The following is a 114240-nucleotide window of genomic DNA, read 5'->3' on the forward strand; positions in this document are numbered from 1 at the left end:
GAAACCATAGACGTCTTGATCAATAATGCCGGCGTTTACGGCGATAAGTCGGGGGGCGGTTTCGGCAATTTGGATTATCAGGCTTGGTCGCATACCCTGCTGGTCAATTCGCAAGCGCCGGTCAAAATGAGCGAGGCTTTTTTGCCGCAGCTTCAGCGTAGCGATAAAAAATTGATCGTGGCGTTGAGCAGTCAAATGGGCAGCATTGCCGATAATTCCAGCGGCGGCAGTATTTTGTATCGTTCCAGCAAAGCCGCGTTGAATGCCGCGATGAAAAGTGTGTCGATCGATTTAATGGACCGCGGAGTAGGCGTGTTGATTTTTCATCCGGGTTGGGTCAGGACCGATATGGGCGGACCGAACGGTTTGATCGATGCCGACGAGAGCGTCACCGGTATGCGTAAGATGATCGATGCTTTTTCGCTTCGGCAAAGCGGCAGTTTCATTAAATACGAAGGGTCGGCGATGCCTTGGTGATTCGTTTGTCGCGGGATGCTTCGGCGGGTTAGAGTTCGAGTTTGCGTTAATAGGTGTTCGGACTCTGAGCGATTTTCAGTTCTCGCAAATTCATCAAGGCATAGAGTGTCTCCAGATGCGGGCAGGGTATGCCTTCTCGCTGTGCGGCGCGCACCGTATTGCCGAGTATCGCTTCGGTTTCCATCGGGCGGCCTTGTTCGTAATCGAGCAGCATGCTGGTTTTGTAGGGCGGCATTGTGTGCGTGTTGGCGATATTGCGTTCGATGATGTCTTCGGGCAATGGGTGTCCGCAGGCCGATGCGATCGCGGCGATTTCTTGCATGATGCCGCGCACCAAGGGCTCCTGCGTGTTCAATATGTCCTGAGTCGCCAATCCTCCGGATAACACCGACAGTGGATTGAACGGCGCATTCCAAACGCATTTTTGCCAGCGTGCGCCGATGATGTCGTCGGTAATTCGGCATTCGATGCCGGCCGCATTGAATAAGGCGCCAAGCTGTTCGGCTTTGGGGCTAATGGTGTTGGTTAAGCTGCCCAAGGCCAAGCGGCCGTAAGCCAAATGAGCAATTTGTCCGGGTCCGATTCTGTTGCAACAGATGAAAGCCAAGCCGCTGATGATTTCGTTGCCTGGAAAGGCATCGATGAAAGCTTGTTCGGTTTCTACGCCGTTTTGTATAAAAACGATCGCGGTGTTATTCGAAACTGCGGGACGGATGAGCTCGAGGTTTTTCGAAACATCGATCGCCTTGGTGCAGAGCACAACATAATCGGCTTGTTCCGGATAGTCTTCTGAATGTCGCAAGACATGTTGCGGCTTGAAGCGCCAGCCGCCCAAGTCTCGGCTTTCGATCGAATAGCCGGATTGTTCGATCAGGTTGTATTCGGACCGGCATACGACCGATACCATGGCGCCGGCTTTCGCCAATAATGCGCCGTAAAAACCGCCGATCGCTCCGGCACCGACGATTAGTATGTTAATCGCTTTCATCTTGACTGAGAAATTGTTTCAAAAAAGGCAGAGTCAATTTACGTTTGGCGGCTAGCGTCGCATGATCCAGTCGATCGAGCAAGCGCCACAACGAGGCTAAGTCTCGGGCATAATGACTCAGCAAAAAACGGCCGACCGTGGGATTGATTTCAAAGCCCATTTGTTTGGCTTTAAAGGCCAGAGCCTCAATGCTTTCCTGATCCGACAGTTCCTGCAGTTTTAGTGTCAGTCCCCAGTTCAACCGGGTTTTTAGATCGGGCAGTCGGATGGTCAGCCAATTGGGCGGACAATTCGAAGACAGTATTAACTTAAAACCACGATCCCGGTGGCGATTATAGAAATTGAAAAATGCGAGCTCCCAGTCTGAGGTTTCGGCAATCGCATCGATGTTGTCGAAGCAGACGACTTCGTATTCTTCGAGGCCGCTCAGAATTTCGGTGCTGGGCAGAGCGTCCGCTACGAAAGAATAGTAAAACGTGGTTTTTTTCAGTTCCTGGGCCAATTGACAGCAGGCTTGCAATAAATGGCTCTTGCCAAGGCCAAGATTGCCCCAAAGATAAATCTGCTGCTCTCCGGTGCCGGAAACGCAATCTTTCAAGTGGCCGATAATTTCCCGGTTTTTGCCCGGATAGAAATTGGCAAAGGTCAGGTTAAACTTGTGTTCGAAAAGTAACGGTAATTGCTCGGCCATGCATCAAGGCTTTTTTTTATGATAACGGACATAAAGGCTTGCGCCGACAAACAGCATTAAACTGAAGGTAACTTCCAGTAACGCATAAGGCCTTTGTAATGGATTGGCATAAGCTTCGACCGATCCATGGATAAAATAAAGTAGGCTAATATAGGCTGCCCAGGCACAGCTTCTCGCTTTACCCGCGAGCAAACCGCGCATCGGCAATAATAACGGCGAAACGCTCAGCAGCAATACCAATGCGGTAGGCAGTTGATCCGGCGGCGTCAACACGGTAGGCCAGGCCATCAACAAACTAAACAGCCCGAAAAAACCGGCTAAGGCGATGCGGTGATAATGTTTTGCAGTCATGGGCCGGTCTTAAGTTATTAGTGTGAGCCGTGTCGAGCCGGAACAAGTTATAAAATTTCCAGAACGTGTTCGGGAGGACGTCCGATAGCCGCTTTGCCGTTGGCTAGCACGATCGGTCGTTCGATCAATTTAGGCGTTGCAACCATGCCGGCTATCAAGGCTTGTCGGTCCAGAGAAGGATCGTCCATGCCGGTTTCTTTATACTCGCTTTCGTTCTTACGCATCAAATCGCGCGGCTCGATGCCAAGCAGATTGAGGATTTCGTTCAACTCATCGGCGGTAGGCGGGGTTTTCAAGTATTCGATGATTTCGATATCGAGATCTTTGCCTTGCAGGAGTTGCAAGGTTTGACGCGATTTGCTGCAACGGGGATTGTGATAAATTTTTACGTTCATCGTGTTTTGGCTATGGTCAAATTGTAAAACGTTATAATAACATCATTTATGCGGGCGGCAGATGGCAAACGAAGCGCCTACTTAAAGAGGTCCCTTAATTTTTTAAAGACTAGGGCTCGCGGCTTTATGGTTTGGGTTTCCTGTAATCTATTACTCCCTTTATACTCAAAAAATAGTTAACCTTATGAAGGTATGGGGTGTGGCTAGCGAGGATGTAGGCAGCAGGGCAGATTTTTGCTCCTGCAAAATCTGCATTCACGCCATCCCTAGCTTTCGATTGCTGCCGTCAAGCCCCCATGGATGGGTTCACGGCGGTCCTCGATAGATACATCCCATACCGTTTATCCTTAGACGGTTTTTCGATCAAAAGGGAGTAGCCGTTTCGGCATTTTTTAACGTACTTAGGACAAAAAGGTAAGTCATTGAATACTCAAACTATCGTCGACAGGGCAAAACTTTATTGGCGCCTAGCCCGATTCGACCGCCCAATCGGTATATTGATACTCTTATGGCCCACGCTGTGGGCGCTTTGGTTGGCCTCCGGCGGTTCGCCGAGTTTGAAAATTTTGACCGTTTTCGTGTTAGGTGTCATTTTGATGCGAGCGGCCGGTTGCGTTATCAATGACTATGCCGATCGCGAATTCGACCCGCATGTCGAGCGCACCAAACAGCGCCCGATCGCTACCGGAGAGGTGCGGCCGAAGGAGGCATTGGTGCTCTTCGCCGTCTTGAGCCTAATCGCGTTCGGTTTGGTTTTATTGCTGAATACGATGACGATTGTACTGTCTATTGGCGGTGCCATTTTAGCTGCCGGCTACCCGTTTATGAAACGTTATACCCATTTGCCGCAAGCCTTTTTGGGCATGGCTTTCGGTTGGGCCGTACCGATGGCTTATGCCGCCGAAACACAAAGCTTGCCCTTGGTTTCATGGTTGCTGTATTTGGCGGTAATTTTATGGGCTTTGGTTTACGACACAATGTATGCGATGGTCGATAAGGACGACGATTTAAAAATCGGCGTCAAGTCGACCGCGATATTATTCGGCGATAGGGATAGAGAAATTATTGCCGGCTTGCAGGTCGTAATTTTAACGTTACTAATCATTGTCGGGCGAATGGAACAAATGGGGTGGATTTACTATGCAGGGCTAACCGCCGCCGCCGGGTTTTCGGCTTATCAGCAGAAGCTGATTTATCATCGCGAAAAAGCCGATTGCTTCAAAGCGTTTCTCAATAATAATTGGTTCGGTCTGGCTGTGTTTACAGGGATCGTTGTCGATTATTTAATAGGCTAACCGGTGCTTAAGACAGTGGATTCAGTCTTTTATTGGGTGTCGAAACTGGTTTGGGGCTTATTTGCTCCGGATCATTTGTTGTTGATTTTACTGACTCTGGTTTGCGGGTTGTTTTGGTCAGGCTACCAACAAATAGCGCTTTATGGATTCAGTGCCTTGGTTTTATTATGCTGGGTGATCGCTTTATTGCCGGTCGGTAGTTGGTTGCTGCTTCCTTTGGAAACGAAATTTCCGGCGAACCCGCCGCTGCCTGAGCAATTGGACGGCATTATCATGTTAGCCGGCGCAGAAAAAATCGACGCCAGCTATGCTTGGCAGCAGGTTGAGCTAAAAGCCTATTCGGAACGTGCACTGAGCTTCATGCAGATGGCTAGAAAATATCCTGACGCAAGATTAGTCTTTACCGGCGGATTGGGTAGTAAGCTGGATAAGCAATTTCAGGAAGCCGATGTGGCCGCCCTGCTCTTCGAACAACAAGGTTTCGATATCGGGACAATTCAATTCGAACGGCGCTCAAGAAACACCTACGAAAATGCCTTGCTGGGCAAAGAATTGGTTAGGCCCGAAAAAGGCGAAAAATGGTTATTAATCACCAGTGCTTCGCATATGCCAAGAGCAGTAGGCGTATTTTGTCGGGTCGGTTGGCCGGTCATTCCGTATCCGGTCGACCACTGGACGGTGCCGGGCGAGTCGACAAGTCTCGGTTTTGCGTTCGGAGAAAATTTAGAGCAATTGACTTATGCCGTCCGAGAATGGCTGGGATTGGCCGCCTATCATATCACCGGTAAAACAAGTGCTTGGGTGCCGGATACTTGTTCAAATGAGCCATAACTAATAAAGAAAATAAAAAAATACTTGCAGCGAAAAATATGTTCTGTATAATTTCGGCTTCTTCGCTGGTGTAGCTCAGTTGGTAGAGCAGCTGATTTGTAATCAGCCGGTCGCGGGTTCGAGTCCCATCACCAGCTCCAACAAATTTAAAGGCTTGCAGAAATGCAGGCCTTTTTTGTTTGTGCCTGGGTTTGGATTCAGAGAGAACCTCGCGGAATAGGCGAGGCGCATTTTCGGCAAAAAGAAAGTCATATCAACTTTAACTGTTTTGTTCGAAATATAAGCTGTTGTTCCATATTACTTTTTATTTTCTCTCAAAGGGTTTCCCAAGGTTATCGGCGGTAATTTGGTGACGGCAATGTTTCCGTCGACTTTAATAGGGTTGTCGATGCCGACTTGAATAGGTTTATCGATTACAAGCGTAATAGGTTTATCAGTTATCAAATTCACATTGAGTGGACAACCTGTTAAGGTCAAGGCCAACAAAATAAGCGTCGATTTTGCTGTAAAAGAGAGTTGAAGAAACGTATTCATATGAATTATCCTTCTTACTAGAAAAGTTAAGATACCGTATCTAACAAATATTCTATTTTAGGAACCGAATCGCTGAAAAAATATATAACAGCTAAAGTCTTGACCGAAGTGGGTGAACAAACACCAATGTTCACAAGCATTTCAGCCTTGGCAGGCGGTTTGGGGTCTGCCGATTTGCCGCGAGATGCCAGTTTTTAATTCGGTTTTTAAACGATTCAAGCTTGCTATCTAAAGAATAAAAACCATAAAATCACACAAACCCCTGCTGGAACACCGAGCATCCATAATAGCAATGGTGGCAATACCCTTCCTTCTACCTGGTGACTAAAAGTCATAGCCTTATCTTTTAATTGAATTAATTTTTTCATGGCTTTCTCCAAAAATTGATGTTTTGAAATATTGATGACAATTTTTTATTTGTCTATGCGCCGATGGTCATAAACAGCACCACGAATTGTGATACCAGTCATTTACTGTGAAAGTTCGTAGATGTAGACTCTTTATCTAATTTTTCGATATACAAAAGCTCAGCAACGAAAATGCCGATTCCGAAGAGGGTGCGGTTGCCCGATCGACAGGCGTCGGCGGCAGGGCAGATTTTTGCTCCTGCAAAATCTGCATTCATGCCATCCATGGCAATCAGTCGCCGCCGTCGAGCATAGATGGGCGTATTTACGGCGTCCTGTCGGGCGAGTGACCGCACCCTCCCTACGCCCCGAACTTTCATTTGCCGGGGCGATGGCGAGGTCTTCATGATCGTTACTTTATAATGATATGCACCAAAAAGCTGCCGGTCTGTACGGTATCGAACCTAATCCAACAAGAGTTTCTCTCTGCTCAAGTCGAAGAATTTCTCATAATGCGACTCCGTAAAAAGCAATGAAGTGAAAACCGGCTTCAGTTTCCGCAAAGCCATCATCATGCACATGATCGAGATAGCCCCCAATTTTCCAAGGGTAGGTTACTGACAAATACTGTACTTTTATTGATACTCACTGACTGTCCGCAGATGGCCGAATGAGTCATGTCGCCAATGACTGCTTGTAGACCTCTAGTTCACAGAATCTGGATTTGACTGACTGGCCGGTTTGGAGAAGCGCGAGTGCCAATAATGGGTCGATAACGGAAAATCGATTTATCGATGGTACTGCCGCGCAGGATTAGCAGTTTATTTTTATACATCCACAAAAAATAAAAAAAATGAATTATCGTAAAAAAATACTGCACACCCTGCAGAGCGGTGATTAAATTATTTTTTCAACCCGATATTTTTTCCTCGTCCCGGAAGTGTCGGCGATCGTCAATTGATATCCGGATTCAATTCTGTCGATGTATTTCATTAGAAATTGGCCCAGTCGCGGCCGGTTAATGCCACTAGAGCTCTCGGGCACATCAAATAGCGCCTGAAAAAGTGGTTCGCATGATGTGGTTGCATATTTGACCAGTTGATTGACCGTTACGCACTCCTTGCCAATTGCGTCGTGCCAACATTCGAGGACCCCCGCCAATTCGGACCGGATGAGGTCGATGGTATCCCACCGGCATAGACCGGCGAATGAATCATCTAAACCGGCCCAAACAATTGCACTGCGAATCCAATCCGACCACGATTCAAACGATCCAAATGGCATTAAATTTTGTCGGGGACGTCCCACGATATCGTATGCGCGCAACACGGTTAGCGCCGCAACAGCCAGATTTACAAGGTTTTTTTCGATATATACCTATCGCACTTCAAATTTCGGCATTAGCGTATGGAGGCGTCGGGGTGTTCGGCAAAGGCTTTGCCAGCATGGAGCTGGCATAGAGCCTACATGGGCGTATTCACGGCGTCCTTTGACGGGCATCCCGGCGCCGAATTTTGATCTGCGATGAGTATAATCTGCCAGAGGTCCGAAGCCGAAGCCTGATATATAATACCGAAGCACCATTACTTTTCCTTGAATACCGCTGGATTTACCCAATGTTCGTGTCGAGAAATACGAACAAGCCTTAACGCAATGGCTGGGGCGATTCAAGGCATTGGGCTTTGAATGTTTTGCGCCTTTTATCACCACGTTGGATAACTGGCGGGATAAGATCACCAACTATTTTATTGGACGCGAAACCAGCGGCTTTGTCGAAGGGCTGAACATTAAAATCAAAGTGATCAAGCGCCGCTGCTATGGCATTTATAACCTGGGTCGATTATTCCAGCATATTTGGCTGGATGTACAGGGATGCCGAATCTTGTTTGCGAAACACTAGATATAGAGGTTACCACTGGAAATCCGGAAGAGCCAAAGTCTTAGCAACATGGAAATTTCAAAATACAAATACGAAGGCATTAAGTTACCCTTTATTTGAATCACTGAGCCAAAAAGCCTTCGCCGGTGAACTTTAGCGATGCATGAAAGGCATTATAAGACCACAAAGGACACAGTGAGCACAGAGTGTGGAAGAACATAAATCTCTGTGTACTCTGTGCTCTCTGTGGTTAAAAAACAATAACAATAAGGAAAAAACATGCTTGATCCCCTTCTACTGAGCGGCGCGGCTGCCGTATTTTTGTCGTTAATCACGTTGCTGTTGATCTTGGTGCTACGCAAGGTCAGTGTCTTATCGCGTTCGAACTCCGAACAAATCCGGCTTGAATTGATACAGCTTCTGGAAAGAAACGAGGAAGCGTTGAAAGACGGCTTGAGCGAATCACGCAAGGAACTGCGCGAGGTGAGCACTGAAAACCGGCGCGAAATGAGCGAATTGTTCAAGGATTTTCAGGATACCTTATTGAAAAGGGTCGTTGAAAACGGCAGTGAACAAAATCGGCAGTTAGGTAGTTTCAAAGATGCATTAAATGCCTTATCGGAAAAGCTGATCACCAACTCCAATGACTTCAAGCAAAGCGTCAGCGCGTCATTTCTGGCTTCCAGCGAGTCGTTGAACAAAAAACAAGATGAATTTAGGGAAAAAACGCTGGAAAAATTGGACGCTTTTGAAGAAAGCATCAAGACCGATGCGAAAGAGAACCGTCAAGAACTCAATGCCGGCTTAAAGTCGTTCGAGGAAAAGTCCGCGCAATCGATCCAACAGTTAAGCGAACAACTGCAGGCGCGGTTTTCCGAGTTCAATAAACAGCAGGAGTCCTTCGGAGAGAAAACCATCGGCCGATTGAACGGATTTCAAGAAGGCATTCAAAACGACGCAAAAGACAATCGCAAAGAGCTCAAAGAGGCCTTGAAATCGTTCGAAGACAAATTCGGCGAAGGCCTCAAGGATTTCAACGAACAGCTTCGCTTACGCTTTGCCGACCTGAATAAACAACAACAAGAATCCGCGCAACAGGCCAAAACCAGCATCGCGGAAATCAGAGAAACGATCGAAAAACAACTGAAATCGATCCGCGAAGACAACACGACGCAGTTGAATGAGATGCGCAGAACCGTCGATGAGAAACTGCATGAAACACTGGAAAAACGCCTGGGCGAATCCTTCAAGCATGTCAGCGACCGTTTGGAGCAAGTTCATAAGGGGCTGGGCGAAATGCAGAATCTGGCCGTCGGCGTCGGCGACCTGAAAAAAGTGCTGTCGAACGTCAAAACGCGCGGCATTTTGGGCGAATATCAATTGGGCAACATACTCGAACAAATTTTGTCGCCGGATCAATACGACATCAATGTCGCGACCAAAAAAGGCAGTCAAGCCAACGTCGAATATGCCGTCAAATTGCCCGGCAAGGCCGACGACAAGACGGTCTGGTTGCCGATCGACTCCAAGTTTCCGTTGGAAAGCTATCAATCTTTGTTACTCGCTTTCGAGGAAGGCGATACGGTCAAGATTAACTTGGCGCAAAAGCAACTACTGAACGCGGTCGAGAGCTTCGCCAAGGATATCAGCAGTAAATATATCGACCCGCCGAATACCACCGATTTCGCGATTATGTTCCTGCCGGTGGAAAGTCTTTATGCCGAAATTCTACGGCACCCTGAACTATTTGAAAAACTGCAACGGACCTACCGAATCACGATTACCGGCCCGACCACGCTATCGGCCTTATTGAACAGTCTGCACATGGGCTTTAGAACCCTGGCCGTACAAAAACGCAGCAGTGAAGTGTGGAAGGTGTTGGCGGAGGTGAAGACCGAATTTTTGAAATATGCCGATCAATTGGAAAAGGTGAAGAAGCATCTGCACACCGCCTCCAATTCATTGGAAACCTTGCAAACCACGCGGGCCAACGCGATGGAAAGAAAACTACGCAACGTGGAGACGTTGGAGATAGATCAGGATGTCGAAACACTTGTATTGATTGGAAACGATTCAGAATAAAGGATACCTTAGAAATGAATAAAACTACTTTTTAACGGTGGTATGACTGAAGGTGAAGGTTTAAGTGCTTTTTTTGTGCTGTTACTTTTGATTATTGCGGGTTTGTTTTTTGGATATGCGGTTTATGGCTATTTTTCCGCAGCTAAAAAGATTCGGTTCTATAAAGACTTGTTGGCAAATGTCGATCAAAATGAGTTGGCAGGTAAGCAAAGAGATATACGCAATAAAGCATTGGAACATCAGCCAGGCGACAACATCACGCCGGCACGGAAAATTCTTTGTAGCGCTGAGTTGAAAGACAAGTCGCTGAGAGCGGTCAATTTGTTCTGGATGTTGGCGCCATCCTGGTAAAAAGGCACGAAAAACAGCAAAACGCCCCTTTCAAAACGGACCGCTCACGGCCAAAGCTGCCAACCAGGGGTATTATTTCTCACATAACCCAACAGCTGCTATCAATTCTAAACCAGCCATCCATTTATTGATCCAATCCAAGCGTTCCTACAGATTTCCATCAAGATCTTCTTACATGTGTCTACAAGGCATAGATTTAAAATGATATCGCCTGTTAGTTGTTCAAAATCTGATTCGTTCATTGTCGCTGTAAAAGGGTTTAGATATACCTTTCGCACTTCAAATTTCGGCAGTGCCCGAGGAGGCGCCGGGGTGTCCGACAAAGGCTTTGCCAGCATGGAGCTGGCTAGAGCCTACATGGACGTATTCACGGCTTCCTTACAGCAATTCCCAGTTTGAGCAGTTTCGCCGATCTTAGGGTGTGGGGTATGCCTGTCGAGGAACGCCGTAAATCCACATAAGCGCCAACTTAAGGAAGGAACTCGTCATTCCGCCAGGGATTGGCGGAATCCAGGGCCACGGATGGCAATGCGTAGCACCACATCCTATCGACAACCCATACCGATATGACGAATAAAGCCATAAACGCACCATAGAATAGGCACTAAGTTGGCGCTTATGCCGTAAACCCATCCATGGGGGCTTGGCGGCAGCTCGAACGCCAAGGATGGCGTGAATGCAGATTTTGCAGGAGCAAAAATCTGCCCCTGCTGCCGACATCCTCGCCAAGCATACCCCACACCCTTTTTGATCTCCAAATTGGGAATTGCTGGCGTCCTTTGGCGGACACCCCTGTGCCGAATTTTGATCTACGATGGGTATACATAGCGTAATTGCCTCAAGTTTCCAGTTACATCGAAAGCTCCTTTTTGGATAATTTTTCGTAACTTGAAGATGTCCTTTAGGGTAAAAAACGCACGGAAAAAAAGAGAAAATGAACGTGGTCAGAAAATCCTCGCCATCGATGGCAAGAACGCAGAACACGCGGCTCGTGACGCCATTTCCCGCTGGAAGGCTTGTTGCGTCTCATGATGTCCGAAGGCGACGTTGATGCCATCGAAATCCTATACACAATACGGAAGCGCGTCCCGGAAGCCGCGGCGACGGTCGCGGAACAAATCGACCGCAAGCGCTATGCGCTGGAAATACTGGGCGCAAAAACTATCGTATGCCCGGCCAAACGCATGCAAGGCGGCGGTTTCAAACAATCTGACGATCAGTTACTGCAAATCAAAACGCTGTCGATCTGCATGCGCTTGAAACCAGACTTCCTGACCCTGGTCAGCGGCGACGATCACGCGTCGCTGGTGTGGGAACTTCGGGAACACGGCATTCGCACCGAAGTGGTTGCATCGGTGGATATGCTAGGCAGCCAGCTTCGGCGAGCGTGCTATGCCAAGATAGATCTCGATCAGGTATTCCAAAAACTGCAAGAGGAAATCGCCGGAATCGACGCGCGCCGATTGTTCGATGAAGACGGTCAACTCAGCGAGTTTATCGGCCGAATCCTTGTTGTTTTTTTGGCGTCATGGCGCAATCGTTCGAGTTGGCATTTGAGGCGATGCTGATCTTGATTCAGACATTCCGGTAATCGATAGGCAAGCTGTTTGATTTGTGTGTACGAAGACATGCGTAAAATACAGTCAAAAAGCGGCTGAACCATTTAATTGGAAGGCATGAGCAAATCTGTTCATTTAAATCAGCTCGAACGACTATTTGCTAATCAGCAAAAAATTCCCACAGTTTTCCCATTACAGCGACGAATCTTTCGAAGATACTACACGCCAAGTTGAAACGAACGGCACGGCGGGCGCAAGCCTTTATTTACCGATACAAACCCGTTCAAACCAGTAATTTAATGTATCGATTGAGAATATAAGCGACGGCATTGCCGACCATGCAATTCCGTTTAACCGAACGAACCGCAGGAGAACGACAACATGAACAGACTGCCTGAAAGCGTCACCCAAAAATTCAACGAACTGTTCGCCGTTATCGGCAAAGCCGGCGACGATTTGAAATTGGCGACTGCGGAAGCCGCTATGGCCGGGAACTTCGATCAAGTTTCCGTCGCCAGCGATCATTGCCTACGCCTACAATCTTTGGAAATGGAAATCAAAAACTGCTTGAGTCATTTCGAATCTCAATATCAGCAAAAATCAGTTGAGAGTTGCGTTCATAAAAAAGCCCGGCGCCGCCCTCGCAAGTCGCGCGGTCGATTTAGGGTTACCATTGCCGACAAACTCATCGAGGAAACCACGATTGCCGAAACCTTCGTCAAAACATTGCGCGCGTTCAATCTGGAGCGGGTGGCGAAATTGAATAAAACGCTGAGCGCCGTCCCGCTCATCGCCAAAACGCCGGCGAACGGCTACCAAACGCAGAAGCGTTGCGACGGTTGGTACATTACGACACATGTCAACAAGCATAACGCGACAGCGTTAATAGAAGAAATCGGCAAAGACCTGAATATCCCGGTAAAAGTGGAATTTATAGAACGATAAACGTTCAGGATGTAAATATTTCACCGCAGCCTCGCCGGCGGCGAACAAGAAAAACCGCGTGCGAAACCGAATCGACCGATACAAACGAAAAACCAGAGACCAGAATCATGAGCGAACAAAACACGATTTCCAAGTTGCAAACGCAGAGCAACAAAAACGACGAGAAAGCGCAACTGCGTTTGGCTTTGGAGCGTTATGCGAACCCAAAAGCGGATGATGATGAAGGAGCGGATGAATACCACGCTATGGTGCTCAATTGGTTGCAGAATGCGGCGGAGGAGGACGGACTTGCCGAGGCACAACTGACATTAGGTATTTTATCTCTTATTGCTTCAAGGCCTGAGATTCAGAGCGAAGATTCTCTCTCAAGTATCCTAAATGATTTAGTTCACAGACGCGTAATTTCAGAGCTTTCCATAAAAAAACATGATCCACTTAAAGTAACGGAATTCACGCAATCTATCGCTTTTTGGAGCATAGTCCGCGTCCGCTTTGGGGGCGATAAATTCTTCCTTCAAAAGCATCTGTTCCCAAGTCCGGAGCAGCCTTTCCATTGGTTGACCAAGGCAGCCGAGCAAGAATGCGCGGAAGCGCAATATTGGTTAGGTTATTTGTACTTTTACGGCCTCGGTATTCAGCAGAATAAAACATTGGCTGTCGACTGGTTCAGCAATGCCGCGGCTAACCACTTTGCCGCTGCGCAATACCAACTGGCCTGTTGTTATTACCACGGGGAAGGTCTCGAAAAAAACGATCAAAATGCCTTTTTTTGGGCAAACAAGGCTGTTGAGCAAACAGAGTCCTTTTTTGACACCGATCCAGAGCAAAAACCGGATTATAGCTTGGGTATTATTGATGCCTATTTGTTGTTGAGCAAACTCTACACATTGGGTAACGGCGTCGAGCAAAACAGCGAACTGGCTTACCAATGGTTTATAAAAGCTGCTGAACATTGGCAAGATAAAAGCCCAACAAACGAGTTTCTTGAAAGTCAATTTCGTTCCGCTCAGTTTCTACTATCCCACAAAAACTACGAAGAAGGCATGGGTTACATGCTTAATTGTGTTAAAGGCGGCTACGTCAAAGCCGGCGATTGGCTTATCAAGCAGTATCTATCTAAAGTAATTCCGGAATCTTTGGAAAATCAAAACTCTTATGTTTTTATTTACAGATGGTGTTCCGAAGTTTCAATTGGACACTCCAGCGCTTTGCCCAATTTAATTTTGGGTTTATTACGCGTATCGGGAAAAGGCGTAGATCAAAACGATAGCTTAGCTTTTGAATACTTTAATAAGGCCCATGACGGCTTCGATTCTTCTGATGACCATACCTATGATTTCATCCAATTATTTTTGATGATGTGTTATGCATTGGGCAAGGGAGTAGAAAAAGATTTAGTTAAAGCTGATCGTCTATCTAGGGAATTTGATCCAGGTGAAGTCGGTGAGTTTTTGATGGAAAAACTTTCCCTTAATGTAGATTATGGATTTACCGAGCATAATAGAACACTCGGTTTGTTGAGACTTAACTTATTGACACAAAACGACATCGTTCAAGCGGAGACTTTTTTTGATGATTTTTTTAGTGGAAATAAGGAAACCAATATCGGCTTGAGAAACATTTGCTTGACGAGCCTACAACAAGCCGTCGAACTCGAAGAAAAGAATCGGGAACTCGAAGCCAAAAATAAAAAACTTGAGGAATCCGAAAAAGAGCTGGAAGACACGATGGCTATGTTCGCGCATAAATTCCGCAGTCCGCTGGATGCAATTATTTACAACACCGAACACGAGCATCAGGAAAAACTGTATAAACAGGCGGCACAAACCATGCGCGGCTTGCTGGATATTTTCAGCTTGATTGCCACCGACGCCGATAAACTCCAGGACAGACTCCAACAGGACTGCCTAGGTAATGGCAACCTGATAACCGCATTCGGCAAAGTGCTGAATATGGTTTTGCTGCATCTACTATCGCCTTCTGCAAAGGGCATTATCCGTCAACACTATTTGCGCTATGCCAAAGCGTATGGCCTTTGTGATGTTGGGGTAAGCAGCAAACAGTGGTACGAGGATTGTCGAGATATGGAGCAGCAACTGCAACAAGAGTGGGAGCAGGGTTATGCTCAACTTTTAGGCCAATCCGCAACGCTGGAGCAGCGGTTGACTTGGTTGGAGCGACGCTTTTTCAAGCTGGAACTGCTAGGCTTTGGGCGTGTTGACATCCAATTCGACGAATATGGGATTACGGAGTCGCTATTGACCATTGTGTTGAACGAATTCCTAGTCAATACGTTCAAGTACTATGCTTCTGTCGAAAATATGCCTGTAGTGCTTGAATGGACAAGTCGCGATGGTCATCAGGTGCTAACGTGCAGGAATCCAAGCACACGCCACGAGCGTACACGCATTAAAGGCAGCGGTAAGGGCCATATCTTTTTGTCTGCTCTGGCGCGTAAAATCGGCAGCGAATTTATTAAACCGAAGCCTGCCGACGATTTTGTGGTGGAATTTTCTTTGGGGGATGAACTGTTGATTTCAAACTTGGACGATAAAAAATGAGTTACTTTTTGTGGGTAGAAGATTTTGCATTCGGCGAAAAAACAAGAGATATAAAAGGAACGGCTGATAAATTGTTTGGTGGTATTTATCCGCCAGATACGTTTCACGACGATGAGCGCGATCTAAAGGAATCGTTAAAAAACTACGGCACTTTTCTTGAGTTAAACTTTCAGGACGCTCTTGAATTTATCAACACCCAATTGCATGAAGTTGACTATGTAATTCTGGATATTGATTTACCTGCTTATGCAGAACACGATGAAATCAATGAGACAGTTTCTAGCATACTCAAAGATTTTGAGGGTTATACGCCGAGCGATGATCCAGAGGATGAAGATCAGCTAAAGTCAGTCTGTGGCGAGTTAAAGAAAAATGCCGGGTTTTATCTTTATGCAAAGTTAGTTTTTGAACTTGGCTTTCCTAAACAGCATATTCAGTTTTTCTCCAATCATGGAAACGAGGCTAAGAGCATTAAAGATGCGTTCAAGGCGGCAAAAATTGCTCCTCCAGACATCTGTTATAAAAACGAAGATCGAGTTAGGCAATGGGTTTCCAATTGTTTTGATAGTCCTTATTCACGGCTTCGACGTGGCATTATTGAAGGTTGTAAACAATTAAAGAAATTAAGAAATAATTTGCGTTTTTCAAAATTCAGTGTCGAAGGGAAATTGGCCTTTTTAGACGTGGATGATTATTTGGATGTTTTAGAAAACTTTTTACCGCTTCGTGAGCCAGCTAATAAAACCATTTTTTATAAGCTCTTTATCAGGACTTTAGCGCACGAATGGGAAGAATCGGTTGAACCCAGAAAGCTCGATGACGATCAAGCAACGTTTGCATTTTCATGGATTATGAAAATGACCCGCAATTGGATGGCTCATAATTCTACGGCTATTTTTAATAACTTGACAGAAAAAGACCTTGCTTATTTATTCATTTGCAATATGCGAGCAATTTTCGAGTTAAGTGAAAAAACAATGGGGTATGAGAAAATTCTGTTGTCCTTGTTCAGCAAAGGGGACGAACACGAAGCACTTGAAGAATCAGAGATAATAATTAAAGAAAAACGCATTCCATTGGTTAAATATTACGTTTCTTATTTCAATGAAAAAACTAAGCGTACCCAAGTTCACAATATATTGCATGATTTGCAAAACAACAAATCGAAATTAAAAGCCAAAGGTGATGATTTCTTTATAACTGGACTATATCGCTCTTTTTGGTTTTTAACTTCAGAACATGATGATAAAAAAGATAAGGCTGTAGAAAATAATCGTAATCCAAATCAAGTTTACATCTCAAGACACTATACATTTTATTTGTTCGATTACTGTAAGTCGGAGTTTATATTTAACTTTTCTAGTCATATCTACCACCGCAGTTTCCCCGAGGCCTAACCCATGACCACCCTGCAAACCCAAATCCCCGATCAACTGTTGCAGCAAGCCCAATATTTGGTGCAACAAGGTTGGAACGCCAATATCGACGAATTGATCGCCGAAGCGATGCGGCGTTATCTGGAATCGCATCATGACGCTATAAGCGAACAGTTCTTACGAGAGGATGTCGAATGGGGACTAAAGACATAAGAAAATTAGAGAACTCATCAGCGAGTTGGAAAAAGCCGGGGTTGTTAATCGAGGCGGCAAAGAAGGCATTGCCGCCACTGACATCAGGCAAGGACGATGCGAATAAAATGCTTGATGTGGCTTAACGGTAACGAGGGGGGAGAAAATTCATCATGAACAGAACTGAAATTGAACAAGCGGTGTTGAACGAAATCCACACGTTGCCGCTGGATAAAGTCGAAGCGACATTGAATTATGTGTTATCGCTGAAAAAGTCGGCTAAACCGGCCAACACCGCGCCCGATCATCCTTGTATCGAACAAGTGGAGGGGCAAAGAATTTTGTCTATTATGAAGGATACCGGTTTTCTCGCTAGCATGCCGGATGCCCCGGATTTATCGGAAAATTATAAGGATTATCTCGATTGGGGCGATAAGACATGATGATGACCGATAGCGGTTTTTGGGTAGCATTGGTCAATCCCGACGATCATCATCACGCTACTGCCCTCGATGCCTTATCGGCGATCAATGAGCCGTTGATTACCACCTATCCGGTGATTACTGAAGTGTGTCATTTGCTGCTCAAACGACGAGGCATTCAATCGATGTTGGCTTTTGTCGAAAGTTACCGCCAAGAAGCATTCTCGGTTTTTCAGATCAATGATGCTAAACACAAAGACCCGATCGTTACGCTGATGCAGCAGTATGCCGATTTGCCGATGGATTTTGCGGATGCGTCTTTGGTGCTATTGGCCGAATCTTTGGGACACGGTCGAATTTTGAGCACCGACAAACGGGATTTTCATACCTACCGCTGGAAAAACCATTACCCTTTTTTCAATATGTTGCCTGTTTAAAAACCGGCTATGCGCATTTCAGAAAAACACTCAATCGCGGAAGTCATAAAATCCTTGCTTCCGCACTTACCCTGCTTCGCCGAAGAAGAAGGCGATCATTACAGCGTCAACCGCTGCGACTTGATCAATGCGCTGTGCCAAAAACAACATCTGGATCGGACGCTTGCCGAAAATACGGTCAATTGGTGCGAAGCGCTGCTCGATACCTTGGCGGTTTTGAATATCGATGCCTTGCAACGCGGTGAATGGTGTTTCGTTTCTTTCCCGGCCCAGTTGATGGCTCTGTCCGTGTTGACGGCCCTAAGCGATTCGGATTCGCGCTATTTCGAGCCGAATTTCTGGAATACCCGGGACGTGGATTCCAGCAAGCTAGAACGCCAGCGAGAAGTCTTACAGTTCATCGAGAATCGCCGCAACGATCGTCATCTGAAGCAACAAGCAGAGCCGGTTCGTTATATTCATGTCGCCTGGAGCTTGATCAAGCATGAAGGCAAGGTGCTGTTTTTTCATCGCGAGGATAAAACCCGCCATGAAAAGAATTCGGGAAATTACGGCCTAATCGGAGGTCGCGTCAATCAAAATGATTTCATTGGTTTCAATGGCGATAGTCAAGCCAAATTACGACTCTTGCAATCGGCGGATCGTACATCGATACAGCCGGCGTTGGCGGAAACGCTGAAAAGGGAATTATTGGAAGAAGTCGGTTTGGAATACGAACAACATTATTTATTTCGTCCCTGGCGAGCTTTAAAGCCTTATCGACAAGTGCAAGGTGCCAAATCAAACCACGCCTTGACCGACTATTTTCTGGAGATTTTTGCTATTGAACTGACTTTGGAAGGCTTTTGCTATTTGCAGCAAAAGATTACCGAAGACAAACAACTCGTATGGTTTTCGCTCGATGAAATGGCGCAAGGACGAACACGGGACGGAAAAACCGCCTTTATCGAAGCGCTGTACAAGGATTTTGACGACAACAGGGAGCGCTTGAAAGCGGCTCTGGACGATTTGGACGACAGTTTCAAAACGAATTATCTCAATTGCCAAGATCCGGCAAAATACCGAATCGTATTACCGGAAAATGAAAGCCAACCGATTTGCGCCGGCGCACCGGGCAAGGAATCGGCGATTGACTTGTCGCTGGATCAATCAAGCTTATCGCTGTTATTGGGTTTAGCCGCGCATTTGCGCGAATTTTCTTTTGTTGAAAAAGATACCTCTATCGCATTGCATCCTTATGGTTGGTTAGAAGTGGAAGACGATTGCGAGTTACAGACCGAACTTGTCGAACTGGCCGAGGCGTTTAAGGATTCGAAGGACATCGTGATTGAAAACCAAAAGGACCGTTGGTTCAGGCTGTCGATTTCACCGGATTGCGTGTTTTTCGACGACTCTTATTTTCGCTGTTCTGTCGATCAGAAAGATATGCAAAGCCGTAAAAGCAAGGTGCGGGTGACGGCGATGCGCAGGGAATTCGGCACCCGTTTAGGAACTGTGGGTAAGGATAAGAAAGAAACCAAGGTTCCGATAAATGTCGTTAAGTCTTTGGATAATCTAAACAAGGGCAATCGGAATGACAGCCTTACCGATTCAGTTCGGGATAGTTACAGAAAATCCCAACTGCATGACTGTTTAGCGAAACTTGGAATGAGAGGGCTACTAAGACAGGATGCCGGTGCAGTAAAAATCTATTGCGAGTTTGTGATGAATTGAAACGGCGGATTTATAAAATCCGACCATTAACCCAGATCATTTCTTAATAAGGTAAAGCTTAAAGCGGCGCTGGATTCTAAATCTCTGTCTGCTCTGAAATCTCCAGGGCTTCGTCAACTTCGATGCCGAGATACCAGCAATTCCCAGTTTGAGCAGTTTCGCCGATTTTAGGGTGCGGGGTATGCCTGTCGAGGAACGCCGTAAACCCATCCATGGGGGCTTGGCGGCAGCTAAGCGCCAAGGATGGCGTGTAGTAGGGCAATGCAGGAGCAATTGCCGAGGAGCAAAAATCTGCCCCTGCTGCCGACATCCTCGTCAAGCATACCCCACACCCTTTTTGATCTCCAAATTGGGAATTGCTGCCGAGATACCTGACTGTGCTTTCAAGTTTAGTATGGCCTAGTATACTCATCGTATATCAAAATTCGGCGCCGGGGTGTCCTGTCAAGCGAGTTACCGAACCCTCAACAAAGCTCATAGTTCCAGGACGTTATTTGTCACAAGATCCTAAATTTGAAGCATGGACCTAAATTCGGCAGGCAGTCCACGGAAATCAGGAAATACACAAAAGCAATCATGTGGTTACATAAATCTCTTGAATTACCCTTTGAGTGAGCATCTTGGAAAGTATAACTATTTGAATATTTTCGTGCCTTCTTCGACAGGGCTCTCCTGGGTCGTAGCCGAAGGGCTCAGGACGAACGGTAATTTTACTATTTTTAAGTTTATTGCCGGTCGATCGACAAATCCTCCGCCCAGCAGCCGATAGGTCTACCCAAGGTCAGCGATTCGTCTTCGAAACGGACTAGAAATACGGCCTGTTGCGGTGTCTCTTCTATATGGCCTTTCATCACGATGACGCCTCGCGAGCCGGATGATGCCAAGACTTGGCCTTCGCTGCAATCGGGCATCGATCCGTCGTCGGTAATGTCTTTTGCGGCATAAACGACATCGCCGATTTCAAGTTCTGTTATGTTCACTGTCGTCTCCTGAGAATATTTTGTTGCAAATGCGACAAAGCGATTTGAATTGTCGTTGATCGCGCCCGAAAGCCATATCTGATAAATCGAAATTGCTTATGATTTCAATTGATTGAAGCTTTGTATTGGGTATGGCATGAGCGTTGCTTTATACATTAACAAAATCAATGCCAAATCGTTCAGGAGACTCAATCATGATTACGTTAACCGAAAGCGCCGTCAAAGCGGTGGGCCGATTCATCAGCAGTTCCGACAAGCCGACCGGCGGACTGCGCATCGAAGTAACCGACGGCGGTTGTTCCGGCTTGTCCTATGGATTGCGATTAGAGGAAAAAGAAGGCCAAGACGATACCGTGATCGATTGCGGCGAAGTCAAGGTATTCGTCGATCCGCTCAGTTTGCCGAAATTGGACGGCATGTCGATCGATTTCGTCGATAGTCTGGACGGCTCCGGCTTCAAGTTCACCAATCCGAATGCAGTGAAAAGCTGCGCATGCGGTTCGTCGTTTACTACCGGCGACGCCGGCGGCACCCCTAAAACCTGCTCTTGAAACGCGGAGGATAACGTCATGTGGGATTATTCACAAAAAGTTAAAGACCATTTTTTCAATCCGAAAAATGCCGGCGCCGTGGCCGGCGCGAATGCGATCGGCGAAGTCGGCTCGATCAGTTGCGGCGATGCGCTGCGGCTGACCTTGAAAGTCAACGAAGAATCAGAGGTGATCGAAGACGCCGGTTTCCAAACCTTCGGCTGCGGATCGGCGATCGCGTCTTCGTCGGTGCTGACCGAAATTATCAAAGGCATGACGCTCGATGATGCGTTGAAAGTCAGCAATCAGGACATCGCGAACGAGTTGGACGGGCTGCCGCCGGAAAAGATGCATTGTTCGGTGATGGGGCGCGAAGCCTTGCAGGCCGCCGTTGCGAATTACCGGGGCGAGGAGTGGAAGGACGATCACGAAGAAGGCGCGCTGATTTGCAAATGTTTCGCGATCGATGCGGTGATGATCGAAGAAATGATCTGGGCCAACAAACTTCGCACGGTCGAGGACGTCACCAACTTCACGAAGGCGGGCGGCGGCTGCGCGGCCTGCCACGAGGATATCGAAGGCATACTCGAGCGGGTCTTGAAGGAACGCGGCGAAACCTTCGATCCGAATGCCGCGCCGATCGAAGCCGTCGTGATGGAGAAAAAGCCGCTGACCAACCTGCAGCGCATCAAGAAAATCGAGGAAGTGCTCGAATCGCTGCGTCCGCAATTGATGGCCGACGGCGGCGACGTCGAGTTAGTCGAAGTCGTCGACAACACCGCCTATGTTAATATGACCGGCGCCTGCAACGGCTGTCAGATGGCCGCGATGACGATCGCCGGCATACAACAGCGTTTGATGGAAGTCTTGGGCGAATTCATTCGCGTGATTCCGGCCTCGCAAATGCCTAAGGTCGCTGTCGCGGCGGGAGGCTGATCATGAGCGACATTTATCTCGATAACAATGCCACGACCAAGGTCGACCCGCTCGTCGTCGACGCGATGCTGCCGTTTTTTACCGAACAGTTCGGCAATCCGTCGTCGATTCACAAATTCGCCGACGGTGTCGCGAAGGCGCTCAAAAAAGCGCGGCAACAGGTGCAGGAATTGATCGGCGCCGAGCACGATTCGGAGATCATCTTCACGTCGTGCGGCACCGAATCGGATTCGACCGCGATTCTGTCGGCAATCAAAGCGCAGCCGAACAAGAAGGAAATCATTACGACGACGGTCGAGCATCCGGCAATACTGAGTCTGTGCGAATATCTCGAAAAGGAAGGCTATACGATACACCGCCTGCCGGTCGATAAATGCGGCCGCTTGAGCCTGGACGCCTACAAAAAAATGTTGTCCGACCAGGTCGCGATCGTGTCGGTGATGTGGGCGAACAACGAGACCGGCACGATTTTTCCAGTCGTCGAAATGGCCGAAATGGCCCATGCGGCCGGCGTGATGTTTCATACCGACGCGGTGCAGGCGGTCGGCAAGATTCCGATGATGCTGCAGGATACCAAGATCGACATGCTGTCGATTTCGGGACACAAACTGCATGCGCCGAAAGGCATCGGCGTGTTGTACCTGCGGAGAGGAACTCGCTTCCGGCCGCTACTGCGAGGAGGCCACCAGGAACGCGGCCGCCGGGCGGGCACCGAAAACTCAGCCTCTATCGTCGGTTTGGGCAAGGCCTGCGAATTGGCGCTCGAATACATGGAATATGAAAATATCCAGGTCAAGGCGATGCGCGACCGTTTGGAGCGCGGCATCGTCGAACAGATTCCGCATAGCTTCATCACCGGCGATTTGAACAATCGCCTGCCGAATACGACCGACATCGCCTTCGAATACATCGAGGGCGAGGCAATCTTGATGTTGCTGAACAAAGCCGGCATCGCCGCTTCGAGCGGTTCGGCCTGCACCTCGGGTTCGCTGGAGCCCTCGCATGTGATGCGCGCGATGGATATTCCGTACACCGCCGCGCACGGCACGATCCGCTTTTCGTTCTCGCGTTACAACACGATGCATGAGGTCGACGAGGTCTTGAAAGTCATGCCGGGCATCGTCGCGACGTTGCGGAAACTGTCGCCGTACTGGGACGGCAACGGTCCGGTCGCGAATCCCGAGCAGGCGTTTCAGCCGACCTATGCTTGATTCTCGAAAGCGATTTTAATGTCACCGCAAAACGGCCGGGATGGCCGTTTTTTATCAGTGAAAACCATTAGTCGGAAATGTTTGATAGCAAGAACTGGTGTCTTGTAAGTATTCAGACCCCGTTGGCAAATTACCCCAATTCAGGCGTAATTGTTGGCCTCCCCCTTTGAAAAAGGGGGATTGAGGGGGATTTATTTAAAAAATCTCCCCTAGCCCCTCTTTTTCAAAGAGGGGGACTGAATACTTACGTTGTCTTTTAAATTTTCGTGCGCCGAATTTTCGTTTTCAAGTCGTTTGTTTGTCGTCATGCCTATCCGGCGCATCGGCGCCTTTATAAACCACCCGGTTGTTTTCCCACATCACCGCATATTGGCCGAGCTTGCGCTTTTTCTCTAATGCATTGGCAATGGCTTTATTCAATGCCATTTGAATCACTTGGCTTTCTTGTGAAGGGTGATTTTTGACGAGTTTCATAAGCCGGCCTCATTTAAAAGATGTTGATAAAAAAAATCGTGGATGACATTCCGTTGCTCGTCTTGCTGTTCGAAGATCAGCGTGGTGTGGTCATTGGTATTCATAAAACAGGAGCAGCGATTGACCGCATAACTGAACTCCATTAGTAGGTTACGCAAGCTGCGGGCTGCGGGCAAAGCGGCGTTCAATGTCTTGTGCTGGAATATTGTGGCCGCCATGCGCCACGCGTTCCGCAACTCGGGCTTTGGACATTTCGATCGAAGGCAAAGCCAAATAAATCAATTCAACATGCCAACCGCTTGAGCGCAAGCGATCGATCAGCTTGAGATAACTGCGTCCCGCCAAGGTGGTTTCGAACGCGAAATCCTGTGTTTTGTTAATGCACGACTCTACTTCATTTAAAAAAATTCGGCTGGCGGTGATTAATTCACGCTCAGGAGCAAGCGGGGATAAACCGGCGGCAATCAAGTCGGCATTGATAAAGTGATAACAATGGACAATTTGGGGCAGGTATTCCAGCGCGAAGGTGGTTTTTCCGGCGCCGTTGTGTCCGGCAATGATCCAGCAGGTTGGCATTACTATTTGCTTAAATAAAGTGAAAATTTTTTACCACAGAGTTCCTCAGAGGTTTTGAGTTTTATTCTCTGTGCTCTCTGTCGGTTCTCGGAATATATGGGGAGTTGTTTTATATAACTTTCGGTTGTTACGGCATTGTCTGACAAGTGTCAAAAGCAGATCTGTCTTTTTGTGTAGCCAAAGATGCTTGATTGCAAGGCGTGGTAACGTTTGGCGGACCGATTTAACAATTCCGAGGTTTTCATAATTCTGAAGTTTTTCAAAAATTATGTGATTCGGCTACAGCAAAACAATTTCAGACGGCTGGGACATCGTTCCACACCTCGTCTTCATCGTTGTTCCAATCGTCGAGAGATCGCGTCTGCGCATTCATCAAGTTTTGCCACTCGACTTGCGCTTCGCGTTGGCGTAAGAATAACGCGAAGTCCAAAATTTCCTGCACGAGGGGTTCCGGCATGGGTTTGATGGTTTGAAAAACCTGTTCGGCAAGGTCCATATCGGTAAACTCTTAATTTAATCAGTAGTTAATGAAATATTAGCAAATCGAACTTAATCTAGCCAACATTGAGAGATTGATTGAAGCGTGATTTTATACCCATCTACGATGGGTATATTTAGGACAACGGGAAGATATTGCTGTTACCCAAGCTCCAGCTTGGGTAACCTGATCAGGAAGCTCTAGCTTCCCGACAATCAAAAAAGATTGAACGAGCGAGTCGGGTTTGATTGAGAGTGTGCGGAGGTTGTGTCGGTCACTGGAAGCTGGAGCTTCCGGGGTTTCTTTCCCAAGCTGGAGCTCGGGAAAGAGCATGAATTAATTCGACTCCGTATTCTGGAGAAAGATTTGGGATAAAAGCCATCACGAAGACGATATTCAATCCGTTAGACCTTATGCCGATGTTCCGCAGTTTTTTGCCTCGGTTGAAAACGTTTCCGAAGCGGCTGAATTTGCATTGAAGGAAAAAACCAATTACTCGGCGATCCATCCGGCGATATCCGACCGCTTGGCGGCATTGTCGGCGTCATTCAAGGCTCCGCAAACGCCGGCAGAATCCGCGGCCACTCGATTGCTCGGCGCGATGGAGGCCAAGCTGATCTGTCGATTCAACGACGAGTAGCAAGTCGAGGCGCAGGGAAATTGGCAAGTCAGCCATAACGAATTTCGTTCATGGTCGGAAAAATACCAAGAGCTTCGGGAAAAGGCGATACAAGATTTGAACGATACCGAATTGGACGAGCTCATTACAGCGGCTAACCGTTTGAACGACTATGCACTTTTTAATAGCGCGAACCGGGAACTGTTGCGCCGCTATCCTGAAAACTCAAGCGCCGCAATCAATTGTTTCTGGTACCGGTTGATCATTGAAAAAGATGAAAGCCAACTGGCGGATATTGAGAAATGGATGGAAAAGTTCCCCGAATATTTGCCCAATCTGTGCCGCTACGCGATCGAGTTTTATAACGATGCAGGGCGTGAGCAAGAAGCCGAGCCTTTTTACGAGCGTTTGGAAAATTGGGAATATCTGCGTAATTCCGCGCAGGAGGAGAGGTCGTTGATTCTGGAAGCCGACGAATTCATTCCTCACGGTCTAGACCCCGACATCGTCGCCGATTTTGTCGGCTATTTCGATCGGCATCCGGTCATTGCGAAGGTGTATCTGGTGCAAAAATCGGTCAAATACATGCCGGAATATCCCTGCTATGTGATCGCTTACCGAACCAAACCCAAATTTTGGCAGACGCAGGCAAAAGTCGACGAACAAGTTTCATCGTTCATCGATAACTCCGGTTTGTCGCAAGACTATATGTTCATCTCCGCCGACTCGGTGAAAGGATTGGAATCCAAGCTGAAAAAAGTCGAAGGTTCCGGTGTTTATCTCAGAAAATAACCTAACGATCATGACGATACTCATCACCCAGGATAATGAAAGTATTCAGAGTGGTGTGAGGCTGCGGTTATTCGTGTAACCGGCGCTTTTGTAGTGAGCGTAACGAACGAAAAATGCGTCCGTGTTTACGGCCTTGCTATGCATTTTTATCTACTAGCCGACCCGTTACATATTTATGTAGGATGCTAGACATTAATGTTTGATATGGTAAACCTTCAATCAGAGCTTTTTCCTGCAACAACTCTAAATCCAATTCTGACATTCGAATATTTACACGCTTGTCTTTCCTGAAGGTGTTTTTTGCTGCAGCCTTATATTTATTAATTTCGTCAGGGCTTGCAACTGAAACCCACTCATCAGATTCATAAGACTGAAGTAGTTCCTTCTCTTCCCGGGATAACTTATTCATCATTCACCTCGATATATTTCTTTGTGGCCTTCCTGCTTGGAATGATGGTTTTCAGGAAGAACTCTGTTTCGTTTTCAACGAATGGCACAAGGTAGGCATAGTTTTCGATGTTGACTATGAACATACGCTGCTTAGGATATTTTGCAGGATTCGGGTGCTTCACCACATCCAAAAGCCCTTCATTATCAATGTGATAGATAACTCTCTCGAACGATATACCTCGTTCCCGAATTAGCTGCTCATTCTTCTCTGAGTTCCAAGCGAAGTGATTTATGCTTAAAATTTAGCACAACGTGTGCCTACTGCAATCATTTTGTTAGGGTTCATTTCCGCCTTTTTGTGTAACATAGTCCATCACAGGCTTGTTGCCCCTTTCGGCATTACAATGAAGGCAGGCGGTAATAAGATTACCAAATGAATTATCCCCACCCCTTGAAACTGGCTGTATGTGGTCTAGGGTTGGACTGAACTTTGTGAGCGCAGTAGGATGCGGTTTGTACCTCACCGTATCCTCCCGCGCTGGAATTTGAACTTTGATTTAAATGGAGAGTTTTTAGATTCAATGTAGGTCAGGAATTAAGGGCTCTGACCCCTTAAATGTGATCCTATTGCCGCGATTCCATCGAGGCTATTTGCTAAACCGAAATGTGTAGGTCGTCCCGCCGCTTGCAGACATAGCGATTTGCGTAAGGTGAAATATCTTCAGCTACTTCTACGGCAGTAATCTCAAAAGTTATTATGGCAGGACCGACTATTAAGTAAAATAAATGCTCTTTACTTAAAATAAAGTTATCTAATTTTTGTTCAATATGTTCTGGTTCTATAAGAAATAAAAATTCATCTATATCATTTATTTTACCTTTATTTAAAGCATAGCCGTTTCCAACTAACTCAAACTCATCCCCATAAACATTTTTTACTACGATGCAGTTGAAAGCATCGTCATGATCCTCAATATAGCAAAAATGCTTACCATATAATTTTTTAAGGATAATAAAAATATCATCCCTTTTTAATAATATAAGTTCATCAATACCATTATTAAAAATTAATTCTTTAATGTTTGTTGAAAGCGAAAGGGTATCGACTATGTCTTTCCACAGTCTCACTATTGCCTTGTTCGTCGTTCCATCATAATCTGTGTAAACAAGACTCCAGTTAATATCACAGTAAAGCAGAAAGAACGCGATAATCCTAAACTCTTGTATTCCATTCTGTATAGCGGCATCAAGAGGATGGCACATAAGGTAATTAATATCACCCCCAGCATCTACAAGCATTTTGGCAATTCTTAATTTAAGAATACCAAAATCATTTTCTTCATAGCGTTTTTTTAGCTTATTTTGTCGTAAAGTACATTGACGCTGTGAAATTTCACCATGTCGAAACTGGTTCCCGACTATTAAAAGCTCATCTAAATAACATCGGCATTGATTCAATCTAGCACTTACAAGCCGGGTAAAAATAGATACTACATCTTCTACTTTGTTAGGGTTTGCGCCTATCTCAAGGAGAAGTTCTACAAGTTCAATATCTGTACTATCTACAGCATATCTTAGAAATTGACCTTCGCTCAGGCCGGGTGTTGATTTTGAATAATGTTACATTCTAAGGTAAGGTTGTGATTTTTAAATAGAGCAAGGAAAACCAATGGCTGAAATTATAGCGCGTAACGGTAACGATCTGACGGTTCAAGTCACTATAAAACTGACCGGCAGTTTAATGGAGATGGAAAATACGATATTGGATGGCTGTAATGAAATAGGCTGTTTGGCAACCACAGAAGCGTTGAAAATATTTGATACGGATGGGGGGCCAATAAAATTGGGTGATACTAAAATGACAGCTCGAGACAAGGACAACAAAACCTATCAAACGCCATACGGCAGTGTGCAGCTGGGGCGCTATGTTTATCAAACCTCAAAAGGCGGCAGAATTTATTGCCCTCTGGAGCACAAAGCACGGATTATCCGGGGTGCAACGCCAAAATTTGCCCAACAACTGTCGCATAAATATGCCAACATGAATGCACCGGCGGTCTGTTTGGATTTAGAAGACAATCATCATCGAAAAATAGCGCATTCTTATTTGCAGGATGTGAGCGATTGGGTGGGTGGCATTGCGGGGGCCAAAGAAGAGCTTTGGGAATATGACATTCCGCCCTTGGATGAAGCGATAACGACCATTGTCGTCAGTCTTGATGGCGCTTATGTATTGATACGTGAGGACGGTTACCGGGAAGCGATGGTGGGCAATATTTCGCTTTATGATGTGACCGGCAAACGTCAGCATACCATCTATATCGGTGAAGCCCCCGAATATGGGAAAGGCACATTTTTTCAGCGTTTGGAAAAAGAAATTGTTACCGTCAAAAAACACTATCCCGATGCCCTCTATTTAGGTATTGCCGATGGTGCAAAAAATAATTGGTCGTTTTTAGAGCAACATACCAGTCGTCAATTACTGGACTTTTTCCACGTCACTGAGTATCTGGCAAACGTCGCTTATGCTGCCTATCCAGGAAAAACGGACAAACCCAAGCGCATAATTTGGCTAGATGAACGCTGTAAACAGCTAAAACGTGAACCCGGTGCAGTCGAAACACTGATCAGTGAAATGGAAAAATTGGCCCAAAAAACCAGCCTGACAAAAACAGTCAAAGAGAATTTGGAGGCCGCGCTAACCTATTTTAAAAACCATAACCAGATGATGGATTATGCAATGCATACAGAAAAAAACTTACCTATTGGCTCAGGCGTCACCGAAGCTGCTTGCAAGACGCTGGTGAAGCAACGGCTTTGTGGTTCAGGTATGCGCTGGAAAAACCAAGGGGCTAAAGTGATTTTATCTTTACGTGCATTGGTTCAGTCTAAAGGAAGATGGCAACAGTTTTGGGATAAGATTGATCAATATGGTTCCCATGTGTGCGTATAATTCACATTATTCAAAATCAACACCCCTCAGGCCAATATCACAATTTGGATCAGCACCTTGTTCGCACAGACTTTTAGCTAAAATCTTGTCTCGTTTTTGTAAGGCGACAGCAAGGCGCTTATTTAAGGTTGCAATGGAAGGCATGTTTGATACCGGTTATTAATAGTAAAGCCTAGATTTCTTAAATTAACCTGTTATGGCTTTAATCATTCCATTTGAATATTCAATTGGGGTTATAACATACAACGGTTCATCAGGCACTTTAACGGCTCCTGTGTTTTTTATTGGGCAATAAATTTGATTAACAGATTCAATTTGTTTGAAGACTTCTTCAAACAAATCCAAACCAAGTATATCGATGTCTGAGGAATGAACAACACCGGAAAACGATTCCGATTCACTTTTAACCGAGCTAACAATTTTGGTTTGATAGCGGTCAGGTATTGGTTGCCATACTGCGTTTTGAAAATCTGATGACGCCAATATTTTTAAAGCCGCAGTTTTTTGTTCATCGCTGCCATTTAAAAAATATCCTCGTCCAGCAATCGCATCAACAAATCCTGCTTCTTTGTCGAAGCAAAACCACAAATTTATACAAAGCTCTGACTTGTTCATAGGTTTCCTTGAGTATATGCCGGTTAGGTATTGAATAGCGCAAGAACTCGCCACAAAATATAGAAAAACACACCAATAATGAATAGTAAGTATTGCAGATTACTTGCTCGCTCCATTTTCTCAACGAATGGCTCAAGTCGCTTTTGCATCTGCTGGAACGTCTCATCGGCCAAGAGAGCCTTTGCGTTTTCGATCATGTGTTGTCGATGTAGGTGGAGATGACGAACGCCAAAATAAAAACTGCCACACCATGCGTGCAAGGCAACAATAACCAAAATTAAGTCTGTGGAAAGAACCTTGCCTTCCATTTGTTTTAGTGCATAAGCTATTGCCGCTCCAGAAGATGCAAGCAAAAAGTATATGTATTTGCTCAGTTCTTCGGCAAGTCGCACTGCGAGCGAGTTTACGTCTTCTTTCAAAGCAGAACTCCTTTAATACCAAAGGGAATTAGTTAAGTTAACGAGCGGAATGGTCAAGTCTTGCAATCAATCATTTATAAAAGACCAGTAAAAGACTAGCACGCGTAGCTCCAAATAGCGAAGCCTATTCGGAGGAACAAACGCCTTCATTCGTCCGATTACGTTTCGCTAATCGGACCTATGGCCCTGAATGTTTTGACTGTGGCCAATGCACATCGAAACGTTCGGGGCGGTTCGGCTCTTGCCCAAGCTCTGCTTGGGCATGAAGTCTTGGAAGCTCCAGCTTCCCGAAGCCGGCAAGCAGAGCTTGCGAGACGGGTTTCCCAAACAGAGTTTGGGAAACAGCGGAAGATGTGTATAACGATGAGCGCAGAGCATGCACGATTAGGGTTAAGTCTTGAAATCAATCATTTATAAAAGACCAGAGGCCTTACTTTTGACATTAAGGCATTTGCAACTCCTCCTTCTATGATTGTCGCGTTTGCGACAATTCATCATTCCAATGCCGGCTTGTCTTGTCGGCATCCAGCCAAATACACCTGCAAGTCATTGTTTTTCATTGATTGAAAACTTGGCAAGCGATTTGCTCTGATCAACGGTAAAGGCGCTGTTCCTTTCGGAATGGCTTGTTGACCGAAGCGATTTTGAGGTGATGCATGGAAAACCGTCCGCGCACTATCGTCATCGACGACACGACTCTCAGAGACGGCGAACAGTCGGCCGGCGTCGCGTTTTCGCTCGACGAGAAGCTCGAAATCGCGCGGCAGTTGGCGAAGATGGGGGTGCCGGAGCTCGAGATCGGCATTCCGTCGATGGGTGAGCAGGAGCGCGACGAAATCCGCGCGATCGCCGCGCTCGGCTTGCCGTGCCGGCTCGTGGTCTGGTCAAGGATGCGCGAAGACGATTTACGGTTGTGCAAAGACTTGCATGTCGAACTGGTCGACTTGTCGATCTCGGCGTCCGATCAACACATTCGCCATAAATTGAAACAAAGCCGGGCGTGGGTGCTGAAAACCATCGAACGCTTAGTCGAAAGGGCGTGCGATGCGGGCCTGAGCGTCTGCGTCGGCGCCGAAGACGCCTCGCGCGCCGATCCGGATTTTCTGGCGCGATTCGCCGAAACCGCGCAACGGGCCGGCGCTGAACGGATCCGTTTCGCGGACACGGTCGGCATCATGGAGCCGTTCGGCGTGCTGGAAGCCGTTCGAAGACTGCGCGCCGAGACCGATCTCGACATCGAAATGCACGCGCACGACGATCTGGGCTTGGCGACGGCCAATACCTTGGCCGCGGCACTGGCCGGCGCAACGCATCTGAATACGACGGTCAACGGATTGGGCGAGCGGGCCGGCAATGCCGCGCTTGAGGAAGTCGTCGTCGGTTTACGGCAATTGTACGGGATCGAAAGCGGTGTCGACTTACGCGAGTTCACTGAATTGTCCAGGCTGGTCGCCGAAGCGTCGGGCGATACGATCGGCTCGCGCAAAAGCCTGATAGGCAGCGCGGTATTCAGTCACGAGGCCGGCATTCATGTCGACGGATTTTTGAAAGACCCGAACAATTATCAAGGCATCGATCCGGCCGTAGTCGGGCGCAATCATCAGTTGGTATTGGGCAAGCATTCCGGAACGCAGGGAGTCATTCATGCCTACCGGCAGTTGGGTATTCAGCTCAGCCAGACTCAAGCCGCCGCCGTGCTGCCGCAGGTTAGGCAGTTCGTCAGCCAATACAAACGGACACCGCAAGCATTCGAATTGGATTATTTTTTACAAACTGTGTGAGGTGTGTCATGAACGAAAACCACGAAGTAGAACGTACCGAACCTGAAATCGAACTTATTGCAAGCGAGGAAATTCATGAGCAGGACGATAATTACCCGGGCAGCTTTTTCAGGATTCCTGGCACGCCGGTGCCCGGTCAAACCGAGTGGAGTTTGTTGTAATGGTTGCCGTGATACCGGAACGATCCGTGACGGTTGATCTTGGTCTATGGCGGCAATGGCGTGAAGACGTTGCCTGTGTTTTTGCCCGCGACCCTGCGGCGCGCAGCCGGATAGAAGTATTGCTCGCCTATCCCGGTGTGCATGCAGTGCTGCTGCACCGGGTCAGTCACCGTCTGTGGCGATCGGGTTGGTATTTGTCGGCCCGTCTGCTGTCGGCGTTCACGCGCTGGCTCACGCATGTCGATATACATCCCGGCGCGACGATAGGCCGGCGTTTCTTCATCGACCACGGCGCAGGCGTCGTGATTGGAGAAACCACGATCATCGGCGACGATGTCACGCTGTACCACGGCGTGACATTGGGCGGAACGTCATGGAACAAAGTCAAGCGCCATCCGACCTTGGGCAACAATGTGCTGATCGGTGCCGGTGCGAAGGTGCTCGGCGCGATCACGCTGGGCAATAACGTTAGGGTCGGAGCGAACTCGGTCGTCGTCAAGGACGTGCCGCATTGCTGCACCGTGGTTGGGATTCCGGGGCGCGTGATTCAGAGCAAGGGCGTGAAGATACAGAATCCGAACGGTATCGATCTCGATCATCATCTGGTGCCCGATCCGGTCGGGAAGGCTATTAATTGTTTACTCGAACGTATCGATCAGCTCGAGGCCCGACAAGAAAAGCTCAGTGACAAGCACTGCGAAACCTGCGATGCGGATTCGGTTTGCCATCCCGAAACGGAGGCTGCCTGATGGATCTGCTCGATTTTGATGCCCAGGATCTCTATTTCGAGCGTGAGGACTCGTTTGAGGTCCGGACTTTGATAAAAGAGGCCGCCGAATCTTACGGCAGCGGAGACGGCGAATTGCCGTTGCTTCAGGCCTATCTGCGCGCGCCGGAATCTCTGAACGTATTGGTCGCATTGAACCGCTTTTATTACTACCGACACCGTTTGAGCGAAGCGCTACTGATTTCGGAAAAAGCCCTGGCGATCATTCGTGCCGGCCTTGCGTTCCCCGAAGATTGGCGGCAATTGAACATCGGTTTGCTCGGTTCGGTTCCGTCGGCAAGTTTGACCCGGGTAAGACTTTATTTATTCACATTGAAATCGATCGGCTTTCTGCACATGCGTCTCGACAATCTGGAATTGAGCCGCAGCATATTCGAGAAACTGGTCGAGCTAGATGTCAAGGACCGCATCGGCGCACACGCTTTGCTGGAATTGGTCGTTGAACGGCAAATTCATGTGTAGGCGCGCATCGCGCACCTTCTTTCATGCCTTTTGTGTCTGCCAGTGATAAATGGGTCGCGATGCGTACCCGACGACATTTGTAAAATTATTTGAAAGGAACGATAGCCATGCCAAAACCCGAAAAACACGTCTTCGTCTGCACGCAAAACCGGCCGCAAGGCCATCCGCGCGGTTCCTGCGCAGCGAGCGGTTGCAGCGACGTCATCAACGAATTCATGAACGAAATACAAAACCGCAATCTATTCGAAAAAATCGCACTGACCAATACCGGCTGCATGGGGCCCTGCATGATGGGGCCTAGCGTGTTGGTCTATCCCGAAGGCGTGATGTACGGCAAGGTCAATAAGGAAGACGTGAAGACCATCATCGACGAACATCTGCTCGGCGGCACGCCGGTCGCCGCATTGCAAGTTCCCGCCGAGGTTTGGTAGCGATGGGCAGATTTAACTCGATCGAGGAGCGGGTCTTGTTCAGCCCGGATGTTCCTGCGCCGGTCAATGCGCTGTTACAGGCAGCTGTTGCGGCCAGTCGATGTGATGAAACGGAAGCCGAGAGGCTGTTTATCGAAGCCCGCCGGCTGGATTGTCACTGTCTCGATACCTATTTCGCATTGTACAAATTCTATTTTTACCGGGCGCGCTTGGCCGATGCCGAACAGGCGGCGCTAGCCGGTTTGGAAGAAGCCGCTCGGCAAGGACGTTTCCCAGCCGATTACAAACGCTTGGCGCGCGAAAAAGAAAAATGGAATCTGTATGCGAACGGCATCACGCATTTTTATTTGTACTCGCTGAAGGCGCTGGCTTTTATCAAATTACGAAGCGGTCAGGATGCGGAAGCCCGGGTGATCCTATCGGTGATCAGCGACTTGGATCCGGAAGATCGGTCGGGCGTTTCGGTTATCAGCGATTTGGCTTCGGCATTGGAACAAGAATAGTCATGGTAACGCTGACGCAAAGAATCGAAGAGCAGCGCGAATTCGGCGAGGCTATATGACGCGCGATAAGCGAGTCGATACGGGAATTAGGCTTCGCCGAGAATGACGGTCCGGTAGGATTTCCGGTTTTCGACCAAGCCGAATTCCGACTGGTCACCGACCCCTATAGCCGGCATGATGACTTGGTCGGTTATTGGTTCGATACCCAAAAACAGCGTGTCGGGCAAATTCAATTTCACGGCGACGGCGGCTTTTATGCCGAATACGATGTGCTGAAACCTCACCCTGTCAAGCTCGATTATTTTATCGATACGATGAACGCTTGGGGCCGGAAAGGGCAGATCAAAACCGAAGCTCAGATTCTGGCGATGGCGCGTTGATCGGCATGGACGATCCCCGGCGAATTTATGAAATGCTGTTGGATTATTGCTCCGGCGGATCTACGGTAGGTAGCTTGACGATCGGCTTGGTGTGGACTGTCTGCCGCGAGAGTCAAAACGATAACGCCGGATTATGCATGAGTCCAGGCGTGCCGACGCGAACCTTGCCGTGGGCAGGCGCTTTGACCGGCAAACCCTTGAGCGAACTGGCCGCCGGTCTCATGTCGTGGGATCCCTATCAAGCCTGCCTGGCGATGGCGGCGGTTAATTGTTGCATCAACGCGCGTACCTTGCCGGAGTCGGAACCGCTCGATGCGGCTCCAGGGCGGGAAAATCTCGCGGTTTTCGATTATTTCCTACCGCACCTATGCGATAAAAAAGTCGCGGTCGTGGGACGTTATCCGGGGCTCGAACTGTACCACGAACAATTGGATTTAACGGTATTGGAGTTGAATCCCGGGCCGGGCGACTTCCCGGCGGCGGCCTCGGAATATGTCTTGCCGATGGCCGATTGGGTATTTTTGACCGGCAGTTCGATTCCGAACAAGACTTTTCCGAGGCTCGCCGAATTGTCGGCGGGTGCCGTCACCGTGCTAATGGGGCCGACCGTGCCTTGGCTGCCGCAATGGCATGAATTCGGCATCGACTATTTGGCCGGTATCGAGGTGACCGACGCGGACAGGCTATTCGAGACGGCGGCGCAAGGCGGAGGCGTTAGGATTTTCGGTAACGGCGTGCACTACCGCGTCGCCGAATTGTCAGATCGAAACAACCTGGCGTGGCTGAAGACGCAAATCGCCGAATGTTATGCCGAAAAATCCCGACTGACTGAAGCCATGGAGCAGTGGTATGAAAGAGGCAATACGGCGCGCTTTGAAGCGTGGGAAACTTTGGAACGCGTAAATACCCGGTTATCTCGTCTCGACTCCGGTTTCAAACGATTATGGGACCGGTCGAACATGAATGGTGTGAACGGATGAACGATATCATTAACGAATTCAACGATTGCCGTCTGTTGCTTTATTACAAAGGAGATATCAGTGCGCTGACATTGTTCGCACAGCAAGCAGACGGTACAGTTTGTTTCCCGGAAGCTTTGCCTGTGCTTTCGAGCATGCTGGAAGAAAAACGAACGGTGCCGAATAAAATTGCCAGACATCCGACGGCATTGGTCAATGCCGTCGGAGAGCGTTTGGAACTGCCGACAGGTTTGCTGTTGACCGAATCCGGATTCAAGGAATATATCGATACGCCGGGCGGCGTCATCACCGTTTTCATGGCGCGTTTCGACCGTCTCGACCCTCCGCACTCGTTGATGCAAGCCAAAGGCTGTGCGCTTAAACCGCTAGGATCGTTACGCGGTAGACCGCCTGCGGAATTGGAATTGCTCCGGCGTGCCTATGAGCAGGTGATGGAGTCGTAATTTTGTTCGAGTTTTTCGAATCCGATAATGCTTGTTCGGAGTTGTTAAGCGGCAAAGGCCCTTATATTCCGGATTCGGCCGAATGCATGCGATGCGGAATGTGCGTCGGCCAATGTCCGACCTACAAACTTTTTCAGCTCAACGAAGAAACGCCGCGCGCACGTATAAGAACGATCGAAAAGATTCTTGCGGGCGGCGAGACCGTTAGCGCTTCGGAATTGGTGCATTTGAATAGCTGCCTGCTATGCCGGGCTTGCGAAACGGCGTGTCCGAGCCGGATGGCCTACGGCAGTTTATTCGATAATGCGCAAGCGGTTTTGAGCGAAGGCCGCCGGAGGACAATTTTAGCGGCTTCGGCCTTCAAGCTCATCGAATCGAAACTATTGCGTCGTGCGCTGATAACGCTGATCACCTTGTATATCCGCTCCGGACTGCAAAGTCTTGTCCGGCGTAGCGGGTTATTAAAAATGCTGAATCTCGTTGAAGCAGACGGCATATCGCGCCTGCCTTCTTTATCGGGAATGGCTGATCGGTACCCGGCAAAAAAGAAGACTCTAGGTAAAGTCGCATTGTTTACAGGCTGCTTAACGGAACCGTTCGACCGTGAAACGTTAAATGCTGCGACCGATTTGCTGAACGCCATCGGTTACGATGTCTTAATACCGAAAGGACAAACCTGCTGCGGTGCAATACACCAACACAACGGCAAACAGCAATCCGTACCTGATTTCATTCGGCGTAACCGAGAGGCTTTTGCTGCGCTCGATATCGATGCGGTTGTTTTCATCGCAACCGGCTGCGGCGCGATGCTCGACGAATACCCGCAAGATGATGAGCCAGGAGTTGAATTTCACGAGCGCCTTTTCGATGTCGACGATTTTTTACTGCAACATTGGCCGGACCGGCTTCGTTTGAAGTCATGTTACCTTAAAGTTGCAGTACATGAACCTTGCAGTCAGCGCAACGTCCTCAAAAATCAGAAATCGGTTTATGCATTGTTGCAAAAAATTCCCGGCATCGATGTTCAACCGTTATCCGGTTCTGATGTCTGTTGCGGTGCCGGCGGTGCCTATATGCTGACGCATCCCGAGAATGCCGCACGTTTACGGGATATGAAACTTCAAGCCATCGCATCGGCTGCGCCGGATGTCGTCGTGAGCGCGAATTTCGGCTGCGCCTTGTATCTGAATTCGGCTGAATCGAGTCCTACCGTAAAAGTTATCCATCCTTTAAAGCTGTTGGCCGATTGTTTGTAGCTCTTAATATCTCGAAGAGCGCACGAAACCGGCCTCAGGCAAGTTGCCGCCTCACTATGCATCATTGCCATTAAGTTAAGGGAAGCCCGTCATTCCGCCATGGATTGGCGGAATCCAGTGCCATGGATGGCAAGCTTTTGAAGCACATTAGAGCCTGAATGCAAGCATTACTTATTTCTGTGATGGCTTAACTTAACCTGATTAGCAAGATGCTTCAGCTTGCCGAAGTCAACTGTCCGAGCAGTGGCCAGTCGTAGCCACTTCTGCGGGACGGGTTATTTAACCCGTCCCCAACGTTTCGGTTTGCCCTAAACAATTCGGCTGACTTCGGCCAAAGTCAAAACGTTTAGTACGGGGTTGCAAACCCCGTCCTGCCAGGGACATGCTGGTTTTTGGGTTTTAGCTGAAGAAACTTGCTAATCAGGTAACTTAATGGCTGTGCTCACTATGCATTGTCGTCAATACGACAAACCGGAAAAAATCGATTCGCTTGAATGTTATCTTTAAAACAAATTTAACCCGTCTGGGTCGGTAAAATAGCGTCAATCAATTGACAATCAATAAAAAATTTAAATAGGCATGGTCTCTGCTTAAGATGGTTATGCCCATCGCACTTCAAATTTCGGCATTACGCATGGAGGCGCCGGGGTGTTCGGCAAAGGCTGTGACAGCAGGGATGCTGTCACAGAGCCTACATGGACGTATTCACGGCGTCTTTTGACGGACCCCCGGCGCCGAAATTTGACCAGCCAAAGGGTATAAAAGCTTTCCGCATTTTCAATCATTCCTTAACGGAGACTAGTCGATGTTGTTAGATCATTACAATAAACAAGGGTTGTTGACGGTGATTTCGGTACTTGGCAAGACCGGGACTGCCGGCGTCAGCGCGTTTCGCGGCGATTTGGTACTGATCGAAGGGGCGCTGCGCGAAGGTTCGGCGACCGACCGCAAGCCGCAGGAGCTCGTGATCAGGCATGCCAATCTGTTGGCCGATGCCGAGACGATCTTGTTCGCAAGCGGGTTGCTGTACAGGCTCGAGCATTTGCCGGTCTTCATCGACAAATACAGGCCGGCCTTGACAGTCGAATCGTTGTTGCTGTTTCTGGTTGAAAACATCGAAACCGAGATGCGAATCGAACGCGACGGCCTCGTATTTCACTGTTATCCCTACCAGGGCGGTCTGGTCTGGAACGATTTGCTGGATCTGCTTTACATCGAAAAATCCGACTTGAAGGGGCAGTCCGCCGAAGATAAGGTCATCACGGTTTTCGAGGCGGCGAAAGGTTTTGTCGGCAAGGCACCGAGCCTTACTTATGAAGACGCGCTGACGCAAACGATCGAAGTCGTCAAAGAAGACGCGGTCGGCCCGGTGTAATATGAAAAAGTTCAATACCCTCGCAGCCAGGGAAGCCGAAAGGCTAATCGGAACGGGTGCGCCGTTGATTCTCGATTGCCGCGAGCTGAAGGATTATCGCGCAGGGCATATCGATCATTCGATGCATCTGCATGAGCGGCTGCGCGAAACTTTAATCTTGAAAGGCGATAAGCGGCGGCCGGTGTTGATTTATTGCTATTACGGCCACGCCAGCGAGCATGTCGCCGAGATGTTTTGCGATTTCGGCTTCTCCGATGTTTACAGTCTGGCTGGCGGATTCGCCGGTTGGAAAGAATATTGTCAACAACTTCCGTCTTGAAGGTTTGTCATTATGACTCAATTATCCCGTGAACACGCATTACGCATCGCATTGGCGTCGAGAGCATTGCCCGGCGTCGATGTGCCGACCCTAATTGGTATCCTGCACGATAAAGTCGGCTCTCCTCTTGATGACGATAAACTCAAGGCGATTACCGTGACCAATCTTAAAACCGGTATAGGCAGTCTCGACGGAGAGGAGGACGGCGAAGATATCGGCATCGGTCTGGCTAATATCAAACTTGCGGTACGTTATTTATGGGGCGAGGAGGGCGAGGATGAAAATCTGCCGGAAATCCAATCCTACCGCGACGGCGATCTTCCCGAATCAATCCGAATCGCGGTCGCATCGAATTTCGGAGTGACCCTCAACGGTCATTTCGGTTCCTGTATCCGTTTTTTGATTTACCAATTGTCGCGCGATGAATACCGTTTGATCGATATTCGGTCGACCGTCGAGGCCGAAAGTTCCGACGATAAAAACCTGTTTCGCGCGAATTTAATCAAGGATTGCCATGTGCTGTTCGTGCAGTCGATCGGCGGACCTGCCGCCGCGAAAGTGATCCGTGCCGATGTCTATCCGATTAAAGTACCGGAGGTCATCGAAGCCCCGGAAAAACTTGCCGAGTTTCAAAGGGTGTTCGATTCACCGCCTCCCTGGCTGGCAAAAGCGCTGGGCCGCAGTGCCGAAGAACGTAAGCGCTTTAAGGCCGATGCATAAAGCCGGATAGCTTGGGTTAATTCGCCGCTTCAAAGGTGCTGGTTAAAGGAATTGCGCAATATCGATCAGTTCATTTGTTTGGGTATGTACGGCCTCGGCGACTTTGGCATCCAAACGGTTCAGCCAACGCTTAGGAATGTTTTGCACTCCGTATCGCGCGCCTGCAAGCATTCCAACCAGCGCGCCGGTGGTATCTGAGTCTCCGCCTTGATTAACTGTTGCGATCAAGCAGGATTCAAAATCTTCGCTATTGAAAAAACAATGCAAAACTGTTTGTACGGTATCGACAATATAGGCCGATGACTTGCCGGGGTAAGGACGATAAGCGAATTCCGGATTTTCGGAAATCAGCTTTTCTGCCGTGCGTAAACAGGTATCGACGCTTTCACCGTTAAGTAATTGTCCGGTCATGCGCCCGAGGGCTAAGGTCGCTGCATCGGACAACGGATGGTTGTGCGTGAGATGACATTGCTCGAGTGTCCAGTTATCGAAGCGATCGGGCTGGTTCAGCGTTGCCAGTACGACCGGGAGATTGCGCATGCATCCGCCGTTGCCGGCATCGTCTTCGCGCGGCGGGCCTGACAATTCGCCGGTTTTTTGGTAACGCTCGAGTCCGCGTCTGCAGGTATTGCCGATATCGGGCGGGTCGGATTCGAGCCAAGCAACGAAATTGTCAGCGACCGCTTTTAGGTTCCAGCCTCGATGATCGATAATCGCTTGCCCCAGCGCAAGCGACATTTGCGTGTCGTCGGTGACTTGGCCGGGTTCGAGCGCAAGCCAGCCGCCGCCGATGATGTCGCGGTGCACACCGTAACGCCGTTGGATCTGTTTCGGAGACATGAACTCGACCGTCGCACCAAGCGCATCCCCGCAGGCGAAACCGAGATATGCGCCCAATGCGCGGTCCAGTAAAGACTCGTTAATCATTTTAGGGTTTTGTAACAAATAACTTCCTGATATATCATCGTTCCTACGCTCAGCATCACTGCCATTAAGTTAATCCGTTCGTGGTGAGCCTGTCGAACCATGGGCGGATTAACCGTCCACCCTTCGACAGGCTCAGGGCGAACGGTTAATCCTTAGTGCTTTTGTCCCGCCTTAAGTGGGAAGCCAGTTAAGCCATCACAGAATTAAGTAATGCTTGCATTCAGGCTCTAATGTGCCTCAAAAGCTTGCCATCCATGGCACTGGATTCCGCCAGTCCATGGCGGAATGACGGGCTTCCCTTAACTTAACCTGATTAGCAAGATGCTTCAGCTTGCCGAAGCCAACTGTCCGAGCAGTGACCAATCGTAGCCACTTCTGCGGGACGGGTTATTTAACCCGTCCCCAACGTTTCGGTTTGCCCTAAACATTTCGGCTGACTTCGGCCAAAGTCAAAACGTTTAGAACGGGGTTGCAAACCCCGTCCTGCTAGGGATATGCTGGTTTTTGGGCTTTAGCTGAAGAAACTTGCTAATCAGGTAACTTAATGGCAGTGACGCAGAGCATGGGAACGATAAACTTGTGCGGGATATGCACAAGGCGTAAGAAACATTTAGGGGAGTTATTTTTTTTACCGTATCCTTAGTTCGCCTCAATGACTTACCCGGACCCGGTAAGCGCCGCCGATTGCCAAATATTCCGCTTCTCCACGCAAGGCGTGGCGGGGCAGTAGGTCGTTGAAAAAAATCAATTTTACCATCGGTACTTCGGTCTTCAGAATATAAGCTCCGAATTCGCTGGCGGTGCCCGGCTTATCGGTAAACGATACCAGATTGTTAAAACGCACGATTTTATCGTGTTTGGTTTCATGCCGGATGATGCAGTCGTCCAGCGTATCGACCCCTCGATACAGCGTCTTATGTCCTGCAGCCGGAAAGCGGAATCGTTCGATGATCCATTGACAATATTCGTAGAGCAGGTCCAATTGCATATAGATGCAGTTATTGTGATATCGGCTGTTCATCTTTTCTTCGATATAGCCGATCCAGGCCTTCGTGCCGAAGCCGGTAATGGGTTGCTTGTGATAGGACGGAAACAAACCGAAACGGCTTTCGACCCAACCTTTGAAAACCGCCGCTTGTGCATTGTTCGAGTCCATTCCCCAATCCTGTATCAAGCGCAAATAGCTATTGCGGTAACGCCGCCCTCCCGTTACGTCGTCCGCTAAGCGCTGCTCGGATTCGAAGCCGAATACGACGCACATATAGTCCTGAAACAAACGGCCGCATGTCTCGGGCGCCGATTGTTTCGCCAAGAGTTCGAAAAGGCCCGAAGCGGCTTCTCGGGTTCCGGCGATATGCAGCGGTTTGGGGTGTTCGTTAAATACGACGCTAGCGATACATTCGGTCGACAGGCCGGTTAAATTGGTACTGTGGCAATGCTCGGCAATGGTCGGCATCGGTTGCGTAAAAGGGATTTTGCTTGTTTCGTTAACCGAATTCAAATCTGCTTCACATGAATTTTGAGTGTTTGAATTCGGTAAGCGATTTGTCTCGGCGTCATGTCGAGCAGGCGCGCTGCTTTGGCTTGTACCCAGCCGCTTTGTTCGAGTGCGGCGATGACGCGTTCGCGTTCGTCTAGGTTATCATCGAGTAAATCCATGCTACGGACAGGCTGCGGTGCTAGCGTAATGCCTATTTCGCTTTCCAAACCGGTGCCGGCGATCACATCTCGGTCGATGATGCCGTCCTGACTCATGATCGCGGCGCGTTCGAGCCGGTTTTCCAATTCCCGGACATTGCCGGGCCAATGATGCTTCATCAAGATACGAATCGCACTTTCTTTGATTTCGAGCGGCCGTCCGGCTTGTTGTTTGGAAATACGTTTGAGTAAAAATTGTGCCAATTCGGGAATATCTTCGATACGCTCGCGTAGCGCCGGCATATTAATCGGCATGACATTGAGCCGGTAATACAAGTCCTCGCGAAACCGTCCTTCGGCGACCTCTTCTTCAAGATTGCGGTTCGTTGCGGCGATTACCCGTACATGCACTTTTAAGGTTTTAACGCCGCCGACACGTTCGAACTCGCCCTCTTGCAGCACCCGTAATAATTTGGCTTGGAACGAGGCCGAAATTTCGCCGATTTCGTCGAGAAACAAGGTGCCGTTGTCGGCGAGTTCGAAACGCCCCTTGCGCTGACCGATCGCGCCGCTGAACGCGCCTTTCTCGTGGCCGAACAGTTCGGATTCGAGCAAGGTGTCGGGCAGGGCCGCGCAATTCAATTTCAAAAACGGGCCATTCGCGCAGGCTGAATTGAAATGGATCGCGTTCGCGACGACTTCTTTGCCGGTGCCCGACTCGCCGCGTATCAGCACGGTCGTGTTCCATTTCGCGACTTGCCGGATGATGTCGAATACCTTCAGCATCGGCTCGGAGTGGCCGATGATGTTTTCGAAACGGTAGTTTTTGACTAGTTCCTGTTTTAGATAATCGCGTTCGTTGGTCAATTGATCTTGTTTTCGCTCGATCGCCCTGAGCGAATTGACGCTTTGCGCGATCAGGTTCGCGACCATCTCGAGAAAGCGGGCCTTCTCACCGAGAAAACTCGCTTCGGCCGGTTGTGCGGCTAGAATACCTACGACCTCACCTTGGTCCACGGCCAACGGAGAGCCGATGAAAGGCAAGTCGCGATTATAGACGCCCAGGCGGCTCAAGAAACGCGGTTCGTCGGTGATTCTGTCGACCACGATCGTGCTGCCTTCGTCCAGTATCGCACCGACCAGTCCTTCCCCGGGCTGATAACGCACCGACTTATCGATGTTGTCGCCATAGACTTCGCAGATGCTCATGCTGTCGTCATCGACCTCACGCAATGTGATCATGCCGAAATGAAGGCCGTTGCGTTTATGTAATATTTCAAGGATACCCCGCAATTTATCGCGTAAATCTCGGGTGCTGTTCAATAGTTGGCTGACTAGAAACAGCGTATCCAATTCGGATTCGACTAATAGCAGACGTTCGGACATGGCTTATCGTTTGGTTTTAGCGTTTCGATAGATTGGAAAACCGATTTTAAATCGGCAACCTTGATCGTAATTCGGATCGATTTCGATGCCGGCTTTATGTTGATTGACGATTTCCTGGACCATGACTAAACCCATGCCTGCCTTGATCGTGCCCATCGGGCGGGTCGTGTAAAAAGGTTGAAATACCTTGATGCGCTGGTCCGGATGGATACCTGGGCCGGTATCTTCAATCGACACATTGACTCGATCGTTGTCGACATGCGTTGCAATAGCAATGGAACGTTCGCGGCTCCCTGCGCGGTTCATTGCTTCTATCGCGTTATCGATTAACTGTTTGAATAGCATGCGCAGCTTGTTTTCCGAACCCAATACCGAAGGCAGCGTCGAACTGGGCCGCCAATCGATGACGATCCCGTTGGCCAGAAGCTTATAACTACTTAGCTCCACGACCTCATGCAGAATTTGGTTCAAATTGACCGGAATCACGGCGGTTTCCGGGATTTCGGGAACGCATCGCTGTAAGGTTTCCAGAGTCTCTTCGCCTTTCGTACCGACTTGTTCGAGCAGTTCTCTCAACGGTTGGTTTTGAATATCGTTGCGATGACTCATGATGTTGATTGCTGCACTAATTTGATTTAACGGTTGCCTAATTTGGTGCATCGCGCCGAGTAAGGTTTCCCGGATGCTACGGATTTGCTCTTCCTCGGCCAAAATGGTGCGAAGATTCTGTAGGTGCAATTCCTCCTGCTGGCGGCGTTGTTGCGTGATATCGCTGAAACTGAGCAGTAAATAATCTTTGGTTTCCCCGGAAAAAAATGCGTCGGCGCCGGTTTCCTTTTCGGCGAACCAGTTACCGGAGCATGCGTACCACCGCGTCCCGCGCTTATCGATGCCTTCGATTCGAAGTTCTCTGTTGACGAAACCGCGTTCTTTTCGGGCCGCGTATTGCCATAGATCGCCCATGTCCTGGCGTAATAACTTCAAAAAAAACAACACTGGTTCAGTCAAGCCCAGATCGCTGATCATCATTTTATATACTTGGTTATCCAGGACGACGCGATCGTTCTTATCGATGACCACCATCGCTACCGGCGATGCATTGATCACCGATTCGATCAATTGCTTCTGATTGATTAACTTTTGTTCGGAGGCGTGTGTTTGGGTGATATCCCGGTGCATGCCGATGTAATGCGTGATTTTTCCCTGTTCGTCCTGCATGGGCGCAATCGTGAGCTCTGCAAGATATGGGGCTCCGTTTTTATTTTTGTTGATCAAACGGCCGCGCCAGATTTTTTTGCGGGTGATTGTGTGCCACAAATCGTAATAGACCTGGCGGGGTGTCGATTTGGCCGATAACTCGGATTCATTACGTCCGAGGATTTCTGCGGGACGGTAGCCGGTGGTATCGGTAAATGCTTGATTAATGTAGAGAATGTTGGCTTTTTTGTCGGTGATCGATATGGCGATCGGTACTTGCTCGACAACTTTGATCAATAGAAAAAAGGGGAGCATCTTGCCTTGACGGCTAAACGATTCGATCAAATCCAATAGCTGTTTATCGATCGTCAACGACGGAGCGAATAGTGTCATCATTTGCTCGATATCGTTGGGATGGGTTTCGTAACCGGGAAGCGTATTGTTCATATCGATCGGTCTCGTAATTTCCATAATAATAAAAAGGAATATGCAAATTAGAAGCCAATTTCGATTAGGCTGAAAACAATCGCCAGATTTGAAAATTGGAAGGAGGGGGATGCTTGCCGTAGGACATTTTTATTACCGGATAAAAATGCTTGGATTTGTAAGTTTTACGACAATGAGGCGCGAGGATTGAAGGCGACTGTTCAATTTCCAACAGTCGGTCCGATGCCGCCATTATTCTTAACCTTGATATTCCGGGATTTGCAAGCTTGGTCGACTTATTGGCACGTTTGCTGCTCCGCCGATATTAGAGGCAATTTGTAGGGTAGGGGCAATGGGCGATTATTTCATGTTGATTCTAGGCACGGCATTGGTCAACAACGTCGTGTTGGTCAAGTTTCTGGGATTGTGCCCGTTTATGGGAGTCTCCAATAAGCTGGATACGGCGTTGGGGATGGGCTTGGCGACAACCTTCGTATTGACGTTGGCGGCTTCTGCCGGTTGGGTGTTGGAACACGGGGTATTGATACCGCTCGATATCGGCTTCATGCGCGTACTGGGTTTTATCTTGGTGATTGCGGCAGTTGTACAGTTCACCGAAATGGTCATTCATAAAACCAGCCCGGTGCTTTATCAAGTATTGGGAATATTCTTGCCCCTCATTACCACGAATTGTGCGGTGCTTGGCGTCGCTTTGCTGAATATTCAACACGATTCGAATTTCTTGCAGAGCGTCATGTTCGGTTTCGGGTCGGCATTGGGGTTTACGCTGGTGATGGTTATTTTTGCAGGACTTAGAGAGCGTCTTTCTTTAATGACGGTACCGGTATTATTTGACGGTACGCCGATCGCATTCATAACCGCCGGAATTCTCTCTCTCGCCTTTATGGGTTTTGCCGGACTTTAAAAGTTAGACAGGGGGCTTTATGTACGTATTATCCGCGATAGCAAGTTTGGCGACATTGGGTTTGATCCTGGGTTGGATACTGGCCGTCGCCGCGAAATACCTCAAAGTCGAAACTAACCCGATCGTTCAAGAACTTGAAGCACTGATGCCGGGTTCGCAATGCGGGCAATGCGGTTATCCCGGTTGTAAACCGGCCGCCGAGGCATTGGCCCGGGGAGAAGCGTTGGTGACTCTGTGTCCTCCCGGGGGCAGTGCATTGGCGGAGCAATTTGCGGTATTGTTGGGTATATCGGTCGATTTGAGCGGTTTCGAAGAGCCTGAAATACTTATCGCCAAGGTCAGCGAAGCGACCTGTACCGGTTGCACGCGCTGTTTCAAAGTGTGTCCGACCGACGCGATCGTCGGCGCGCCGAAGCAAATTCATACTGTAGTCGCCGATGCCTGTATCGGATGCCGCAAATGCGTCGATGTGTGTCCGACGGAATGCTTGCAAATGCACCGGCCCGAATTAACTCTACGCAACTGGCGCTGGCATAAACCCTCCGGGCAACCTGCGGGAGCAGCGGCATGATAGCGCTGTTACAGAGTTTGCGCATTCGGGGCGGTATTCACGTCAATGAGCATAAACAGGCCACTGCAGGACTGCCGATCGACGATTCTTTTCCGTTGCCGAAACGCTTGTATATACCGCTGCAGCAGCACGTCGGAAAACCGGCCGAACCGGTTGTCAGGGTCGGCGATACGGTATTCAAAGGACAATTGCTTGCGCACAGTCAAGGGCTGATATCGGCACCCGTGCATGCGCCGAGTTCGGGTACTGTCGCCGATATCGCCGAATATCCCGCCCCGCATCCGTCCGCGCTGCCGATTCGCACAGTGTTCCTTGATACCGACGGTACAGATACCGTGCAATCCGGAGAATCGGCGACCGATCCTTTTACGCTAGAGCCGGAGGAAATCAGTCTTCGGGTCGCTTCGGCCGGTGTGGTCGGCTTGGGCGGAGCGACCTTTCCGTCGGCGGTCAAGTTGAACCTGGGGCGGCAAAACAAAATACATACGCTTTTGATCAACGGCGGCGAATGCGAGCCGTATTTGACCTGCGACGACCGGTTGATGCAGGAGAACGCCGCCGAAATCGTCGACGGTATACGCATTATGTTGCACGGTATGGAAACCGGACGAGCCATGGTCGGTATCGAGGACAATAAACCGGAAGCGTTGAAGGCGATGCGAACCGCAGCAAATTTCCACCCGAATATCGAAATTTGCAAAATTCCGACCCGCTATCCGATGGGGTGGGACAGACAATTGATCCGCTATTTAACCGGTAGAGAAGTTCCCGCCGGAGGACGTGCGACTGACGTCGGCGTGTTGATGCACAATGTCGCGACCGCCTATGCGATCCATCAAGCAATCCGTTACGGCCGGCCTTTGATCGATCGTGTCGTGACGGTCGCCGGCGGCGCCGTAGCGAATCCGAAGAACGTTAGAGTGCCGATCGGTACTTTGATTTCAGAAGTATTGGTCTTTTGCGGTGCCGATAAAACGCGAACAGGGCGATGGGTCATGGGCGGTCCGATGATGGGCGAAGCACTTCCGTTCGCCGATGTGCCGGTCGTCAAGGCGACAAGCGGCGTTTTGGCGTTGACCGGGTCTGAAGTCAAGCAAGGCGAAGAGCAGCCTTGTATTCGGTGTGCGCGATGTATTTCGGTTTGTCCGGCCGGATTATTGCCGGTCGATATGGCCAACCGGATTCGTAACAACCGCCTGGAAGCCGCCGTCGACATCGGCCTGAAAGATTGCATCAGTTGTGGTTCGTGTTCCTATGTATGTCCTTCCAACATTCCGTTGGTGCATTATTTTAAATTCGCGGCCGGAGAATTGGCAGCCAGGCAACAGGCCAAACATAAATCCGAACAAACCAGCAAATTGATCGATGAACGAAACAAACGCATGGAACGAATCGAAAAACAAAAAGCCGAGGAATTAGCCCAGGCCAGGGCGGCGAAAGAGCAATCCGAAAAAGCGGATACCACGATTTGACCGGGCTGCGCTGTTATGCGATCCGGCAAACGAAGCAGATTGTAATTATTCACCCCCCCCCTATCGTTCCCACGCTCTAGCGGGAATGAAGACCGAGAAGCTCTAGCGTCTCGTACCGCTGGAGCGGTTCTCAGGCATTCCCACGCAGAGCGTGGGAACGATAATTGTCGGGGGACTGAATAGTTACAGCAGATTGGCTCTGTCGAATCATAAATTTCCCGGTGGCCGAAGCGTAATGCTTTTCTCTTTAGCTTGTAGATCTTGTTATTCCCCTTGCCGAGAATAAGCGATCCAGACCAAATCATATACAGCACGTTTACGAAAACTTTTTAATCAACCGGGGAAGCGATATGTTGACTATCAAACCGTCCAGCGGGCCGCATACCGGATCGGCAATCGGCGTCGGCAGTATCATGAGACAGGTGATATACGCATTGCTGCCTGCAACGGCATTCGGCCTTTACCTTTTCGGTTGGCCGGCCGTCAATTTGTTATTGGTGACACTGTTTGCGTCGTTGGCATTTGAGGCCTTATGTTTGAAACTGGCCGGCAAACCGGCAATACCGGCGCTGAAAGACGGTTCCGCACTGTTGACGGGATGGTTGCTGGCGATGACATTGCCGCCGTGGGCGCCGTGGTGGATCGGCGTGCTCGGCGCCGGCATTGCGATCGTCTTGGGGAAGCAAGTTTATGGCGGACTGGGACAAAATTTATTCAACCCGGCGATGCTGGCGCGTGTCGTGTTGCTGATTTCATTTCCATTGGAAATGACGACCTGGGCCGATGTTACTCCCTGGTTAACGGAATCGGCACCCGGTTTTTATGAAGGCCTGACGATTACATTTACCGGATTGAGCAATCCCGATGCTGTGACCGGGGCGACATTGTTGGGTCATGTCAAGACCGAATGGCTGCAAAAACATCCGCTGTCCGAGAGTCTGTCCGATTTCGGCACGCTGAATATGTGGCTGGGAATGGCGCGCGGCAGTTTGGGCGAAACTTCGGCTTTGTTATTGTTTGCCGGGGGGATGTGGTTATTACTGAAAAAAATCATTACTTGGCCTATTCCCATTTCGATGCTTGCATCGGTTGCTGTAATTTCCGGTCTGTTTCATTTTTTTGATCCCGAGCGTTATTTGAGTCCCGTTATGCACCTTGGCTCCGGCGCACTGATGTGCGCCGCTTTTTTTATAGCGACCGATTACGTCACTTCGCCGAATACGCCGCTCGGGCAAATAATCTTCGGCTCGCTCTGCGGTTTGTTGATCTACATGATACGGACCTGGGGCGGATATCCGGAAGGTGCCGGTTTTGCGATTCTGCTGATGAATTCGTTGACGCCGTTGATCGATCATTACATCAGGCCGCGCATTCAAGGGCGGGACCGGCGAGGTAGGCCGCTTGAGGAGAAGATGATTAAAGGTGAAAGGTGAAAGGTGAAAGGTGAAAGGTGAAAGGTGAAAGGTGAAAGGGGAAAGGGGAAAGGGGAAAGGGGAAAGGGGAAAGGGGAAAGGGGAAATTAGGACTTGACAAGAGTTTTATATGCAGCAACATTTTTTTGCTAACTGCTAACTGCTAACTGCTAACTGCTAACTGCTAACTGCTAACTGCTAACTGCTAACTGCTAACTGCTAACTGCTAACTGCTAACTGCTAACTGCTAACTGCTAACTGCTAACTGCTAACTGCTAACTGCTAACTGCTAACTCTAACTGCTAACTGCTAACTGCTAACTGCTAACTGCTAACTGCTAAATTCCAACTACATACCATCGAACGGTGAATGTTCCATGCATTTCGAGCAATTGAAAACCCGTATTTCTTACCAAACGCTGCTACTGGCCGGTTTTGCTTTGGCCGCAAGCGCCTTGCTAGGCATCGGCGATTGGAACACGCGCGAGGCGATCGAAATGCGCCGGCAAGAAGATTTAAAGGCCTCACTTGCACAAGTGATACCTGACGAACTATATGACAACGATTTGCTGGAAAGTACCGTAATAGTGCCGGGGGACGGCTTGCCGAATGCACAGGAGACCGTGGTTTATCAGGCGCGCAAAAAGGGCCGCATGACAGCCGCAGCGTTTCGCTTGACCGCACCGGACGGTTATTCGGGCAATATCGACATGGTTATCGGTATTGCCCGAAACGACGAAATATTAGGCGTGCGTGTGATTGCCCATGCCGAAACGCCGGGGCTCGGCGACAAGATCGAAATCGCTAAGTCCGACTGGATCTTAAGCTTCAACGGCCGTTCGCTCGAGAACCCGACCGTCGAACAGTGGGCCGTCAAGAAGGACGGAGGCGAATTCGATCAATTCAGCGGCGCAACGATCACGCCGCGTGCCGTCGTCAATGCAGTCCATCGGGGATTATTGTTTTTCGACAAGCATTGTTCCGAAATCGTCGAATGATACGCGTTATACCTTTCGCACTTCAAATTTCGGCAGTGCCTGAGGAGGCGCCGGGGTGCTCGGCAAAGGCTTTGCCAGCATGGAGCTGGCATAGAGCAGGGACGTATTCACGGCGCCCTTTGAAGTGCGCCCCGGCGCCGAATTTTGATCTACGATGGGTATATTTGGAGACTTGATATGTTGTTACCCGAAACCTACAAAAAATTAGCCGGCGAGGGCCTTTGGCATAACAATGTCGTATTCGGCCAAAATCTGGCGCTTTGTCCGCTGTTGGCGGTGACGGGAACGGCAACCAACGGCTTGGGCATGGGACTTGCGACACTGGTTGTACTGGTTTGCTCGAACGGATTGGTGTCGCTCAACAGGCATCTGATTCCCGCGGAAGTCAGGATTCCGGTATTCGTATTGCTGATTGCCGCGTTGGTGACGCTGGTCGATATGACGATGAATGCCTGGCTCCATGAGATGCATAAAGTGCTGGGTTTATTCATCCCGCTGATCGTCACGAATTGCGCTATTTTGGGACGCGCCGAATCGTACGCATCGAAAAATCCGGTTGTCTTGTCGTTGTGGGACGGATTGATGATGGGTTTCGGTTTTACGCTCGTATTGGTTCTGCTGGGCGCGGTGCGCGAAATCATTTCGTCCGGAACTTTATTCGCGAATGCGTCTTTATTGCTAGGCGAATCTTTGGCGTTTCTGGAAACGACATTGATTCCTGATTACAAGGGGTTTTTGTTGACCGCCTTGCCGCCGGGCGGATTTATCGCCCTCGGCTTTATCATCGCCGGCAAGCGTCTGGTCGATAGGCGATTTGCCGCAAGAACAATCCGTGAAACGGCCGGACAAGCGTTGACGGAAAGTTAAGGAGCGCGATATGAATGTCGGAATTTGTTACGGGGACGCCGATCGGCAAACTTGGATGCGAATCGAGGTGCCGGGCGAGAGTACTATCGAGCAAGCGATCGCATTGTCGGGATTGTTGAAACAGTATCCGGAAATCGATTTAACGGTTCAAAAAGTCGGTATATTCGGCAAGATAGCTAAATTGGATACCGTCGTGAAAGACGGCGACCGCGTCGAAATCTACCGGCCGATCATCGCCGACCCGAAATTGGTCAAGCGGCGGAAGATATGAGCAGAGGCGCCAGTATCTGATTAGCTAACGGTTTTCTAAAAGGGGTCAGGTTACTTTTATTGGGATTAAAAGTAACCTGACCCCTTTTATACCTTTTATAACATCGATGACTTGGATTGTCCGATTAACCACATTGACAAAGAGGAACGATGTGACATTTACGACAAAAATCCCTTTCTATTCTTTTTAGTCTACTAAAAACAATAGGATAGAGTTTAATTTATGACTGGCACGAACTGTGCTATAAGCTTATTGACAATCATAAGCGAGGTGCCATTCATGGAATTGCCAGTACTCAACGAAACACCAGCAAGCAAAGGCGGATGCTCCGCCGGTTCTTGCGGTTCTACCGACGACCAGATGAACCATTTGTCCGAAGAGATTCGGGCCAAGGTGCAAAATCATCCTTGTTACTCCGAAGATGCCCATCATTATTTCGCGCGCATGCATGTTGCTGTTGCTCCTGCCTGTAATATTCAGTGCCATTACTGCAACCGCAAATACGATTGCGCGAACGAGTCGCGTCCCGGCGTTGTTTCCGAACTGCTGACACCGGACCAAGCCGTTAAGAAAACCATGGCGGTCGCGGCGAATATTCCGCAGATGACCGTGCTCGGTATCGCAGGGCCCGGCGATCCGCTCGCGAATCCGGAACGCACCTTCGACACATTTAGAAGGCTCAGCGAAGATGCGCCCGACATCAAACTCTGCGTATCGACCAACGGCTTGGCCTTGCCTGATTCGGTCGAAGAGCTATCCAAACACAACATCGATCATGTCACGATCACGATCAACTGCGTGGACCCCGAAATCGGCGCGAAGATCTATCCGTGGATCTTCTGGGAAAATCGGCGCATCAAGGGCAAGAAAGGCGCGAAGATTTTGATCGAGCAGCAGCAGAAGGGGCTCGAAATGCTCGTCGCGAAAGGCATTTTGGTCAAGGTCAATTCGGTGATGATTCCAGGCGTCAATGACAAGCACCTGGCCGAGGTCAGCAAGATCGTTAAGGCCAAGGGCGCGTTTTTACACAACGTGATGCCGTTGATCGCCGAAGCCGAGCACGGTACGTTCTACGGCGTGATGGGACAGCGCGGGCCGAACGCCGCTGAACTGCAGGATTTGCAGGACGAATGTTCCGGCGACATGAACATGATGCGCCATTGCCGCCAATGCCGGGCCGATGCGGTCGGATTGTTGGGCGAGGATAGAGGCGACGAGTTCACGCTAGACAAGATCGAAACGATGGAAATCGATTATCAGGCCGCGATGGAGAAGCGCAAGGTGATTCATCAGGCGATCGAAGCCGAAATGAACAGCAAACGCGAAGTGAAGGCCGAAAAAGCCGAACAATTCGCACAGGAAGACAAAATGACGACAAGGCCGGTGCTGATGGCGGTCGCGACCAGCGGGCAGGGCGTCATCAACGTACATTTCGGTCATGCGAAGGAGTTTCTGATCTACGAGGCTTCGCCGGACGGCGTGCGCTTCATCAGTCATCGCAAGGCCGATCAATACTGCGGCGGCGACACCACCTGCGGCGACGGCGAAACGGTGCTGCAGCGCACGATACATTCTTTGGAAGGCTGCGAGGCTGTCTTGTGTTCCAAGGTCGGTTACGAACCTTGGGAAATGCTCGAGCAGGCCGGCATCATGCCGAACGGCGAACATGCAATGGAGCCGATCGAAGATGCTGTGATGGCCGTTTATAAGGAAATGGCGCAAAGCGGCAAATTGGATGAAGCCGAGCAGGCCGAGCGAGCGGTTGCGTAGTGTCATGTCGGGTTACGGCTGACGCCTAACCCGACCTACTTTTTTCCACCGGAATAGCATCATGGCTCTAAAAATCATCGAATCCTGCGTCAATTGTTTTGCTTGCGAGCCGCTATGTCCGAGCAAAGCGATTTATGAAGCAAAACCCCATTTTTTGATAGATCCGAAAAAATGCACCGAATGCGAAGGCGATTTTTCGGTACCGCAATGCGCGAGTATTTGTCCGATCGAAGGGGCGATTCTCGATATGTTCGGCGAAGCATTGAATCCGCCCGGTTCGCTGACCGGCATACCTCCGGAGAAAATGGCCGAGGCGATGGCCGAATTACAGGCGCATTGAGGTGTGGGAGCGATGCCTGCATCGCGGCGATTGCGCTGGTTAAATCATTATTCGAGGAACTGCGAATGGCCTTGATCAATTTCTACGAGAAACCGGGCTGTCTCAATAATGTTCGGCAAAAACAGTTGTTGGTCCGGGCCGGGCATATGCTGATCGTCCATGATCTGTTGAGTCAATCCTGGGCCGATGAGCCGGAGAAACTGCTTTCTTTTTTCCGGAATAAACCGGTTTTCGACTGGTTCAATCCCAGTGCGCCGAAAATCAAACAAGGCTTGTTGAACCCGAACTCGATGACGGAGCTGGAAGCCATCAGTGCGATGGTTGACGACCCGATTTTGATCCGTCGGCCGTTGCTGGAATCGGGCGGCATCCGTATCGCCGGGTTCGATCCGGTTCTGATCGATACTTGGATTGGTTTAACGCCGGGTTCCGCCGAACGCGACTGGGAAACCTGTAACCGCAGCGAGACTAGCACCAGGTGCAAGCCGTGAACGAGGCCGAATTAATCGATAAGCAAGGATGTCCCAAAGCGGTCGAGTTGTCTGAGAGCGTGCATTGGATAGGGGCGTTAGACCCGAATCTTCGCACTTTCGACATCATCTTGAAAACCGCCAACGGCACGACCTACAACGCGTATGCGATTCGCGGCAGCGAGGGCGTTGCAGTTGTCGATACGGTCAAGGAAGGATTCGCCGATGATTTTTTCGCAAGACTTGAGAGCGTTGCCGATTACGACGAAATCAAAGTCATCGTGCTCAATCATCTGGAACCCGATCATACCGGCGCATTGCCGGAATTGATGCGGCGCGCGCCGGGGGCTCGCTTGTTCATTTCGCAAAAGGCCCAGGCGATGCTGAAAGCCCTGTTGAAACAAGACCAAATGAGCTACACGCCGGTCTTGACCGGCGACCGCGTATCGCTGGGTGACCGGACTTTGGAGTTTCTGCATACGCCTTATTTACACTGGCCCGATACGCAATGCACCTATTTGTCTGAAGAAAGAATGTTATTTTCCGGCGACGTATTCGGATGTCATTTTTGCGACAACAGGCTATTCAACGATCGGGCCGGCGATTTCCGTTTTTCGTTCGAATATTACTACGCGCACATCATGCGGCCATTCAAGGACTATGTCGTGCGCGCGCTGGATTTGATCGAGCCGTTGCCGATTTCTGTGATCGCTCCGACTCACGGCCCGATTTTGCGCGACCGGCCGGAACGTTATATCCGCCGTTACAGACAGCTGTCCGGGCCGTCGCTCGAAAGCGAAATCAGTCCGGAGCAAAAAACCTTGCTGATTTTTTATATCAGCTCCTACGGTAACACCCAGAGAATGGCCGAAGCCGTTTACAGTGGAGCGATGCAGGTGCAGGACGTCAGAGTGTCGCTTTACGATCTGGAAGGCGGCGAAATCGAACCGTTCGTCGATTTGATCGAAGAAGCCGACGGTTTGGTTTTCGGCACACCGACGATCAACGGCGATGCGGTCAAGCCGGTTTGGGATTTATTGTCGTCGCTGACCGTGATCAACATCAAGACCAAGCTCGGCGGCGTGTTCGGATCTTATGGCTGGACCGGCGAAGGTGTGCCATTGGTCGAGGACCGATTACGCGGTTTGAAGATGCGTGTACCGATCCCGGGGCTTCGCGTCAAATTGATTCCGACCGACGAAGAACTCGAAGCCTGCCGCGAATTCGGTCTGCAGCTCGCACAGGAATTGATGGGGTTGAGAGCGAGGAAAGTCATCGACATGGCTGACTTGGTATGAACGACAGGCGGTTCAACGATTGAGCCGGGACAAAAAAGAAAGAGGATATGCGGCATTTTTTTGATGGGCTCACTGTGCTTTGCCCATCCTACAATCAAACAATACTCACTACATTTAGGAGCAACAAAATGGCCAAATCGACCATTACATTCGAAGACATTAACGTAACTGTCACTGTGCCGGCCGGAACCCGTATTATCGAGGTTTCGGAAAAAGTCGGTTCCGGCATCACCTACGGTTGCCGCGAAGGCGATTGCGGCACCTGCATCATGAAAGTGACGAACGGGTGGAATCATTTGACCGAGCCTTCGGTACTGGAAGATAAGGTGCTGCGCGAAAACATGGCCGGCAAACATAACCGTCTGGCATGCCAGGCTCAGGCCTTGGGCGGCGAGATTTCGGTAAAACCTGTTTAAGAAATAAGAGGAGCTCATCATGGCATTAGTAACTTTCACGAATCCCGAATACCGCGACAAAACCGTCTACGCGGTGGCTGGTAGCCATACGCAAACCGTATTGAAGCTGGCACTCGAAAATAAGATACCGATTAATTTCGAATGCGAGGATGGCGAATGCGGTACCTGTCTGGTCAAAGTCAGCAGCATTGACGACAAACATCAGCGCATGGGCGGACCGTTGACGGACAAGGAAAAAATCTTGCTGCTCGAGCTGGGTAAGATCACGAAGGACCAAATTGAAACGATGCATGTCGACGACCTGCCGACCGATTGGCGCATGGCTTGCCAGATGATAGTCAGGGACGAGGATATTCGAGTCCAGTATTGATGCCTACGGCAAGCTTAGCTCCACGCGCCGGCTTTTACACGGTTCCGGACATGACCCGCCAACAGTTCTACCTGGATTTAACCGAACGTTCGAACCGTTCGCCGAACGCGCACTGGCTGGCGCAAATAATAGCCAGTTGGCGGGCCGGGGAGGGCGTTCTGCCCGATTTTTTGGGGCTTGAACCGGAACGATTCGACGAGTTGCTAAGCCGATGTTTTCCAGGGTGTTATGTCGAAAGACAAGCTCCGTCCGGAAAAACCCAAGATTTTAGCCGAATGTTAGAGCGGGAAGATCTGGAAAATCTATTAGCCGAACTTCGTTCTCCCGCCGTTGCCGAGTCCGAATGGATAGCCGCGATCATTGTCGCGGCGTGTCTCGGCAGCGATCACCTCTGGCAGGATTTGGGATTATGGTCGCGTAAGGAGCTATCGGCGCTGCTGGTACATAATTTCCCAGACCTCGCCGCACGTAACACCAAAGACATGAAATGGAAAAAATTTCTCTACAAGCAATTATGCGAGGCGGAGGGCTTATCTCTGTGCCGCGCGCCGTCCTGCGAAGTATGCGAGGATTACCGTCACTGTTTCGGGCCGGAGGACGAATAATTTTCGTAAATGGGGAATCGGCTGCGTAGCTGAAAGGTGCGCGATGCGCAGCCTAATGGCTGACCCAATTATCATAAAGTTACATGATAGGACCACGACAGCCTAAGGACTGAGCCGGATTTTGATGATTAGGCGGCCCCTGATTTTTAACGTTTCCAGCCTGCTTTTTAAGCCTATCTTGCAATTGTCAGTTGAACAGTCAACAATAGTTGGAGATGTCGATATATGAATACAAAACCCGAAGTCAATTCTCCTCCCGGTAACTGTTTATGAATCAACCCGCCTATCGTTTCGCCGTTTATGAAGACTTGTTTGATTTGCCCGATCATATAATCGGCGAAATTCTGCATGGTCAATTGATTACCCAGCCCCGTCCGGCACCTAAACACGCCCGAGCCGCCTCGATTATCGGCGGTGAAGTGATGGGGCCTTTCGATCAAGGCAAAGGAGGGCCGGGCGGATGGTGGATTTTAGATGAACCGGAGCTGCATTTGGGATCCCATATTTTGGTACCCGATCTCGCCGGATGGCGTAAAGAGCGAATGCCGCGATTTCCTGATGAGGCTTATTTCAGTCTCGCGCCCGATTGGGTTTGTGAAGTAATATCTCCTGGCACCGCGCGCACGGACCGAGTTGTCAAAATGCCGATATATGCGGAGGCGTCGGTGCAATGGTTGTGGTTGGTCGATCCCGATCTTCGGATATTGGAGGCATATCGCCTACTCGACGGACATTGGCTGTTGGAGCGCACTTGGCAAAACGACGATATCGTCAGTGCTCCACCGTTCGATGCGATCAACATGAACTTGGGTGATCTTTGGCTGCCGCAAGACTGAGTAGAGCAAAAGTAGGGCGTGTAAGACGCTTTATTGCAAGAAATAAAAGAGATACGGCCTCTTTATCGCTCAAAAATAGCATATAGGATGTGGTGAGGAACGAACCGCACTTGTGCCCTTTGGGTATCGGTCGCGATCGATAGGCATCGCTAATGCTCAATGCATTCTTCACGCTAAACGGTTGCGGCAGGCGCTCAATAAAGAACCTATCGGGATTGTTCAAGTGGGTGGATATTATTGGTGTGAACTATGCTGAATTGAGCCGCGCAGTAAAACAGGGGGAAAGGGAAGTGTTAATGTCAAACATAAGGCCCCAATTTTGTTGCTCGATTGACAGGTGTCGGCGGCAGGGCATATTTTTGCTCCTCGGCAATTGCTGAGTTACATGGATGTAATGAATGCAGAAAATGCAGGAGCATTTTTCTGCCCTGCATTGCCCTAATACACGCCATCTATGGCGTAATGCAAAATCTGCATTTATGCGCGAACATAGCCTTTGAAAAATAGGGGGGTAGGGGAGATTATTAAATTCCCCTCAATCATTCTTTTTTAATGATGGGAGGTCATCAATTACGCCGGAATTGCGGTAATTTGCCAACAGGGCTTGAATACTTGGCTTTAAAAACACTAAGCTGCCAATAAGACTCATAGCACTCGCAAGAGAAATTGCGTAGGAAAATGTACCTGAAAAATCAAATAGCAAACCTCCGCTTATAGGACCTGCAATGCCCGCTATTGCATATCCTAAAAATACATAAGGGTAAATAATGCCAAGATTCCTTACGCCAAATACCTGAGCTGTTTCTTTGGCAAAAAGTACAAAATTACCGCCAAAACTAAATCCTATTAAAAAAGAAATAACCAAATAAGATGTATTAGACAATGTAATGATATTCAACAGAATAATAGCTACAGATTGAAAAAATAGCGCTAAAAATATACTTAAACTTGCTCCTATAATGTCACTCAAAAATCCCCAAACAAGCCTTCCTGAAAAGTTTGCAACAGCAAATAATGAAACTCCTACAATCAAATAGTGAGTGTTAATATTGCTTTGTCCACCAATAATTTTTAAACTTCCAATTATGAGTAAGCCAGCAAATGTCCCAAAGAAAATTCCTATAAATAGCTTTCGGAAAATCGCTGATCTCCAAAAATCAACTGTACTGATTATTTTTTCATTGTCGATAAGAATATTTTGACAAATTAAATTTGACAACAAAAATATAACTACACCGTATGATATTCCTATTATTTCAAGCAGTTGTAAAACATCTTTTCCATTGGTCAAGATTGTTTCCGATATATCCGACATGAATACCGCACCTAATCCAAAACCTGCGGCTGATATGCCTGTAATTAGACCCTTTTTTTCAGGAAACCATTGAACTGGCGAAGTCAGCGCAACCCAATAACCGAAACCAGTCGCTATTCCAACCATAACTCCAATCCCGTAATCGTTTAGCCCCCCCCTGTTCCTATCACGCCAAAACCGGCATAGGCAAACGAGGGACGGGTTGGTTTTTACGGCGTTCGGCCAGTGTTTGAGCAATAAACTCCCAAGGATTCAGGTCTCTCAAACGCGCGGTATCAATCACGCTCGCCAGCAAGGCAACCACGCGACTGCCTTGTGCCGTCCGCGAACCGAAGGTGATTTTGCGCAGCAATACCCAGTGCCGCAAACTGCGTTCCGCCACGTTGTTGGTCAATGGATGCGCCGGCGTTTCGACCACGCGCACGATGGCCTCCCAATCGTTGAGAAATTCGCCGGCTAATTGTCGGCTGTCAACATGCGCGATGTCTCGGTGCGTCTCGCAGAGCGAGCGCAGCAAGGTCAGCAACTGTTGATTCTGCGCCCATAAAGGATTCGGCATCCGGCGGCGATTCGCGGAGTCGGTGGATGTTGCGCATCAACAGGATCATGGCCAATAACAAGGCTTCGCCGAAAGCTTGTCCTTCGCTATTCCAGGCACTGATACAGTGCTCGGGCCTTGCGCACCAAGTGCGCCCAACAGCGCAAGCGCCTAGGAAAGATGCGATAGACGCTGTAGCCGTCGGTCATCAGTAAGCCGCAAAACGCTTCCCCTAAGAGCTGGTTCACGACGAGACGATGGCGTTTGCCCACTTGATAAATCACCGTCTGTGGCCTGACAAAGACCCAGAGCCAAAATAACTGCCCGGCTTCTTTCCAGGGTGTTTCATCGATATGTAAGAGGCCGGCGGCCTTGAGTTCCGCGATCAACTGCTCGTCGACGACCCCGGCGCAACGGCACGTCCCGCTTCATGAATGCATTGATTGATGGTGCTGGTGCTGAGGTAGATTCCCAGCCAATCGCGCAAATAGGCTTGGATTCTGCTGCGCGATGCCCGTAGGGACAATGAGAGATAAACCAAAAAGCTAACCAACCGAGGGCCGCACAGATGCCATTCGCTCAGGGCTACGCTCCAGCCATCTTCGTCGGCGCCTCGCCCGGGCTCGGCNNGGGNTTGATGACCGCAGGGACAGGTCGCCGAGAAGTAGTCATGTCGGCTATGTTCGATTTGTAATTTCGGCGATTCGGCGTTGCCGATTTCAAGCTCCAGTTCGAACCGGGCGTTCCAGGGTCGGTAGTCGGTGTTGTCGGCAAACGATTGCCTACACGCGGCGCAGCAATCCGGGCGATGCTCAATTGTCCGTGTCACCGGTAAGGTCAGGTTGCGGCTATAGCCTGGGCTACCGACTTGGCGCCCGGCTTTTTTAGGCTTTCCGCTATCACCGGTCGCCGCCGGAGGTGTTGCCGAGTCCTGGCTAGGTAAGTCATCTGACGAAGACTCAGACGAATCCAGTGCCGACAAGTCGTCCGTTGCCGGCGCTTCTTCCGACGGTTCGGCGCTGGATTGATTCGATTGCCAAGGCTCCCGGGATGACGGCGGACGCGAACTCGTATCCGGGGATTGTTTGAGTCGTTCTCGGGCTTCTTTGAGATCCGCCAACAGTTGCTTACTCAATGGACGCAACTCACCCTCCGGCAAATCATCCAGATAGTCCGTGTCCATTTGGCTAAGGTCTCGGTCGCTCAACGTCATGTCCTATAGCTTTTCATGTTTTAACGGGAGATGCTACTTTTTTAGTGATGGGGGGCTAAACGATTACCCAATCCCTAACAAAATTAAGATAAAGCTTCCTTGAGAATAGCTTGCAATGAGATACCCGGAAAAAAATAATAAACCCGAAATGTAGCCTATATATCTAAACTTAATTTTTCTTGCTAACTGCCCAACAAAAATCATAGTTATAGGAAATACCGCGATAAGTGTTCCAAATATTATCTGAGACTGTAATAAAGAAAAGTTATATTTTTCAATTAGTTCAGCTGCAATTATGCTCCATGAGTATAAACTACCTATGCAAAGCATTATTATAAACGATGCAAAAACATTTAAATATTTTCTCATTGTTAAGGATTCCTCTATAAGCTAAAAAGCCTAATTAACTGACAAAACGTAAGGTAAGGTAAGGAATGTATTCAGATCATAGGCAACAACGTAATCGTTGTATATTGTGCTCCCCCCTTAAGGCCACTGCCATTAAGTTAAGGATTTTTCCGTTCGCCCTGAGCCTGTCGAAGGGTGAATGGAAAAATCCTGGGTCGATAAGTTAAGCCGTCCATGGTTCGACAGGGCTCTCCTGAGCGCAGCCGAAGGGCTCACCACGAACGGCTTAACTTAATGGCAGTGCCCCTTAAGGCACGAGAAATTTATTTATAGTTGAAAAATAAATGTGAGGCCACAACACAGGATATTTTGACCGACGAAAGCGAAAATTCCTATGAATTAACCGCAGCTAATTGATACGCTTTTTGATGACTTTTTGCAAGAACTCCCAGCAAATTTACAGTAGCAGGCCTATGAATTAAAGGCGTTTGCACGGGCGAGGAAAATTCGATCACCGCTGCAGTGATTGCAATTAATATTGTTGTTTTGCGGACTAGACTTGTCGTTGCGCAGTTGCGCCGGCGAAATTGACAAACTACAGCGCTACTTGAGCGTCATGGCGATGACCAAACGGCTAGCAACCTGCGTATCGTGGATCAATTCGTTATTGCAAACACGTGTGAAGAAGCCGCTTTCATCTTCAACGCTACAAAAATTCGGAGGATAAGCATCGCATTTCATTTCATGAAGCTTCCATCTGCGCAACGCTTTTAAAGGAAATTTTGTAAAACATGCCATCTTAGCCAATAAGACCTCGATAGCTTTTCTTGTTACCCAACCCTTCCTGACTTCCAATCATCCGAACCGCTCCAAAAAGCTTCTATTGTCGTAAATGCGACAAAGCAAAATTCACAACAAATCAGATAAATCAATAATTTAAAAATTGGCACATATTTTGCTTAATGTCCAGTAACCCTACTTAGAAGCGTGCCATGAAATCGACCAAAGACATTGCCGAATTGCTGGACGAGCCGGCTTGCGAACACAACAAGAAGGAGAAGTCCGGCTGCGCGAAACCGAAACCCGGTTCGGCGGCGGGCGGTTGTGCGTTCGACGGCGCTCAGATCGCGTTGCTGCCGATCGCAGATGTCGCGCATATCGTGCACGGGCCGATCGCCTGCGCCGGCAGTTCTTGGGACAACCGGGGCACGCGTTCGTCGGGTTCGGATTTGTACCGCTACGGCATGACGACTGACCTGACCGAGCAGGATGTGATCATGGGGCGTTCGGAAAAACGTTTGTTTCATTCGATCAAACAGGCGATCGACAGTTACGATCCGCCGGCGGTCTTCATCTATAACACCTGCGTGCCGGCTCTGGTCGGCGACGATATCGGCGCGATTTGCAAACAGGCCGAACAGCGCTGGGGCGTGACGGTCGTGCCGATCGATTGCGCCGGTTTCTACGGCACGAAGAATCTCGGCAACCGTATCGCCGGCGATGCGATGGTCAATCATGTGATCGGCACGCGCGACCCGGATTTGTTGCCGGAAGGCAGCGCAAGACCCGGCATCCGGGTGCACGACGTCAATCTGGTCGGCGAATACAACATCGCCGGCGAATTCTGGCATGTGCTGCCGCTGCTCGACGAGCTCGGTTTGCGCGTGTTGTGTACCTTATCCGGCGATGCGCGTTTCCGCGAGGTGCAGACGATGCACAAGGCCGAAGTGAATATGATGGTGTGTTCGAAGGCGATGGTCAACGTCGCGCGCAAATTGCAACAGAAATACGGTACGCCGTGGTTCGAAGGCAGCTTTTACGGCATCACTGACACGAGCCTAGCCCTGCGCGATTTCGCGCGCGTGATCGGCGACTCCGATTTGACCGAACGCACCGAAGCGTTAATCGCCCGCGAGGAAACTCGTATCCGCAAGGCGTTGGAGCCGTGGCGCGAAAGACTGGCCGGCAAGCGAGTGCTGCTGTTCACCGGCGGCGTTAAGAGCTGGTCGGTGATTTCGGCATTGCAGGATTTGGGCATGGTCGTCGTCGCGACGGGCACGAAAAAGTCGACCGAGGAGGACAAGGCGCGCATCCGCGAATTGATGGGCGAGGATACCGTGATGATCGAGGACGGCAGCCCGAAAGCCTTGCTGAAGATCGTCCGCGATTACCAGGCCGATATTCTGATCGCCGGCGGCCGGAACATGTATACCGCATTGAAGGCGCGCGTGCCGTTTCTGGATATCAACCAGGAGCGGGAATTCGGCTACGAAGGCTATCAAGGGATGCTGGAGTTGGTCCGGCAATTGGCGCTGACGATCGAGAGTCCGGTTTGGCCGGCCGTTAGGGCGCCTGCGCCTTGGAAAGTAGAGTGCGCATCGCGCACCATATCAGCCTCCAAGATTGAAAAGGTACGCCTTGCGTACCCTTCGGCGGAGTAAGCGCGATGGCCGAGATACTCAAACGCAACAAGGCGCTGTCGGTCAATCCGCTGAAAGCCAGTCAGCCGATCGGGGGTTCGTTGGCGACGCTCGGCTTCGACCGCGCGATTCCGATGCTGCACGGCTCGCAAGGCTGCACGGCCTTCGCGAAGGTGTTTTTCGTGCGTCATTTCCGCGAACCGATTCCGTTGCAGACGACTGCGATGGATCAGGGTAGTTCGGTGATGGGCGCCGACGAAAACGTCGTCGAAGGCTTGAAGGCGATCGCCGATAAATCGAACCCGGCATTGATCACCGTGCTGACGACCGGTCTCGCCGAAACGCAGGGCGCCGACGTACACCGTAACGTTCGCGAATTCCGCGCCAAATATCCCGAATACGATCATGTCGCGGTCGTCGCGGTCAACACCCCGGATTTCACCGGCTGCGTCGAAACGGGTTATGCCGCGACCTTGACCGAAATCGTCCGCACGCAGGTGCCCGAGGCCGCAGAGGCCGGTACAAAGCCGGGCACCCGCAAACGGCAAGTCAACGTCTTGGCCGGTCCGATGCTGACGCCGGGCGATCTCGAAGCCTTGCGCGATTTGATCGAGCAATTCCAATTACGTCCGGTTTTTGTGCCGGATATTTCCGATTCTCTGGACGGCGTGCTGACCGATCTGGATTTCTCTCCGGTTACGATCGGCGGTACGCCGCTGTCGGAAATGGCGGCCTTGGGCGAAGCGACTGCCACGCTCGTGATCGGCGCATCGCTGAAAAAAGCAGGCGAATTGCTGCAGCAGAAAACCGGCGTCGCGAGTTTTTATTTCGATCATTTGTACGGACTTCAGGCGAACGACGCATTGATCGTAACCTTGAGCGAAATCGCCGGGCTCGACGTACCCGAGCGCATCGAACGGCAGCGCGCGCAGCTTCAGGATGCGATGCTCGACACGCATTTCATGCTCGGGCAGCTCCGCGTCGCGATCGCTGCCGATCCGGATCAGCTTAACGCGTTCGTCGACCTGATCGCCGAAATGGGCGGCGAAATCGTCGCGGCGGTCAGCGCGGCCAATGCCCCGGTGCTGGGCCGAACGAAAACGGACGCCATCAAAATCGGCGATCTCGAAGATCTCGAAGCGATCGCAAAGGAACGCCGTGCGCAACTGTTGATCGGCAATTCGCATGCGGTCTCGGCCGCCGAGCGGCTCGGCATTCCGATCTTGCGCGCAGGTTTCCCGCTGTACGACATCATCGGCGGATATCAGAAAACCTGGATCGGTTATCGCGGTACACGCCAAACCTTGTTCGATCTGGCCAATCTGGTCATCAATTTCGCGCATGAGGAAATCGAGCCGTATTACTCGATCTATGCGCAGAAACCCGAAACCGAACGCCGCCGGACCGCTTGATCATGTCTGTGACCCGGCGCATGCATATCGTACAACCTTTGGAACAGAGGATGCCCATGGATTCCGCGATCAAAATCGCTTTCGCGACGACCGATATGAACACGGTCAATCAACATTTCGGCTCGTCTAAATCGTTCGCGGTCTATGCGGTCGACCCGGACCGCAGCGAATTATTGGAAGCCGCGCAGTTCGGCGATCTCGCGCAGGACGGTAACGAAGACAAATTGTCGGTCAAGATGCAGATGCTTGAAGGCTGCGCCGCAGTGTATTGCCAGGCGGTTGGGGCGTCGGCGATCAAGCAATTGGTCGCGCACGGCATCCAACCGGTCAAGGTGCACGAAGGCAGCCGCATCGTTGATTTGATCGCCGACCTGCAGAACGAATTGAAATCGGGATCGTCCAGTTGGCTCGCGAAGGCGATCAATAAGGCTAAAGGTTTCGATCCTTCGCGCTTCGACGCTATGGAAGAGGAGGGCTGGTCGGAATGAGTAGGATACGCGAGTTCCCAAGGGTTTCGATTGTTTCAAATTTCAAGAAAGGTACGCGATGCGTGCCCTACGGCTTTTATAAATCATAGAGGACACACCATGAACCAAGCAGCAATGGCCATCGAAGAGAATGATCCCTTCATGAGCTCGGATTTCGTCGCGGAAATGCTCAAACAATTGCGCGCGCTCGATACTTACGACACCTATGATGGCTGGTCCGAGGAAAAAATTATCGACCCGTTGATCCTAACCAAGGAGCGCAAGCGCGAAATCCCGATCGTCGGCGACCCTGACGAGACCACCGTGGCTCGCATCAAATCTTATTACAACGCGATCGCGTCGTTGATCGAAAAGAAATGCGGGCTGATGGCCGTGCCGTTCGTCAATCTGACGCACGAAGGTTTCGGCCGGGCGCTGGTGATGGTCGGCAAGTTGATCGTGGTCGACAAAACCTTGCGCGATGTGCACCGCTGGGGGTTTCCGAGCTTGGAAGCGTTGTGCGAGCAAAGCGAAAAACAGATCGACAAGGCGCTGGAATTGATCGAGCAATACAAAGAAGTCGCCGAAAGCTGAGGAGATCGACATGACAGCCGAAGACATCAAGCAACTGGAAAAACAAGTCAAGAAAACCAAACGTTTGGCCGGCGAACAAGCCATGGAGCTGCACGATTTGATCGAGGACCGTTTGCCCGACGCTTATCAGGAATTGATGGGCGTCGCCCAGGCAACTTATGAAGCGTGCAAGGCTTGGGACGAAGCCAATCAAAAACTGCTCGCCGCGCAGGCGGAAACCGCATAGGTGGCGTCATGGCGGAATTGGTAACCGGGGTAACATTCGGCGGGACGGTTTGGACGCCTTCCTATGTCAACGATTTGAATCAGCGCACCTGCATCGGCTGCGGGCGTTGTTTCAAGGTTTGTCCGCGCGATGTCTTCGATTTGGTCGAGAAAGACGAGGCGCTCGATCCGGAAGATTTCGACGACGATTACGGCGATTTCGAGGACGACGACGATAACAGCATGGTAATGAGCATCAAGAATGCGGACGATTGCATCGGTTGCGAGGCCTGTTCGAGAGTCTGTCCGAAAAGTTGCTTTACCCACCAGCATAAGGAAGCGGCCTGATAGCGGCCTAGAGAGGTTTTATGTTCAAACTGAAATCCGGACAGTTGCTTGCCGCGATATCCTTCGCGGCATTCGCACTGTTAATGGTGTATTTGATCGTCAGCGATTTGCATCTTGCCGGCCCCTATTAACCCGGAGAAAACCATGAGTTTTTTAGAAGAAATCGAAGAGCTGGAATCGGCCGAAGATTTTTTACAGTATTTCGAACTGGAATACGAGCCGTCGATCGTTCATGTCAATCGTCTTCATATTCTGCAGCGTTTTCACGACTATCTGGCTCAGGCCGAGAACAAGTTGCCTGAAGACGAAGGCGCTTTACGGGCGGTTTACAAGCAATTATTACTACGCGCCTATCACGATTTTGTCGAATCCGACGCGCAGACCGAAAAGGTCTTCAAGGTCTTTAAGATGGGCGAGCCGCAAACGGTGTTCGTGCCCTTGGGCGACATCCAATTATGATCGAGGAGCGTTTCGACGAAGAACGCTTCGACTTCGGCGAAGCGGTGCGGGTGACGCGGAACGTGCGTAACGACGGCACCTATCCGGGTATGGCGATCGGCGAATTGCTGGTACGGCGCGGCAGCGTCGGTCATGTCATCGAAATGGGCACGTTTCTGCAGGACCAGGTGATTTACACGGTGCATTTTCTTGACCAGGGCCGCATGGTCGGCTGCCGCGCCGAGGAATTGGTTCCGGCCGACGCACCCTGGAATCCGAGCCGCTTCGAGTTTCGCGACAAGGTCGTGAGTACGATCGACTTGGGTATTCAGGGGGAAATTGTCGCTGAGCAGGGACAGGAGGGTGAAATTCTCAAAGTACTGAGGGATTTCAAGCCGATTCAATATTATGTCCGCTTCCCCGGCAGAACGCTGCAAGTACCCGAAACCGTCTTGCAACCGGCCCATCCGGAAGCCTTCGTCGAACCGGAGGATTGATATGAACGCAATTGCCGAAACCATCGCTAAAGTCGAGCCCTATACGCTGTTGCGAGCGTCTCTGGCCCTGTTCAAAAAGCCGCCTGCCGAACTCGATGCCGGACAGTTGCAACGAGTCGAAAGACAGGCGCGGAGCGAATTCGATATCGAATCGCGCGTGTTGCGTTCGAACGAGGCCGCGGGCGTGATCGTCACCGATGAGGAACTGGATGCGGCATACCTGGAGGTGCGCGGCCGGTTCGACGATGACGGCGAATTCGATGCGGCGCTCGCCAGGAACGGACTCGATGCCGAGCGCTTGCGCGCGGCCTTATATCGGCAATGCAAGGTCAATACGGTTATGGAAAAAGTCGCTTCCCGTTCGCCCGAGGTCAGTGAGGTCGAGATCGGTATTTATTATCACACCCATCCCGACAAATTCAATTTGCCGGAGCGCCGAGCGGTGCGTCATATCCTGATCACGGTCAATCCGGAATATGCCGAAAACAGCCGCGAGAAGTCGCTGCAACGCATTCAGGAACTACAGTTCAAACTGCAACGCAAGCCTCATAAATTCGAGGATTTGGCGTTGAAACATTCCGAATGTCCGACCTCGCTGCAAGGCGGAATGCTCGGTGTGTTCGCGCGGGGTACGTTGTATCCCGAAATCGACGAAGCGCTGTTTGCAATGAAAAAAAACGACATCAGCGGCATCGTCGAAACCGAACTCGGCTTCCATTTGCTCCAGTGCGTCGAGATTCATAAGGCGGAAACGCTGTCGCTGCACAAGGCGGCGCCGAAGATCCGGCAGGTTATGCAGGAACGTTACCGGCGCAATTGCCAAAGGTCCTGGTTGGCCGGGCTTTCTCGGGAATAGTCGATAGTGAATAGTGAATAGTGAATGGTGAATAGGGAACAGAGAGCAGAGAGCAGATAATAATGAATAGTTCGCTGTTTCCCAAACTCCGGTTTGGGAAACCCTTCACGCAAGCTCTTGCTTGCCGGTTTTGAGAAGCAAGAGCTCATACGCATAAGATGAGCATTGCGGATAGGGGGCTTCGATCAAAGTCATGGTTGTTGAGCTTCAATGGCTTCGATAGTCGCGACGAGGGCGACGCTCCCACTTGGGATTTGAATACTCTGTGGGAGCGATCCCCAGATCGCGATTTCGAAGCCGGGTGCGTTAGATGACAGTGTGCTATCAACGATTGATGTATAGGTTATCGTTTGCGATACGAATCCGGGAAACCTTAAGACAAGCGGAGCATTTATGCAAAAAACCAATAAGATATGTTCTTTTTGCGGGGTCGAGGCATCGGTCGACGTACCGTTGATCGCTGGCAACGACGGGCAGATTTGCGAAGCTTGCGTAATCTTGGCGAATCAGGTCGTTTCAAGCTGGGGAAAGAAAAAGCAATTGGCCGAAATGCATGGCCCTTTGCCGAAACCGGCCGAAATCAAGCAACTGCTCGACGACTACATTATCGGGCAGGATCTCGCGAAAGAGATTCTGGCCGTTGCGGTCTACAACCATTACAAGCGCTTGAAGCACGAAAGTTCACAAATCGGCGGATTGGGCGCTTCCGACGACGGCGTCGAAATCGGCAAGTCCAACATTTTGCTGATCGGGCCTTCCGGAACCGGTAAAACACTACTGGCCAGTACGCTGGCCAAGATCGTCGGTGTGCCGTTTGTAGTTGCCGACGCGACGACGCTGACTCAAGCCGGTTATGTCGGCGATGATGTCGAAAACATCCTGGTGCGTTTGCTCGATGTTGCCGACGGCCATATCGGCAAGGCGGAATGGGGCATCGTGTATTTGGACGAAGTCGACAAGATCGCTCGTAGCCCTGAACAGGCCTTCGGCACTCGGGATGTTTCGGGCGAAGGCGTGCAACAAGCGCTATTGCGCCTGGTCGAAGGCTCGCATGTCAAAGTTCCGAACAAAGGGCGGCGTAAGGACGGCAACACTGCCGATTCGGTCATCGTCGATACGCGCAACATCTTGTTCATCGCCGGAGGCGCGTTTCCGGGACTCGAAAAGCACGTCGAGAAACGCCTGGTGCCGGCGAATACCGCAATCGGTTTTCATCGCGAAATAGGCCGGTCCGAACAAAAGCCGGATATTGAAGTTTTGCTCAATGCGACCGAACCAGACGATCTAAAACGCTTCGGCTTGATCCCGGAATTCATCGGGCGTTTTCCGGTATTGGCTCCCTTGGAACCGCTCGACGTCGATGCGCTGATTCAAATCCTGACCGAACCGAAAAATGCGCTGGTCAAACAATATCAGCACTTGTTTGCCTATGACGGCGTCAGTCTCGAATTCACGCCGGATGCATTGGTGGAAATCGCCGAAAAAGCGATCGTACGAAATACCGGGGCTCGAGGCTTGCGGAGCATCATGGAGACGATTTTGCGCAAGGCGATGTTCGAATTACCGACTCGTGAAGATATTGAGATCTGCATCGTCGATGCGGAAGTCGTTAAGAACGGCGCGCCGCTCAGGTTGATCGAACATGACCAAGAATCGCCATTGCAAAAACAGGCCGGGGCAGGGTGACCCCGCAAAACAGTATTGTTTCGAAATCGCGACCGACGCTATTGTGGGAGCGATCCCCTGATCGCGATATCGAAGTCGAAAACGTCAGGTGACAATTAATGATATCGAAGTCACATTGGCTAAGATGGCAAGACTGTTTCTACAGTTTAACTATAACTCTGAGTACAGAGCTTGGGAATTGATCTCTCCCTTTTTCTGGGAGAATACTGGGTTAAGGGGCGTCAACAACCTACGTTTTTTCGAGCCCACTCTTAAAAATTCGGCCTGATGGCCTTTCCACATTTATCATTAAGAGACAGTAAAAATGAGCACCGAAGACAAAATACGCAAGCAACTAGCCGAAAATCCTATCATCCTCTACATGAAAGGCGTTCCAACCGCTCCGGAATGCGGGTTTTCTGCGAAAACGGTCGGAATTTTAAACGCAACCGGAATTCCGTTCGCCTATGTTAATGTCCTGGCAGCGCCATTCATCCGCGAAAAACTGCCGAAAATTTCCCATTGGCCAACCTATCCGCAATTGTTCGTTAACGGCGAGCTGGTCGGCGGTTGCGATATCGTCGAAGCGATGCATAACGATGGCAGTTTGTTACTCTTATTGCAAAACACGTCGGTAAAAACGGAGTCGACGGCAGCGGCCGGTGATGCGATAACGCACGTTGAAGTCGAAAGCCTGATCAAAAATAGTTTTCCCGATGCGGTCATCGAGATCGATGGCGAAGGCTGTAATCTGTCGATTACTGTGGTCAGCGAGGCGTTTTTAGATTTGCCGTTGGTCAAGCAACAACAGGGTGTCATGGCGGCCTTGGCCGGCGTCTTGGCATCGGGCCGTTTGCATGCGGTATCGATGAAGACTTTTACGCCCGAGCAACGGCGGGAGCAAGCCGAAACCCCTGCTTCCGGTTTACTGCAAATTCAAGCGTGAGTAATTACCAATGGCCAAAGTAGGTATATTTTTCGGAACAGATACCGGCAGGACGAGAATGATCGCGAAAACGATCGCGAAAAAAATCGGCCCCTGTACCGCAAAGCCGGTCAATATTCGAACGGCTATCGTGGAAGATTTGCTTGATTACGATGTATTGATATTGGGCACACCGACCTATGGAGAAGGTGAGCTACCCGGCAAATCGACCGGTAATCAAACCGAAAGTTGGGAAGAGTTTTTGCCGAAATTGAACGGGCATGATTTCAACGGTAAAAAAGTGGCGCTTTACGGATTGGGTAACCAAAAAAGTTACGGCAAAAATTTTGGCAGCGCCGTACGTTATTTGTACGATGCTTTTGCCTCACGCGGCGCTGAGATCATCGGCGGAGCATGGGATACCGGGAATTATCAATTCACTTATTCGAAAGCGGTCATCGACGATAAATTTGTCGGGCTCATTTTGGATGAGGAAACGCAGAAAGAACTCACCGACGAGCGTTTAGACAAATGGCTGGAAGGCATTCGGCCGGTTTGGGCCTAGGCCTGGAGAACTCGGACTGCTGCGCCGTATCTCTTTTTAATAACCTCTGGCCTGATGTTTGCTGTAATGGAAAGCGGAGGTGAACACTGTGGCTATAAGAAGAGTTCCAGAGCCTATTTGTCAGGGATTTCAAATTCCGGAATTAGGAAAGTATTCTTTTAATATCAAATATCGAGGGAAAGCGTGCAGCGCCGTTCTGATTCGTTTTAACGGAGCGGTATACGGCTATTTGAATCAATGCGTACATATGCCGAGGGCATTAGATTGCGAGGAAAGTAACATTTTTGATGAGTCTGGACGCTATTTGCAGTGTTCCATGCACAGTATTTGCTATGACCCGGTTAGCGGTGAATAGTTAAGTGAAATATGTGCAGGCAAAAAGTTGACGGCATTAAAGGTCAGGGAAGAGGGAAGCTGGGTGTATTTGCTTGATAGAAGAGCGATTATGGAGAGAAAATCAATTTAACCGGATAGAAAAGTGCTCTATTAGGTCATGTGAAAACCACAGGGCTAGGTCTTGTTTTTTGCAAATGCGTATTTGCTTAAACGACACCTGATGCAATTTCCAAAACCTGATACCAATCATCCAATATTTCAATTCCATAGTATCATTTCAGATGCGGATATTGACACTATTATTCATGAGCTTCAAAAGCGTAAGCACATAAAAATTGAGCAAAATTGTGTCCGTTATCTATAATCGACTAAGTTTGAGCATTGAGGTAAGTTATCTTCGTCCTTAATCAACCGCATCATTAACTGAGAGATCCTACGATTCTAGACCCCTTTTTTCTTTTTTTTGCCCCTTTTTTTTCGATAATTTCAGCTGCCGACACAACTGGGAGCGACCATGGCGGTTTTAAAGCGACGTTTGTTGTGGATATCTTTGGTGGCGCACACATTGGGCATTGTCTCTTCGGTCGATGCACTCATGTCGACGCGCACAGCGCCGGGCGCAGTGGCCTGGATAGTGTCTCTAAACACCTTTCCGTATGTGTCTGTTCCCGCCTATTGGGTTTTTGGCGACAATCGTTTTAGTGGGTATGTGATCGGGCGCAAAGAGGTCGATAGTCGTTTGCATCGCGAACTTGCTCAAAAAATGTCATTGGTCGAGCAATATGCGGCACCATTTCCATCGGCCCAACAAAGTTTTGAGGTAATGGAGCGCTTGGCCAAGATGCCGCTGCTGAGAGGCAATAATGTTGAGTTACTTATTGATGGCGAGACAACTTTTGCCAGTATTTTTGCCGGTATTGATGCCGCAGAGCACTATTTGCTGGTGCAGTTTTATATAGTACGCGACGACGTCTTGGGGTTAGAGCTGAAACACCGCCTTGCGGCACGGGCCCGCGATGGTGTTAAGGTATATTTCCTTTATGACGAAATTGGCAGTTACCTGCTGCCGCGTCGCTATTTGGACGATCTACGCGACGCAGGCGTTTTGGTGCGGTCGTTTCACTCTAGCCAGGGTTCAGGCAATCGCTTCCAATTGAATTTTCGTAATCACCGCAAAATCGTTATCGCCGATGGGCGCTTTGGATGGGTCGGGGGGTTGAATGTCGGCGATGAATATCTCGGACAAGATCCACGCATAGCTGCTTGGCGCGATACACATCTAAAAATTGAAGGGCCTGCAGTGTTCAGTTTACAACTGCCTTACTTAGAAGACTGGCACTGGTCGAGTGGCGATATTCTGGAATTAGATTGGCAGCCGCAATCCGCCGCGAATAATGGTGTGCCCATATTAATATTGCCTAGTGGACCTGCGGATCGTTTTGAAACCGCAAGTTTAATGGTACAGCACGCGCTGGCCACGGCCCGCCGACGTGCGTGGATCAGCAGTCCTTATTTCGTGCCGGATGAAGGCGTGCAGTCCGCTCTTAAACTGGCAGCTTTACGCGGTGTGGATGTCCGCGTGTTAATTCCCGAACGCCCAGACAATATCTTGACCTACTTGGCCGCCTTCGCATTTACCCAACCCCTGCTGGAAGCCGGTGTGAAAATATACCGCTACAAAGCCGGTTTTTTGCACACTAAAACGCTGCTAGTGGACGAGGGCGCGTCGTCGGTGGGCACAGTGAATTTGGACAATCGCTCATTTCGACTTAATTTTGAAATCAGCGCTTGGGTGTTCGATGAGACCTTTGCACAGCGTATGGGAACGGTATTTGAGCAGGATTTCGCTAACTCACGAGAAATGTCGACCACTGATATTCTCAACCAACCCTGGTGGTTTAAGGTCGCCTCACGAGCGGCTTATTTGGCTGCGCCAGTGTTGTGATCCGTGCAAAAAAAAGAGGCAGGATAATGGGTGTGGCCCAGCTATTCAGAATTAGAATTGCTGATGTATGTTAGTAAATCCAGAACAGAACAACGGGGTCAAGAACAACGGGGTCCGGCAAAACAGGCCTGCCCCCCCTTTCTTTATGTCGCCCGCTCCGAATCCGCCCTATGATTTTTCGGTTTTGCCGGGAGATAGGGCGCCGGAATGAGTCAACCCACTAGACTTGATAGGGATCGGCAACCCAGTCGCGCAGCACTGCTTCGTCGCGTTGCGGCAGATAGGCGAAGTCGCCGCTGATGTCCTGAAAGACCGCTTGCGCACAGTATGGCGACACGAGTTTGCCTTTGACCATGTAAAAGAACCAGGCGAAAGGATAACCGGCTTGCCGGTCGAATCGGGTCAGCAGTCCATTCAGGGTATTGCCTTTTTTGCCGGCCAGGTCTTCGAGATAGGGCAGGCGGTTTTGCCGGATATTGATGATTTCGGCGTTGACGATCTGCTCGCCGAAGCGGCCGGTATGTTGCGACGGTCGGATTAGCCAGTCTTCGCAGAAGCGGTGTTTTTGTCCGGCGCTGCTGCGGTTCCAATCGTCCAAGAAACGTCGCACCGGATGTTCGACGGCATGATGTTGATCGATCGCTTCGATGAACAGGGGCATGTCGGTCTTGCGACGGTAGGCATAGCGAGTCGCCCCGACCGAGACGCTTTCGACCGTAGTCGGATTCAGCGGGTCGATGATCTCGTCCAAGTCTTCCGGCGCTTCGTTTTCGTTGACGAGCAGGCGGTCGTACACTTCCCTGGTCTTGTCGATTTCGATCAGCGTGAAGTCCTCGGCGCGGCTTCCTGTTTGCACGACGAAATACAGCGATCGTCCGGACTGGCGCGTCGCGATCAAATTTCGTTCGCGGGCATGATCGACCAGTGTTTGCAAATCACGGCCGCATTCGATATAAGTGCGCTCGCTCCATTCGATCAAATCGTGAGCGATGCGCTGGCCATCGCGGTCGACGACGCCGCCGATCCGATACCATTCTTCGCCGATCCAGGACAGCCGAACAGGATAGGCGGGCAGCAACGACTGCAATGTTTTCAACAAGGATTCGTCGTTTTGTCCCGGAATCAGTTTCTTGCAACAGTCGGCCAGTATCCGGCCGGCAATCAACGAGGGCGATTCATTCATTGTCGGCTCCATCGGAAGCAGAAATATGCAGGCGCTTTCGCGCCAGTTCGCGCACGTCCGGCTCGGGATCGTCGCAGAGCGCCGACAGGTCGGCAGGATCGGCGCGTAGCGCGGCGGTATAGCGCACCAGCCAATCGTCGTCGCTCAGCAGCGATGCCAGGTCATGCGGTGGCATGCGTTCAGCCAATACGCGCCGGACTTCGGGAGCCGGGTCATTGATCATCAAGCCCAGACTGACTTCGGGCAAGCGTTCGGCGACGAGTTGACGTACTTTTGGGTCTACATCCTTGATTAGACGGAACAGCCGGCCCGGCGACAATCGTTTCGCGACCGTTAACCGGACTATGTAATCCGGGTCGTCGGCCAATCGTTCCAGATGTTCCAGATCGATGCGGTCGGCGACGGTCATACGCACCTCGCGGTCGGGATCATCGAGCAACGGCGCCAATTGTTGAGACGGCAGACGATATGCGACAGCGCGGCGGACGACTTCGTCCTCGTCGTCGATCAGATCGGTTAGGGCTTTGATCGGTGCGTAACGTACTGCGATCGCGCGCCGTTCCCAGAATGGGTCGTGCAAGAACTGCTCGGCATAGTGCGGATTGATGCGGAAGAAGCGGTCGATCTGCCGGCCGCTTTCGACCAGGACGCAGGTGTCGCCCGGCATGCAGCGACCTCTCAACAGCGTTTTGCCTCGGAACGGGCACAGGCTGCAATCGGCGATCGGCGTCGTAACGGGGTTGGGCTGATCGGACATCGCATCGCCTCAGTCGTTGATGATTTCGGCGACGACGAAACCGGAAGCCTGTTCGTAGTTTTGCGTCAGACACAAACAATGGTCGCGGCCGTCGACCAGATACAGATTGAAACCGGGGCATTCCAACACCGGTTCGTGGTTCGGGATGTCGTCGTCGATGCAATAGGTGAAATGAATACCGGGATGATCGGCCCTAAGCCGGCCGATCACGGTTTCATCGATGCCGAGGCTTTCGACCGTTGCGGCGATCGTGTCGGCCAGTTCTTGCGTGACCATCGCTCAAGCCGGCAAAGGCAGGATGCAATTATCGACCGGACACACCCGGACGCATTGCGGTTTGTCGAAATCGCCTTCGCATTCGGTACAGGTCTTTTTGTCGATCTCGAACACGATCTTGCCTTCCGTGATCGAATTGGTCGGACAGACCGGTTCGCAATCGCCGCAGGATATACATTCGTCGGCAACAATATATAAAGCCATGACAGCCTCCTTATAAACGTTTCGCTTGTAGAGTCGTCGGAATCTTAGGCGCGGGCGACAGCGGTTCGAAGTAATAACGCGAACCGTCGCCTAACACCACTTCGCCGCCCCATTTTTCGGGCGCGTCGAATTCCAGCGACTCGATGGTTTCTTCCAGATCTTTCTTCGCGACATAAAACAGCAGTTTGCCGTCGTCGCGTTTTCTGAGCATGACGCTGGGCATAGGGTTCTCCAATCAAAAACAAGTAGGTCGGGTTAGGCAAAAAGCCGTAACCCGACGGTCTGGTTTATACGATCAACGAATCAAATCGTAGTTGTAATCGGTCGTGCCCATGCCTTTGGTTTCCTTGTCCAACTGCTCCAGGACCGCATTGACCAATGTGGTCAAAATGTACATCGCGCCTTCGTAGCCCAATGTGGTCATTCTATGCAGATGGTGGCGGTCGAAGATCGGGAAGCCGATGCGGATCAGCGGCACCTCGAATTCCTCGCCTTTGTAGAAGGTGTCGCGCTGTATGAACTTGCCGTAGGAATTACCGATCATGAAATCCGGCTTGTTCGTGAATACCAGCGAACGGAAGTGCCATAAATCCTTGCCGATATGCACGGTGGAGTTTTTACCGTAAGGCGAGGCTTCCAAAACCGCTTCACAGGCTTTTTTCCAGCGTTTGTTGGCGTGATTGACCAGGATCTCGGTAGGCTCGGCGCCGAGTTCCAGCAGGAATTTGACCATGCCCAGCACGAAATCGGCATCGCCGTACAGCGCGAATTTTTTGCCGTGCAGCCAGGCGTGCGAGTCGGTCATCATGTCGACCAGGCGACCGCGCTCCTTTTCCAAGGATTCGGGAATCGGCTTTCCGGTGATTTCCGATACTTTCATCAACAACTCGTCGGTCCATTCCAGGCCCATCGGTATATTCAATTTAGGCACGTCGTGCTTCCAGGTGTTCTGTACGTATTTCTTGGTTTTTTCGAGCTGCCAAGGCTGTAGCAGAATCGTATCGTACGCGTTCGGCGCGTCTTTGACTTCGTCCATCGTCGTGCCGCCCGCGTACATGCGGAAATGGCCGTCGGCCGGCGTGTCGAGCACTTCGGTCGGATCGCTGAGCAGCGAATAATCTACGCTCATTTCCTTCATCATCCGGTGGATCATGCGGAAGTTGCCGAGATAGGTCTCAAAACCGGGCACGAAGTTGATCTTGCCGTTCGAGCCGGCTTCCTTGCCCTCCATGAAGTTCAGCGTGAAATAGCGCGCAATGCCTTCGAACATGTTGTCCCAGCCGGTCGTGTGGCTGCCGACGAAACTCGGCGTATGCGCGAACGGTGTCGGAAAGTCCTGTTCGATATGGCCTTCTTTTTTGGCATTGCCGATGAAAGCGTTCAAATCGTCGCCGATCACTTCGGCCATGCAGGTCGTCGAAACGGCGATCATGTCAGGCTGGTACAAGGCTTTGACGTTTTCCAGTCCGGCGAACATGTTTTTCTGACCGCCGAAAACGGCAGCGTCTTCGGTCATCGAATCCGATACGCAAGCGACCGGTTCCTTGAAATGACGGTTAAAGTAAGTGCGGAAATACGCGACGCAACCCTGCGAACCGTGCACATACGGCATGGTTTTTTCGAAGCCCAGCGCACAAAGTACCGCGCCCAACGGTTGGCAGGCTTTGGCCGGATTGACAGTCAAGGCTTCACGGTTGAAGTTTAGCTCTTGGTATTCCTTCGTGGTTGTCCATTGAAATACTTCGTCAATTTGTTCTTGCGGATGACGCTCTTCGTATTCCGCGCGTTTGGTGGCCAGGTTTTCCTTGTATTCGTCGGTGCGGAATAAAGGGTAGCTGGGTTGAATATTGTCGACGTGTTGACTCATGGTAATCTCCTAACGCGCCACCAATCTGTGGACAGGCGTAATAGGCTAAAGATGAAAGGTACAAGACGAAAGGACATGAAGAGATGATCGCCGGCGATATTTGGCTTTTCATATTTCATTTTTCGCCTTGCTCCTCGATTTATTAAGCGGCGGCTTTAACCGGCTCGCTGGCGGTCTCTTTTTTCCAGGGTGCTTTAATGTTTTTCCAGCAGGGATTGTTCAATGTCATATCCATATCGCGGGCGAAGATCGCAAAACCGTCGAAGCCGTGATAGGGGCCGGAATAATCCCAGGAATGCATTTGCCGGAACGGAATGCCCATCTTCTGGAAGATGTATTTTTCCTTGATGCCGGAGCCGATCAGATCGGGCTGGATTTTCTTGACGAACTCTTCGAACTCGTAGCCTGTCACATCGTCGTATAGTAGGGTGGCATTGCCCATTTCCTTGATCGTACGGTCGTAGTCGTCGTTGTGCGCGAATTCGTAGCCGGTGCCGACCACTTCCATGCCTAAGTCTTCATAGGCGCCGATGACATGTCTTGGACGCAGGCCGCCGACATACAGCATCACGCGCTTGCCTTCCAGGCGCGGGCGGTATTTTGCGATGACCGCTTCGTATTCTGCCTTGTAACGTTCTATGACGCGTTCGGCGCCTTCCTTGATCGTATCGTCGAAGTGCGCGGCGATTCTGCGCAAGGACTCGGCGATCTTGGTCGGGCCGAAGAAGTTGTATTCGATCCACGGAATGCTGTATTTCTCCTCCATGTGCCTGGCGATGTAGTTCATCGAACGGTAGCAGTGGATCAGATTCAATTTGACTTTCGGCGTTTTCTCGATTTCTGCGATCGTGCCGTCGCCGGACCATTGCGCGACGACGCGCAGACCCATTTCCTCGAGCAGAGTCCGCGAAGCCCAGGCATCGCCGCCGATGTTGTAATCGCCGATCACGGCTACGTCGTAAGGCGTGGTCGGGAAGCTGTCGTCGCCGTCGCGGGCTTCGAGCACCCAATCGCGGATCGCATCGTTCGCGATATGGTGTCCGAGCGATTGCGAAACGCCTCGGAAACCTTCGCAGCGCACCGGCACGACCGTTTTGCCGTGTTCCTTTTTCTTCATCTTGGCAACCGCTTCGATGTCGTCGCCGATCAGTCCGATCGGACATTCCGATTGAATCGAGATGCCTTTGTTGAGCGGGAACAACACTTCGATCTCGTCGATCAATTTCGCGAGTTTTTTGTCGCCGCCGAACACGATGTCCTTTTCCTGGAAATCGGACGTGAAGTTCATCGTGCCGAAGGTGTTGACGCCGGTCGTGCCGACATAATAGTTACGGCGTCCGGCTCGGGAATACTGGCCGCAGCCGACCGGGCCGTGCGAAATGTGGATCATGTCCTTGATCGGACCCCACACCACACCTTTCGAACCTGCGTAGGCGCAACCGCGGATCGTCATCACGCCAGGCAACGATTTGCGGTTCGAGGTGATGCATTTGTTGGCTTTTTCCAAACTTTGATCGTTGACGGCCAAATGTTTGGCCCGATCATTTTTGGCTTTTTCCGGATAGACCTCGAGCACTTCCTGAATGAGCGCTTCGGTCTCTTCTCTTGTCATGGCTGGCATAATCTTATCCTCTCTTGCCGTGGGTAATCCCCCAACAGGCAGTTGTGGAAATCGTGGGTTGGGTTAGGCGCTGGCCGTAACCCAACATAGTTTGCTTGAAGTAGGCTATAGCTCTTGCGAACTTGCCCGGCTAGCCGTTAAGCGGTCGCTTCGGCGACCGCAGTTTTACCGACGATCGACTCGTCGACTTCTTCCATGATGCCGAATTCCATCAACAGGTCTTCCAATTCGTCCATCGTGATCGGCGTAGGGATGACCATATTTTTGTTGTCGATAATTTTTTGGGCTAATGAACGGTATTCGTCGGCTTGTTTCGCGGCCGGTTCATATTCGATGACCGTCATGCGACGGATTTCAGCGCGTTGCACGACGTTATCGCGCGGCACGAAATGAATCATCTGGGTTCCCAACCGGCGGGCCAATTCCATGATCAATTCGTCCTCACGCGCGGTGTTGCGGCTGTTACAGATCAATCCGGCCAGACGCACGCCGCCTGAATTCGCGTATTTCACGATACCTTTGGCGATGTTGTTGGCGGCGTACATCGCCATCATTTCGCCCGAACAAACGATGTAAATTTCTTGCGCCTTGTTTTCACGGATCGGCATGGCAAAGCCACCGCAGACAACGTCCCCAAGAACATCATAGAAAACAAAATCAAGGTCTTCATCGTAGGCTCCTTCTTCTTCAAGGAAGTTGATCGCGGTGATAACGCCGCGGCCGGCGCAACCGACCCCGGGTTCCGGGCCGCCTGACTCGACGCACTTGATTTCGCCGTAACCGACTTTCAGCACGTCTTCCAACTCGAGATCTTCGACGCTGCCGGCATCAGCCGCCATTTGCATGATCGAGTTTTGCGCTTTCGCATGCAGGATCAAGCGGGTTGAGTCGGCTTTCGGATCGCAGCCGACGATCATGACTTTTTTGCCGAGCTCGGCCAGGCCGGCAACCAGATTTTGGGTAGTGGTCGATTTCCCGATTCCACCTTTACCGTAAATAGCACATTGACGTAATGCCATGGTCTTCTCCTCTGTGAACTTGTGGTTAATGGCAATCGAGATAAAGCAATCGGTGTGCCAATACAGTAAGTTATTGATGTTAATAGTTAAATAGTGTTTTTTTTGAGGGGGTTCGGGTTGTGTTAGCGACAAATTGTTGGGTCTGGTAGGTTTGGCTACATCTGAAAAGTGATTTTGTAGGCGATTATCGAAAGGCTATAGTTATACCTTTCGCACTTCAAATTTCGGCAGTGCCTTAGGAGTCGTCGGGGTGCTCGGCAAAGGCTTTGCCAGCATGGAGCTGGCATTGAGCCTACATGGACGTATTCACGGCGTCCTTTGACGGGCGCACCGGTGCCAAATTTTGATCTACGATTGAGTATAGTAAGGCAGTGCAGGGTATTTGATGAGTAGAAGTCGGGTTGTTAGAAACCCGACAAGTGTTAATGTTATGTTGCCTATAGAATTCGCTGATTTTCAAATTTGCGATAAAAAAATTCAAATATTACAAAGGGATATATGTTTGGTTCGGAAGTTGCTTTCACTTTAGAATGTTAATTCAAACAGGAGCAAAACATGAACAACAACGTCTTTTCCGAAATTCTTTCCGGTCTCTACGATAACGAGGTTGTACCTTACTTAGGCCCGGGTGTTTTATTCGATTCAAATCATAAAAAAACCGGTCAGCCGATTCCAGCCGATAGCGAAAGCCTGATTTTGGCGATGAACGACGGGCAGCCGATGGCGCCGAAGCTGATGTACGAATTTCCCCGAGCGGCGATGAATCGAGAATTGAAACGGGGGAGGAATTTTCTGACCCAGTTTTTGGACGGCGTTTACGGTCATTCGGATTGGACGCGGGCGAGTATCCATAATTGGCTTGCCGAATGGCGGCCGCATTATGTCGTCGATATTAATCGCGATACGCAATTGCTCGACAGCTATGCCGATGTCGAGCACACGCTGATTGTCGGCGTCGCGCGTATAACGGCCAGTCAAAATCGATTCAAGATTTTTCACTACGACGGCAAAGAGTATCTCGAAATCGACCAGGCCGACGCAAATTCGAACATTCCGATTTTGTTTAAGCCGATGGGTACGCCTAAACCGGTGTCGAACTACATCGCTTCGGATGCCGATTATGTCGACTACATTACCGAATTGATGGGCGGATTCGCGATTCCGCAATTTTTAAAAGAATATCGGAAGGATAAGAAATATTTGTTGCTGGGTCTGCCGCTGAACCGTGACTCCGAACGTATGGTCATGAGCGACATCGTTTACGCGGCTAGCGAACCGAAAGGTTGGGTGATGCGGAAAAACCCTACTGTGAAGGAGCAACGATTCTGTAAACGGCTGGGGTTAGAAATTATTCCGGTTGATTGCAAAGACTTTATGGATTATATGATAGCGAAAGAGGCGGCTTAGAGATAAGGTGGCGTTATTATTCTCTAATGGACCGCTTATCGAGTTTGCATTGTATACCTTTCGCACTTCAAATTTCGGCAGTGCCTAAGGAGGCACCGGGGTGCTAGGTCGATTATTGCTCCTGCAAAATCGACATTCACGCCATCCATGGCGCTCGCAAAGGCTTTGCCAGCATGGAGCTGGCATAGAGCCTACAGGGACGGCGTCCTTTGAGGGGGGCACCCCGGCATAAGCGCCAACTTAAGGAAGGAACGCGTCATTCCGCCAGGGATTGGCGGAATCCAGGGCCAAGGATGGCAATGCGTAGCACCGCATCCATGCAACATGGATATCAACAACCCATACCGATATGACGAATAAAGCCATAAACGCACCATAGAATAGGCACTAAGTTGGCGCTTATGGGGCACCCCGGTGCCGAATTTGATCTACGCTGGTATAGGTTAATTCCTCAAATGACCATTTCCATAGGCTACCCACTTATAGGTTGTCAGTTCATCCGGCCCGACCGGGCCGCGGGCGTGTAATTTGTCGGTGCTGATGCCGACTACCGATCCCAAGCCGTAATCGCCGCCGCCCGATAATCTTGTGGAAGCATTGATCAATACCGAGGCCGAGTCAACCTGATGCTCGAATTGTTGAGCCATGTTAAGGCTTTGCGTAACAATGGCATCGGTATGCCCCGATCCATAGTGATTGATGTGATCGATTGCTTCATCGATGCCGTTGACGATTTTTATTGAAAGTATCGGCGCCAGATATTCGCTATGCCAATCTTCTTCTGTCGCAGGGGCAATACTTGGTAAGAGCTTTTGTGTCTTTTCGCAGCCGCGTAGCTCGATATGGTTTGCGTCAAATGCCGCCTGAAGCAGCGGTAGCATTTGTTCCGCGCATTTTTGGTCGATCAATAAGGTTTCAAGTGCGTTACAGACTTGAACGCTTTGGCATTTCGAATTAATTGCTAGATCGACCGCTTGAGTAGGAGCGGCGTCTGCCGCGATATAGAGATGACAGATGCCGTCGTAGTGTTTGATGACGGGAATTCGGGTGCCTTCGGCGATACGTTTGATCAAGTCCTTGCCGCCGCGCGGAATCAATACGTCCACATAGTCGTCCATCTTGAGCAGTTCTCCAACGGCTTCATGCCCCGGCGTGCGGATAATCTGTATCGCATGATCAGGAAGTCCTGCTGCTACAGCGCCTTCAATCATCGCATCGGTCAGGAGCATGTTGGTTTGCAGTGCTTCCGATCCGCCTCGCAAGATGACGGCATTACCGCTTTTGATACAGACACCAGCGGCATCGGTGGTGACATTAGGCCTCGATTCGTAAATGATGCCGATGACGCCAAGCGGTACCGATTTTTTAAATACCTGGAGCCCGGCGGGATTGGTATGGCCTTCAAGTACGCGATTTAACGGGTCCGGCCTCCGAGCGACTTCATTTAGCCTGGATATCATGTATTGAAAAACTTTATCGTCGATCGTCAAACGTTTGACCAGTGCATTCGACTGTCCGGCTTGCCGAGCTTTTTCGACTTCTTCGGCATTGACTTCCAAAACTCGGCGTTTAGCTGATTGAAGCGAGTCGACCATTTTTGAAAGCGCAAGATTACGCAGTGACTCTGATGTCGATGATAATTGACGTGCCGCAAGACGGCTTTGTTTGGCGATGGCTTGAACGGAAATGCTACTCATAATGGATCCATGGTTATTTTTTAAAACCTCAACCTACTCCCTATATATTCAAAAATGGCTAACTAAATATAAAGTATACCCTTTGCTGGTCAAATTTCGGCGCCGGGGTGTCCGTCAAAGGACGCCGTGAATACGTCCATGTAGGCTCTGTGACAGCATCCCTGCTGTCAAAGCCTTTGCCGAACACCCCTGCACCTCCATGCGTCAATGCCGAAATTTGAAGTGCGATGGTTATATAAGGTGCGGCTAGGGAAGATGTCGGCGGCAGGGGGGATTTGTGCGCCTCCCTCGGCAACTGTTCTTGCGTCGCTTAAAGCGCCTATGATTGGTGCACTGCCACTAAGTTAAGAAAAAGCTCCCTCTCCTGCTAGAATATAGGTATCTACAAAAGTTTTCAGCTTTATAAAACAATTAGTTAAGTTAATTTTTCTGTAATCTAGGAAAAAAGTAGACTAGACTAAAAACTTCAATTTTTAGTCCCTATCTTCATAAAAAACCAGAAACTTTATAACGGCATGATTATAAATGATAAAGATGTGTAGATACGTATGGAGGGAGAGGGGGAATGCGGAAGTCACTTTTAATGGAGTCCTAAATCGCTATTCCAACACTTTAACGGTAAAAGTACCCGACGACATCTGAAGCTTTTCGTTTTTATTGAGAGAGTTACGCAGAAACCCGCTGAAAGAGCCATAAAGATAGCCATTTTCATACTGATGGAAAATGATGCGCCATTCATCGGAGTTATTTTCCGACTGATATTGGCTATTTCCAGTCACGTTGGGAATCTGATAAATGATGTCGCCAGGCCCGAATCCAGGTCCAATCGCAGCGGGCAAGTTACCAAGATCCACTTGGCCGGTCAAAGTCAAATTACTTACGGACATGCCGGATACCTTGAGTGCCATGATCGTGATTTGCTTGGTGACCGGGCTGTAAACGGCATTGAGCGTCATGCCAGCGACCGAATAGTTTTTGCCGGCGAATTTTACGTTTAACCGGTGTTGTTTTTTCAACTTGACGGGACTGTTGATGACTTCGAACAATGTAGAAGAAACACTGTCTCCCGCTCGGTTGCGTACGGTTACTTCGTGTAGTCCGTTGGCGATTCTAGGAATCCGAATTACGGCAAAGTCTTCACCGAAATCAGTTATTTTTGCCTTTTTCCCTCCAATGAATACTTGAGGGCGGCGGTTTCCGAAGAAATCACCGGAAACTTCGATTTCGTCGTTGACCTCGCCCTGCTCAGCGGATAGCATCAGATTCTCCGGCGCGGCAATGGTAAATTCTTGCGTTGCCTTTATTGCCGGGGTGCCGGCGGATTTCACCTCGAGCACATAGTTGTCCGCTTTGCCTCCCTTGAGTTGAGCGGTAATTGTTGTATCATTATTAGCAATGACTCGAAGAGCCACCTTTTGCGCGCGATTGCCTGCAGGATTGGACTCAATTAGTGTTACTCTCGGCTTGTTGCTGCCAAATCCGGTACCCTCAATAACAATCTCCGCACCATGACCTGCTTTCTGTGGATCGATCGAGGTGATTGCAGCTTGCGCTTCGAGCGTGAGCAGCGAAAATATGATGCCTGCCAAGAAAACGCTGTACCCCTTAGATAGCAACGCTCTCTGTTGCTGTCTCTCCTTTGCGAACCCAATCGGTTCGGTTCTTTCGGTTATTTTTTTAAAATCAATTAGTTTCATGAAACCATCCTTATAAAATATTTTAAATATTCGGCATTATGGCGAATTAAGCGTAATATATTGATATATAATGACTTTTAATTGGTAAGTTGTTTGCTTTTATGAAGGCGGGACGTATTTAGCGAGGATGGTGTTCGAGCTGACGCCAAACTCCTGGAACCGGATCACGGTAGTCCTCGATTAGCGTATTCCGAGCCGCTTCATTCTTAAATGATTTTTCGATTAAGAGAGTAAGCCTAAGAATTATACATAATTACATTTGTTTCGCGCCACGTTTGACTTAATGAAGCGTCCAGTCGGCTCTTATGATAAGTTCATCCTAAAAATAATCAGTTGGAGCGTTTGGAATACGTTCGTGCTAAACAAAGTAAGCTCCTATAGGAGGAGGGGGCGGCATAAGCGCCAACTTAGTGTCTATTTTATTTATGGTGTATTTGTGGCTTTATACGTCATATCGGCATGGATTGCCGATATCCTGGTTGCATGGATGTAAGCTATGCATTGCCATCCCCGGCACTGGATTCCGCCAATCCCTGGCGGAATGACGCGTCTTTCCTTAAGTTGGAGCCTATGGGGGCTTCCTCTCAGTCTGGTGATTGGTATGGAACTGTTGCAGTCAGCCGAAGCGAGCGAGGTCGTATACAAGCGATTTCAATGTGTATCGGAGCCTGAGTGCGACGTCCATGCTGTGCACACTTCTTCCATCTGCTATTTCCCAAGCTGAGGTTATTCCCATGGCGGCTCATCGCCGCTGTAGGCTACAAAGTCTTTATCCGTTGCATAGGTAATAACGCCCGAGCCGGGGTTATTGGTTGTGTGGCTTTTTTTGATGGATGAAGCTGATCCAGCTCCGAGATCCGCATTCAAGGTGGGTGCTGCCTCTTGTGATTGCCATTGCGAAAAAAGTGATATGTCCTTATTGCCTGGAACATACCATTTCTTTTGGGCAGGATCCCATCTTGCGCCGAGCGCTTTAGCCGCATCTTTTTGCGCATACGGCACATTCAGGTAAGTTTTTGATTCGGCCATTTTTTGCGGTAAGTCCTCAATGCGCTGTTTTACGCGAAGCTAGCCGGTTTAAAGTTAATTAAACTAAAGAAACGATCGCGTAGATTTGAATACGATTCTTGTAAAGGCGACCAAATGCCTGGTAATACACGAAGACAAAATGCAGTGATGTTCTCCCCCTCGGCCTCTTTAACCACAAAAATAAAATAAATAACGGTTAACACATAAATAAACTCTGACATATTTTCGTCCTGATAGCATTGATTGTTGTTGTAATTTTCCGTCTGAAAATGATGATTCGGAATGTGTTTTCATTTCTTGTTGGCGAGTGAATATAGCAGAAGTACTCAAATTAGGTAAGTGAATGTAATTCAGGTCATCGGGAAAATCAGGGCGGAGGGCGAAATATCAGCAATTCCCAGTTTGAGCAGTTTCGCCGATTTTAGGGTGTGAGGTATGCCTGTCGAGGAACGCCGTAAACCCATCCATGGCGCTCATAAAGGCTTTGCCAGCATGGATCTGGCATAGAGACTACATGGACGTATTCACGGCGTCCTTTAGCGGACACCCAGGTGCCGAATTTTGATCTACGACGGGTATATCACTGGACAATCGCTTTATATTTGGATGTCTTTTGCTTGATACGTTTCATAGTTCTCAAATATCTGCTTGAAAATCATATAATCTTTATCCTGGTTTCTGTCGGTTGGACCCGGGGTGGCGCTTCCGAGTCGTTCAAGAGATCGCACGGTTCGTGGTGTGCTTTAAATCAAAGTACAATGAGTTTGAGAAATGTATGGGTGTTAATGCCGGATCAAAACGTATTTCGACAAGCTTAGGATTGGGTCATAAATAACTTCTTTATTTTAGAGTAGGTAGGTTCGGTAATTCGATGATCAGGTGTCGGTGGTTGTCAAGCGAGTTACCGAATCCGTTCTTAAGCTCATAGCTTCAGAAAGTTATTTGTCACGAAATTCTTAGTACGAACAGAAGGTGTTAAAACTATTGAAATTTTATGTTCTAGGGTAGAGGTTATGGGTAATTGTACATTGCCGGCTTGACGTTTTTCACATAATCTACCTGCATTCTGCAATTTTTAACGATAATCGATATAAGCAGCCACTATTATGGATAACAATACCGCTTCAGCAAACGAAGATTTGCTTGGCTATCCCGCAGGGATTGCCAAGGCGGCTCGCGCGGTTCTAAAAAAGGAAGTCAGACATTTGCAGTTGATCCCGGCTGCAGCGATTAAATTACTTAAACTTACCAACGATGAAAACACCCGAGTAAAAGATCTATCGAAAGTGATTGAGACGGAGCCGGCGTTGGCGGCTAAAGTGCTAAGGATAGTTAATTCGGCGGCATTTTGTCTGCCTAAAAAAATCACTTCGATCAAGCATGCAGTCAATATGCTCGGGTTTTCAGCCGTTAGGCAGGCCGCCTTGGATCAGTTATTTTATAATCGGCTAATAAGGCATAAATCGAAGCAATCGTTCAATCAGATGTTTTTTTGGCAGCATTGTTTGTTCGTCGCATCGATGAGTAAGGCGATTGCCGTAACCTTGAAACATCCCGATCCGGATATGATCTACACAGGCGGTTTGTTGCACGATGTCGGCAAAGTCGTATTGGAAAGTTATGGGCGTGTGTCGTATAGCGATTATTTAACGGCATACGATAAAAGCGATCGATCGCTGATGGAAAGCGAGAAAACTTTTTTCGGCTTAACGCATACCGAAATCGGTTTAGTTTTCTGCGCGACTTGGAACTTACCTCCTGCGATTACCGCAATGATCGGTTTTCATCACGAAATGCCGCCCGCCGATTCCCCGTATGCTCAATTTAAAACCGAGACCGCGATTATTTCATTTGCCAATTATATTGCATGGGTTCAGGGGGTGGGGTCCAGCGAAAAAATTTGTAGTCCGGATCTAAAAGCAGAAGTCTTAAAAATTATCGATATCGATAAGTTGAATTTGGAGCAGTTACTTGAGCATGTCGATCGGGAAATGGCCAATACCCGAGAGTTTTACGGTATTTCATTTCCCAATATTCATAAACTTAGAGCGACACTGGTACAGGCGACAATCAAACTAAGCGTCATCGGCAACAAAACCCGGCATGAAAGATCGAATGGAGACAATGCTGGTGTGGCCTCGAACGGTTCAATTTTAACGATCCCTCACCGGAGTCTCGATCCGGAAGAGTTTTTACCGTGGACTTTAGAGGCGATTCAAAGTGATTTCGGTTTCGATCGAATCATAATGTTAAATATCGACCCGAAACGCCGGGGCTTGATTGCCGCGCATTGGTGGCCGGAGTCGATTCTTGAAGACGAATTGCAACCGTTTGAAATTCCAATCGGTGAAGTCACCGGTAAGCTGTTGGATTGTTTGCGTAATAAAAAGCCGGTCTTGATAAGAAAGGATGATAATCTCGACCGGAAAATGCTTCATAGGATCAATGTCGATGAGTTTATCGCAATGCCTGTCTTGCGGCATAACAAGTTGGTTGGTGTGCTCTATGCCGATAATTCGTTAAGCGGTCGGGGAATGGATGAAAAAATTCTCGGTGAAATGTTGCCGATCGTTAACGAGCTAGGTATCGCGTTGATGAATGCCAAGCAGTATACCCTAGCCAGAAAGGAGTCTCAGATCGACCCGTTGACGCAGTTATTTAACAAGCGTGTAATAAACGAGTTTTTGGCGCGTCTTTTCGAAAGCGAGCCTCAGGTATTGACAAAAATCGCGGTAGGTTTTATCGATGTCGACCGATTTAAGCATTTTAATGATGTGTGCGGTCATCAGGCGGGTGACGATGTTTTGAAGATTGTTGCGGATATTTTACGGAGCATGACGCGCCCAGGTGATTTGATCGGTCGCTATGGCGGCGAAGAATTTTTATTTGTGTTGCGCAATACCGATCAAGCCGGCGCATTAGGTTACGCAGAAAGAATACGGGGTGAAATCGAGCAGCGTGGTAAAGTCATGAGCGAGCGTTTCCACAATCATGAACTAACGGTCAGTGTCGGTTTGGCCATGTATACTCCGGAGTATAAAAGTTATCCTGCGATGATCGAAGCGGCCGATAAGGCGATGTATCGAGCCAAGCATAGTGGACGAAATCGGGTGGTTGTTTATCAAGAGTCTCTATAGCTACTTGATATGGCCTTCAAAAATGAGCGACTATGATTCTTTTTGCAATTCTCGAAGGATGCTGGATGATGACAAATAATCTCGACTATCGGGCTTCGATATTAATAACCATCTCTTTGATTTCTGTTATCTTGATGTTTTTTTTTCCGGCAATTCCCCAAGATAGGTTTTATCATGAGTTTGCCGATCAAAGAGAATTACTTGGCATCAAGCACTTTTTCAATGTTGTATCCAACTTGCCATTTATCTTGGTAGGGTTAGTCGGTATCAAGACTCTTTTTTCCGTAGATCGTTCTAAAATCGTCGTTGTCGTTTTACCGTCTTACATACTGTTTTTTAGCAGCGTAGCCTTGGTGGGATTCGGTTCGATTTATTATCACCTCGACCCGAATAACCGCACATTGATTTGGGATAGGCTCCCGATAACCTTGGCTTTTATGTCATTTTTTTCGGTGATTGTCGGCGAGTATATATCTGAAGAGGTTGCGTCTAAGTTATTGTATCCGCTACTGTTAACTGGGTTGGTTTCCGTTTTTTACTGGTACTATAGCGAGTTGCAAGGCCGTGGCGATTTACGTTTATACGGTCTAGTTCAATTCTTGCCGTTACTGCTGATGCCGTTGATATTAGTGATGTATAAACCCCGTTTTACCCATGGGCGTGCCTATTGGTTTTTTTTGGGTTTATATGGTGTGGCGAAGACTTTTGAGGTCGCGGATAGTCCTGTCTACCATTGGTTATATGGTATTAGCGGGCATACTCTTAAGCATTTACTCGCGGCGTTAGGGTGTTATGTTTTTCTTCGGCAAATCGCAGAAAGGCAACGGTTGTTTTAATGTAGTGCAGGCTAAGCACGCTATTGTGGATTGGAAAAATTTTTAACTCTTAATTTGGATTTAAGGACTCTATAATAGGTCTTCGAATCGAGTTTTTCCGCCAGGTAACCTAAAGATGTATAAAAAAATAGCCGTCGTTATTTTAATGCTAACCGGATGTTCCTCAACCGCTCAGCAGCACCCGCCGTTTCAAAAATCTGCCGATAAAGCGTCTGTTCCGGTTGTTGCCAAACCGGTTACTAAACCCTCCTTACAGCCTAAACAAATCGGTCCCTATCGTGCCGCGTCAGTTTCCGGAGACTATGCGGGGTATAGCGATTTGCAGCGTTTCATCGATGGCATGGTTCAAAAGCATGGTTTCAGCCGGGATTATTTAAATGGCTTGTTTTCACAGGCGAAACGAAAACAATGGACCTTGGATTACTTGCATAAATCGGATCAAGCCGCAAAACCGGGGGCGAAGCCGGCGCCGGGCGGCTGGACGCGTTATCGCGCGCAATTTTTGGACGAGCGCCATATCAACAGCGGCGTTTCGTTTTGGATGAAACATGGCGAGACATTGCGACGAGCGGAAGATAAATACGGCGTTCCGGCAGAATATATTTTAGGCATTCTCGGTGTTGAAACCTCCTATGGAGGTTATATCGGCAGTCACCGTATCATTGATGCGTTGACGACATTAGCTTTCGACTATAAGCGCCGCGGCGACTATTTTCGCGGCGAACTCGAAAACTTTCTGATCATGGCCGGCTCGGAAGGTTTTGATCCGTCCAAGCCGGTCGGTTCGTTTGCCGGCGCGATGGGTTTGGGACAGTTTATGCCGACCAGTTTTCTAAAATGGGCTGTTGATTTTAACGGGAATGGGCGCAAAGATTTATGGAGCCCTGAAGATGCTATCGGCAGTGTGGCCAATTATTTCGCGCAACACGGTTGGCAACCGGGGCAACCGGTTGTGACGCCTGCTAAACTGAACGGTGCGCAAGCTCATACGCTTGAAACCGGTGTCAATCATCAATATACGCTGTCTCAATTCAAGCAAGTAGGAGTTATTCCGGCGAGCTATTGCCAATGCGACGGAAAGTTGCATTTAATATTACTGAGAAAATCTATTGGCGATGATTACTGGATTGGTCATCCCAACTTCTATGTCATAACTCGCTATAACCAAAGTTCTTATTATGCGATGGCGGTTCACGATTTGGCGATGGCGATCAAATCGCGTTACCGGAAAACGCAAATGGTTTCCCGATGATTGGCTAAGGAATATGTGCAAAATAAATTCTCGAAACAGTAAGCTTTGTAGAGTTTCGGCAGCAATTCCCAGTTTGAGCAGTTTCGCCGATTTTAGGGTGTGGGGTATGCCTGTCGAGGAACGCCGTAAACCCATCCATGGGGGCTTGGCGGCAGCTCCCTGCTGCCGAACCCCATTCCAGTATTTGAAGAAGGTATTTTATGCCCGTTCTTAAATGAGTCGTTAAGCGGTGAATAGGCTGAAATATTGGTTGGTATTCATCGGTGGATTCTGGAGCGTTGTTTGCGGTGCAACCGATGCCGCCCGTGAGGCCGATTACGCCGAACGAATTGCCGCAACTTTGAATATCGGCGAAATTGTTTGGCTGCAAGCGAATGAACGCAAATTCTTAAGTATCTATACCGAGACCGAATATCCGGATATCAAAGAAGCGGCAATTATATTGCACGATAAAGGTGCGCATCCGGACAGAAAGCCATTGATTCATGGGCTTAGAACCGAGTTGCCGAAACATCGTTGGTCCACGTTAGCCCTACAGATGCCGTTAAGAGAGTCTGGGGCCGAGGCGGAAGATTATTTTGACTTGTTTGTCGAGGCGACGGCACGTTTACGAGCGGCAATAAATTTCTTGGAAAAAAAGGAATACGAAACTATCGCGATCGTCGGGCATGGTATGGGGGCATTGATAGCTTTGCAGGCTCAAAGCGCTTTGCAAGACGATATTAAGGCATTGGCGATGATCGATATTCCGGTGACTGGTAATAGATCCGCTAGCACATTGGAATGGATTAGACAGGCCGAACTTCCGATACTTGACCTATTGGTTGGTCGCGAGATGCCGATTGTGGCTGTTAGCGCTGCGAAAAGACGTTTGGCGGCAAAAGACAATACGCATTATCGTCAAGTTAGCATTAACGACGATGAAGCCATGATGGTCAAGCGGGTGTATAGTTGGTTAAGGCGCGCAATGGAAGCCTTTGCATCAGCCGAGAATGACGACGAAAAAGAGCCTGCTAAAAACGAAGCCGATATTCAAGGCAATTGAACCGCTTGGCAAGCCGTCCGTGGCTGTGGATGCCTGGTTTCACAGGCATGTGGGAAGGGTTTGAAAGTTTAAAGTTAAGCGCTTCGAACCGGTTGATTAGCCGAAAGCCATTATTTTCGGAAAAAACCGGATTGTTGCGCCATAGGCCAAACAAAAAAAGCTACATCAATTGGATTGCGACCAATACGGTGACGGAAACAAGCTGTAACACCACCATTTTGATCAAACCGCTTCGGTCTTCGCTTTTTGTCATTTGTCGAACGGCAACTTTTTTCATGATAATCCCCTTGAATAAGAGTAAATCGAAAATAACATGACCCTTTGAAAAGGAATCTAATACAGATTACCTCGTAATCCCACAATTCCAAATTCAATTTAAATTAAGCAATATCGTTGCCAGGTTAATAAAGGAAACGTTGAGACGAGCGCTAAAGCTCTATATTCGGCATTATGCCGGGATTGAGGGGGCTATTGTAACGGCCTAATTGCAAAATTGATTGGGAATGCCGAGTATATGAGTCGATCCAACGGGCTGTTTTTGCACTATTATAGTGCGTTTCACCCGTCGTGAATTAATTATACCCATCGCGGATCAAAATTCGGCACCGGGGTGATCGTCAAAGGACGCCGTGAATACTTCCATGTAGGCTCTATGTCAGCATCCATGCTGGCAAAGCCTTTACCGATCACCCCGGCGCCTCCTTAAGCATCGCCGAAATTTGAAGTGCGAAAGGTATATTTACGCCTCTATCGTTTCCATGTTCATTCGACGGGGTGGAAAACGATGGGTTTCGGCTTCCGCCTCTACCCATCCTACGCAAGAACGGCCATGCGGGATGGCCGAAAATGTTGCAGACGCCGTTTAAAAACCTCATTCGGCGGGGGGCGGCACACCAATTTAGCCCTCGATTGTTGTGAAAGGGTATATAAGGGGTGGTTAAGTTTTCCAAGTTGCTCATCCAAAAAGAACATGGCAGTTAAGGTTGCCGTCCATGGCGTTGAGTCGTGACAATCGTTGTTAAGCGCCTATGCTACATCAATTCAAATCGGTTGATGTGTGTTGGGCTTCGGCGTCGAGGTATCGGTATTTGACGCATTAATTCCAAAATCTTGGAATCGGCAGGTTATTATCAATGTCTTGCGATGAAGGCTCAATCAGTACGTCATAACCTAGGTCGCAAGTTCCCGGTAATGGATTGGCCGTTAAATCACGCTGGACGGTCAGTGTCGGCGCCTCTCCGATGCCGTGAATCGAGTCATTGTTGAAACGGGATGTCGTGCTCGGTATCCAAAGATTAGCCGTTCCCGGTTGAGGCGGGAATGCGTTGCCTCGGCAGATCTCGGCCACGGCCAGTTGAATGATTAGGTTTCTAGCGCACGATTCCGGCTTGAACTGAATGCGTCCTAGGCGAAATGGAATAAGGCCCTCTAAGCCTGGAGCGAGTCGGGTTCTGATATGGTTAAAACCGATGACATCTCCATTGGCATTCGTTTTTTCGCTTTGTCTGGCCGATAGGCTGTTGCTTTGGATGAGTTGCGGTAGATTGGCTAGGCTGTTAACGGTCAATTCATTGCTTAATGCTCGGATTTCGCCCGTATCGATGCGAGTCACGATAGGGGCTTGCGTCGGAAATAAGACGCTATGCCCCATGACGCGGGTGTTGCCGGTTCCGCCTTGGCAGTTGTCGTGTACCGCAATGCCGCCGTAGAAGTTTTCGCCTTCGCTAATAATGGACTCGGTCAGTAATTCAAAGGATGAACTCAGATCGGGCACTATGCCTCCTCCATTTAAAGGACTGTTGGTTTTTACGGTCGAACGTGAAGTCTCCGTATGATCGGTTTCATTTTGGCAATGGTATTCGAGCGCGAAGAGGGAAGTGCCGGCGTCGAATTTTCTAATGCTTACCGTATAACCGCCGCCGCCGCCCGGAATGTCAATCATCGGGCTAAAGCCGCTTGCAGGGGTGCTTGTTTCGTTCGAAAGTCCGTCTTTTTCTATGTGCAGGGCTAAGGTTGGGCCTGATATCGCGCGAAGCCGCGCCTCCATGCGGGTAGAGTTGTTTGCGCAGGTGACGGTATAGACGTTCTCTATTCCGGCTGGGCTTCCAAGGTTGCCGGTAAGGTCATGAGCCCATGTCGTATTGCCGACTAAGTAGGAGGTCAAAACAGCGGTTTTGACAAAAAAAACAGATTTTGCATGCATGATAATTAAGACCTCTGTTTGTTTGATGAATAAATGAGTGAGGGTTGGGGTGAAAAATCCATCATTTTAGTGCTTATCCTAAAAAGAGCGGTTGACATGTGTTGTAGACCGTTCGTGCTGAGTCGAGTCGAAGCATGAAGGGGCTACAACACTTTCACCGGCTTGGTGAGGCCTCAAACTATACCCTTTGCTAGTCAAATTTCGGTGCCGGGGTGTCCGTCAAAGGACGCCGTAAATACATCCATGTAGGCTCTATGATAGCATCCATGCTATCAAAGCCTTTGCCGGACACCCCGGCACCTCCATAGGCTAATGCTGAAATTTGAAGTGCGAAAGGTATGCCCATCGCCCTTCGACAGGGCTCTCCTGTGCGCAGCCAAAGGGCTCAGGACGAACGGTAGTTTGAGGCTCTCAACTGCTCTTTTTAGGCTTATGGGAATGGTTCGGTTGATGCTGCTTTCATTGTCTATTCGTGATGATAAAGTGCGATTCTCGATGAAATGTCTGGGGCTTTTGAGAAAAAGGTAAGCCACAAGCACCCGAAGGGTGTTTGTGGCTTTGCGGCTATTTCGCTAACAGTAACTAAAGGTAGGGCCGGCTTATGCGGATGTTACTGGTTATCGGCCCCATCTTCTTTGGATAGGCAAATTGGCGTCGACGTCTTGATCGGATGGCCACATCACCACGGTTTCGCCTTCCGCGCAATTGGGGTTGTTGATCGTTAATGTCGCCGGCGCGCCGCTACGAGGAACTGAAGTGGCACGGTTCATTTCAGTAGTGAATTTAGAAGTGGTATTCGGTATCCATGTGTTTGCTGTGCCTTCGACGGGAGGAAATTTGTTTCTGCAAATATCGGCAATCGCGATTTTTATTTGCAGTCGTTGAATGCAGGCTGCCCCGACTATGTTTGTGGTGTCCTCTTTGAAGCTAATGCCGGCTGTGCGAAATGGCACTAAGCCATGTAAGGTAGGGTCGAGTCTGCCATTGATGCCCTCGAAACCGATGACGTTACCCTGGGCGTCGGTTTTTTCGCTTTGACGTCTGAAAATGTTGTTATCTTGAATCAGCTGCGGCCATCCGGCCAAGGTCGATCTGTTCGTAAAATCTTCCAGTTTGAGGTCGGTTACTGGACTTATACCAACGGTAAAATAAGGATTGACCGTGGGAAATACCACGCTTTGTGCGGTGACAGGTAAAGGTCTTCCGTTGAGTGCGCAGGTGTGGCCGATGACAATATTGTTATAGGTAGTTCCCGTGCCGTTGATCTGGTTTTGAATTCCGGTGTGAGCGTAGGCGTTTGAGCCCAATCCGCAAAGCGCTAAGCTTAGCCCGGCAAAGAGGGTTTTTTTTATGGTGATGTTTGTCATTACGTTCCTCTGGTTAATTAATTGGCAGTTGTTATTTTCATTTCAGCTTTCTCGGCGAGAAAGATGAGTTTGAATTGGGGTATCGGCAATAAGCATGCCAAAAATAAATAATGATTTAATATCCTACTGATAGGCTCAGTTTTTATTGAGAGGGTGCATGCTTTTTAATTAAACTGTGTTATATAGCATAAAAATAAAACGCATTTATCGGGTATTAGGCTATCAACTTAAATTCGGCAGTCAGTTTATGAAGGTCGCGAAAGTAATCATGGGGCTATATAAATCTTTGAATCATACATTTAGCCGGTAATTTGAAAAGTATAACTAATTGAATATTATTGTGGTTTTCGTGTGTGTTCGTGCAAAAAATGCTTTTTATAGGATCAAGGTAATTCGGTTGTAACCGAACGACGCCGACTCGTGCCAAGCCTCCATGTTGATCGTTATACCCATCGTGGATCAAAATTCGGCACCGGGGTGATCGTCAAAGGACGCCGTGAATACGTCTATGTAGGCTCTATGCCAGCATCCATGCTGGCATAGTCTTTACCGATCACCCCGGCGCCTCTTTAAGCATCGCCGAAATTTGAAGTGCGAAAGGTATAAACGATTATTGTTAATTAGAGATAAAGCAAGAAAATCATGCTGTTAGTTTTCATGGTGCGTTGATGTTGGGCTAGATTGACGAATATTTGCGATTATCTGTTAGGTTTATCCGATATCTTTTGAATCGGTCGGAGGAAGGTGGCGGGTTTAAGGAGGAAGTTGTTCGGTTGATTTGGGTTTTGTTGTCTTGACGTATCGGTAAGGTCGCGTGGCGCTTGAGGTTCTCGCAGGCTTACATTGTTTTTTCGATGCTGCCCGGAGAGTGGGATTTCAATTAAACTGTGTTATTTAACTCATGTTGTGCGTGATATCCCGCATTTTTTAAAGATTGCTCGTGCTGCGAAGATGAGGATATCGGTAGCGGTGCAGATTTTTACTCCTGCAAAATCTGCACTCACGCCATCCATGGCGCTTGACGATTTTTTTCTCCTCGGCAATTGCTGAGTTACGTAGATGTAATGAATGCAGAAAATGCAGAAGCGTTTTTCTAGTTGCTTGCCCTGCTACACGCCATCCATGGCGATCAGACTGCCGGTTTTCGGTGATGAAGGGTGACATCTTCAATATAATAATGGCGGCTAATCAAGCCGAATTCAGTGTAGGGTTTAAATATGACAAACATATGACAAATGTGGAGGGGTAAAATGGTCCTGTTATTGCATACTTTTATTGTTTGGTATTGACTCAAAAATGGACGAAATCCATACGCACATTTCAAAATTTGAAGTGCGAAAGGTAATACACAAAACTGAAAAATTGTTCCCTTAACTAACGAATAAAAAATGTCCCGTACAAAATTGATAGCATTGGTAGCCGGTTTTGCTTCGCTGGTTTTTTTTAATCCCGCTAATGCCGACTTAACTGGCCAACCGGCCCCGCAATGTCAATTGGCGGCAATGCCAGACAATCCGGCAGTTTCCTGGCAAGAGCTCGAAGGAAAAGTCGTATATCTCGATTTTTGGGCTTCTTGGTGTGTTCCTTGTCGGCAATCGTTTCCTTTTATGTCGCAAATGCAACGCGAACTCAAGGATCAAGGCCTTGAGGTGATTGCTGTCAATCTCGACGAGAATTTGCAAGATGCCGAGGATTTTTTGGCGCGAAATCCTGCGCAATTTTCAGTCGTCGTCGACGTTAATCAGCAGTGTGCTCAACAGTATGCTGTCAAAGCTATGCCGTCTTCTTATCTAATCGACCGGAACGGTATCGTTAGAAAAGTGCATCTTGGATTTCGCTCCGGTGAGGCTTTGGACTTTAGAAAGGCAGTCGAACAGGTTTTGATGGAATAAGCGCTTAGGATTGGAGCATATATCCTCCGTAGATCAAGATTTGGCACCGGGGTCCTCAGCAAAGGCCCACTGCCATTAAGTTAAGCCGTTCGTGGTGAGCCTGTCGAACCATGGACGGCTTAACTTATCGACCCAGGATTTTTCCATTCACCCTTCGACAGGCTCAGGGCGAACGGAAAAATCCTTAACTTAATGGCAGTGCAGCAAAGGCCCGGTACCTCTGTAGGTCAATGCCGGAGCTTGAGTGCGATGGGTATAAAAAATAATAAGAACACTAAATCATGAATGTATTGACTAAATTAATACCTTGGTATTTTTTCATATGGGGTTTCGCATTGCAGGGCTGTGCGACGGTCGAGCCGTGGGAGCGAGGCACTCTGGCCAAGCCGCAAATGGCATTGGATCGCCATCCGTTGCTAAACGATTTGCGTGGACACAATTATGGTAGCCGCGAAGCGGCAGGAGCGGGTAGTTCTGCAACTGGAGGCGGTTGTGGCTGTTATTGACGAATCCAAATCTGTCAAGGACGATGGCAAGCCGGCGCGAACCAGTTTACAAGCATTGACGGCCGCGGCATTGATTTTGCCTGGACTGGCTCCGGCGGCGGCGCAAGACAATGAGTTTACTTTTCAGTACGGCCGTTATGAAGAGAGTCGACGCGATTTGGGTGAAGTGACCAATTTAGATGGTGAAGTTGTTCTCAATAGAAGCCAATTCAAACCGATAACTGTCGATAGTCTGCAAACGACCGCGAATGTCAGATTGGCCGACCGTATCAAATTCGCTTTCAAGTATGTGCAAGACACCTGGTCCGGCGCCACGCCGGTGAGTACCGCACCGGCAACTCGTCAAGGCAATGTCGCATTTGGTTCCGGCGCGACGATGGCGGGGGCTTCGCCGTTTTTAAATACGGGTGGCTCGGCTGCGGGTAGAGTCTTTTTTGACTCGCAGTTAAGACCGATTCGCACGAAGCTGGATATGAATTCATTTCAAGTGCGAAGTCTCGGAGTCGATGAAAGAAATGTTCATACGATGTCGGTTGCCTCTCCGGAAGTTCGCAAGGAAGGCAGTTTCAACCTGACTTATGAATGGGATGAGGCTACAGTCAGCGCAGGCGGAGGATTGTCCATCGAAAACGATTATGAGTCGCGCTTTGCCAATTTGGGCATGACGCTCGATTTCAATCAAAAAACGACCACGGTCAGCGGAGGCTTGAGCTATGCGAACAGCTCGACGTCGGCTCTGCTTAACCATGACGCGCAAAATTATATCAATACCAGCGCGTATGATGGCGCGTTGCCTGGGTTACAGCCCCGATACGCAAAGCTCGAAGCCGTTCCGTTCGGTCAAAATGTGCTGCGCGGTAAACGCGAGGATTGGACGGTCAATTTAGGCTTGACGCAAATTGTAACCAAAAGCGCGTTGGCTAAATTCGGTGCTAGCTACACCCGCAGTACCGGTTATTTGAGCAACCCTTATAAAGCCGTCACGGCGATTTTTATCGACTCTAATGTTTCGGGACAATGCGATTTCGGCTTGGATTGCCCCGCCGATGTACGATATGTGGGTCAATCGAAGGCCTTTTTGGAGCAGCGGCCGGAATTGCGCAATCAATGGAGTTTCGATACAGGCTGGGTGCAATATATCAATCCGCTCGATGCCGCGTTGCATTTCGATTACCGGTTTTATTTCGACGATTGGGGTATCAATGCGCATACCTTCGATGCCGATTGGGTGCAGCCGTTGGGCTTGGGCTGGTCGGTCACGCCTCGGGTGCGTTACTATTCCCAAAGCGAAGCCGATTTCTATACGCCTTTCTTGATAGCCGGTCCGTCTGATGACCCTGGCAACGCAAGGGATTCCAGCGATAACAGCAAGCTGCCGACACAAACCTTTTCCAGCGATCACAGGCTTTCAGGCTTTGGCGCGCTGAGTGGCGGTGTGACGGTCAGTAAGCAATTCACTAAGGGTGTCAGACTCGATGCTTCCGTGGAATATTACATGCATCGCGGCGATTGGAAAATCGGCGGTGGAGGCGAGCCGGCTTATGCCGATTTTAACTTTCTCGTTGCAAATGCCGAACTCAATGTTAATTTTTCCGATTTGGGACGCAGTTTGACCGATGATCATAGCCATCATCACCATAATATGACCGAGCACGAACCGCTCATGCCGGCCGGCTTGATGTGTACCGGAGGGCACATGCTTAATCAGGAAGGCGACTTCATGGTGGGGTATGTGTATCAGTATTTTCGGGAAACCGGAAATATGCTGAATCGAACCGGTAAAGCTAGCGATACGTCAATGGTCGCCAACGGTTATCGAACGGTGCCGACCTTTCATGACATGCATATGCATATGATCGATCTGATGTATGCGCCGACCGATTGGTTTAATATCATGGTGATGCCGATGTTTATGGATATGGGTATGAATCAACGGCCATTGACCGGTATCAATCCGCCGGTTAACGTAGGAGCCGACCACTTGCATGGCGGACATGAGACCGGGGGGATTGGCGATACCTTGATGTTCGGCATGTTTAAGCTGTTTAAGCATCGCGGTCACCATGTGAATTTAGGGATTGGATTTAGCGCTCCGACGGGCGATACCGACATGAAGCTCAATCGTCAACATACGCAAGACGGCGGTTTTATTCATTACCAAATGCAACTCGGTAGCGGGACCTGGGATTTTTTACCGAGTCTGACTTATCTTGGCCAGTACGACAAGTTATCGTGGGGCGCGCAAGCAAGCGGAACTGTCCGTATGCAGAATCAAAACTCATCCGGGTATGCGCTGGGTAATATGTTTCAAGCTACCGCTTGGGGTAGCTATAGTATTTTCAATTGGCTGTCCGGTTCCGTGCGTGGTGTTTATACGACCGAAGGGTCGATCAGCGGTCGATTCAATCCGATAGCGGGTAATTGCTCGGTAAACTATTCTAATGCTTCCGAGCCTTGCAATAACGTCAATCCGACAGGGTCCACATTGGATGACCCGCGAAACTATGGCGGCCGATTTTGGGATGTCGGTTTCGGTTTGAATGTCGTAGTGCCGGGCGGTGAGTTTTCCGGTAATCATTTAAGCGTCGAATGGCTGCAGCCTGTCCATGAAGATGTCAACGGCTTCCAATTAGAGCGTAAGGGCTCTCTGTTTGCATCGTGGAGTTATATGTTTTAATTCTACCCTCGTAGATCAAAATGGGGCCGAATTTTGATCTGCGATGGGTATACGACAATCAAGTCCTGTCTCTATTGCCACGCCCACTGAACTTCGATTTGAAAAAGCCATCCCTAAACTATTTTCGATTCAACTTTAAAGCCATGGGTACGCCCTGCGAGATACAGTTGTTTGCTCGCTCGCGGCAGTCCGCCCAACAAGCAGCGAATATCGTTATCGCCGATGTGCAGCGTTTGGAGCGTTTATATTCGCGTTACCGATCGGATAGTTTCTTATCCGAAATAAACCGTACCGCCGCTCGGGCGGGGTCGATAAGTGTCGATGACGAAACGGCCGGCTTGTTGAATTATGCACAAACCTGCTACGAACAAAGTGACGGCTTGTTTGATATCAGTTCCGGTATCTTGCGCAAGGCTTGGCGTTTCGACCGGAATATCTTGCCGGATGAAGGGCAAATTCGAGCGCTATTGGAGAAAATCGGTTGGCATAAGATCGGCTGGCAACAGCCGAAATTAAGTTTTTCTGTGTTCGGTATGGAGCTTGATTTCGGCGGAATCGTCAAAGAGTATGCAGTAGATCGCGCCGCCGGGTTATGCTTGCAAGCCGGCATCGAGCATGGTCTGATCAATCTTGGCGGCGATATTAAAATCGTCGGACCCCGGCCGGACGGTTCGCCTTGGCAAATCGGCATCGCGCATCCGCGGCGTAAAGGCGAGGTCATGCAATCATTGGGTTTGGTTAGCGGGGCCTTGGCGAGCAGCGGCGATTACGAGCGTTGTTTAGAAATCGGCGGCGTGCGCTATGGCCATGTTCTCAATCCTAAAACAGGGTGGCCGGTGCGTTTTTTGGCTTCGGTTAGTGTCGTCGGCGACTTTTGCGTGGTTTCGGGTAGTGCTTCGACCATTGCGATGCTTAAAGAAGAGCAAGGCCCTGCCTGGCTAGAGACTTTGGGGTTGCCCTATCTTTGGGTCGATGTCAACGGCAATGCAGGCGGCCCGCTTATGGAAAATTCGTCCATGTAGATACTCTATGCTGGCCTCTTACCTAGCGTTAGGTGAGGTGAGGGATCGAACGCTTCGGCGCCTCCGCGGGTACGGCCAAAATTTGAAGTGCGAAAAGTATAATCACGAAATCTTAAACCTAAAAAGAGCAGTTGAGAGCCTCAAACTACCGTTCGCCCTGAGCAAAGTAAGCGCCCTTCGGTCGCATGGCGTTAGCAAGAAACAGGGGAAGGCTACCGTTGAAAGTGTATTATATATGGACCTTACCAGCAAAGACCGAATAAGCACTGGTGCTAATTGCCCGTTGTCTGAGTGTGGTTTGGTGACGTCGGCGACTTTGGTGAGCTTTTGCATCCCGCTTGAGAGAATGAGCAAGACGATGTCCCCAGCTGGCAAGGCTATTTATGAACTTTCATCAGGAGTTTATGCCCATGGCTATGCGCGTCAGCAAAGTATTGAATATTCAGTATCCCAATGCGGCCGGTATTGATATTGGTAGCCGCAGCCACTTTGTGGCGGTTCCGGCGGATCGCGCGACAGAGTCGGTGCGGGAATTTGGTTGTTATACCGAAGATCTCAATGCGCTAGCCTTGTGGTTGCTGGACTGCGGCATTACGATAGCCGCGCTTGAATCAACAGGCGTCTATTGGATTCCGGTGTTCGAGGTTTTGGAAGCACATGGCATTCAGGTGATGTTGGTCAATGCGCGTAGCGTTAAAAATGTCTCGGGCCGTAAATCCGATGTCCTGGATTGTCAGTGGCTCCAGCAATTGATGAGTTTTGGTTTGCTCAGTTCGGCATTTCGCCCGCCTGCGGATGTTTGCGCGTTACGTGCCGTCTCGCGCCAGCGCGACACGTTGCTGCAAGACCAAGCGCGTTGCGTACAACGCATGCAAAAAGCGCTGACACAGATGAACCTGCAATTAACCAATGTCATCACGGATATCACTGGACAAACTGGACTGAACATCATACGAGCCATTGTCGCCGGGGAGCGAAATCCTATCGAACTGGCCAAACATCGAAATTACCGCATCAAGGCAAGTGAAGTTGAAATAGCCAAGAGCTTGGAAGGAACATGGAAAGCAGAGCATTTATTTTGCTTGTCGCAAGCCTTATCGCTTTATGACACCTATCGAGCCTTAATCGCTGAGGCAGACGCGAAGTTGGAGACCCTCATTGCTCCATTACGTCGTCAAGACGTGCAAACGGCCAAAGGCAAAACCAAGCGAGGCGGCAAGAATGCGCCCGGCTTTGATGTGCAGGAGGCTTTGAGGGAATGGGCAGGCGTTGATTTAACCCAGATTGGTGGTATTGATGTTTGCACGGCACTTAAAGTTTTGGTGGAGTTAGGTACGGACCTATCCAAGTTTAAAACGGCCAAGCATTTTTGTTCCTGGCTGGGATTATGCCCAGGGACCCGAATCTCAGGCGGCAAACGTCTTTCAGGCGCTAGCAAACGGATACCTAACCGGGTGGCGCGTGCGCTTAAGTTAGCGGCGCAAGGATTGCATCGCAGCCAATGCGGATTAGGCGCCTATTACCGAAAAACGGCGGCTCGCTTGGGTAAAGGAAAAGCTATCACCGCCACAGCGCATAAATTAGCCCGATTAATCTATGCCATGTTAACGAAGGGCACCGAGTATGTTCAGCAATCACAAGCTGAATATGAAGCGAAATTCCATGACCGTACCCTTAAGTATCTTCAACTAAAGGCGAAAACACTCGGATTTGACCTCGTGCCTCAAGCTGTTTGAAGGCCTATTTAATGATTTTATTTATCCTGTAACCTATTGATTAAGAATAACTAAATTAGCTGTTTCTTGAGAGCCCTTCGGTTACGCTCAGGAGAGCCATGTCAAAGGGTGAACGGTAGTTTGAGGCTTCACCAGGCCGGTGAACGTGTTGTAGACCCTTCATGCTTCGACTTTACTCAGCACGAACGGTCTACATCACATGCCAACTGCTCTTTTTAGGTTAAACCGACTCCGGTGTTTCCGTTTTACGGAGGAGGTCGTGATATAGCCGGATGCGGTCTATGTATTTAACCGAATCCTTGCCTGCTGCATAACCGTATTTCAGGTTTTTGAAATGGCGCCTTTCTGATAGCAGCGGTAGCACTTGTTTGATATCGGCCCAGACATTCGGGTTTTTGCCCATTTTTCTAGCCAGTTCGCGCGCGTCCAGCAAGTGTGCGATACCGATGTTGTAGGCAGCCATCGCGAACCAGATGCGGTCTTCTTCGGCGACTTCCTGAGGAATTCTTTTCAGCAATTGTTGCATGTATTTCGCGCCGCCGCGGATACTTTGCCTGGGATTGAGCCGGTCATTGACGCCCAGCGATTTGGCGGTGGTGTTGGTCAACATCATCAAGCCGCGTACGCCGGTCGGACTTTCCGCGTCGGGATTCCATTCCGATTCGCCGTAAGCCTGGGTTGCCAGTAGCGTCCACGGAATGTTGTAGTCGGCCGCGACTTGTTTGAAATAGGATTTGTATTTGGGCAGACGTTTTTTGACGCGTTGGAAAAAAACCGCCGCGTCATGGTAGTCGAAGAGCTCGGCGTAGCCGTAATAGCGTTCGTTGAGTGCTTTTAGCGTCGAGTCGCTTTGTATGCGTGCGAGCCAGTCTTCGATGTATACCCTGAGGCTCGAGGAATTGTGCGGCAATGCCCAGGCGAGCTTTTCCTCGGACAGCGTGTAGGCGTTGATTAGATTTGGATAATGCAGGCGGTTGACTGCAACGATGTTCGATTCGACGACCGTGCAATCGACCGCGCCGTTGCTGACTTGTTCGAGAACTTGCTCGGTCGATAGCGTCGAGGTGCTTTGCCATGACAGTTCGGGGTAGTGTTGTTGGATTTCGGACAGTTTTTCATCGCTACGGCTGTCGGCAATGACCAGTAGCGAATGATTCAGCAAGTCTTCGTTGGTTTTCGGCAGTTTGCTGCGTTTGTTGCAGACGACCTGCTGTTCGACCGTTTTGTAACTCGGCCCGTACTGGAAGTGTTTCGGGCTGAGTTCGCTTCGGGTCAATCCGGCCGCGGCGATATGGCCTTCGCCGGCCGCCAGCGCCGCCATGATCGCGGCGGTATTGTCGTAGACCTTGTATTCGACGTCGATATTCAGCGATTGTGCTAATTGCTGTGTCAATTCGTATTCAAAGCCTTGTTGCGTGGCGTCGTCGCCATGGTAATACGTCGTCGGCGCGTGGCGGGTCAAAACGATCAGCTTGCCTTTTTCGCGGATGTCTTCCCAGACGCTGACCGGCTTGCGGTTCAGGTCGGCATCGTGAACCGGCAGTTGGACGAATAGCGGGATGAACAAAGCATTTAACCTTCTCATAACGGTACCTTCAAGTAGTGATCAGTCCTTTTCCAGGCGGTATTTCAAGTCAAGCCTTTGCGATTCGCCGGCTCGGGTCTGTAGACTAAAATGTTGACTCAATTTTTGTTCCAAAATGACGGCATAGGTATTGGAAAACAGGCCTAACGAAAAACCCAGATATAAATCGGGATTAATGTATTTGCCGAGTCGCACTGCGGTGTCTTCGAGACGCTGGGCTTCCTCGACCTCGAACTGATCGAAGCCTAGCTGGTTGCTGAGCCATGAAAGTTCGCCTGCGCCGTAGTTGATTGCGGCCTTGGCTAGCATGTTGGCTTGCGATTCGCCGGTACGTTGCAAGGAACGGCCGGTCAGCAGATAGGCCAGCGCATCGGATTCCGGCATCGGCGGCCGGCTCGATACTTTGGTTTGCGGCGATTTGACCGGCCCGGTCACGGTCAATATTGCGGTTACATCTTCGCCGATGGCTTTACGCGTTGCTTCGATGTTTAGCCAAGGGTTGTCCACCGGCCCGTTGAATAAAAATTCGCCTCTGGTTATCGTCAAATCCTGTCCGTAAGCCTTGTATCTCGCATCTTGCATCGCAACTCGGCCTTGCATGCGTTGCGTGCCGGGCGAGGAAGTATAACGGAGGTTGCCGGTCAGCCGGGTATCCATGCCGTAGCCGGAGAAACGCACCTGTTCGCTCAACAAGATGCCGATATCGGTTTGTACGTTCAAGGCAGTCTCTACTTCCTCGACGATTTCCCGACCGATGATGATTTCATCGGCGCTGGGTGCAATCGCGGTTTCCGGTAGTTCGACTAGCTTCAATTCGGCGCTGTCGACGGTGACATCGCCGGTGACCTGAACAGATGCCTCACTTTGTTTAACCGTCAAGCGCGGCGATACGCTAATTTCCGCTTCGGGTAAGCGAGCTATTTCGAATTCGCTGCCGGTGATCGTCAGTTCAGCAGGAAAACCGGCTTCCGGATTCAGATCGAAGGTGCCGTCGAGATACAGCGATCCTTTGCCGGAATCGATGCGTCCGGACAAGGTCAACTGTTCGGGCTGTCCCGGCTGCCCCGATAATCTGAGGTTGATGTTGTGCGGATGAATGCCGATTTCAGGCACATCGAGTTCGGCATTGCTGAGTTGCAGCAGGCCGCTGAGTGCCGGTCGTTCGGTGTCGCCGGCGAGGGTCAGATCGGCCGTGATCCGGCCTTTGAGATTTTCGATATCCTGCACTAACTGATCTATCAGGCTTAAGTCGGCAATCGATGCTTGCAAGTTGCCTGTCAAAGACTGTGCGTTTGTTGCGGCGAGCGGTGCGGTTTTGACTTGCGCACTGATAAAGTCCCGGCCGGTCAATCCGATTCTCAACTCGGCATCGAGCCGCTCATCACCGTATTGCGCTTTCAGCCGAGTTTCGGACAAAGCAAAAATAAGGGGTTTCTCGCCGTCTCGGGAAAGTTGTAGCGATGCATTTACGACCGTGGCGTCGGCATCGGCCGTCAGGCGTTCGCCTCGTTTCAGGAAATTGGCGTTGGCATTGAGCGCACCGTCGAGGCTCAAGTTTTCGGGCAACCACGGTTTAACCATGGCCAAGTCGATATTGCGCAATTCGGCAGTGGCGTTCAGGCGGCGCTCGATTGAGCCGTCGGCGCTCAGGCAGATCGCCGCACCGGTCTGAACGAAGCAATTTTGCGGCAGGTTGACACCGATATCGTCGCCGGCGAAATCCAGCCGAATCGGCCAAGGTCGGTCGAGTCGCCATTGCTTTATTTGCGCTTGGTCGATGTCAAGACGTTCCAGCGTCGCAAGCCAGCGTTGATTTCGTAAACTGCCGTTGAGTACGGTATCGAGCTTGACGATTTCGGAACTCAATTTCGCGTCGAACCGGTGATCGTTTAACGATCCCGAGCCTTGCAGCGTTAATTCATCGATCGCTTGCCCGTCCAACTCTACGCCTTGCAAAACCAGGTCGAGTTGCGAACGTTGGCCCAAGGCTTCGGCATAGTCGAGATTCAGCGTCAACAGGCCGATACTGAAATCTTGGTAACTTAGTTTGTTGGCATTCAATTGAGCTTTGACGGCAGGGTCCAGGTAGTTGCCTCGTACGGTGCCGCTGCCTTTGATCGAGCCGGAAAGTCCCGGCCAAACGGCCGCGAGATTGGGTGCATCGATCGAAAAATCGAGATTGGAGCGGGTTTCGGCCAGAATGCCGTCGGCCGTAAGGCGATTCTCGGACGATTGCAGCAGCAGTTGGTCTATGGTAAGGCGTTGCTCGGCGAAAGCCAGTTTGCCATGACCTTGAATCGGGCTATCGAAAAGCGTGCCGTGCAGTTTTTCGATAGTGAGCGTGGCGGTCAATTGTTCTTCGGCAAAGCGTCCTGATGCAGCGGCTTGAAGATTCAATGAGCCGCTGATGTCGGGCGTAAAGTCGCCCGGATCGAGCTGTTGGGCATTCAGGTCCAGCGCGAAATCTATCGCGTCGCGCCACGAAACTTTGCCTTTCAGATCCAGCCGTCCTTGTTTCGGACGTAGAGACAGTTGATGTATATCGATCGCTTCGGTACTGCCTTGTCCATTGAAAAGCACGTCGAACGGCGGCAATTGTTCCATTGCCAGCTTGGCGGTCAGATCGATTCGGTAATCGTCCAAGGTTCCGCTCAAATCGAAACGGCCTTGGTCGGTTTCGACCTGGGGAGGGCCGGACAGCGGCCATTGAAGTTTTTTCCAGTCGCCGGTCAAATTTACGCTGATCGGTTCGTCGGCCCATATCACACGGCCCGCCAACGTAAGGCGGCCTTGCTTCGGCGCCAGTTCCAACCGTTCGAGCGTCAACGAATCGCTATCGGCATAGCCGGCCAATTGCAACGCAAACGATTCCTGCTCGGCCGACAGTTGTGCGGCCAGATCGATACGGTAATCGTCCGAGTTGCCGTCGATCGTGAACTCACCCTCCGGGCTCACAATATCGGCTTCGCCGTCCAGCGGCCATTGCAACCGTTGCCAGCGGCCGGAGACCGAAAAAACCGGCACACTTTCGGCCAAATTGAGCCGGGCTTCATGATAAAACTGAAAAGGGCCTTCGGCATGGCCCGTCAGCATGAGTTCCTTTAGCGTGCCCAGCACCGTCATTTCACCGTCAATCGCCGGCGTTTCCGGTAGTTTCAATTGCCAGGCCAATTGCGCCGATAACGGAAAATGCGGTTGAAGTTCGATTTCCGCGCGCCCGTAAACGGTTGCCTCCGGCATTTCCAGCGCGAGGCCGGTCAGGCGCAACGTATTATCGATCAAGGCGGCGCGCAGGCGAAAGCGGTCGATCGCAATGTCTTGCTCGCCGCTTCGGAAACGCGTCGCTTGCAAGTCGATATCATCGATTAGGATAGCCAAAGGAATGTTCGGCATCGAAAAAGGCTCGTCATCGTCGGACTCGGGCGCTTCGTCTGTTATCTCGACCGATAAGCCGTTCGCTGCAAGCCTGTCGATATGCAGCGTGCCGCTCAACAATGCCGAGGGCCTCCAGGCGAAAATGAAGGTGTCCAGCGTAACTCGTTCGGTTTCGCTAAGATAGACGAGTTTGTTCAGGGTCAGTTCGCTAAGCAGCGTACCGTCGATGCGCTCTACTTCGGCATCGAGTTCGGCGGCGCTGATCACAGTTTGTATCAGCCAACGGCTGCCCGGTTCGCTGCCGAGTATCGCCAGCAGTGCGATCGGCAGGCTCAAGAGCGTTCCGCTCAGCGTCAGCACGAGCGCTTTGAAAATAGCCTTTGCGTTCACAACTGTGGCCCTGCCGAGAAATGCACCTGAAACGACGAGCCTGATTCATGAAACGGCACCGCGAAATCGATCCGTATCGGTCCAACCGGCGATATCCAGCGAACGCCGAGTCCCGCGCCGATTTTTACGTCGATATCGCCGAAATCGTTATGCGCGTTACCGCCGTCGACAAAAGCCGCGACACCCCATTGATCGCCGATGAATTGTTCGTATTCGAGGCTCAACACGGATAGCATCTTGCCGCCGATCACATGTCCGGCCGCATTGGTCGGGCCGAGTTCCTTGTATTCATACCCTCGTATCGATTGCGTGCCACCGGCGTAATAACGGTAAGTCGTCGGTAAATCGTCGAAGTTGCTGACCAGGCTCGCGCCGACGTCGCCGCGCATGATGAAGCGCCCGGACCACGGCACGCCAGTAATCAAGCGCGCTCCAGCGCCGGCTTGTACGAAACTCAGCGTCGACACGACCGATTCGTGCGCGCCGGCCAGGGAAAAATTCAAATGGTAACCTTCGGTGGGTCGGATCGGCGAGTTGCTGCGCGTGTATTGCAGGCGAACGCCGGGTATCAATAGCAAGGCGCTGCTATCGACATCGACATCGGCAGATCGGAACGATTCGTAAACGAGATCCAGAAAGCCGATTTGTTGCCAGCCGCTCGGGGCTATGCGTTGACGCTGTGCCGATAGTTTGAACATATTCGAAGTGAATGTATCCGGTTCTTCATGCTTGAATCCCGCGCCGAAACTGAAAAAGTCGCTGGTCGGTTGTTGCAGCGGAATGTTGTAACGGCTTTCCGCGGTCGACAGCACCGGCGACAGGTCCAAGGCCGCGTTGAAAGTATGTCCGCGCCTATTTAGCCGCCGGTTGGTATAACCTAAGCTGAACAGCGGGCCGAAATTCGTGTCGTAACCGACGCCGACTTCGTAGCTGTGTTTCTTTTGAGGATAGAGCGCGATGTCGACCGGCACTTTTAAATCGATCGCGTCGTCGATACGAGGTCGGATTTCTATGGTTCTGAAATAGCCGCCCGCAGTTAGATTGTTGTAGGTGTCGGCCAGTTTTCGGCTCGAATAAGGCTCGTCTTCTTCAAATGGGATAAAGCGTTGGACGAAGTCCGGATTCAGGATGTCCTGATCGATCTTGACTTCACCGAAGAAGTAACGCTGTCCGGAAGCGAAGTCGAGAACGATTTTGGCGCTGTTGCGTTCGGTATCGACTCTGATCGCGCTTTCCAGAAAGCGGGCATCGAAATAGCCGCGTTCCTGGGCGAGCGATTGAAAACTGCTTTTGAACGATTCGTAGCGTCCATGGTGCAGAATGTTACCAGTTTTGATGGGGTTCCCTGCGAGCAATTGGTTATAAGCCGTATCAAATTCCGCTTCCCCCGAGACGCTTATGGCGAGTTCTTCGATGCGCACCGGCGGGCCTCGGGTGATTTTGAATTCGGCCTGCCAGCAGTCTTCATTGAAGCCGAGGTTTTTTTCGACGCGGGTGTGATAGTAGCCTAGCGCCCGCATCGCTTTGTCGATTTCGGTGTCGGCCTGCGCGAACAAGCGATTGATCCGCCATTGTGGAGCGTCACAAGCTTCTTTCGATAGGCTCAAGAAGGCGCGCACATTGGCTTTTTGCCCGCTGCTGACGCCTGAAATGACGATGTCCGGCGTATCGGGTTCGAAGACGTCGAACGGCAGCAGACGGCGCAGCATGGCTTGAAAACCGCTTTCGCTTTCAGGTGTCGTAGCGGCGATGCCGTTGCAAGAAACAAGCAACAATGCCGGGAGACAGAGACTTTTTCGGCACTTGAAGATGCTTATCATAACAGTGAAGGCCAAAAGTTTCGGCCCATGCTGTCAGGGATTTATTAATCTGACAACGGAAAGACTTCGATCGACTCGGCAGGTTGGGGCGCCGGGTAAGACGGATAAGCGCTTTCTTGCGGTCGACCGGTTTGGTAAAGCCTTTCGCCTTCTTCGAGTAGTTTTTTGCCTTGTTCGATCATATTTTGGCCATCTTTGACCTGAAGTTCGCCCTGGGCAATTATTTTCTTGCCTTCGTTAATTGTATCGCGGCCTTCGGCAATTCTTTTATTGCCGTCCTTGACTAGGCGGTTGCCTTCATTCCATTTAATGCCGGCTTCGATGAATGGGCCGCCTTGTTTAATCATCAGATCGCCTTTGCTCGGTGCGGGAGTGTTGCAACCGGTCAATTGGGTAGCGAATACCGAAAGTACCGGCAATAGGATCGATAATTTGGTTTTAGACATGACAAGACCTTATTAATTGGAAAAAACGAGCCGTTATTATAACGTAATTAAGGAATTGGCGGGTTTCAGGAGGGTGATTTATTCGAATGGGGAGGAGATGAAATCCTTCGAAAGCGATTTTGAGTTTGAGCTCAGATGGCAAAATAAAAATCTACTTGATGATCGTTACACTATAACGTATCTTATTGTTTTTTTTATGGATCTCTTTGCTGCTTTGCAGAGAAAATTACGAAATTGTCGCGATAAATTGCCGATCAGTCTGAACTCATGCGCAAATCACTCACATTATTGTTAGCTCCCTTCGCTTCGGTGGCTCATGCCTCCGATGTAAACAAAGCTTCGAAATCCATTATGTTGGATAAAATCGTCGTCAGCTCACCCTTGCCGCAATCGGCTTCCGATACCGCTTTGCCCGTGACTATTTTGAGCGGCGAAGAATTGCGTTTGAAAGCGGGCAGCACGATCGGTGATACCTTGAAGAATGAGCCGGGCATTCATAGTCAATCCTTCGGTCCCGGTGTCGGTCAGCCGGTCATTCGGGGTCAAACCGGATCGCGAGCGCAAGTTCTGCAAAACGGCTTGGGCAGTCTCGATGCGGCTTCGATAAGCCCTGATCACGCGAACAGCACCGAGGGCTTTTGGGCCGAACGTATCGAGGTATTGAAAGGCCCGGCTACGCTACTTTACGGCGGCGGCGCGATCGGCGGCGTGGTTAACGTAATCGACAACCGCATTCCGGATCGTGTTCCGGATAAAATGATCGAGGGCGCGGCCGAGCAGCGTTATAACTTCGTCAACGAAGGCAAGACCACGGCTTTCAAATTGGAAGGCGGCAAGGATTTCTTTGCGTGGCATCTGGACGGCATGTTCCGGGAAAGCATCGATATGCAGATACCCGGTTGGGCAGTCGACGAATCCGCCGAGGCCGAAAGCCATGAAGACCATGAAGATGAAGATTCTTTTAATAATCGGGGGCGTTTGTTGAATTCGAACACGCGAGCTCGTTCCGGTACCGTAGGCTTTTCCTTTGTCGGCGATCCCGGGTTTATCGGCTTTTCCATCAACCATCTCGACAATAATTATGGGGTGCCGCTGGGTGCTCATGCGCATCATGAGGACGAGGGAGACGAAGATGCTATGCCCGAACGCGTGCGTATCGATCTCAAACAAACCCGTTACGATATGAAAAGCGAGATCAAGGACCCTGTGTGGTTTGCCGACAGTTTGCGGATTCGGCTGGGTTATAACGATTACCAGCATACCGAATTGGAAAACGGCGAAAAAGGCACGGTCTATACCAACACCGGATTCGATAGCCGCCTTGAGTTGATTCAAAAACCTTGGTTACTGTTCGATCACGGCGTGGTCGGCGTGCAAACCAAAAATAGCGAATTCGAAGCAAAGGGCGATGAAGCGGTCGTGCCGCGTTCCGATATCGATTCGTTCGGATTTTTTACGGTTCAGGACATTCATGTAGGGCCGATGACCTATGAATTCGGCGCACGCGTCGAGCAACAATTCATCGATCCGGACGGCCAAAATCAAAGTACGCATACGCCGGTCAGCGGTTCGGCGTCGGCGCTCTGGCATTTTACCGATCAAGACTCGGTTCGGTTGTCGTTTACACATGCTCAGCGCGCGCCGGACGTACAGGAATTGTTTTCCAACGGCCCGCATTTGGCGACCAACAGTTACGATATCGGGAATGCAGGCCTTACGGTCGAGGCTGCGAATAATCTGGAATTGGGGCTGCATTTCGAGCGCGACTGGGTTCATGCCGACTTCAATCTTTATCATAACTGGGTCAACAATTACATCGCGCAAATCAGAACCGGCGAGTTTTTCGACGAAGATCATGGCGAAATCGAGGATGAATGCGATCATGATCACGAGTGTTTGCCGGTTTTCCGGGCGCAA

118 protein-coding genes and 1 tRNA gene (2 of these 119 running past the window's edge) are annotated in these 114240 nt (G+C 49.8%); 76 read left to right on the plus strand and 43 right to left on the minus strand.

The genetic code is table 11. The features are described from left to right. A protein-coding gene (locus METBU_RS0120060; RefSeq protein ID WP_017842319.1) for an SDR family oxidoreductase crosses the window boundary here: on the plus strand, positions 1-477 show its 3' portion. 219 nt of this gene lie to the left of the window's left edge; only the last 477 of its 696 coding nucleotides appear in the window; its start codon lies beyond the left edge, outside the window; its stop codon occupies positions 475-477. Between the two features lie 46 nt (positions 478-523). Here the strand turns inward: METBU_RS0120060 and METBU_RS0120065 are convergent, their stop codons facing one another. The 4 genes from METBU_RS0120065 to arsC are packed head-to-tail and all read right to left on the minus strand — an operon-like array spanning position 524 to position 2902. Then, positions 524-1465, minus strand: coding sequence for a ketopantoate reductase family protein (locus METBU_RS0120065; RefSeq protein WP_017842320.1), 942 nt, complete (start codon positions 1463-1465; stop codon positions 524-526). Then, entirely contained in the window at positions 1452-2156 is a 705-nt protein-coding gene (gene hda / locus METBU_RS0120070; protein ID WP_017842321.1) for a DnaA regulatory inactivator Hda, read from the minus strand. Before hda ends, METBU_RS0120065 begins: the two co-directional genes overlap by 14 nt. A 3-nt stretch (positions 2157-2159) precedes the next feature. Next, positions 2160-2507 (minus strand): DUF2069 domain-containing protein, encoded by a 348-nt coding sequence (locus tag METBU_RS0120075; protein ID WP_014147277.1) that lies wholly within the window; start codon positions 2505-2507, stop codon positions 2160-2162. A gap of 47 nt (positions 2508-2554) precedes the next feature. Further along, the gene (arsC, locus tag METBU_RS0120080; RefSeq protein WP_017842322.1) at positions 2555-2902 is read right to left on the minus strand and encodes an arsenate reductase (glutaredoxin); all 348 of its coding nucleotides are present in this window, start codon (positions 2900-2902) and stop codon (positions 2555-2557) included. 422 nt (positions 2903-3324) lie between these two features. Here arsC and ubiA point away from each other — a divergent pair, with 422 nt between their 5' ends. From ubiA to METBU_RS0120095, 3 genes are all read left to right on the plus strand, one after another. After that, a complete protein-coding gene (ubiA, locus tag METBU_RS0120085) occupies positions 3325-4197 on the plus strand; it encodes a 4-hydroxybenzoate octaprenyltransferase (RefSeq protein WP_017842323.1) in 873 nt (290 codons plus the stop codon). Between the two features lie 15 nt (positions 4198-4212). Then, positions 4213-5028 carry a YdcF family protein gene (locus METBU_RS24830; RefSeq protein ID WP_017842324.1) on the plus strand — a complete coding sequence of 272 codons (816 nt, stop codon included), beginning with the start codon at positions 4213-4215 and terminating at the stop codon, positions 5026-5028. A 64-nt stretch (positions 5029-5092) separates the two neighbouring features. Beyond that, positions 5093-5168: transfer RNA gene (locus METBU_RS0120095), tRNA-Thr, on the plus strand. Between the two features lie 157 nt (positions 5169-5325). On the opposite strand, the gene METBU_RS0120100 is transcribed toward METBU_RS0120095, so the two are convergent. After that, the gene (locus METBU_RS0120100) at positions 5326-5562 is read right to left on the minus strand and encodes a hypothetical protein (protein WP_014147281.1); all 237 of its coding nucleotides are present in this window, start codon (positions 5560-5562) and stop codon (positions 5326-5328) included. 72 nt (positions 5563-5634) lie between these two features. Here METBU_RS0120100 and METBU_RS29270 point away from each other — a divergent pair, with 72 nt between their 5' ends. Then, on the plus strand, positions 5635-5760 hold the full coding sequence (locus METBU_RS29270; RefSeq protein ID WP_412768471.1) for a hypothetical protein: 126 nt from the start codon (positions 5635-5637) through the stop codon (positions 5758-5760). A gap of 26 nt (positions 5761-5786) precedes the next feature. Here the strand turns inward: METBU_RS29270 and METBU_RS28280 are convergent, their stop codons facing one another. After that, complete coding sequence (locus tag METBU_RS28280; RefSeq protein WP_162472910.1) at positions 5787-5930, minus strand: hypothetical protein; 144 nt, start codon at positions 5928-5930, stop codon at positions 5787-5789. Between the two features lie 98 nt (positions 5931-6028). After that, on the minus strand, positions 6029-6316 hold the full coding sequence (locus tag METBU_RS28285) for a hypothetical protein (protein ID WP_175421701.1): 288 nt from the start codon (positions 6314-6316) through the stop codon (positions 6029-6031). Between the two features lie 801 nt (positions 6317-7117). Between METBU_RS28285 and METBU_RS28845 the strand changes: the two genes are divergently transcribed. From METBU_RS28845 to METBU_RS0120180, 12 genes are all read left to right on the plus strand, one after another. Next, positions 7118-7369 carry a hypothetical protein gene (locus tag METBU_RS28845; RefSeq protein WP_235726431.1) on the plus strand — a complete coding sequence of 84 codons (252 nt, stop codon included), beginning with the start codon at positions 7118-7120 and terminating at the stop codon, positions 7367-7369. A 143-nt stretch (positions 7370-7512) separates the two neighbouring features. Next, on the plus strand, positions 7513-7809 hold the full coding sequence (locus tag METBU_RS0120125; protein WP_083877801.1) for a transposase: 297 nt from the start codon (positions 7513-7515) through the stop codon (positions 7807-7809). 258 nt (positions 7810-8067) lie between these two features. Beyond that, a complete protein-coding gene (locus METBU_RS0120130; RefSeq protein WP_017842330.1) occupies positions 8068-9870 on the plus strand; it encodes a DNA recombination protein RmuC in 1803 nt (600 codons plus the stop codon). Positions 9871-9912: 42 nt separating this feature from the next. Beyond that, on the plus strand, positions 9913-10221 hold the full coding sequence (locus tag METBU_RS0120135; protein ID WP_017842331.1) for a hypothetical protein: 309 nt from the start codon (positions 9913-9915) through the stop codon (positions 10219-10221). 1028 nt (positions 10222-11249) lie between these two features. Further along, on the plus strand, positions 11250-11789 hold the full coding sequence (locus METBU_RS25515) for an NYN domain-containing protein (RefSeq protein WP_017842332.1): 540 nt from the start codon (positions 11250-11252) through the stop codon (positions 11787-11789). Between the two features lie 372 nt (positions 11790-12161). Next, on the plus strand, positions 12162-12725 hold the full coding sequence (locus tag METBU_RS0120145) for a hypothetical protein (protein WP_017842333.1): 564 nt from the start codon (positions 12162-12164) through the stop codon (positions 12723-12725). 107 nt (positions 12726-12832) lie between these two features. After that, positions 12833-15286 carry a tetratricopeptide repeat protein gene (locus METBU_RS25520; protein WP_017842334.1) on the plus strand — a complete coding sequence of 818 codons (2454 nt, stop codon included), beginning with the start codon at positions 12833-12835 and terminating at the stop codon, positions 15284-15286. Further along, positions 15283-16683, plus strand: coding sequence for a hypothetical protein (locus METBU_RS28290; protein WP_017842335.1), 1401 nt, complete (start codon positions 15283-15285; stop codon positions 16681-16683). Before METBU_RS25520 ends, METBU_RS28290 begins: the two co-directional genes overlap by 4 nt. A 3-nt stretch (positions 16684-16686) precedes the next feature. Further along, on the plus strand, positions 16687-16875 hold the full coding sequence (locus METBU_RS0120160; RefSeq protein WP_017842336.1) for a ribbon-helix-helix domain-containing protein: 189 nt from the start codon (positions 16687-16689) through the stop codon (positions 16873-16875). 152 nt (positions 16876-17027) lie between these two features. Then, positions 17028-17297 carry a hypothetical protein gene (locus METBU_RS0120170; RefSeq protein ID WP_017842338.1) on the plus strand — a complete coding sequence of 90 codons (270 nt, stop codon included), beginning with the start codon at positions 17028-17030 and terminating at the stop codon, positions 17295-17297. Next, a complete protein-coding gene (locus METBU_RS0120175; protein ID WP_017842339.1) occupies positions 17294-17713 on the plus strand; it encodes a type II toxin-antitoxin system VapC family toxin in 420 nt (139 codons plus the stop codon). The genes METBU_RS0120170 and METBU_RS0120175 overlap by 4 nt, the downstream gene beginning before the upstream one ends. A 9-nt stretch (positions 17714-17722) precedes the next feature. Beyond that, on the plus strand, positions 17723-19426 hold the full coding sequence (locus METBU_RS0120180; RefSeq protein WP_017842340.1) for an NUDIX hydrolase: 1704 nt from the start codon (positions 17723-17725) through the stop codon (positions 19424-19426). Positions 19427-20151: 725 nt separating this feature from the next. On the opposite strand, the gene METBU_RS0120190 is transcribed toward METBU_RS0120180, so the two are convergent. Beyond that, positions 20152-20406 carry a nitrogen fixation protein NifZ gene (locus tag METBU_RS0120190; RefSeq protein ID WP_017842342.1) on the minus strand — a complete coding sequence of 85 codons (255 nt, stop codon included), beginning with the start codon at positions 20404-20406 and terminating at the stop codon, positions 20152-20154. Between the two features lie 194 nt (positions 20407-20600). On the opposite strand from METBU_RS0120190, the gene METBU_RS0120195 reads away from it, so the two are divergent. From METBU_RS0120195 to nifS, 3 genes are read left to right on the plus strand one after another with little or no spacing between them, the layout of a single operon-like run. Beyond that, on the plus strand, positions 20601-20957 hold the full coding sequence (locus tag METBU_RS0120195; RefSeq protein ID WP_017842343.1) for a HesB/IscA family protein: 357 nt from the start codon (positions 20601-20603) through the stop codon (positions 20955-20957). A gap of 18 nt (positions 20958-20975) precedes the next feature. Further along, positions 20976-21872: a Fe-S cluster assembly protein NifU gene (gene nifU / locus METBU_RS0120200; protein ID WP_017842344.1), complete on the plus strand. Its 897-nt coding sequence runs from the start codon at positions 20976-20978 to the stop codon at positions 21870-21872. 2 nt (positions 21873-21874) lie between these two features. Then, positions 21875-23083, plus strand: coding sequence for a cysteine desulfurase NifS (nifS, locus tag METBU_RS0120205; protein ID WP_017842345.1), 1209 nt, complete (start codon positions 21875-21877; stop codon positions 23081-23083). A 285-nt stretch (positions 23084-23368) separates the two neighbouring features. On the opposite strand, the gene METBU_RS0120210 is transcribed toward nifS, so the two are convergent. From METBU_RS0120210 to METBU_RS0120225, 4 genes are all read right to left on the minus strand, one after another. After that, complete coding sequence (locus METBU_RS0120210) at positions 23369-23557, minus strand: hypothetical protein (protein ID WP_017842346.1); 189 nt, start codon at positions 23555-23557, stop codon at positions 23369-23371. Next, positions 23554-23661, minus strand: coding sequence for a hypothetical protein (locus METBU_RS28505; RefSeq protein WP_017842347.1), 108 nt, complete (start codon positions 23659-23661; stop codon positions 23554-23556). The genes METBU_RS0120210 and METBU_RS28505 overlap by 4 nt, the downstream gene beginning before the upstream one ends. A 46-nt stretch (positions 23662-23707) precedes the next feature. Further along, on the minus strand, positions 23708-24133 hold the full coding sequence (locus METBU_RS0120220) for an AAA family ATPase (RefSeq protein ID WP_017842348.1): 426 nt from the start codon (positions 24131-24133) through the stop codon (positions 23708-23710). 295 nt (positions 24134-24428) lie between these two features. Beyond that, positions 24429-24629: a DUF2281 domain-containing protein gene (locus tag METBU_RS0120225; RefSeq protein WP_017842349.1), complete on the minus strand. Its 201-nt coding sequence runs from the start codon at positions 24627-24629 to the stop codon at positions 24429-24431. Between the two features lie 457 nt (positions 24630-25086). Here METBU_RS0120225 and METBU_RS28300 point away from each other — a divergent pair, with 457 nt between their 5' ends. Both METBU_RS28300 and METBU_RS0120235 read left to right on the plus strand, forming a co-directional pair. Next, on the plus strand, positions 25087-25251 hold the full coding sequence (locus METBU_RS28300; protein WP_017842350.1) for a hypothetical protein: 165 nt from the start codon (positions 25087-25089) through the stop codon (positions 25249-25251). Between the two features lie 96 nt (positions 25252-25347). Next, positions 25348-26022, plus strand: a complete 675-nt coding sequence (locus METBU_RS0120235) for a hypothetical protein (RefSeq protein WP_017842351.1) — start codon at positions 25348-25350, stop codon at positions 26020-26022. A 136-nt stretch (positions 26023-26158) separates the two neighbouring features. Here METBU_RS0120235 and METBU_RS0120240 read toward each other — a convergent pair whose 3' ends face one another. From METBU_RS0120240 to METBU_RS0120255, 3 genes are all read right to left on the minus strand, one after another. Beyond that, positions 26159-26431 carry a hypothetical protein gene (locus METBU_RS0120240; RefSeq protein WP_017842352.1) on the minus strand — a complete coding sequence of 91 codons (273 nt, stop codon included), beginning with the start codon at positions 26429-26431 and terminating at the stop codon, positions 26159-26161. Positions 26432-26747: 316 nt separating this feature from the next. Beyond that, a complete protein-coding gene (locus tag METBU_RS29275) occupies positions 26748-26936 on the minus strand; it encodes an HNH endonuclease (protein ID WP_040575367.1) in 189 nt (62 codons plus the stop codon). Between the two features lie 130 nt (positions 26937-27066). Next, entirely contained in the window at positions 27067-27870 is an 804-nt protein-coding gene (locus METBU_RS0120255; protein WP_138767206.1) for a hypothetical protein, read from the minus strand. 211 nt (positions 27871-28081) lie between these two features. Here METBU_RS0120255 and METBU_RS0120260 point away from each other — a divergent pair, with 211 nt between their 5' ends. Further along, positions 28082-29365 (plus strand): ISKra4 family transposase, encoded by a 1284-nt coding sequence (locus METBU_RS0120260; protein WP_017841684.1) that lies wholly within the window; start codon positions 28082-28084, stop codon positions 29363-29365. 6 nt (positions 29366-29371) lie between these two features. Here METBU_RS0120260 and METBU_RS28305 read toward each other — a convergent pair whose 3' ends face one another. The 3 genes from METBU_RS28305 to METBU_RS0120270 are packed head-to-tail and all read right to left on the minus strand — an operon-like array spanning position 29372 to position 30399. Next, positions 29372-29509, minus strand: coding sequence for a hypothetical protein (locus tag METBU_RS28305; RefSeq protein ID WP_175421700.1), 138 nt, complete (start codon positions 29507-29509; stop codon positions 29372-29374). Positions 29510-29551: 42 nt separating this feature from the next. After that, a complete protein-coding gene (locus tag METBU_RS0120265) occupies positions 29552-29980 on the minus strand; it encodes a hypothetical protein (protein WP_017842355.1) in 429 nt (142 codons plus the stop codon). 23 nt (positions 29981-30003) lie between these two features. Next, positions 30004-30399 (minus strand): hypothetical protein, encoded by a 396-nt coding sequence (locus METBU_RS0120270; RefSeq protein ID WP_017842356.1) that lies wholly within the window; start codon positions 30397-30399, stop codon positions 30004-30006. A gap of 656 nt (positions 30400-31055) precedes the next feature. On the opposite strand from METBU_RS0120270, the gene nifV reads away from it, so the two are divergent. The 13 genes from nifV (at position 31056) to METBU_RS0120335 (ending at position 39997) form a co-directional block, all read left to right on the plus strand. Continuing rightward, entirely contained in the window at positions 31056-32180 is a 1125-nt protein-coding gene (nifV, locus tag METBU_RS0120275; protein WP_017842357.1) for a homocitrate synthase, read from the plus strand. Between the two features lie 8 nt (positions 32181-32188). Further along, positions 32189-32341: a hypothetical protein gene (locus tag METBU_RS28310; protein WP_017842358.1), complete on the plus strand. Its 153-nt coding sequence runs from the start codon at positions 32189-32191 to the stop codon at positions 32339-32341. Further along, the gene (cysE, locus tag METBU_RS0120285) at positions 32341-33090 is read left to right on the plus strand and encodes a serine O-acetyltransferase (RefSeq protein ID WP_017842359.1); all 750 of its coding nucleotides are present in this window, start codon (positions 32341-32343) and stop codon (positions 33088-33090) included. The genes METBU_RS28310 and cysE overlap by 1 nt, the downstream gene beginning before the upstream one ends. After that, the gene (locus METBU_RS0120290) at positions 33090-33590 is read left to right on the plus strand and encodes a hypothetical protein (protein ID WP_017842360.1); all 501 of its coding nucleotides are present in this window, start codon (positions 33090-33092) and stop codon (positions 33588-33590) included. The genes cysE and METBU_RS0120290 overlap by 1 nt, the downstream gene beginning before the upstream one ends. A 107-nt stretch (positions 33591-33697) precedes the next feature. Further along, the gene (locus METBU_RS0120295) at positions 33698-34021 is read left to right on the plus strand and encodes a (2Fe-2S) ferredoxin domain-containing protein (protein WP_017842361.1); all 324 of its coding nucleotides are present in this window, start codon (positions 33698-33700) and stop codon (positions 34019-34021) included. A gap of 2 nt (positions 34022-34023) precedes the next feature. Next, positions 34024-34524: a hypothetical protein gene (locus METBU_RS0120300; RefSeq protein ID WP_017842362.1), complete on the plus strand. Its 501-nt coding sequence runs from the start codon at positions 34024-34026 to the stop codon at positions 34522-34524. Positions 34525-34706: 182 nt separating this feature from the next. Next, on the plus strand, positions 34707-34904 hold the full coding sequence (locus METBU_RS28850; protein WP_017842364.1) for a hypothetical protein: 198 nt from the start codon (positions 34707-34709) through the stop codon (positions 34902-34904). Between the two features lie 5 nt (positions 34905-34909). Further along, complete coding sequence (locus METBU_RS0120310; protein ID WP_026130350.1) at positions 34910-35884, plus strand: DUF364 domain-containing protein; 975 nt, start codon at positions 34910-34912, stop codon at positions 35882-35884. After that, positions 35881-36327, plus strand: coding sequence for a hypothetical protein (locus METBU_RS0120315; RefSeq protein ID WP_017842366.1), 447 nt, complete (start codon positions 35881-35883; stop codon positions 36325-36327). Before METBU_RS0120310 ends, METBU_RS0120315 begins: the two co-directional genes overlap by 4 nt. Positions 36328-36329: 2 nt before the next feature. Beyond that, entirely contained in the window at positions 36330-37583 is a 1254-nt protein-coding gene (locus tag METBU_RS0120320) for a (Fe-S)-binding protein (RefSeq protein WP_017842367.1), read from the plus strand. Between the two features lie 805 nt (positions 37584-38388). Further along, entirely contained in the window at positions 38389-38958 is a 570-nt protein-coding gene (locus tag METBU_RS0120325) for a hypothetical protein (RefSeq protein WP_017842368.1), read from the plus strand. A 1-nt stretch (position 38959) separates the two neighbouring features. Further along, entirely contained in the window at positions 38960-39277 is a 318-nt protein-coding gene (locus tag METBU_RS0120330) for a thiosulfate sulfurtransferase GlpE (protein WP_017842369.1), read from the plus strand. A gap of 12 nt (positions 39278-39289) precedes the next feature. Then, entirely contained in the window at positions 39290-39997 is a 708-nt protein-coding gene (locus METBU_RS0120335) for a dinitrogenase iron-molybdenum cofactor biosynthesis protein (protein ID WP_017842370.1), read from the plus strand. 42 nt (positions 39998-40039) lie between these two features. On the opposite strand, the gene draG is transcribed toward METBU_RS0120335, so the two are convergent. The 4 genes from draG to nifL all read right to left on the minus strand — a co-directional run bounded on the left by draG (position 40040) and on the right by nifL (position 45592). Continuing rightward, positions 40040-40942, minus strand: a complete 903-nt coding sequence (gene draG, locus METBU_RS0120340) for an ADP-ribosyl-[dinitrogen reductase] hydrolase (protein ID WP_235726432.1) — start codon at positions 40940-40942, stop codon at positions 40040-40042. A 631-nt stretch (positions 40943-41573) separates the two neighbouring features. Continuing rightward, the gene (locus METBU_RS0120345; RefSeq protein WP_026130351.1) at positions 41574-42380 is read right to left on the minus strand and encodes an NAD(+)--dinitrogen-reductase ADP-D-ribosyltransferase; all 807 of its coding nucleotides are present in this window, start codon (positions 42378-42380) and stop codon (positions 41574-41576) included. 41 nt (positions 42381-42421) lie between these two features. Further along, entirely contained in the window at positions 42422-43948 is a 1527-nt protein-coding gene (nifA, locus tag METBU_RS0120350) for a nif-specific transcriptional activator NifA (RefSeq protein ID WP_017842373.1), read from the minus strand. A gap of 3 nt (positions 43949-43951) precedes the next feature. Further along, the gene (nifL, locus tag METBU_RS0120355; protein WP_235726433.1) at positions 43952-45592 is read right to left on the minus strand and encodes a nitrogen fixation negative regulator NifL; all 1641 of its coding nucleotides are present in this window, start codon (positions 45590-45592) and stop codon (positions 43952-43954) included. Positions 45593-45923: 331 nt separating this feature from the next. On the opposite strand from nifL, the gene rsxA reads away from it, so the two are divergent. From rsxA to METBU_RS0120435, 15 genes are all read left to right on the plus strand, one after another. Continuing rightward, positions 45924-46496: an electron transport complex subunit RsxA gene (rsxA, locus tag METBU_RS0120365; RefSeq protein ID WP_017842376.1), complete on the plus strand. Its 573-nt coding sequence runs from the start codon at positions 45924-45926 to the stop codon at positions 46494-46496. Positions 46497-46515: 19 nt separating this feature from the next. Next, complete coding sequence (locus METBU_RS0120370; RefSeq protein WP_017842377.1) at positions 46516-47067, plus strand: RnfABCDGE type electron transport complex subunit B; 552 nt, start codon at positions 46516-46518, stop codon at positions 47065-47067. Continuing rightward, complete coding sequence (rsxC, locus tag METBU_RS0120375; protein WP_017842378.1) at positions 47064-48539, plus strand: electron transport complex subunit RsxC; 1476 nt, start codon at positions 47064-47066, stop codon at positions 48537-48539. Before METBU_RS0120370 ends, rsxC begins: the two co-directional genes overlap by 4 nt. Positions 48540-48889: 350 nt before the next feature. Next, positions 48890-49972, plus strand: coding sequence for an RnfABCDGE type electron transport complex subunit D (locus METBU_RS0120380; RefSeq protein WP_017842379.1), 1083 nt, complete (start codon positions 48890-48892; stop codon positions 49970-49972). 355 nt (positions 49973-50327) lie between these two features. Then, positions 50328-50948 (plus strand): electron transport complex subunit RsxG, encoded by a 621-nt coding sequence (gene rsxG, locus METBU_RS0120385; protein ID WP_017842380.1) that lies wholly within the window; start codon positions 50328-50330, stop codon positions 50946-50948. A 177-nt stretch (positions 50949-51125) separates the two neighbouring features. Next, positions 51126-51815 carry an electron transport complex subunit E gene (locus METBU_RS0120390; protein WP_017842381.1) on the plus strand — a complete coding sequence of 230 codons (690 nt, stop codon included), beginning with the start codon at positions 51126-51128 and terminating at the stop codon, positions 51813-51815. A gap of 10 nt (positions 51816-51825) precedes the next feature. Continuing rightward, positions 51826-52086, plus strand: coding sequence for an RnfH family protein (locus METBU_RS0120395; RefSeq protein ID WP_017842382.1), 261 nt, complete (start codon positions 51826-51828; stop codon positions 52084-52086). Positions 52087-52365: 279 nt separating this feature from the next. Further along, the gene (nifB, locus tag METBU_RS0120400; RefSeq protein WP_017842383.1) at positions 52366-53856 is read left to right on the plus strand and encodes a nitrogenase cofactor biosynthesis protein NifB; all 1491 of its coding nucleotides are present in this window, start codon (positions 52366-52368) and stop codon (positions 53854-53856) included. A 61-nt stretch (positions 53857-53917) separates the two neighbouring features. Continuing rightward, positions 53918-54196 carry a 4Fe-4S dicluster domain-containing protein gene (locus METBU_RS0120405; protein ID WP_017842384.1) on the plus strand — a complete coding sequence of 93 codons (279 nt, stop codon included), beginning with the start codon at positions 53918-53920 and terminating at the stop codon, positions 54194-54196. A gap of 65 nt (positions 54197-54261) precedes the next feature. Beyond that, positions 54262-54687 carry an ArsC/Spx/MgsR family protein gene (locus METBU_RS0120410; protein WP_026130353.1) on the plus strand — a complete coding sequence of 142 codons (426 nt, stop codon included), beginning with the start codon at positions 54262-54264 and terminating at the stop codon, positions 54685-54687. Continuing rightward, positions 54675-55964 (plus strand): FprA family A-type flavoprotein, encoded by a 1290-nt coding sequence (locus METBU_RS0120415; RefSeq protein WP_017842386.1) that lies wholly within the window; start codon positions 54675-54677, stop codon positions 55962-55964. Before METBU_RS0120410 ends, METBU_RS0120415 begins: the two co-directional genes overlap by 13 nt. Before the next feature lie 128 nt (positions 55965-56092). Then, on the plus strand, positions 56093-56380 hold the full coding sequence (locus METBU_RS0120420) for a 2Fe-2S iron-sulfur cluster-binding protein (RefSeq protein ID WP_017842387.1): 288 nt from the start codon (positions 56093-56095) through the stop codon (positions 56378-56380). A gap of 19 nt (positions 56381-56399) precedes the next feature. Further along, a complete protein-coding gene (locus tag METBU_RS0120425) occupies positions 56400-56750 on the plus strand; it encodes a 2Fe-2S iron-sulfur cluster-binding protein (RefSeq protein ID WP_017842388.1) in 351 nt (116 codons plus the stop codon). Further along, positions 56750-57355, plus strand: a complete 606-nt coding sequence (locus tag METBU_RS0120430) for a nitrogen fixation protein NifQ (protein WP_017842389.1) — start codon at positions 56750-56752, stop codon at positions 57353-57355. Before METBU_RS0120425 ends, METBU_RS0120430 begins: the two co-directional genes overlap by 1 nt. Positions 57356-57624: 269 nt before the next feature. Further along, positions 57625-58191, plus strand: a complete 567-nt coding sequence (locus tag METBU_RS0120435; RefSeq protein ID WP_017842390.1) for a Uma2 family endonuclease — start codon at positions 57625-57627, stop codon at positions 58189-58191. Between the two features lie 535 nt (positions 58192-58726). Here METBU_RS0120435 and METBU_RS24855 read toward each other — a convergent pair. The 4 genes from METBU_RS24855 to METBU_RS0120460 all read right to left on the minus strand — a co-directional run bounded on the left by METBU_RS24855 (position 58727) and on the right by METBU_RS0120460 (position 61626). Then, complete coding sequence (locus METBU_RS24855) at positions 58727-59632, minus strand: MFS transporter (RefSeq protein WP_017842391.1); 906 nt, start codon at positions 59630-59632, stop codon at positions 58727-58729. Between the two features lie 40 nt (positions 59633-59672). Continuing rightward, positions 59673-60065, minus strand: coding sequence for an IS66 family transposase (locus METBU_RS29090; protein WP_026130355.1), 393 nt, complete (start codon positions 60063-60065; stop codon positions 59673-59675). An 86-nt stretch (positions 60066-60151) separates the two neighbouring features. After that, positions 60152-60433 (minus strand): IS66 family transposase, encoded by a 282-nt coding sequence (locus tag METBU_RS29095; RefSeq protein ID WP_026130356.1) that lies wholly within the window; start codon positions 60431-60433, stop codon positions 60152-60154. Positions 60434-61320: 887 nt separating this feature from the next. Further along, positions 61321-61626, minus strand: a complete 306-nt coding sequence (locus METBU_RS0120460) for an MFS transporter (RefSeq protein WP_017842392.1) — start codon at positions 61624-61626, stop codon at positions 61321-61323. Between the two features lie 971 nt (positions 61627-62597). On the opposite strand from METBU_RS0120460, the gene nifE reads away from it, so the two are divergent. From nifE to cls, 14 genes are all read left to right on the plus strand, one after another. Beyond that, a complete protein-coding gene (gene nifE, locus METBU_RS0120470) occupies positions 62598-64046 on the plus strand; it encodes a nitrogenase iron-molybdenum cofactor biosynthesis protein NifE (RefSeq protein WP_017842394.1) in 1449 nt (482 codons plus the stop codon). Positions 64047-64051: 5 nt separating this feature from the next. Further along, on the plus strand, positions 64052-65437 hold the full coding sequence (gene nifN / locus METBU_RS0120475; RefSeq protein WP_017842395.1) for a nitrogenase iron-molybdenum cofactor biosynthesis protein NifN: 1386 nt from the start codon (positions 64052-64054) through the stop codon (positions 65435-65437). 56 nt (positions 65438-65493) lie between these two features. Further along, positions 65494-65925 carry a NifB/NifX family molybdenum-iron cluster-binding protein gene (locus METBU_RS0120480; RefSeq protein ID WP_017842396.1) on the plus strand — a complete coding sequence of 144 codons (432 nt, stop codon included), beginning with the start codon at positions 65494-65496 and terminating at the stop codon, positions 65923-65925. 99 nt (positions 65926-66024) lie between these two features. Next, positions 66025-66498 carry a NifX-associated nitrogen fixation protein gene (locus tag METBU_RS0120485; protein ID WP_017842397.1) on the plus strand — a complete coding sequence of 158 codons (474 nt, stop codon included), beginning with the start codon at positions 66025-66027 and terminating at the stop codon, positions 66496-66498. Positions 66499-66508: 10 nt separating this feature from the next. After that, the gene (locus METBU_RS0120490) at positions 66509-66724 is read left to right on the plus strand and encodes a CCE_0567 family metalloprotein (RefSeq protein ID WP_017842398.1); all 216 of its coding nucleotides are present in this window, start codon (positions 66509-66511) and stop codon (positions 66722-66724) included. An 8-nt stretch (positions 66725-66732) separates the two neighbouring features. Further along, positions 66733-67050 (plus strand): ferredoxin III, nif-specific, encoded by a 318-nt coding sequence (gene fdxB, locus METBU_RS0120495; protein ID WP_017842399.1) that lies wholly within the window; start codon positions 66733-66735, stop codon positions 67048-67050. 144 nt (positions 67051-67194) lie between these two features. Next, the gene (gene nifW, locus METBU_RS0120505; RefSeq protein ID WP_017842401.1) at positions 67195-67509 is read left to right on the plus strand and encodes a nitrogenase-stabilizing/protective protein NifW; all 315 of its coding nucleotides are present in this window, start codon (positions 67195-67197) and stop codon (positions 67507-67509) included. Beyond that, complete coding sequence (locus tag METBU_RS0120510) at positions 67506-67985, plus strand: nitrogen fixation protein NifZ (RefSeq protein WP_017842402.1); 480 nt, start codon at positions 67506-67508, stop codon at positions 67983-67985. Before nifW ends, METBU_RS0120510 begins: the two co-directional genes overlap by 4 nt. Position 67986: 1 nt before the next feature. After that, positions 67987-68841 carry a nitrogen fixation protein NifM gene (nifM, locus tag METBU_RS0120515; protein WP_017842403.1) on the plus strand — a complete coding sequence of 285 codons (855 nt, stop codon included), beginning with the start codon at positions 67987-67989 and terminating at the stop codon, positions 68839-68841. 393 nt (positions 68842-69234) lie between these two features. Next, positions 69235-70527, plus strand: a complete 1293-nt coding sequence (gene clpX, locus METBU_RS0120525; protein ID WP_017842404.1) for an ATP-dependent Clp protease ATP-binding subunit ClpX — start codon at positions 69235-69237, stop codon at positions 70525-70527. A gap of 304 nt (positions 70528-70831) precedes the next feature. Beyond that, positions 70832-71452, plus strand: a complete 621-nt coding sequence (gene grxD / locus METBU_RS29160; RefSeq protein ID WP_017842405.1) for a Grx4 family monothiol glutaredoxin — start codon at positions 70832-70834, stop codon at positions 71450-71452. A 10-nt stretch (positions 71453-71462) separates the two neighbouring features. Then, complete coding sequence (locus METBU_RS0120535; protein WP_026130359.1) at positions 71463-71996, plus strand: flavodoxin; 534 nt, start codon at positions 71463-71465, stop codon at positions 71994-71996. Between the two features lie 88 nt (positions 71997-72084). Beyond that, entirely contained in the window at positions 72085-72351 is a 267-nt protein-coding gene (locus METBU_RS29280; RefSeq protein ID WP_201764877.1) for a Rieske (2Fe-2S) protein, read from the plus strand. Between the two features lie 495 nt (positions 72352-72846). Next, on the plus strand, positions 72847-74277 hold the full coding sequence (gene cls, locus METBU_RS0120540; protein WP_017842407.1) for a cardiolipin synthase: 1431 nt from the start codon (positions 72847-72849) through the stop codon (positions 74275-74277). Between the two features lie 220 nt (positions 74278-74497). Here the strand turns inward: cls and METBU_RS0120545 are convergent, their stop codons facing one another. The 8 genes from METBU_RS0120545 to nifH form a co-directional block, all read right to left on the minus strand. Continuing rightward, positions 74498-75460 (minus strand): hypothetical protein, encoded by a 963-nt coding sequence (locus METBU_RS0120545; protein ID WP_017842408.1) that lies wholly within the window; start codon positions 75458-75460, stop codon positions 74498-74500. Next, positions 75453-76217: a 4Fe4S-binding leucine-rich repeat protein gene (locus tag METBU_RS0120550; RefSeq protein WP_017842409.1), complete on the minus strand. Its 765-nt coding sequence runs from the start codon at positions 76215-76217 to the stop codon at positions 75453-75455. Before METBU_RS0120550 ends, METBU_RS0120545 begins: the two co-directional genes overlap by 8 nt. Before the next feature lie 9 nt (positions 76218-76226). Continuing rightward, on the minus strand, positions 76227-76493 hold the full coding sequence (locus METBU_RS0120555) for a DUF6129 family protein (RefSeq protein WP_017842410.1): 267 nt from the start codon (positions 76491-76493) through the stop codon (positions 76227-76229). A gap of 3 nt (positions 76494-76496) precedes the next feature. After that, complete coding sequence (locus METBU_RS0120560; protein ID WP_017842411.1) at positions 76497-76697, minus strand: 4Fe-4S dicluster domain-containing protein; 201 nt, start codon at positions 76695-76697, stop codon at positions 76497-76499. A 10-nt stretch (positions 76698-76707) separates the two neighbouring features. Next, on the minus strand, positions 76708-76920 hold the full coding sequence (nifT, locus tag METBU_RS0120565) for a putative nitrogen fixation protein NifT (RefSeq protein WP_017842412.1): 213 nt from the start codon (positions 76918-76920) through the stop codon (positions 76708-76710). Between the two features lie 72 nt (positions 76921-76992). Beyond that, positions 76993-78564, minus strand: a complete 1572-nt coding sequence (gene nifK, locus METBU_RS0120570; protein WP_017842413.1) for a nitrogenase molybdenum-iron protein subunit beta — start codon at positions 78562-78564, stop codon at positions 76993-76995. Positions 78565-78706: 142 nt separating this feature from the next. Beyond that, the gene (gene nifD, locus METBU_RS0120575) at positions 78707-80185 is read right to left on the minus strand and encodes a nitrogenase molybdenum-iron protein alpha chain (protein WP_017842414.1); all 1479 of its coding nucleotides are present in this window, start codon (positions 80183-80185) and stop codon (positions 78707-78709) included. 137 nt (positions 80186-80322) lie between these two features. After that, the gene (gene nifH, locus METBU_RS0120580) at positions 80323-81204 is read right to left on the minus strand and encodes a nitrogenase iron protein (RefSeq protein ID WP_017842415.1); all 882 of its coding nucleotides are present in this window, start codon (positions 81202-81204) and stop codon (positions 80323-80325) included. A gap of 555 nt (positions 81205-81759) precedes the next feature. On the opposite strand from nifH, the gene METBU_RS0120585 reads away from it, so the two are divergent. After that, on the plus strand, positions 81760-82611 hold the full coding sequence (locus METBU_RS0120585; protein ID WP_017842416.1) for an SIR2 family protein: 852 nt from the start codon (positions 81760-81762) through the stop codon (positions 82609-82611). A 443-nt stretch (positions 82612-83054) separates the two neighbouring features. Here the strand turns inward: METBU_RS0120585 and METBU_RS0120590 are convergent, their stop codons facing one another. The 3 genes from METBU_RS0120590 to METBU_RS0120600 form a co-directional block, all read right to left on the minus strand. Continuing rightward, on the minus strand, positions 83055-84308 hold the full coding sequence (locus METBU_RS0120590; RefSeq protein WP_017842417.1) for a glutamate-5-semialdehyde dehydrogenase: 1254 nt from the start codon (positions 84306-84308) through the stop codon (positions 83055-83057). A gap of 599 nt (positions 84309-84907) precedes the next feature. Then, on the minus strand, positions 84908-86005 hold the full coding sequence (locus METBU_RS0120595) for an IPT/TIG domain-containing protein (RefSeq protein WP_017842418.1): 1098 nt from the start codon (positions 86003-86005) through the stop codon (positions 84908-84910). 726 nt (positions 86006-86731) lie between these two features. After that, a complete protein-coding gene (locus METBU_RS0120600; RefSeq protein ID WP_017842419.1) occupies positions 86732-87034 on the minus strand; it encodes a DUF5710 domain-containing protein in 303 nt (100 codons plus the stop codon). Between the two features lie 1106 nt (positions 87035-88140). Here METBU_RS0120600 and METBU_RS0120605 point away from each other — a divergent pair. The 4 genes from METBU_RS0120605 (at position 88141) to METBU_RS24860 (ending at position 93304) form a co-directional block, all read left to right on the plus strand. Continuing rightward, entirely contained in the window at positions 88141-90171 is a 2031-nt protein-coding gene (locus METBU_RS0120605; RefSeq protein ID WP_017842420.1) for an HDOD domain-containing protein, read from the plus strand. Positions 90172-90203: 32 nt separating this feature from the next. After that, the gene (locus METBU_RS0120610) at positions 90204-91007 is read left to right on the plus strand and encodes a ceramidase domain-containing protein (RefSeq protein ID WP_138767205.1); all 804 of its coding nucleotides are present in this window, start codon (positions 90204-90206) and stop codon (positions 91005-91007) included. Positions 91008-91122: 115 nt separating this feature from the next. Next, positions 91123-92259: a lytic murein transglycosylase B gene (mltB, locus tag METBU_RS0120615; protein ID WP_017842422.1), complete on the plus strand. Its 1137-nt coding sequence runs from the start codon at positions 91123-91125 to the stop codon at positions 92257-92259. A gap of 229 nt (positions 92260-92488) precedes the next feature. Then, positions 92489-93304, plus strand: coding sequence for a DUF3530 family protein (locus METBU_RS24860; protein ID WP_017842423.1), 816 nt, complete (start codon positions 92489-92491; stop codon positions 93302-93304). A gap of 1096 nt (positions 93305-94400) precedes the next feature. Here the strand turns inward: METBU_RS24860 and METBU_RS0120630 are convergent. Continuing rightward, a complete protein-coding gene (locus tag METBU_RS0120630) occupies positions 94401-95507 on the minus strand; it encodes a hypothetical protein (protein ID WP_017842425.1) in 1107 nt (368 codons plus the stop codon). Positions 95508-96124: 617 nt separating this feature from the next. Then, the gene (locus METBU_RS0120640; RefSeq protein ID WP_017842427.1) at positions 96125-96874 is read right to left on the minus strand and encodes a hypothetical protein; all 750 of its coding nucleotides are present in this window, start codon (positions 96872-96874) and stop codon (positions 96125-96127) included. A gap of 1388 nt (positions 96875-98262) precedes the next feature. Here METBU_RS0120640 and METBU_RS0120650 point away from each other — a divergent pair. The 5 genes from METBU_RS0120650 to METBU_RS0120665 all read left to right on the plus strand — a co-directional run bounded on the left by METBU_RS0120650 (position 98263) and on the right by METBU_RS0120665 (position 104707). Further along, positions 98263-98766, plus strand: coding sequence for a TlpA family protein disulfide reductase (locus METBU_RS0120650; RefSeq protein WP_017842429.1), 504 nt, complete (start codon positions 98263-98265; stop codon positions 98764-98766). A 281-nt stretch (positions 98767-99047) separates the two neighbouring features. Further along, entirely contained in the window at positions 99048-99272 is a 225-nt protein-coding gene (locus tag METBU_RS26865) for a DUF4266 domain-containing protein (RefSeq protein WP_083877869.1), read from the plus strand. Next, positions 99259-101949, plus strand: a complete 2691-nt coding sequence (locus METBU_RS0120655; RefSeq protein ID WP_040575916.1) for a DUF3570 domain-containing protein — start codon at positions 99259-99261, stop codon at positions 101947-101949. The genes METBU_RS26865 and METBU_RS0120655 overlap by 14 nt, the downstream gene beginning before the upstream one ends. A gap of 143 nt (positions 101950-102092) precedes the next feature. Then, positions 102093-102971 (plus strand): FAD:protein FMN transferase, encoded by an 879-nt coding sequence (locus tag METBU_RS0120660; RefSeq protein WP_138767204.1) that lies wholly within the window; start codon positions 102093-102095, stop codon positions 102969-102971. A 410-nt stretch (positions 102972-103381) separates the two neighbouring features. Then, positions 103382-104707 (plus strand): IS110 family RNA-guided transposase, encoded by a 1326-nt coding sequence (locus METBU_RS0120665; protein WP_017840197.1) that lies wholly within the window; start codon positions 103382-103384, stop codon positions 104705-104707. A gap of 220 nt (positions 104708-104927) precedes the next feature. On the opposite strand, the gene mltF is transcribed toward METBU_RS0120665, so the two are convergent. From mltF to METBU_RS0120685, 4 genes are read right to left on the minus strand one after another with little or no spacing between them, the layout of a single operon-like run. Further along, positions 104928-106292, minus strand: coding sequence for a membrane-bound lytic murein transglycosylase MltF (gene mltF / locus METBU_RS24865; RefSeq protein WP_017842432.1), 1365 nt, complete (start codon positions 106290-106292; stop codon positions 104928-104930). Positions 106293-106313: 21 nt separating this feature from the next. Further along, positions 106314-110057, minus strand: a complete 3744-nt coding sequence (locus METBU_RS0120675; protein ID WP_017842433.1) for a translocation/assembly module TamB domain-containing protein — start codon at positions 110055-110057, stop codon at positions 106314-106316. Then, the gene (locus METBU_RS0120680) at positions 110054-111877 is read right to left on the minus strand and encodes an autotransporter assembly complex protein TamA (protein WP_138767203.1); all 1824 of its coding nucleotides are present in this window, start codon (positions 111875-111877) and stop codon (positions 110054-110056) included. Before METBU_RS0120680 ends, METBU_RS0120675 begins: the two co-directional genes overlap by 4 nt. Positions 111878-111921: 44 nt before the next feature. Then, positions 111922-112323: a hypothetical protein gene (locus tag METBU_RS0120685; RefSeq protein WP_017842435.1), complete on the minus strand. Its 402-nt coding sequence runs from the start codon at positions 112321-112323 to the stop codon at positions 111922-111924. A gap of 267 nt (positions 112324-112590) precedes the next feature. Here METBU_RS0120685 and METBU_RS0120690 point away from each other — a divergent pair, with 267 nt between their 5' ends. Continuing rightward, a protein-coding gene (locus METBU_RS0120690) for a TonB-dependent receptor (protein WP_017842436.1) crosses the window boundary here: on the plus strand, positions 112591-114240 show its 5' portion. Its footprint extends 444 nt past the window's final position; only the first 1650 of its 2094 coding nucleotides appear in the window; it begins with the start codon at positions 112591-112593; its stop codon lies beyond the right edge, outside the window.

This window comes from Methylotuvimicrobium buryatense 5G (genome assembly GCF_000341735.1).
Taxonomy (GTDB): Bacteria; Pseudomonadota; Gammaproteobacteria; order Methylococcales; family Methylomonadaceae; genus Methylotuvimicrobium; species Methylotuvimicrobium buryatense.

What these genes read in the sequence shown, in the direction of transcription:
- METBU_RS0120420 (WP_017842387.1), top strand. Translation starts at nt 56,093, where the DNA reads ATGGCCAAATCGACCATTACATTCGAAGACATTAACGTAACTGTCACT.
- METBU_RS24855 (WP_017842391.1), bottom strand. Translation starts at nt 59,632, where the DNA reads ATGGTTGGAATAGCGACTGGTTTCGGTTATTGGGTTGCGCTGACTTCG.
- grxD (WP_017842405.1), top strand. Translation starts at nt 70,832, where the DNA reads ATGAGCACCGAAGACAAAATACGCAAGCAACTAGCCGAAAATCCTATC.
- METBU_RS0120175 (WP_017842339.1), top strand. Translation starts at nt 17,294, where the DNA reads ATGATGATGACCGATAGCGGTTTTTGGGTAGCATTGGTCAATCCCGAC.
- arsC (WP_017842322.1), bottom strand. Translation starts at nt 2,902, where the DNA reads ATGAACGTAAAAATTTATCACAATCCCCGTTGCAGCAAATCGCGTCAA.
- METBU_RS0120480 (WP_017842396.1), top strand. Translation starts at nt 65,494, where the DNA reads ATGGATTCCGCGATCAAAATCGCTTTCGCGACGACCGATATGAACACG.
- nifW (WP_017842401.1), top strand. Translation starts at nt 67,195, where the DNA reads ATGAGTTTTTTAGAAGAAATCGAAGAGCTGGAATCGGCCGAAGATTTT.
- METBU_RS0120315 (WP_017842366.1), top strand. Translation starts at nt 35,881, where the DNA reads ATGAACGATATCATTAACGAATTCAACGATTGCCGTCTGTTGCTTTAT.
- METBU_RS0120170 (WP_017842338.1), top strand. Translation starts at nt 17,028, where the DNA reads ATGAACAGAACTGAAATTGAACAAGCGGTGTTGAACGAAATCCACACG.
- METBU_RS0120335 (WP_017842370.1), top strand. Translation starts at nt 39,290, where the DNA reads ATGACTCAATTATCCCGTGAACACGCATTACGCATCGCATTGGCGTCG.
- METBU_RS0120430 (WP_017842389.1), top strand. Translation starts at nt 56,750, where the DNA reads ATGCCTACGGCAAGCTTAGCTCCACGCGCCGGCTTTTACACGGTTCCG.
- METBU_RS0120225 (WP_017842349.1), bottom strand. Translation starts at nt 24,629, where the DNA reads ATGGACCTTGCCGAACAGGTTTTTCAAACCATCAAACCCATGCCGGAA.
- METBU_RS0120395 (WP_017842382.1), top strand. Translation starts at nt 51,826, where the DNA reads ATGAATGTCGGAATTTGTTACGGGGACGCCGATCGGCAAACTTGGATG.
- METBU_RS0120545 (WP_017842408.1), bottom strand. Translation starts at nt 75,460, where the DNA reads ATGAATGAATCGCCCTCGTTGATTGCCGGCCGGATACTGGCCGACTGT.
- METBU_RS29090 (WP_026130355.1), bottom strand. Translation starts at nt 60,065, where the DNA reads ATGCCGAATCCTTTATGGGCGCAGAATCAACAGTTGCTGACCTTGCTG.
- METBU_RS0120685 (WP_017842435.1), bottom strand. Translation starts at nt 112,323, where the DNA reads ATGTCTAAAACCAAATTATCGATCCTATTGCCGGTACTTTCGGTATTC.
- nifV (WP_017842357.1), top strand. Translation starts at nt 31,056, where the DNA reads ATGGAAAACCGTCCGCGCACTATCGTCATCGACGACACGACTCTCAGA.
- nifH (WP_017842415.1), bottom strand. Translation starts at nt 81,204, where the DNA reads ATGGCATTACGTCAATGTGCTATTTACGGTAAAGGTGGAATCGGGAAA.
- METBU_RS0120665 (WP_017840197.1), top strand. Translation starts at nt 103,382, where the DNA reads ATGGCTATGCGCGTCAGCAAAGTATTGAATATTCAGTATCCCAATGCG.
- METBU_RS0120680 (WP_138767203.1), bottom strand. Translation starts at nt 111,877, where the DNA reads ATGATAAGCATCTTCAAGTGCCGAAAAAGTCTCTGTCTCCCGGCATTG.
- METBU_RS0120100 (WP_014147281.1), bottom strand. Translation starts at nt 5,562, where the DNA reads ATGAATACGTTTCTTCAACTCTCTTTTACAGCAAAATCGACGCTTATT.
- METBU_RS0120650 (WP_017842429.1), top strand. Translation starts at nt 98,263, where the DNA reads ATGTCCCGTACAAAATTGATAGCATTGGTAGCCGGTTTTGCTTCGCTG.
- METBU_RS0120370 (WP_017842377.1), top strand. Translation starts at nt 46,516, where the DNA reads ATGTACGTATTATCCGCGATAGCAAGTTTGGCGACATTGGGTTTGATC.
- METBU_RS0120435 (WP_017842390.1), top strand. Translation starts at nt 57,625, where the DNA reads ATGAATCAACCCGCCTATCGTTTCGCCGTTTATGAAGACTTGTTTGAT.
- METBU_RS0120535 (WP_026130359.1), top strand. Translation starts at nt 71,463, where the DNA reads ATGGCCAAAGTAGGTATATTTTTCGGAACAGATACCGGCAGGACGAGA.
- nifA (WP_017842373.1), bottom strand. Translation starts at nt 43,948, where the DNA reads ATGTCCGAACGTCTGCTATTAGTCGAATCCGAATTGGATACGCTGTTT.
- METBU_RS0120145 (WP_017842333.1), top strand. Translation starts at nt 12,162, where the DNA reads ATGAACAGACTGCCTGAAAGCGTCACCCAAAAATTCAACGAACTGTTC.
- nifK (WP_017842413.1), bottom strand. Translation starts at nt 78,564, where the DNA reads ATGAGTCAACACGTCGACAATATTCAACCCAGCTACCCTTTATTCCGC.
- METBU_RS0120325 (WP_017842368.1), top strand. Translation starts at nt 38,389, where the DNA reads ATGTTGTTAGATCATTACAATAAACAAGGGTTGTTGACGGTGATTTCG.
- nifB (WP_017842383.1), top strand. Translation starts at nt 52,366, where the DNA reads ATGGAATTGCCAGTACTCAACGAAACACCAGCAAGCAAAGGCGGATGC.
- METBU_RS28505 (WP_017842347.1), bottom strand. Translation starts at nt 23,661, where the DNA reads ATGAATACCAATGACCACACCACGCTGATCTTCGAACAGCAAGACGAG.
- METBU_RS0120180 (WP_017842340.1), top strand. Translation starts at nt 17,723, where the DNA reads ATGCGCATTTCAGAAAAACACTCAATCGCGGAAGTCATAAAATCCTTG.
- METBU_RS0120130 (WP_017842330.1), top strand. Translation starts at nt 8,068, where the DNA reads ATGCTTGATCCCCTTCTACTGAGCGGCGCGGCTGCCGTATTTTTGTCG.
- METBU_RS0120460 (WP_017842392.1), bottom strand. Translation starts at nt 61,626, where the DNA reads ATGAGAAAATATTTAAATGTTTTTGCATCGTTTATAATAATGCTTTGC.
- nifE (WP_017842394.1), top strand. Translation starts at nt 62,598, where the DNA reads ATGAAATCGACCAAAGACATTGCCGAATTGCTGGACGAGCCGGCTTGC.
- METBU_RS0120220 (WP_017842348.1), bottom strand. Translation starts at nt 24,133, where the DNA reads ATGCCAACCTGCTGGATCATTGCCGGACACAACGGCGCCGGAAAAACC.
- METBU_RS0120290 (WP_017842360.1), top strand. Translation starts at nt 33,090, where the DNA reads ATGGATCTGCTCGATTTTGATGCCCAGGATCTCTATTTCGAGCGTGAG.
- METBU_RS0120380 (WP_017842379.1), top strand. Translation starts at nt 48,890, where the DNA reads ATGTTGACTATCAAACCGTCCAGCGGGCCGCATACCGGATCGGCAATC.
- METBU_RS0120075 (WP_014147277.1), bottom strand. Translation starts at nt 2,507, where the DNA reads ATGACTGCAAAACATTATCACCGCATCGCCTTAGCCGGTTTTTTCGGG.
- METBU_RS28290 (WP_017842335.1), top strand. Translation starts at nt 15,283, where the DNA reads ATGAGTTACTTTTTGTGGGTAGAAGATTTTGCATTCGGCGAAAAAACA.
- METBU_RS26865 (WP_083877869.1), top strand. Translation starts at nt 99,048, where the DNA reads ATGAATGTATTGACTAAATTAATACCTTGGTATTTTTTCATATGGGGT.
- METBU_RS28280 (WP_162472910.1), bottom strand. Translation starts at nt 5,930, where the DNA reads ATGAAAAAATTAATTCAATTAAAAGATAAGGCTATGACTTTTAGTCAC.
- nifM (WP_017842403.1), top strand. Translation starts at nt 67,987, where the DNA reads ATGAACGCAATTGCCGAAACCATCGCTAAAGTCGAGCCCTATACGCTG.
- METBU_RS0120310 (WP_026130350.1), top strand. Translation starts at nt 34,910, where the DNA reads ATGGACGATCCCCGGCGAATTTATGAAATGCTGTTGGATTATTGCTCC.
- rsxG (WP_017842380.1), top strand. Translation starts at nt 50,328, where the DNA reads ATGCATTTCGAGCAATTGAAAACCCGTATTTCTTACCAAACGCTGCTA.
- METBU_RS0120240 (WP_017842352.1), bottom strand. Translation starts at nt 26,431, where the DNA reads ATGAATAAGTTATCCCGGGAAGAGAAGGAACTACTTCAGTCTTATGAA.
- METBU_RS28305 (WP_175421700.1), bottom strand. Translation starts at nt 29,509, where the DNA reads ATGCCTTCCATTGCAACCTTAAATAAGCGCCTTGCTGTCGCCTTACAA.
- fdxB (WP_017842399.1), top strand. Translation starts at nt 66,733, where the DNA reads ATGGCGGAATTGGTAACCGGGGTAACATTCGGCGGGACGGTTTGGACG.
- METBU_RS0120550 (WP_017842409.1), bottom strand. Translation starts at nt 76,217, where the DNA reads ATGTCCGATCAGCCCAACCCCGTTACGACGCCGATCGCCGATTGCAGC.
- METBU_RS0120425 (WP_017842388.1), top strand. Translation starts at nt 56,400, where the DNA reads ATGGCATTAGTAACTTTCACGAATCCCGAATACCGCGACAAAACCGTC.
- METBU_RS0120595 (WP_017842418.1), bottom strand. Translation starts at nt 86,005, where the DNA reads ATGAAACTAATTGATTTTAAAAAAATAACCGAAAGAACCGAACCGATT.
- METBU_RS25520 (WP_017842334.1), top strand. Translation starts at nt 12,833, where the DNA reads ATGAGCGAACAAAACACGATTTCCAAGTTGCAAACGCAGAGCAACAAA.
- METBU_RS0120640 (WP_017842427.1), bottom strand. Translation starts at nt 96,874, where the DNA reads ATGACAAACATCACCATAAAAAAAACCCTCTTTGCCGGGCTAAGCTTA.
- METBU_RS0120135 (WP_017842331.1), top strand. Translation starts at nt 9,913, where the DNA reads ATGACTGAAGGTGAAGGTTTAAGTGCTTTTTTTGTGCTGTTACTTTTG.
- clpX (WP_017842404.1), top strand. Translation starts at nt 69,235, where the DNA reads ATGCAAAAAACCAATAAGATATGTTCTTTTTGCGGGGTCGAGGCATCG.
- cls (WP_017842407.1), top strand. Translation starts at nt 72,847, where the DNA reads ATGGCGGTTTTAAAGCGACGTTTGTTGTGGATATCTTTGGTGGCGCAC.
- METBU_RS0120260 (WP_017841684.1), top strand. Translation starts at nt 28,082, where the DNA reads ATGGCTGAAATTATAGCGCGTAACGGTAACGATCTGACGGTTCAAGTC.
- METBU_RS0120490 (WP_017842398.1), top strand. Translation starts at nt 66,509, where the DNA reads ATGACAGCCGAAGACATCAAGCAACTGGAAAAACAAGTCAAGAAAACC.
- METBU_RS0120660 (WP_138767204.1), top strand. Translation starts at nt 102,093, where the DNA reads ATGGGTACGCCCTGCGAGATACAGTTGTTTGCTCGCTCGCGGCAGTCC.
- METBU_RS0120295 (WP_017842361.1), top strand. Translation starts at nt 33,698, where the DNA reads ATGCCAAAACCCGAAAAACACGTCTTCGTCTGCACGCAAAACCGGCCG.
- METBU_RS0120600 (WP_017842419.1), bottom strand. Translation starts at nt 87,034, where the DNA reads ATGGCCGAATCAAAAACTTACCTGAATGTGCCGTATGCGCAAAAAGAT.
- METBU_RS0120390 (WP_017842381.1), top strand. Translation starts at nt 51,126, where the DNA reads ATGTTGTTACCCGAAACCTACAAAAAATTAGCCGGCGAGGGCCTTTGG.
- METBU_RS0120405 (WP_017842384.1), top strand. Translation starts at nt 53,918, where the DNA reads ATGGCTCTAAAAATCATCGAATCCTGCGTCAATTGTTTTGCTTGCGAG.
- mltB (WP_017842422.1), top strand. Translation starts at nt 91,123, where the DNA reads ATGTATAAAAAAATAGCCGTCGTTATTTTAATGCTAACCGGATGTTCC.
- METBU_RS0120560 (WP_017842411.1), bottom strand. Translation starts at nt 76,697, where the DNA reads ATGGCTTTATATATTGTTGCCGACGAATGTATATCCTGCGGCGATTGC.
- nifN (WP_017842395.1), top strand. Translation starts at nt 64,052, where the DNA reads ATGGCCGAGATACTCAAACGCAACAAGGCGCTGTCGGTCAATCCGCTG.
- METBU_RS0120510 (WP_017842402.1), top strand. Translation starts at nt 67,506, where the DNA reads ATGATCGAGGAGCGTTTCGACGAAGAACGCTTCGACTTCGGCGAAGCG.
- METBU_RS0120605 (WP_017842420.1), top strand. Translation starts at nt 88,141, where the DNA reads ATGGATAACAATACCGCTTCAGCAAACGAAGATTTGCTTGGCTATCCC.
- rsxA (WP_017842376.1), top strand. Translation starts at nt 45,924, where the DNA reads ATGGGCGATTATTTCATGTTGATTCTAGGCACGGCATTGGTCAACAAC.
- METBU_RS28845 (WP_235726431.1), top strand. Translation starts at nt 7,118, where the DNA reads ATGAATCATCTAAACCGGCCCAAACAATTGCACTGCGAATCCAATCCG.
- METBU_RS0120065 (WP_017842320.1), bottom strand. Translation starts at nt 1,465, where the DNA reads ATGAAAGCGATTAACATACTAATCGTCGGTGCCGGAGCGATCGGCGGT.
- rsxC (WP_017842378.1), top strand. Translation starts at nt 47,064, where the DNA reads ATGATAGCGCTGTTACAGAGTTTGCGCATTCGGGGCGGTATTCACGTC.
- METBU_RS25515 (WP_017842332.1), top strand. Translation starts at nt 11,250, where the DNA reads ATGATGTCCGAAGGCGACGTTGATGCCATCGAAATCCTATACACAATA.
- METBU_RS0120585 (WP_017842416.1), top strand. Translation starts at nt 81,760, where the DNA reads ATGAACAACAACGTCTTTTCCGAAATTCTTTCCGGTCTCTACGATAAC.
- METBU_RS0120345 (WP_026130351.1), bottom strand. Translation starts at nt 42,380, where the DNA reads ATGCCGACCATTGCCGAGCATTGCCACAGTACCAATTTAACCGGCCTG.
- METBU_RS28285 (WP_175421701.1), bottom strand. Translation starts at nt 6,316, where the DNA reads ATGAAGACCTCGCCATCGCCCCGGCAAATGAAAGTTCGGGGCGTAGGG.
- cysE (WP_017842359.1), top strand. Translation starts at nt 32,341, where the DNA reads ATGGTTGCCGTGATACCGGAACGATCCGTGACGGTTGATCTTGGTCTA.
- METBU_RS0120610 (WP_138767205.1), top strand. Translation starts at nt 90,204, where the DNA reads ATGATTCTTTTTGCAATTCTCGAAGGATGCTGGATGATGACAAATAAT.
- METBU_RS0120330 (WP_017842369.1), top strand. Translation starts at nt 38,960, where the DNA reads ATGAAAAAGTTCAATACCCTCGCAGCCAGGGAAGCCGAAAGGCTAATC.
- METBU_RS0120485 (WP_017842397.1), top strand. Translation starts at nt 66,025, where the DNA reads ATGAACCAAGCAGCAATGGCCATCGAAGAGAATGATCCCTTCATGAGC.
- METBU_RS0120195 (WP_017842343.1), top strand. Translation starts at nt 20,601, where the DNA reads ATGATTACGTTAACCGAAAGCGCCGTCAAAGCGGTGGGCCGATTCATC.
- nifU (WP_017842344.1), top strand. Translation starts at nt 20,976, where the DNA reads ATGTGGGATTATTCACAAAAAGTTAAAGACCATTTTTTCAATCCGAAA.
- METBU_RS0120160 (WP_017842336.1), top strand. Translation starts at nt 16,687, where the DNA reads ATGACCACCCTGCAAACCCAAATCCCCGATCAACTGTTGCAGCAAGCC.
- METBU_RS0120590 (WP_017842417.1), bottom strand. Translation starts at nt 84,308, where the DNA reads ATGAGTAGCATTTCCGTTCAAGCCATCGCCAAACAAAGCCGTCTTGCG.
- METBU_RS0120410 (WP_026130353.1), top strand. Translation starts at nt 54,262, where the DNA reads ATGGCCTTGATCAATTTCTACGAGAAACCGGGCTGTCTCAATAATGTT.
- METBU_RS28310 (WP_017842358.1), top strand. Translation starts at nt 32,189, where the DNA reads ATGAACGAAAACCACGAAGTAGAACGTACCGAACCTGAAATCGAACTT.
- METBU_RS0120630 (WP_017842425.1), bottom strand. Translation starts at nt 95,507, where the DNA reads ATGCATGCAAAATCTGTTTTTTTTGTCAAAACCGCTGTTTTGACCTCC.
- METBU_RS0120555 (WP_017842410.1), bottom strand. Translation starts at nt 76,493, where the DNA reads ATGGTCACGCAAGAACTGGCCGACACGATCGCCGCAACGGTCGAAAGC.
- METBU_RS0120210 (WP_017842346.1), bottom strand. Translation starts at nt 23,557, where the DNA reads ATGAAACTCGTCAAAAATCACCCTTCACAAGAAAGCCAAGTGATTCAA.
- nifS (WP_017842345.1), top strand. Translation starts at nt 21,875, where the DNA reads ATGAGCGACATTTATCTCGATAACAATGCCACGACCAAGGTCGACCCG.
- METBU_RS0120265 (WP_017842355.1), bottom strand. Translation starts at nt 29,980, where the DNA reads ATGAACAAGTCAGAGCTTTGTATAAATTTGTGGTTTTGCTTCGACAAA.
- nifD (WP_017842414.1), bottom strand. Translation starts at nt 80,185, where the DNA reads ATGCCAGCCATGACAAGAGAAGAGACCGAAGCGCTCATTCAGGAAGTG.
- nifT (WP_017842412.1), bottom strand. Translation starts at nt 76,920, where the DNA reads ATGCCCAGCGTCATGCTCAGAAAACGCGACGACGGCAAACTGCTGTTT.
- nifL (WP_235726433.1), bottom strand. Translation starts at nt 45,592, where the DNA reads ATGAACAATACGCTTCCCGGTTACGAAACCCATCCCAACGATATCGAG.
- hda (WP_017842321.1), bottom strand. Translation starts at nt 2,156, where the DNA reads ATGGCCGAGCAATTACCGTTACTTTTCGAACACAAGTTTAACCTGACC.
- METBU_RS0120300 (WP_017842362.1), top strand. Translation starts at nt 34,024, where the DNA reads ATGGGCAGATTTAACTCGATCGAGGAGCGGGTCTTGTTCAGCCCGGAT.
- mltF (WP_017842432.1), bottom strand. Translation starts at nt 106,292, where the DNA reads ATGAGAAGGTTAAATGCTTTGTTCATCCCGCTATTCGTCCAACTGCCG.